Annotated in this window: 89 protein-coding genes and 1 tRNA gene; 58 read left to right on the plus strand and 32 right to left on the minus strand. The window is 59.7% G+C overall.

What is annotated here, in order from left to right; genetic code table 11:
* The 5 genes from ACTHXA_RS02095 to ACTHXA_RS02115 all read right to left on the minus strand — a co-directional run.
* The coding region (locus ACTHXA_RS02095) for a phosphoenolpyruvate carboxykinase (GTP) (RefSeq protein ID WP_441668858.1) at positions 1-1,858 on the minus strand (1,858 nt) is incomplete at its 3' end.
* A 128-nt stretch (positions 1,859-1,986) separates the two neighbouring features.
* Positions 1,987-3,594, minus strand: a complete 1,608-nt coding sequence (locus tag ACTHXA_RS02100; RefSeq protein ID WP_441669035.1) for an ATP-binding cassette domain-containing protein — start codon at positions 3,592-3,594, stop codon at positions 1,987-1,989.
* A gap of 2 nt (positions 3,595-3,596) precedes the next feature.
* A complete protein-coding gene (locus ACTHXA_RS02105) occupies positions 3,597-4,412 on the minus strand; it encodes an ABC transporter permease (RefSeq protein ID WP_441668860.1) in 816 nt (271 codons plus the stop codon).
* On the minus strand, positions 4,409-5,362 hold the full coding sequence (locus ACTHXA_RS02110; RefSeq protein ID WP_441668862.1) for an ABC transporter permease: 954 nt from the start codon (positions 5,360-5,362) through the stop codon (positions 4,409-4,411). Before ACTHXA_RS02110 ends, ACTHXA_RS02105 begins: the two co-directional genes overlap by 4 nt.
* A 36-nt stretch (positions 5,363-5,398) precedes the next feature.
* Entirely contained in the window at positions 5,399-7,021 is a 1,623-nt protein-coding gene (locus ACTHXA_RS02115) for an ABC transporter substrate-binding protein (RefSeq protein ID WP_441668864.1), read from the minus strand.
* A 144-nt stretch (positions 7,022-7,165) separates the two neighbouring features.
* Between ACTHXA_RS02115 and ACTHXA_RS02120 the strand changes: the two genes are divergently transcribed.
* The 4 genes from ACTHXA_RS02120 (at position 7,166) to ACTHXA_RS02135 (ending at position 10,952) form a co-directional block, all read left to right on the plus strand.
* Positions 7,166-8,395: a histidine kinase gene (locus tag ACTHXA_RS02120; protein WP_441668866.1), complete on the plus strand. Its 1,230-nt coding sequence runs from the start codon at positions 7,166-7,168 to the stop codon at positions 8,393-8,395.
* Positions 8,383-9,054: a response regulator gene (locus ACTHXA_RS02125; RefSeq protein ID WP_441668868.1), complete on the plus strand. Its 672-nt coding sequence runs from the start codon at positions 8,383-8,385 to the stop codon at positions 9,052-9,054. The genes ACTHXA_RS02120 and ACTHXA_RS02125 overlap by 13 nt, the downstream gene beginning before the upstream one ends.
* Positions 9,051-10,106: a hypothetical protein gene (locus tag ACTHXA_RS02130; protein WP_441668870.1), complete on the plus strand. Its 1,056-nt coding sequence runs from the start codon at positions 9,051-9,053 to the stop codon at positions 10,104-10,106. The genes ACTHXA_RS02125 and ACTHXA_RS02130 overlap by 4 nt, the downstream gene beginning before the upstream one ends.
* A gap of 165 nt (positions 10,107-10,271) precedes the next feature.
* A complete protein-coding gene (locus tag ACTHXA_RS02135) occupies positions 10,272-10,952 on the plus strand; it encodes a TetR/AcrR family transcriptional regulator (RefSeq protein WP_441668872.1) in 681 nt (226 codons plus the stop codon).
* A 243-nt stretch (positions 10,953-11,195) separates the two neighbouring features.
* Here the strand turns inward: ACTHXA_RS02135 and ACTHXA_RS02140 are convergent, their stop codons facing one another.
* Positions 11,196-11,885 carry an SDR family oxidoreductase gene (locus ACTHXA_RS02140; protein ID WP_441668874.1) on the minus strand — a complete coding sequence of 230 codons (690 nt, stop codon included), beginning with the start codon at positions 11,883-11,885 and terminating at the stop codon, positions 11,196-11,198.
* A gap of 388 nt (positions 11,886-12,273) precedes the next feature.
* On the opposite strand from ACTHXA_RS02140, the gene ileS reads away from it, so the two are divergent.
* From ileS to rsfS, 14 genes are all read left to right on the plus strand, one after another.
* On the plus strand, positions 12,274-15,558 hold the full coding sequence (ileS, locus tag ACTHXA_RS02145; protein WP_441668876.1) for an isoleucine--tRNA ligase: 3,285 nt from the start codon (positions 12,274-12,276) through the stop codon (positions 15,556-15,558).
* Positions 15,555-17,192: a bifunctional folylpolyglutamate synthase/dihydrofolate synthase gene (locus tag ACTHXA_RS02150; protein WP_441668878.1), complete on the plus strand. Its 1,638-nt coding sequence runs from the start codon at positions 15,555-15,557 to the stop codon at positions 17,190-17,192. Before ileS ends, ACTHXA_RS02150 begins: the two co-directional genes overlap by 4 nt.
* A gap of 20 nt (positions 17,193-17,212) precedes the next feature.
* Entirely contained in the window at positions 17,213-17,593 is a 381-nt protein-coding gene (locus ACTHXA_RS02155; RefSeq protein WP_441668880.1) for a DUF4233 domain-containing protein, read from the plus strand.
* Between the two features lie 36 nt (positions 17,594-17,629).
* Positions 17,630-18,052, plus strand: coding sequence for a nucleoside-diphosphate kinase (gene ndk / locus ACTHXA_RS02160; RefSeq protein ID WP_441668882.1), 423 nt, complete (start codon positions 17,630-17,632; stop codon positions 18,050-18,052).
* Positions 18,053-18,352: 300 nt separating this feature from the next.
* A complete protein-coding gene (locus ACTHXA_RS02165; RefSeq protein WP_441668884.1) occupies positions 18,353-18,703 on the plus strand; it encodes a cytosine permease in 351 nt (116 codons plus the stop codon).
* 37 nt (positions 18,704-18,740) lie between these two features.
* Positions 18,741-19,394 (plus strand): cyclase family protein, encoded by a 654-nt coding sequence (locus tag ACTHXA_RS02170; protein ID WP_441668886.1) that lies wholly within the window; start codon positions 18,741-18,743, stop codon positions 19,392-19,394.
* A gap of 280 nt (positions 19,395-19,674) precedes the next feature.
* Positions 19,675-20,259 (plus strand): CPBP family intramembrane glutamic endopeptidase, encoded by a 585-nt coding sequence (locus ACTHXA_RS02175; protein ID WP_441668888.1) that lies wholly within the window; start codon positions 19,675-19,677, stop codon positions 20,257-20,259.
* A 293-nt stretch (positions 20,260-20,552) separates the two neighbouring features.
* A complete protein-coding gene (locus tag ACTHXA_RS02180) occupies positions 20,553-23,729 on the plus strand; it encodes an Rne/Rng family ribonuclease (RefSeq protein WP_441668890.1) in 3,177 nt (1,058 codons plus the stop codon).
* Positions 23,730-23,913: 184 nt separating this feature from the next.
* Complete coding sequence (gene rplU, locus ACTHXA_RS02185) at positions 23,914-24,222, plus strand: 50S ribosomal protein L21 (RefSeq protein WP_441668891.1); 309 nt, start codon at positions 23,914-23,916, stop codon at positions 24,220-24,222.
* Positions 24,223-24,240: 18 nt separating this feature from the next.
* Positions 24,241-24,495, plus strand: coding sequence for a 50S ribosomal protein L27 (gene rpmA / locus ACTHXA_RS02190; protein ID WP_441668893.1), 255 nt, complete (start codon positions 24,241-24,243; stop codon positions 24,493-24,495).
* Positions 24,496-24,607: 112 nt separating this feature from the next.
* Positions 24,608-26,125 (plus strand): GTPase ObgE, encoded by a 1,518-nt coding sequence (gene obgE, locus ACTHXA_RS02195; RefSeq protein WP_441668895.1) that lies wholly within the window; start codon positions 24,608-24,610, stop codon positions 26,123-26,125.
* Positions 26,126-26,135: 10 nt separating this feature from the next.
* Entirely contained in the window at positions 26,136-26,381 is a 246-nt protein-coding gene (locus tag ACTHXA_RS02200; RefSeq protein ID WP_441668897.1) for a hypothetical protein, read from the plus strand.
* 24 nt (positions 26,382-26,405) lie between these two features.
* Entirely contained in the window at positions 26,406-27,038 is a 633-nt protein-coding gene (gene nadD, locus ACTHXA_RS02205; protein ID WP_441668899.1) for a nicotinate-nucleotide adenylyltransferase, read from the plus strand.
* Positions 27,039-27,090: 52 nt separating this feature from the next.
* Positions 27,091-27,471, plus strand: coding sequence for a ribosome silencing factor (gene rsfS / locus ACTHXA_RS02210; RefSeq protein WP_441668901.1), 381 nt, complete (start codon positions 27,091-27,093; stop codon positions 27,469-27,471).
* Positions 27,472-27,533: 62 nt separating this feature from the next.
* Here rsfS and ACTHXA_RS02215 read toward each other — a convergent pair whose 3' ends face one another.
* Positions 27,534-28,925: an FAD-binding oxidoreductase gene (locus ACTHXA_RS02215; RefSeq protein WP_441668903.1), complete on the minus strand. Its 1,392-nt coding sequence runs from the start codon at positions 28,923-28,925 to the stop codon at positions 27,534-27,536.
* Positions 28,926-29,115: 190 nt separating this feature from the next.
* Between ACTHXA_RS02215 and ACTHXA_RS02220 the strand changes: the two genes are divergently transcribed.
* From ACTHXA_RS02220 to ACTHXA_RS02230, 3 genes are all read left to right on the plus strand, one after another.
* Positions 29,116-29,916, plus strand: coding sequence for a sulfite exporter TauE/SafE family protein (locus tag ACTHXA_RS02220; protein WP_441668905.1), 801 nt, complete (start codon positions 29,116-29,118; stop codon positions 29,914-29,916).
* Between the two features lie 77 nt (positions 29,917-29,993).
* Positions 29,994-30,066: transfer RNA gene (locus ACTHXA_RS02225), tRNA-Ala, on the plus strand.
* A gap of 258 nt (positions 30,067-30,324) precedes the next feature.
* Positions 30,325-31,941, plus strand: a complete 1,617-nt coding sequence (locus ACTHXA_RS02230) for a recombinase family protein (protein WP_441668907.1) — start codon at positions 30,325-30,327, stop codon at positions 31,939-31,941.
* Here ACTHXA_RS02230 and ACTHXA_RS02235 read toward each other — a convergent pair.
* Genes ACTHXA_RS02235 through ACTHXA_RS02245 form a run of 3 tightly spaced genes read right to left on the minus strand, consistent with a single transcriptional unit; the run spans position 31,922 to position 36,164 of the window.
* Positions 31,922-33,694 (minus strand): SAVED domain-containing protein, encoded by a 1,773-nt coding sequence (locus tag ACTHXA_RS02235; RefSeq protein ID WP_441668909.1) that lies wholly within the window; start codon positions 33,692-33,694, stop codon positions 31,922-31,924. The two genes, ACTHXA_RS02230 and ACTHXA_RS02235, sit on opposite strands and share 20 nt — an antisense overlap.
* A complete protein-coding gene (locus ACTHXA_RS02240) occupies positions 33,691-35,157 on the minus strand; it encodes a HesA/MoeB/ThiF family protein (RefSeq protein ID WP_441668911.1) in 1,467 nt (488 codons plus the stop codon). The genes ACTHXA_RS02235 and ACTHXA_RS02240 overlap by 4 nt, the downstream gene beginning before the upstream one ends.
* Positions 35,154-36,164 carry an SMODS domain-containing nucleotidyltransferase gene (locus ACTHXA_RS02245; RefSeq protein WP_441668913.1) on the minus strand — a complete coding sequence of 337 codons (1,011 nt, stop codon included), beginning with the start codon at positions 36,162-36,164 and terminating at the stop codon, positions 35,154-35,156. The genes ACTHXA_RS02240 and ACTHXA_RS02245 overlap by 4 nt, the downstream gene beginning before the upstream one ends.
* A gap of 311 nt (positions 36,165-36,475) precedes the next feature.
* On the opposite strand from ACTHXA_RS02245, the gene ACTHXA_RS02250 reads away from it, so the two are divergent.
* Both ACTHXA_RS02250 and ACTHXA_RS02255 read left to right on the plus strand, forming a co-directional pair.
* Positions 36,476-36,844, plus strand: coding sequence for a transcriptional regulator (locus tag ACTHXA_RS02250; RefSeq protein ID WP_441668915.1), 369 nt, complete (start codon positions 36,476-36,478; stop codon positions 36,842-36,844).
* A 3-nt stretch (positions 36,845-36,847) separates the two neighbouring features.
* The gene (locus ACTHXA_RS02255) at positions 36,848-37,399 is read left to right on the plus strand and encodes an ImmA/IrrE family metallo-endopeptidase (RefSeq protein ID WP_441668917.1); all 552 of its coding nucleotides are present in this window, start codon (positions 36,848-36,850) and stop codon (positions 37,397-37,399) included.
* A gap of 122 nt (positions 37,400-37,521) precedes the next feature.
* On the opposite strand, the gene ACTHXA_RS02260 is transcribed toward ACTHXA_RS02255, so the two are convergent.
* Positions 37,522-37,998, minus strand: coding sequence for a hypothetical protein (locus ACTHXA_RS02260; protein ID WP_441668919.1), 477 nt, complete (start codon positions 37,996-37,998; stop codon positions 37,522-37,524).
* A 616-nt stretch (positions 37,999-38,614) separates the two neighbouring features.
* On the opposite strand from ACTHXA_RS02260, the gene ACTHXA_RS02265 reads away from it, so the two are divergent.
* From ACTHXA_RS02265 to drt3b, 5 genes are all read left to right on the plus strand, one after another.
* Positions 38,615-39,193: a type IV toxin-antitoxin system AbiEi family antitoxin domain-containing protein gene (locus ACTHXA_RS02265; protein ID WP_441668921.1), complete on the plus strand. Its 579-nt coding sequence runs from the start codon at positions 38,615-38,617 to the stop codon at positions 39,191-39,193.
* The gene (locus ACTHXA_RS02270; protein ID WP_441668923.1) at positions 39,190-39,873 is read left to right on the plus strand and encodes a nucleotidyl transferase AbiEii/AbiGii toxin family protein; all 684 of its coding nucleotides are present in this window, start codon (positions 39,190-39,192) and stop codon (positions 39,871-39,873) included. Before ACTHXA_RS02265 ends, ACTHXA_RS02270 begins: the two co-directional genes overlap by 4 nt.
* Positions 39,874-40,102: 229 nt before the next feature.
* Positions 40,103-40,255: a hypothetical protein gene (locus tag ACTHXA_RS02275; protein WP_441668925.1), complete on the plus strand. Its 153-nt coding sequence runs from the start codon at positions 40,103-40,105 to the stop codon at positions 40,253-40,255.
* Positions 40,252-41,640: an antiviral reverse transcriptase Drt3a gene (drt3a, locus tag ACTHXA_RS02280; protein WP_441668927.1), complete on the plus strand. Its 1,389-nt coding sequence runs from the start codon at positions 40,252-40,254 to the stop codon at positions 41,638-41,640. Before ACTHXA_RS02275 ends, drt3a begins: the two co-directional genes overlap by 4 nt.
* Entirely contained in the window at positions 41,637-43,691 is a 2,055-nt protein-coding gene (gene drt3b / locus ACTHXA_RS02285; protein WP_441668929.1) for an antiviral reverse transcriptase Drt3b, read from the plus strand. Before drt3a ends, drt3b begins: the two co-directional genes overlap by 4 nt.
* Positions 43,692-44,306: 615 nt before the next feature.
* Here the strand turns inward: drt3b and ACTHXA_RS02290 are convergent.
* Positions 44,307-44,630 carry a hypothetical protein gene (locus ACTHXA_RS02290; RefSeq protein WP_441668931.1) on the minus strand — a complete coding sequence of 108 codons (324 nt, stop codon included), beginning with the start codon at positions 44,628-44,630 and terminating at the stop codon, positions 44,307-44,309.
* Positions 44,631-45,342: 712 nt separating this feature from the next.
* Positions 45,343-46,875: a hypothetical protein gene (locus ACTHXA_RS02295; RefSeq protein WP_441668933.1), complete on the minus strand. Its 1,533-nt coding sequence runs from the start codon at positions 46,873-46,875 to the stop codon at positions 45,343-45,345.
* Positions 46,876-47,657: 782 nt separating this feature from the next.
* Here ACTHXA_RS02295 and ACTHXA_RS02300 point away from each other — a divergent pair.
* The 4 genes from ACTHXA_RS02300 to ACTHXA_RS02315 all read left to right on the plus strand — a co-directional run bounded on the left by ACTHXA_RS02300 (position 47,658) and on the right by ACTHXA_RS02315 (position 50,314).
* Positions 47,658-48,227 (plus strand): hypothetical protein, encoded by a 570-nt coding sequence (locus ACTHXA_RS02300; RefSeq protein WP_441668935.1) that lies wholly within the window; start codon positions 47,658-47,660, stop codon positions 48,225-48,227.
* Between the two features lie 386 nt (positions 48,228-48,613).
* Positions 48,614-49,582, plus strand: a complete 969-nt coding sequence (rhuM, locus tag ACTHXA_RS02305; RefSeq protein ID WP_441668937.1) for a RhuM family protein — start codon at positions 48,614-48,616, stop codon at positions 49,580-49,582.
* A 183-nt stretch (positions 49,583-49,765) separates the two neighbouring features.
* Positions 49,766-50,047, plus strand: a complete 282-nt coding sequence (locus tag ACTHXA_RS02310; RefSeq protein WP_441668939.1) for a type II toxin-antitoxin system prevent-host-death family antitoxin — start codon at positions 49,766-49,768, stop codon at positions 50,045-50,047.
* A 21-nt stretch (positions 50,048-50,068) separates the two neighbouring features.
* The gene (locus ACTHXA_RS02315; RefSeq protein ID WP_441669037.1) at positions 50,069-50,314 is read left to right on the plus strand and encodes a type II toxin-antitoxin system RelE family toxin; all 246 of its coding nucleotides are present in this window, start codon (positions 50,069-50,071) and stop codon (positions 50,312-50,314) included.
* 123 nt (positions 50,315-50,437) lie between these two features.
* On the opposite strand, the gene ACTHXA_RS02320 is transcribed toward ACTHXA_RS02315, so the two are convergent.
* Positions 50,438-50,824, minus strand: a complete 387-nt coding sequence (locus tag ACTHXA_RS02320) for a hypothetical protein (protein ID WP_441668941.1) — start codon at positions 50,822-50,824, stop codon at positions 50,438-50,440.
* A gap of 122 nt (positions 50,825-50,946) precedes the next feature.
* Here ACTHXA_RS02320 and ACTHXA_RS02325 point away from each other — a divergent pair, with 122 nt between their 5' ends.
* Positions 50,947-51,252, plus strand: coding sequence for a nucleotidyltransferase family protein (locus ACTHXA_RS02325; protein ID WP_441668943.1), 306 nt, complete (start codon positions 50,947-50,949; stop codon positions 51,250-51,252).
* Positions 51,253-51,451: 199 nt separating this feature from the next.
* Here the strand turns inward: ACTHXA_RS02325 and ACTHXA_RS02330 are convergent, their stop codons facing one another.
* The gene (locus tag ACTHXA_RS02330) at positions 51,452-52,729 is read right to left on the minus strand and encodes an ATP-binding protein (RefSeq protein ID WP_441668945.1); all 1,278 of its coding nucleotides are present in this window, start codon (positions 52,727-52,729) and stop codon (positions 51,452-51,454) included.
* A gap of 178 nt (positions 52,730-52,907) precedes the next feature.
* Positions 52,908-54,110, minus strand: a complete 1,203-nt coding sequence (locus tag ACTHXA_RS02335; RefSeq protein ID WP_441668947.1) for a PD-(D/E)XK nuclease family protein — start codon at positions 54,108-54,110, stop codon at positions 52,908-52,910.
* Positions 54,111-54,331: 221 nt separating this feature from the next.
* Here ACTHXA_RS02335 and ACTHXA_RS02340 point away from each other — a divergent pair, with 221 nt between their 5' ends.
* On the plus strand, positions 54,332-54,538 hold the full coding sequence (locus ACTHXA_RS02340) for a hypothetical protein (protein ID WP_441668949.1): 207 nt from the start codon (positions 54,332-54,334) through the stop codon (positions 54,536-54,538).
* Here ACTHXA_RS02340 and ACTHXA_RS02345 read toward each other — a convergent pair.
* From ACTHXA_RS02345 to ACTHXA_RS02355, 3 genes are all read right to left on the minus strand, one after another.
* The gene (locus ACTHXA_RS02345) at positions 54,532-54,771 is read right to left on the minus strand and encodes a CopG family transcriptional regulator (protein ID WP_441668951.1); all 240 of its coding nucleotides are present in this window, start codon (positions 54,769-54,771) and stop codon (positions 54,532-54,534) included. The genes ACTHXA_RS02340 and ACTHXA_RS02345 overlap by 7 nt on opposite strands.
* A 156-nt stretch (positions 54,772-54,927) precedes the next feature.
* Positions 54,928-56,457, minus strand: a complete 1,530-nt coding sequence (locus tag ACTHXA_RS02350; RefSeq protein WP_441668953.1) for an APC family permease — start codon at positions 56,455-56,457, stop codon at positions 54,928-54,930.
* Between the two features lie 102 nt (positions 56,458-56,559).
* Positions 56,560-57,108 (minus strand): TetR/AcrR family transcriptional regulator, encoded by a 549-nt coding sequence (locus ACTHXA_RS02355; RefSeq protein ID WP_441668955.1) that lies wholly within the window; start codon positions 57,106-57,108, stop codon positions 56,560-56,562.
* A gap of 133 nt (positions 57,109-57,241) precedes the next feature.
* On the opposite strand from ACTHXA_RS02355, the gene ACTHXA_RS02360 reads away from it, so the two are divergent.
* The 10 genes from ACTHXA_RS02360 to ACTHXA_RS02405 all read left to right on the plus strand — a co-directional run bounded on the left by ACTHXA_RS02360 (position 57,242) and on the right by ACTHXA_RS02405 (position 66,139).
* On the plus strand, positions 57,242-58,639 hold the full coding sequence (locus ACTHXA_RS02360) for an NAD(P)/FAD-dependent oxidoreductase (protein WP_441668957.1): 1,398 nt from the start codon (positions 57,242-57,244) through the stop codon (positions 58,637-58,639).
* A gap of 89 nt (positions 58,640-58,728) precedes the next feature.
* A complete protein-coding gene (locus ACTHXA_RS02365; RefSeq protein ID WP_441668959.1) occupies positions 58,729-59,358 on the plus strand; it encodes an SRPBCC family protein in 630 nt (209 codons plus the stop codon).
* Between the two features lie 51 nt (positions 59,359-59,409).
* On the plus strand, positions 59,410-59,988 hold the full coding sequence (locus ACTHXA_RS02370) for a dihydrofolate reductase family protein (protein WP_441668961.1): 579 nt from the start codon (positions 59,410-59,412) through the stop codon (positions 59,986-59,988).
* An 8-nt stretch (positions 59,989-59,996) separates the two neighbouring features.
* On the plus strand, positions 59,997-60,140 hold the full coding sequence (locus ACTHXA_RS02375; protein ID WP_441668963.1) for an alpha/beta fold hydrolase: 144 nt from the start codon (positions 59,997-59,999) through the stop codon (positions 60,138-60,140).
* A gap of 104 nt (positions 60,141-60,244) precedes the next feature.
* Positions 60,245-62,254: a GmrSD restriction endonuclease domain-containing protein gene (locus ACTHXA_RS02380; protein WP_441668965.1), complete on the plus strand. Its 2,010-nt coding sequence runs from the start codon at positions 60,245-60,247 to the stop codon at positions 62,252-62,254.
* 398 nt (positions 62,255-62,652) lie between these two features.
* Complete coding sequence (ectA, locus tag ACTHXA_RS02385) at positions 62,653-63,198, plus strand: diaminobutyrate acetyltransferase (protein ID WP_441668967.1); 546 nt, start codon at positions 62,653-62,655, stop codon at positions 63,196-63,198.
* The gene (gene ectB, locus ACTHXA_RS02390) at positions 63,195-64,463 is read left to right on the plus strand and encodes a diaminobutyrate--2-oxoglutarate transaminase (RefSeq protein ID WP_441668969.1); all 1,269 of its coding nucleotides are present in this window, start codon (positions 63,195-63,197) and stop codon (positions 64,461-64,463) included. Before ectA ends, ectB begins: the two co-directional genes overlap by 4 nt.
* A gap of 68 nt (positions 64,464-64,531) precedes the next feature.
* Complete coding sequence (locus ACTHXA_RS02395) at positions 64,532-64,918, plus strand: ectoine synthase (protein ID WP_441668971.1); 387 nt, start codon at positions 64,532-64,534, stop codon at positions 64,916-64,918.
* Between the two features lie 94 nt (positions 64,919-65,012).
* Positions 65,013-65,303, plus strand: a complete 291-nt coding sequence (locus tag ACTHXA_RS02400; RefSeq protein WP_441668973.1) for an antibiotic biosynthesis monooxygenase family protein — start codon at positions 65,013-65,015, stop codon at positions 65,301-65,303.
* A 23-nt stretch (positions 65,304-65,326) separates the two neighbouring features.
* Entirely contained in the window at positions 65,327-66,139 is an 813-nt protein-coding gene (locus tag ACTHXA_RS02405; protein WP_441668975.1) for a class I SAM-dependent methyltransferase, read from the plus strand.
* A gap of 53 nt (positions 66,140-66,192) precedes the next feature.
* Here ACTHXA_RS02405 and ACTHXA_RS02410 read toward each other — a convergent pair whose 3' ends face one another.
* From ACTHXA_RS02410 to ACTHXA_RS02420, 3 genes are all read right to left on the minus strand, one after another.
* Positions 66,193-67,146: a hypothetical protein gene (locus ACTHXA_RS02410; protein ID WP_441668977.1), complete on the minus strand. Its 954-nt coding sequence runs from the start codon at positions 67,144-67,146 to the stop codon at positions 66,193-66,195.
* A 71-nt stretch (positions 67,147-67,217) separates the two neighbouring features.
* Positions 67,218-68,021 carry a cyclase family protein gene (locus ACTHXA_RS02415; protein ID WP_441668979.1) on the minus strand — a complete coding sequence of 268 codons (804 nt, stop codon included), beginning with the start codon at positions 68,019-68,021 and terminating at the stop codon, positions 67,218-67,220.
* Between the two features lie 46 nt (positions 68,022-68,067).
* A complete protein-coding gene (locus tag ACTHXA_RS02420; RefSeq protein ID WP_441668981.1) occupies positions 68,068-69,699 on the minus strand; it encodes a thiamine pyrophosphate-binding protein in 1,632 nt (543 codons plus the stop codon).
* Between the two features lie 309 nt (positions 69,700-70,008).
* Here ACTHXA_RS02420 and ACTHXA_RS02425 point away from each other — a divergent pair, with 309 nt between their 5' ends.
* From ACTHXA_RS02425 to ACTHXA_RS02445, 5 genes are all read left to right on the plus strand, one after another.
* Positions 70,009-70,200 (plus strand): hypothetical protein, encoded by a 192-nt coding sequence (locus ACTHXA_RS02425; RefSeq protein WP_441668983.1) that lies wholly within the window; start codon positions 70,009-70,011, stop codon positions 70,198-70,200.
* A 16-nt stretch (positions 70,201-70,216) separates the two neighbouring features.
* Positions 70,217-70,879, plus strand: coding sequence for a hypothetical protein (locus ACTHXA_RS02430; RefSeq protein ID WP_441668985.1), 663 nt, complete (start codon positions 70,217-70,219; stop codon positions 70,877-70,879).
* Between the two features lie 71 nt (positions 70,880-70,950).
* On the plus strand, positions 70,951-71,682 hold the full coding sequence (locus ACTHXA_RS02435; protein WP_441668987.1) for an SDR family NAD(P)-dependent oxidoreductase: 732 nt from the start codon (positions 70,951-70,953) through the stop codon (positions 71,680-71,682).
* A gap of 199 nt (positions 71,683-71,881) precedes the next feature.
* Positions 71,882-72,634 carry an EI24 domain-containing protein gene (locus ACTHXA_RS02440; protein WP_441668989.1) on the plus strand — a complete coding sequence of 251 codons (753 nt, stop codon included), beginning with the start codon at positions 71,882-71,884 and terminating at the stop codon, positions 72,632-72,634.
* Positions 72,631-73,029: a hypothetical protein gene (locus ACTHXA_RS02445; RefSeq protein ID WP_441668991.1), complete on the plus strand. Its 399-nt coding sequence runs from the start codon at positions 72,631-72,633 to the stop codon at positions 73,027-73,029. Before ACTHXA_RS02440 ends, ACTHXA_RS02445 begins: the two co-directional genes overlap by 4 nt.
* A 31-nt stretch (positions 73,030-73,060) precedes the next feature.
* On the opposite strand, the gene ACTHXA_RS02450 is transcribed toward ACTHXA_RS02445, so the two are convergent.
* Entirely contained in the window at positions 73,061-73,435 is a 375-nt protein-coding gene (locus ACTHXA_RS02450) for a YccF domain-containing protein (protein ID WP_441668993.1), read from the minus strand.
* 158 nt (positions 73,436-73,593) lie between these two features.
* Between ACTHXA_RS02450 and ACTHXA_RS02455 the strand changes: the two genes are divergently transcribed.
* From ACTHXA_RS02455 to ACTHXA_RS02465, 3 genes are all read left to right on the plus strand, one after another.
* Entirely contained in the window at positions 73,594-74,238 is a 645-nt protein-coding gene (locus ACTHXA_RS02455) for a 4a-hydroxytetrahydrobiopterin dehydratase (RefSeq protein ID WP_441668995.1), read from the plus strand.
* Positions 74,239-74,321: 83 nt separating this feature from the next.
* On the plus strand, positions 74,322-75,512 hold the full coding sequence (locus tag ACTHXA_RS02460; RefSeq protein ID WP_441668997.1) for an MFS transporter: 1,191 nt from the start codon (positions 74,322-74,324) through the stop codon (positions 75,510-75,512).
* Positions 75,513-75,597: 85 nt separating this feature from the next.
* Positions 75,598-76,170 (plus strand): DNA-3-methyladenine glycosylase, encoded by a 573-nt coding sequence (locus ACTHXA_RS02465; protein WP_441668999.1) that lies wholly within the window; start codon positions 75,598-75,600, stop codon positions 76,168-76,170.
* Between the two features lie 10 nt (positions 76,171-76,180).
* Here ACTHXA_RS02465 and ACTHXA_RS02470 read toward each other — a convergent pair whose 3' ends face one another.
* Together ACTHXA_RS02470 and ACTHXA_RS02475 are read right to left on the minus strand one after the other, a co-directional pair.
* Entirely contained in the window at positions 76,181-76,738 is a 558-nt protein-coding gene (locus ACTHXA_RS02470) for a DUF7010 family protein (protein WP_441669001.1), read from the minus strand.
* Between the two features lie 32 nt (positions 76,739-76,770).
* A complete protein-coding gene (locus tag ACTHXA_RS02475) occupies positions 76,771-77,772 on the minus strand; it encodes an MsnO8 family LLM class oxidoreductase (protein ID WP_441669003.1) in 1,002 nt (333 codons plus the stop codon).
* A gap of 132 nt (positions 77,773-77,904) precedes the next feature.
* Here ACTHXA_RS02475 and ACTHXA_RS02480 point away from each other — a divergent pair, with 132 nt between their 5' ends.
* Positions 77,905-78,219 (plus strand): hypothetical protein, encoded by a 315-nt coding sequence (locus tag ACTHXA_RS02480; RefSeq protein ID WP_441669005.1) that lies wholly within the window; start codon positions 77,905-77,907, stop codon positions 78,217-78,219.
* 14 nt (positions 78,220-78,233) lie between these two features.
* Here ACTHXA_RS02480 and ACTHXA_RS02485 read toward each other — a convergent pair whose 3' ends face one another.
* On the minus strand, positions 78,234-79,127 hold the full coding sequence (locus tag ACTHXA_RS02485) for an Lrp/AsnC family transcriptional regulator (RefSeq protein ID WP_441669007.1): 894 nt from the start codon (positions 79,125-79,127) through the stop codon (positions 78,234-78,236).
* Positions 79,128-79,272: 145 nt separating this feature from the next.
* Positions 79,273-80,166: an Lrp/AsnC family transcriptional regulator gene (locus tag ACTHXA_RS02490; RefSeq protein ID WP_441669009.1), complete on the minus strand. Its 894-nt coding sequence runs from the start codon at positions 80,164-80,166 to the stop codon at positions 79,273-79,275.
* Positions 80,167-80,388: 222 nt separating this feature from the next.
* Between ACTHXA_RS02490 and ACTHXA_RS02495 the strand changes: the two genes are divergently transcribed.
* A complete protein-coding gene (locus ACTHXA_RS02495) occupies positions 80,389-81,192 on the plus strand; it encodes an oxygenase MpaB family protein (protein ID WP_441669011.1) in 804 nt (267 codons plus the stop codon).
* Positions 81,193-81,236: 44 nt separating this feature from the next.
* Here the strand turns inward: ACTHXA_RS02495 and ACTHXA_RS02500 are convergent, their stop codons facing one another.
* Positions 81,237-82,133 carry a sensor histidine kinase gene (locus ACTHXA_RS02500; protein WP_441669013.1) on the minus strand — a complete coding sequence of 299 codons (897 nt, stop codon included), beginning with the start codon at positions 82,131-82,133 and terminating at the stop codon, positions 81,237-81,239.
* Positions 82,130-82,843, minus strand: coding sequence for a response regulator transcription factor (locus tag ACTHXA_RS02505; protein WP_441669015.1), 714 nt, complete (start codon positions 82,841-82,843; stop codon positions 82,130-82,132). The genes ACTHXA_RS02500 and ACTHXA_RS02505 overlap by 4 nt, the downstream gene beginning before the upstream one ends.
* A gap of 161 nt (positions 82,844-83,004) precedes the next feature.
* Here ACTHXA_RS02505 and ACTHXA_RS02510 point away from each other — a divergent pair, with 161 nt between their 5' ends.
* Positions 83,005-83,637: a DUF3060 domain-containing protein gene (locus ACTHXA_RS02510; RefSeq protein WP_441669017.1), complete on the plus strand. Its 633-nt coding sequence runs from the start codon at positions 83,005-83,007 to the stop codon at positions 83,635-83,637.
* Between the two features lie 39 nt (positions 83,638-83,676).
* A complete protein-coding gene (locus ACTHXA_RS02515; protein WP_441669019.1) occupies positions 83,677-84,444 on the plus strand; it encodes a DsbA family protein in 768 nt (255 codons plus the stop codon).
* Between the two features lie 78 nt (positions 84,445-84,522).
* Here the strand turns inward: ACTHXA_RS02515 and ACTHXA_RS02520 are convergent, their stop codons facing one another.
* The 3 genes from ACTHXA_RS02520 to ACTHXA_RS02530 all read right to left on the minus strand — a co-directional run bounded on the left by ACTHXA_RS02520 (position 84,523) and on the right by ACTHXA_RS02530 (position 88,284).
* On the minus strand, positions 84,523-84,870 hold the full coding sequence (locus tag ACTHXA_RS02520; protein WP_441669021.1) for a histone-like nucleoid-structuring protein Lsr2: 348 nt from the start codon (positions 84,868-84,870) through the stop codon (positions 84,523-84,525).
* Positions 84,871-85,063: 193 nt separating this feature from the next.
* On the minus strand, positions 85,064-87,523 hold the full coding sequence (locus ACTHXA_RS02525; protein WP_441669023.1) for an ABC transporter permease: 2,460 nt from the start codon (positions 87,521-87,523) through the stop codon (positions 85,064-85,066).
* Positions 87,520-88,284 carry an ABC transporter ATP-binding protein gene (locus ACTHXA_RS02530; protein ID WP_441669025.1) on the minus strand — a complete coding sequence of 255 codons (765 nt, stop codon included), beginning with the start codon at positions 88,282-88,284 and terminating at the stop codon, positions 87,520-87,522. The genes ACTHXA_RS02525 and ACTHXA_RS02530 overlap by 4 nt, the downstream gene beginning before the upstream one ends.
* Positions 88,285-88,447: 163 nt before the next feature.
* On the opposite strand from ACTHXA_RS02530, the gene ACTHXA_RS02535 reads away from it, so the two are divergent.
* Positions 88,448-89,665 carry a sensor histidine kinase gene (locus tag ACTHXA_RS02535; RefSeq protein ID WP_441669027.1) on the plus strand — a complete coding sequence of 406 codons (1,218 nt, stop codon included), beginning with the start codon at positions 88,448-88,450 and terminating at the stop codon, positions 89,663-89,665.
* 43 nt (positions 89,666-89,708) lie between these two features.
* Positions 89,709-90,407: a response regulator gene (locus ACTHXA_RS02540; protein ID WP_441669029.1), complete on the plus strand. Its 699-nt coding sequence runs from the start codon at positions 89,709-89,711 to the stop codon at positions 90,405-90,407.
* The last annotated feature ends 106 nt before the right edge of the window (positions 90,408-90,513 follow it).

Genomic DNA, 90,513 nt, shown 5'->3' on the forward strand with positions numbered 1-90,513 from the left:
GCTGTCGCTCGCGTGGCGGTAACGACTGGTCGAAGCCCGCGCGCACCTCGGCGAGTTGCTTGTGCAGTACAGCGGGTACCTTGTCGCCGATGCCGTCGTAGTAGTTCACGGTCTCATCGAGCTCTGCGATCCAGCCCTCGCGAGGCACAGCAAAGATCTCCTGGAGCGTGGCCTCGTCAACGTCAATGCCTTCGACGTTGATGTCCTCGGGCTTGGGGAGGTTTCCAATCGGCGTTGCCACCGCATCCACCGTGCCCTCGACGCGCTTGGTCGCCCACTCGATCGCGCGAATGTTCTCGCCGAATCCGGGCCAGAGGAAGGAGCCATCGGCGCCGCGACGGAACCAGTTGACCTGGAAGATTGCCGGTGCCTTGTCGCCGAGCTTCTCACCCATCGCGAGCCAGTGACCCCAGTAGTCGGCCATGTGGTAGCCGGCAAATGGCTGCATGGCGAAGGGGTCGCGGCGAAGCTCACCGATCTTGCCCTCTGCAGCGGCGGTGCGCTCACTGCCAAGCGTCGAGCCGAGGAAGCAGCCGTGCTCCCAGTTCTTGGACTGGTATACCAGCGGCACGTTGGTGCGGCGCCGGCCACCGAAGAGAATGATGTCCACCGGAACCCCGTCCGGCGTCTGCCAGTCATCGGAGATGGTGGGGCACTGTTCCGCGCGAACCGTGAAGCGTGCGTTCGGGTGAGCGGCGGGGGACTCTGAATCGGGCGTCCAGTCATTACCCTGCCAGTCGATGAGGTGCGAAGGCGCCTCATCGGTCATGCCTTCCCACCAGACGTCGCCGTCATCGGTCAGCGCGACGTTCGTGAAGATCGTGTCCTTCGTGATCGTCTCCATGGCAACCGGGTTGGTCGACCATCCCGTACCAGGAGCGACGCCGAAGAAACCGAACTCGGGGTTGATCGCGTAGAGCCGACCATCATCGCCGGGACGCATCCACACGATGTCGTCCCCGAGCGTCTCGACCTTCCAGCCCTCGAGCTTCGGACGCATCATGGCGAGGTTGGTCTTACCCGTTGCGGAGGGGAACGCGCCAGTTACCGTGTACTTCTTGCCTTCTGGGCTCGTCGCCTGGATGAGCAGCATGTGCTCGGCCATCCAACCTTCGTCGCGAGCCATGACTGAAGCGATACGCAGTGCGAAGCACTTCTTTCCGAGCAGCGCGTTGCCGCCGTAGCCCGAACCGTAGGAGATGATTTCGCGGTTTTCGGGGAAGTGGGTGATGTACTTGTCGTCGTTGCAGGGCCAGAGCACGTCCTCGCGCTCATTGCCTTCGGCATCAACGAGTGGGTAGCCGACCGAGTGCAGCGCGCGCACCCATTCGGTGTCGGGGTGAATGTACTTGAGCGCTTCGTTCCCGGACCGGGTCATCAACGCCATCGACAGCACGACGTACGGTGAATCGGTGATCTCGATGCCGTACTGGGTGATCTTGCCGCCAAGCGGACCCATCGCGAAGGGCACGACGTACATGGTACGACCGCGCATCGATCCCTCGAATAGCGGACGAAGGGTTTCGCGCATCTCTGCGGGCGCGCGCCAGTTATTGGTCGGGCCGGCGTCCTCTTCGCGCTCCGAACAAATAAAGGTGCGGCCCTCGACGCGGGCAACATCGGCGGCGTCAGAACGTGCGAGGAAGGAGTTCGGGCGAATCTCCGGGTTGAGGCGAATGAGGGTGCCTGCATCGACCATTTCTTCGGCGAGGCGGTTATATTCCTCTTCCGAACCATCACACCAGACCACGCGAGCGGGCTGCGTAAGCTCGGCAGTTTTCACCACCCAAGCGTTGACGTCGTCATTCGCGGACAACTTTGGAATGTCAGTGGCGTTCACGGGCGAGGGTGAGGTCATTGCACAGCTGCTTTCACGTTTTCGTTATGGATGGAGCTATCAACCCGGTAGTCGGAATTTGCGAGAAAATCCCGACCTCATGGAGTGTTCTAGTCCTCTCAGTATTCCATGAGCAAACAAAGGGTGTGTCATGTTCGCTGAATGTCACTACCGGTAAGCAGTGTCCGAGAGGCGGGATGTTGCGGATCGGTGAAAAGTCGCAAAGTCGGGGCCACCTCAACGACTTCGCCCTCGTGAACGACAGCGACGCGGTCAGAAATTTCCCCGATCACGTCCAAGTCATGGGAAATAAACACGCACGCGAGACCGCGGGTTAATCGAATTGTTGCGATGAGATCAAGAATTTGTCGGCGAACAGTGGCGTCGAGTGCCGAAACTGCCTCATCACAAATCAAGATCCGTGGCGTGCCCGCGAGTGCGCGCGCGATTGCAACGCGCTGACGCTCGCCACCGGAAAGCCCGATCGGTCGAGCGTTGAGATGCGCCTCGCCGAGGCCCACTTCGGCCAGTGACTCGAGGATGCGTCCCCTGAGTTTGCCGGAACTGCGCACTTTTCCGGCAGAAAGGGCGTCAGCGAGGATCGTGCTCACGCGCAGTCGCGGGTCGAACGTCGAGAGCGGGTCTTGTGCGACCATGCCCAGCTGTGCGCGGCGAGTGCGGCGCATCCGCTCCGGACCCGGCGACCAAGGCTCACCGGCAAGCGTGACACTGCCTTCGTTCGGCCTATCGAGTGCGAGCAGCAACCGTGCGAGCGTGGATTTTCCCGACCCGGAGGCCCCCACGACACCGAGCGTCTCACCCGCGCGCAGTTGCAGCCCGGCACCACGCAAGGCGGTAAAGACGCTGCCATCGGGTCTGCGATAGTGCTTCGCGAGTCCCTCCGCGGCCAAGACAATTTCGCCGTCAACGGGCGGGCTCTTCTTGGGCGGTTGGGGAAGTGCCCTGACCAGCGCGTCTGCCGCCGCCGAGGCGGGCTTAGTCAGGATGCGTTCGGTCGCCTCGGTCTCGACGATTTTGCCGTCCTCTATCACGGCCACCCGGTCGCACAGCATTCGCACGGAAGCGAGATCGTGCGATACAAACAGGATGCTCAAGCCCTCATTGGCGAGTTCGCGCAGCAGCGCCAGCAGCTCGCGTCGAGCGCTCGCATCGAGTGCGGTGGTGGGCTCGTCGGCGACAAGCAATTCCGGATCGCCCGCGAGGGCGATCGCAATGAGTGCGCGTTGCCGCTGGCCGCCGGAGAGCTGCCCCGCGCGCTGCTTGAGCCGTACCTCCGGTTCGGGAAGCCCGACGCGCTCGAGGAGCGCGAGCGCTCGCCGGTGTCGTTCGGCGGCGGATTCACGGTGGTGCAGCGTGATCGCATCGTCGAGTTCGGCGCCAATAGTGCGCGCCGGGTCGAGTGATACGAGCGCATCCTGCAGGACCAGCCCGATTCGGCCGCCGCGAACTCGACGCAATTGTCGCTCCGACAGGCTGAGCAACGACAGTTCGTTGAGCCGCATGGTGTTCGCGGTCACCGTTGCACCCGTACCCGCGAGTCCAATGAGCGATCGGGCGGTGAGCGATTTGCCGGAACCGGAGGAGCCAATCAGCCCGAGGCACTCGCCCGGAGCGATTTCGAGGTCCAGCCCACGGACCACTTCGGTGCCACCGAATCGGATGCGCAGATCGCGCAGTTCCAATAGCGGTGCAGTTGCCGAGGGCGCCTCGGACGGATGGTTTCGGGTTGGTGGCATGGTCACCGAGCCTCCCTGACTTCAGCGTTGTAGAGCCGACCGAGCACCGTACCGGTGACCGCGACGAGTGCGATTGCGGTTCCGGGGAACACCGACATCCACCAGCCGCCGGTGGCAAGGTAGGTTGCGCCAGCATTCAGCATGGCGCCCCATTCGGGGCTTGGCGGCGGATCTCCCAGACCGAGGTAACTGAGCGCCGATGCCCAGACCACGGCTTGACCGATGCCAAGGGTTGCAAGCGCGAACAGCGGTTGGAAAGCATTGGGGAGAATCGTCCGGGTGAGTCGAAACCAGCCACTTCGCCCCATCACTCGATCCGCCTCAACATAGGCCGATTCTTTGACCCGAAAAAACTGGGTGCGAAGCATCCGGGCGTATCCGGGTGCGGCGGACAGCCCGACGGCGATGGTGGTCGGGACGATTCCCGGTCCGGTCAGCGAGAGTAAGAGGAGTGCGAGCAGGATGCCCGGGAAGGCATAGAGCGTCTCGACAATCCGCGTCGAGATCCAATCGCCGACCGGCCCACCGAGTCCGGGGAGGGTTGCGAGCAGGATGCCAAAGACCAATCCGATCGCAGTTGCGGCGAGGCCGATGGTGAGCGACGCACCGGCCCCGTGCACCACGCGCGTATAGATATCGCGGCCCGACTCGTCGGTGCCGAAGGGGTGACTCAGGCTGGGAGCCTGGTACGCATTCTCATTCAAGATTGCGAAGGGATTGCCGGGAGCGAGCAACTGCGGGAAGAGTGCGGCGATGAGGAACCAGGCGGCGATCGCCAGGCAGACCGCGATGCCAATGCGGCGAAGCGTGCGGCTCATGCTTCGACCGCGATTCGCGGGGAGAGTGCTTGCTCAATAATGTCGGTCACGAGCGTGATGAGTACGTAGGCCGTGGCGACCACGATGAGGACCCCGATGACCATCGGGACATCGCGGGCGACCACCGCATCCACGAGTGAGCGGCCCAGGCCCGGTCGTGCGAAGAGTTGCTCGACTACCACTGCGCCAGAAATGAGCGAACCAAAGGCCCAGCCGGTGAGGCCGACTGCGGGCAGTGCCGCTCGCCTTAAGACATGCTTTGCGAACACTCCGTTCGGTGATTCGCCGCGGGCGCGCGCGGCGACAATGAAGGGTTTATCGAGTGCATCGATCGTGGAGTCTCGCATCACCTGGGCGAGGTAGCCGCCGAGGGGAATGGCGAGCGTGACCGCGGGCAGGATAAGCCCGACGAAGTCCGGACCGGACAGCGCCACCGGGAGGCCGAGGCCGGTGGCAAAAATGGTGATGAGCACGGCGCCGAGCCAAAAGTGGGGGAGCGCCGCGCCTACGATGCCGAAGAAATCGGTGACCATTCCAGCCACACGGCCTCCGCGAACCGAGAGCCACACGAGCCCCAGCGAGATGGCCCAGCCCAGCAGCAGCGCGGCACCGGCGAGTTGCAGCGTGCCCGGCAGGAGCACGCCGATGATGCTCGTCACGTCATCTTGGAGTCGATAGCTTGTGCCCAAATCTCCGGCGAGGAGCTGACCGAGGTAGTTGAAGTACTGCTCGTGGAGCGGCAAATCGAGCCCGAAATCCTCGCGGGCTTGCGCAACCGCATCCGCAGAGGCTTGCGAACCGGGGCCACCCAAAATTGCCTGCACCGGGTCGCCAGGAACCGCTCGCACGGCGAAGAAGGTGATTGTCGCAACCGCCCAAATCACGACGAGTGCGCCGAGGAGTCGCCACAGCGCGCGGCTGGCGATGCGAGTGGTTTTGGAAACCGGCATAGTCCTTCGGAATTGTCGAAGCGTGACGCCGTGGCGCTAACTAAACGTGGCGTTGGTAAACGTGGGCAGGTTGAGTGATGGGTCGAGGTGGAAACCCTGCAGTTCGGTTGTGTAGGCAAACTGCACCATCTGGTCGTAAAGCGGGATGATGTAGTACCCATCAATAATCATGGCCTGCGCCTGGTTGTACAGCTCAGTACGCTCCGCAATGTCGAAGGTCGTAATGGCCTCGTCCACGAGCGTGTCGAACTCCGGATCCTCCATACCCGTGTTGTTCGCGTGATAACCGGACGGCGCTGGAATATTGCCGTCGGAGTGATACACGATCCGCAGCACGTCGGCCGAGGACTTCGAGTACGGGGCAATAATCGCGTCAAACTGCCACTCTCGTGCCGCTTCGTGCCAAGAACTCCAGTCGAGCAATTCAATTTGGACGTCGAAGCCGAGCTCCCCGGCGCTCGCGGCCATCTGCTCCACAAGCGAAATTTCTGCCGGAATCGACTGGTTCGTCGAGAGCGGGAAGTTTACGGTGAGCAACTCCCCATCCTTCATCCGCACACCATCCTCATTGCGCTCGGTCCAGCCGGCCTCGTCAAGGAGCGCGTTCGCCGCATCCTGATCGAAGGCGAGCTGTTCGGGGAACGCAGCCATCTCCGGCAGCGAGGAAGAAAGCGGCGAATAGGAGCGGTCGAGCGTGCCGAAGAAGAGCGAGTCCACGGCCGAATCAAGATCGGTGGATCGCGCGAACGCCTCGCGCACGAGCGGGTCGTCGAAGGGAGCCTCGAGCGTATTGAGCTCTATACGCGCGGAAGTGCCGGGACGGGCACCCACAAGCGTCGCGGCATCCGCATCCTCTTCGAACTGCACGAGCGCATCCGGCTGCACCTGGTCGATCACATCGACCTGGCCCGACTGCAACGCTGCGGTGCGGGTGGCCGCATCTGGGATAAAGCGCCAATCAATCTGCTCGATGCGCTCGCCCTCGGCGGGAATTTCTTCGCCGGGCATGCTCGCGACATGGCTGTCATTGCGCACCAGCACCACGCGATCCTGCTTCGTCCAGGACTCCACCTGGAACGCTCCGGTGCCAATCGGCTGCTCACACTGTTCGAGCTCTGAACGCTCGAACCCGGCGGGCGACATGATCGCCGTCCACGTCTGCGCGAGGGATTCGAGCAGCACCGTATCGGGTCGCTCCATCCGGAACTCGACCGTGTACTCATCCACCGCGACAAACTCGGCAACATTTTCCAAAGCGCGAAGACCGGTCGAGGCCTTCGTCTCAGGGTCGCGGATGCGCTCCATATTCGCGACAACGGCATCGGCATTGAACGCGGTGCCGTCCGAGAACGTGATGCCTTCCTTGAGCTTGACGGTCCACACCGAGCCGTCCTCGTTCACCTCGCCCGACTCCGCGAGCCAGGGGACTACTTCGCCGTTCGCATCCCGTGCGAAAAGCGATTCGAGGAACTGGTGCCCGACCAGGGCTTGCGGCCAGTTGCCACCGACGATCGGGTCGAGACACGCGGGTTCCGATTCTCCGGATGCGTAGGTCAGTGTGGTCTTGGCTTCCGTGGGAGACGCGGTGCAGGCGGCAAGCGGCGCGATCAGCGCGATACCGGCGACCGCACCGATAAGACGGAGGGAGTGCGTGAGCATCCCGCAAGCCTAGCGTATTCTTGGACGGAGTCGAACAAGTGCTGCGAGCTGCGATATGGGAAGGTGAACCTCCGGGGGAAAACCCCCGGAGGCCGTCCGGCGAACTGCATCGATTTGCCTCGCTCACGAACGTAATTTGAAAGCATGAAAAACAAAGCACTCCAAATCGCAATCGCGATACCGCAGCTAGTGCTCTATGGCGTCCTCTGCATCCCCATGTTCATGCTGTTCGTGGGCGCCATCGCTTCCGGTATCGCGCTGCTATTCGCCTTCCTCGTGGGCGTCGTGGTGTTTGCTCTGCTCGGACTTGTCATGTACCTGCTTGCGCGCGTTGAAGAAGCGCGCGCCGGGTGGACATTCGATCTGGACATTCCCCATCACGCCTTCCGAACTTCGCCACGCACTGACGGGTGGAAGTTCTTCCACACGCTCGCACTCCAGTGGGCTGACTCGCGCACCTGGATCGGCATCCTGCACGGCGCGCTCGTGTCATTACTCGGTGCCATCACCCTGTTTGCGCTGCACTGGTTTGCAACCGGAATCGTCTGGCTCTTTGCGCCGCTCATGGGCGAGACCTATCTCATCAGCGAGTTCCTCATCGGCGAGGTGCCGAGCTGGGTAGCGTTGCTGCTCGGACTGGCCGCCATTGTCGTCGGGGGACTGGTCATGATTGGTCTTGCGGTCGCGCACCGTGCGCTGTCGAAGCAATTGCTCGTACCCAGCCGCGAGGCGGAACTTCGCCACGAAGCGCGAGCGCAATCGCAGTATCGTCAGCAGGCGCTGTCGGCCGCAGACATTGAACGTGCTCGCATCGAGCGCGACCTGCACGACGGCGTCCAGCCACGGCTCGTCTCCGTCGGCATGACCCTCGGTATGGCCAAGCGGAAGCTCGAAACTGACCCGCAACGCGCATCCGAACTCATCGACGAGGCACACGAATCAACCAAGGTCGCCGTGACCGAACTGCGCCAGTTGGTGCGTGGGTTCCAACCCGCGGTGCTGCAAGACCGCGGCCTCGACGCGGCGCTCTCCGCGCTCATCGGACGCAGCGCCGTGCCGGTCAATATCCAAGTCGATCTGCCGAACCGCTATACCGACCGTGCCGAAGCGACCATGTACTTCGCGGTTGCGGAAGCACTCACCAATGCCACCAAGCATGCGCAGGCGACCGCGGTCCAGGTACGCATCCACGAGGCAAACGGATACCTCATGGCGCGCATCGAAGACAACGGCCGAGGTGGCGCGCACCGCAGCCCGGGTGGCGGGATCGATGGCGTCATCAACCGCGTGACCGCAGCAGGCGGTACGTACCACTTCTCCAGCCCCGAGGGCGGACCGACCGTGATTGAGGTGACCGTGCCATGCGCATCGTGATCTGTGAAGACAACGCACTCCTGCGGGCAGGACTTGCTCGACTCCTCAGCGATGAAGGACATGAGATCGTCGCCTCGCTTCCCGACGCCGTTGAGTTGCAATCCAAGGTTGCCGAGACCTCTCCTGAGCTCGTCGTGCTTGACGTTCGACTGCCACCCACGTTTACCGATGAGGGCGTGCGCGCTGCCATGGCGCTGCGAGAGGAGTCGCCGGATCTCCCCATCCTCGTGCTCTCGCAGTACGTGGAAGAGCGCTACGCGACCGAACTCATTGCCCGTAGCAAGGGCGCGCTCGGCTACCTGCTGAAGGATCGCGTTGCCGATGTTGCGGAGTTCCTCGATTCCGTGGAGACCGTGGCCGAAGGCGGCACCGTCCTCGACCCTGAGGTGGTCGGGCAGCTGCTCGGGCGGCGCTCTCGCGACTCGCAATTGGATGCGCTGACTGAGCGGGAGCGCACCGTCCTCGGGCTCATGGCGGAAGGAAAATCCAACGCCGCAATCGCCGCTCAGCTCTATATTTCAGCGGGTTCCGTCGAGAAACACATTTCGCAAGTGTTCCAGAAGCTCGGTCTCGCTGCCGAAACCGGTGGAAACCGCAGGGTGCTCGCAGTACTCGCGTATCTCGGTGTCGGAAACGACGAATCAGGAGGCGCGCGATGAACGCGACCGAAGAGACCAAGAAGTCAGAACACATTGTCATCGACAACCCGCCCATTTTCGACGGCGCCGCTACCGCGACCGGCGGGAACCCACCAACCTTGAGCGATGCATCCGGTGATACCGGCGGCGAGCGGCCTCGGGAACACCGCCACAGCTGGGTGGCGATCCTCGTCACCATCCTGGGTGTGCTTGTACTGATCGGTGTCCTCGTATTTGGTGCCGTCACCGAGTTTTGGCGAGGGACGACTAAGTCCTTTACCGCTGATTACGAGGCCGCAGCCGCGGAGCAGCTCGTAATTGACCTCGATTATGGCGATCTCGAAATTGAGTTCAGCGAAGGCGCAACCGACGCGACCCTCAATGTCTCCGGTCATTGGCGTGATGGTACTTCGCCGGTGGAAATGTCGAACGCTGAAGACGGCACGCTGGTGATCGAGACCGTGGGCGAATGGAACTGGAATAGCCGGGGGCAAGAAATCATCGGCACCCTGACGCTCCCAGCCGACCTGCAGAATTCGATTGCATTGAACGCCGATGTCGGTGTGGGACGACTTGTGGTCAACGGTGAGCTCGGTGCCGTCGAAGCCGATGTCGACGTGGGGGAGCTCGTACTCAACGAACGTTTCGACACCGGAACATTCCACTCGAGTGTCGGCAGTGTGTCACTCATGTCGGGTGGTGGACAGGCTCACATGAGCACCAACACCGGTCGGATCAATGCTCGCGGCGAGTTCGACATTCTCACGATGGAAGTCGATATCGGTCAACTTGAGGCTGACGTTACGGTGCACGAACGAGCGGAGTTCATCGTCGAAACGGGTGACGGACAAGTGATGCTCAACGATCCGATGCCAGCAGAAACGATCATCGATACGAATATTGGCAGTGTGGATGCATCGTTTGCCGATGTCCCGATGCAGTTCGAGGCCTCTCGAGACGTGGCTGCCGACGCGGAAGATGCCGGATACACAACAAATGCCGGTGCTGATGCGCCGAAAGTTAGTATCCATAGCAATATCGGTGACGTCGAGTTCAGGCCACCGAACCGGTAGCCACTTACCGATCCGCTGACGACTTACCGACCCGCTGAGTACTTACCGAATGTGGACCCAGCGTAAGCAAGGCGACTTCAGGCCCCGGCGTGCGAAGATGATCCCTGATCATTCGCACGCCGGGGTCTTTGGCGTGCGGGACACGTTGGACAAGGGAACGAGATAATGACTGTGCGCGGCAAATCCGGTGCTGGACGCCCCGCAGCATCGAGTCACGAGGCCCTCGAAGAAGCTGCCTGTGAACTTGCACTCGAGCTGGGTTGGGACAGTGTTTCTGCAGACGATATCGCTCGTCGCGCTGGCGTGAGCCGCTCTTCCTTCTTTAACTACTTCGCTTCGAAGTCTGACGTGCTGTGGAGCAATGTTGACGTGGCCCTCGAGAGCGCGACCACCCTTCACGAATTCGTAGATCGGCTCGAAGAGTTAGGCCCGCCCACCGCTCTCACGTACGTCGAGACCATGGGTGCGGCAAGTGCCGCCGAGGAATCTGCGGTTACGCGTTCGAATCGTTTGGCCAAGCTGCTTGGGCAGGGGCGAGCCGCAGACGATGTGGTTGACGCCACAATTGATGCTTTGGCGGATGCCGGTTTGGCCGATGCGTGGTCAGTCGATGTGGCAGACGCTGGTCCCGTGGATGCGCGGTCCGTCGATGCCAGATTTGTTGCTGCGGAGGCGAATACTCGAGTAATCGGCGAGAAGCCAGTGCCAGCGGCCTCCATCCGACGTATTCAAGCGGCGGCGCTAGCATCCGGGACACTCGCTGCGATTCTCGAGTGGGCCGCCGCAGGGATCGGGCGCGCTCCGCTAAGCGTCTACCTCGACGTGGCGTTCGGCAGCGCGTGGTGAGTTGCCGTCATCGCAGCCGCCACTGCCGCCGACGCGGTTATCGCCGGAGTTAGCGTCCGCAGTCATGGCCGAAGTCGGTTTCCGTGGTCATGGGAGCGTTGGCCGCGGTAATCATGGGTGGTAGCGTTCATCATGGTTGAAGTGCGGCCCATGGTGAGCGCTAGCTGCAATGATTACCGCGCAGCGGCGGGGCACGTGCAATGATTGCGGCCGGTTCGCGACGACAGCGGCCGATCCGCGACGCTAGCTCGGCAATTGCATCGGGCGGACGACAATGGTCTCGACCTGAGCATTTGACGGTGCGCTAATCGCATGGCGTACCGCCGCGGCGATGTCCGCCGGATTTACGAATGTGTCAGGCTCGATGGGCTTTGAACCGCGTATCTTCCTACCCATGTCGGTGTCGACGAAGCCCGGATGCACGGAAGTCACGCGTACGCCGTGCTCGCGCTGTTCCTCGCGAAGGCAGTCCGCCATCGTCCGAAGCGCAAACTTCGTGCCGGAATACACCGAGCCATTGGCATACGAGAACGTGCCCGACCCAGAATTAAGCATCACGATGGTGCCCTTCGCCGCCTGCAATGCAGGAAGCAACCGAGCGGTGAGATCGGCAACAGCGAACACGTTCACCTCAAACGAGCGACGCCAATCCTCGCGCGTGTATGTGTCGAATCGCCGCTGGTCCTCGATCCCCGCGCAGTTGACCAGCACATCCAAGCTTGTGAGACCAGCTTGATCCACGGCCGCCGCGAGTTGCTGTTCATCGGCAAGGTCGGCCACGAATGGTTCTATTTCGGGGTGCTCACCGAGGAGGGACGTAAGGCTCTTTGCGGAGGTTGCTCCCGCGAGCACGCGATGTGTGGTCACGAGATCTTCGGCGATTGCGCGACCGATGCCGCGGGATGCGCCGGTAACGAGTGCGGTTGGTTTCAATGTTTCCTCCTATGCGTCGTCCTGCATGATCGCAATTGGCCCTGAACGCTCGCAGCCGTCGGGATCGACGCACCAACGCACCAACGCACCAACGCACCAACGCATCAACGCACCCGCGTGACTGTTCGCTCTGAGCCGGACGCGCATCCTGCCCAGGTGGTTACACGCCATCTCGAACGGCGGTAGCATTGGGGCATCGACTGTGATCCGTCATCAGCGGGGAGTCTTCGGAAGAACGGTACGCGAAAGCGCACCCAGTAGAACCGAACGGGTCCGCCCGTCATAGCGAACAATGAGTGGTGATCCTAGCGGGTTTCAATTGGGGTGGTACCGCGCGAAAGCGTCCCTGAACTAGTCAGCAAGCCGCAAATCTCCAGGAGACCACCACATGTCCTATCCGAAGTCTGCCTTCGGCCCCGGGGCCGAGTCTGTTCCGGCCAGCCCCTCGTTCCCGAACCTCGAGTCGCAGGTGCTCGAGTTTTGGCGACAGGACAACACCTTCCAGGAGTCCATCGACCAGCGCGAAGGCGCGGAGGAATGGGTCTTCTACGACGGCCCACCGTTCGCAAACGGTTTGCCGCACTACGGCCACCTTCTCACCGGCTACGCGAAGGATGTGTTCCCTCGCTACAACACGATGCGCGGCAAGCAGGTCAACCGCGTCTTCGGATGGGACACCCACGGTCTTCCGGCCGAGCTCGAGGCAATGAAGCAGCTCGGGATCTCCACCAAAGAAGAGATCGAAGAGATGGGCATCGGCAACTTCAACGCCGCAGCCAAGGACTCGGTGCTCCGCTACACGAAGGAATGGCGCGAGTACGTTGAGCGCCAGGGGCGCTGGGTTGACTTCGAAAACGGCTACCGGACGCTCGACATTAACTACATGGAGTCGGTGATCTGGGCGTTCAAGAACCTCTACGATCAGGGCCTCGCCTACGAGGGCTTCCGCGTCCTGCCGTACTGCTGGAACGATGAAACGCCGCTGTCGAACCACGAGCTGCGCATGGACGATGACGTCTACCAGATGCGTCAGGACAACACCGTCACGGTCACCTTCCCCCTCGTCGGAGAGAAGGCGGATGCGCTGGGTCTCACCGACGTGCGCGCGCTCGCGTGGACGACCACGCCGTGGACGCTGCCGACGAACCTTGCGCTCGCGGTCGGACCGGAGGTGACCTACTCCGTCATCCCCGCGGGACCACTCGGGGCCGCAGACGGACAGGGCGCGGCAAACTACCTCCTCGCATCCGATCGCATCGCCGGCTACGTCAAGGAACTCGGTTACCCGGGCCTCGAGGATGCCCAGGCTGCGGTGAAACGGACCCTGACCGGCGCCGAGCTCGAGGGCGTTCGATACGTCGCGCTCTGGGATTTCTACGCCGACACCGACGCCTACGGCACCGAGAACGCCTGGCAGATCCTGGTGGCGGATTACGTCACCACGAGTGACGGTACCGGTATCGTCCACCAGGCACCGGCCTACGGTGAAGAAGACAAGAACTCCTGTGACGCGGCCGGTATTCCGACGATTCTTTCGGTGGATGCCGGGGGTCGCTTCCTCGACACCATTTCGCCGGTTGCGGGGGAGCAGATCTTTGACGCGAACCGGACGCTCGTACAGGAACTGAAAAATGGCGGCCGCCTCCTGCAGCAGAAGTCATATGAGCACTCCTACCCGCACTGCTGGCGCTGCAAGCAGCCGCTCATGTACAAGGCAGTGTCGAGCTGGTTCGTGAAAGTCACCGACTATCGCGAGGAAATGATCGAGCACAACGAGCAGATCGAGTGGGTGCCCGAGAACGTCAAGTACGGCCAGTTCGGCAAGTGGCTCGAGGGCGCGCGCGACTGGTCAATCTCGCGCAACCGGTATTGGGGCAGCCCCATCCCCGTGTGGAAGAGTGACGACCCCAACTACCCGCGTGTGGATGTTTACGGTTCGCTCGACGAACTCGAGCGCGATTTCGGTGTGCGGCCAACGGATCTCCACCGCCCCGCGATCGATGAACTCACCCGCCCGAACCCCGACGATCCAACCGGCAAATCGACGATGCGCCGGATCGAGGATGTGCTCGACGTCTGGTTTGACTCCGGTTCGATGCCGTTCGCGCAGGTGCACTATCCGTTTGAAAACCGCGACTGGTTCGACTCGCACTCACCCGCGGACTTTATCGTCGAATACATCGGCCAGACCCGCGGCTGGTTCTACGTGATGCACGCCCTGTCGACGCCGCTGTTCCACCGCCCCGCGTACAAGCGCGTCGTCTCGCACGGCATCGTGCTCGGCTCGGACGGCCGCAAGATGTCGAAGTCGTTGCAGAACTATCCCGACGTCAACGAGGTCTTCGACCGTGACGGTTCGGATGCGATGCGCTGGTTCTTGCTTTCGAGCTCGGTACTGCGAGGTGGCAACCTTGTCGTCACCGAAGAGGGCATTCGCGAGTCCACGCGTCAGTTCCTGCTGCCGCTGTGGTCGACCTACTACTTCTTTACGACCTACGCGATCAGCGCGAACGGTCCCGGCAACGACGGCTACACCGCTCAGTTCCGGACCGACTCCACGCACCTGCTTGACCGATACATCCTGGCGAAACTGCGGGAGACCGTCGAGGCCGTGACGAATGACCTCGATTCGCTGGACGCATCCAACGCGACCGCGCGCCTGCGCGACTTCGCCGATGTGCTCACGAACTGGTATGTGCGCCGCTCGCGCGATCGCTTCTGGGTTGGCACCACGGATGCGACGGGCCAAGCTTCGATCGAGGGACGCGAAGCCTTCGACACCCTCTACACCGTGCTCGAAACCCTTTGCCGACTTGCAGCGCCGCTCGCGCCGTTCACGACCGAAACAGTGTGGCGCGGACTGACCGGTGCGCGTTCGGTGCACTTAGCCGATTACCCCGCCACCGCGGACTACCCGGCTGATGAACAGCTCGTACGGTCGATGGATGCGGTGCGCGAGATCGTTTCGGCAGGTCAGGGCCTTCGGAAGCAGCACCACTTGCGCGTGCGCTTGCCGCTGGGGAACCTCACGGTACTCACCACCGATGCGGCAGCCCTCGAACCGTTCGCGTCGATCATCGCGGATGAACTCAACGTTCGTGAGGTATCGATCGCCGAGCGGACCGAAGAAGCAGCATCCGAATATGGTGTCTCGCGCGTCCTGCGAGTGAACGCACGTGCTGCCGGTCCGCGCCTCGGTAAGCAGGTCCAGCAGGTCATTAAGGCTGCGAAGAGTGGTGACTGGCAAGAAGAGGACAGCAAGGTCGTTGCTGGCGGAATCGCATTGGAACCGAGTGAGTACGAGCTTGACCTCAAGATTCGTGAAGAGCAGGGCACGGATGTGCTGGGTTTGCTGCCCGGCGGCGGCATCCTCGTGCTAAACACGGAGATCACCCCTGAGCTCGCTGCGGAGGGTGCGGCACGCGACGTGATCCGCGCCGTTCAGGATGCGCGTAAGGCGGCGCAGCTCGACGTGAGCGACCGCATCCACCTCGAACTTGCCACCGATGACGCAAGCCTCGCAGCGCTGCAGTCGCAAGCCGAACTCATTGCAGGGGAGACCCTGGCGATGAAAATTGCGATCGCGGGCGGTATCGCACCGGAGGCGGAACGCTCCACGATCCCGCACAGCTACGGCGCGCTCGACATCAAACTCGAAAGGGTTCAGCTATGAGCAATGAACGTGACGAAGAGTTTAATCCCGATGAGGAACTCACCGCCGAATACCTGATCAAGATGTTCGGTGGGGCACCATTTGACGACGGGCTTGAAGAGGGTGAGGACGTTGACGCGGAGGGACTGAGCGAGCGCGAACGCGAAGCTCGCGAACGGCTCGAGAACACCGATTGGCGTGCGGAAGCGGATCTCGTTTACGAAGAGTTGATGACGCGCGTCGGAGAAGCGCAGCCGGAACCGCGCCTCGCACCGACCCGAAGGGCCTGCGAACTGCTCGGCGATATTCATGAGGCGTGGCCGATGATCCACATCACCGGCACGAACGGAAAGTCCTCCACCGCACGGATCACCGAATCGCTGCTGCGTGCGCACGGACTGCGCACCGGCTTACTCACGAGCCCGCACCTCATCCGTCTCAATGAGCGCATCGGAATCGACGGCAAACCGGTCACCGATGAGCGTCTGGTCGCGAATTGGCGCGATATTGAGCCATTCCTCACGATTGTGGATGCGGAACTCGAGAAAGAAGGCGAGCCCCGTCTGACCTTTTTTGAGGCATTGACGGTGCTTGCTTTCGCGTGTTTCACGGATGCACCAATCGATGTCGCCGTGGTCGAGGTCGGGATGGGTGGAGAATGGGATTCCACCAACGTCGCCGACGGTGCCGTGTCGGTATTCACACCGATTTCGCTGGACCACCAGGACCGACTCGGTAGCACGGTCGCGGAGATTGCCACGACGAAGGCTGGCATTATCAAGCCCAGCGCCGCGGTGGTGTCGGCGGCTCAAACGCCCGAGGTGATGGACCAGCTTCGTCGTGCGACCCTCTTGCAGGAAGCAACGCTGTACGCGGAGCCGGAGAAATTTGCGGTCACCGCAGATCGACTCGCGGTCGGCGGCCGACTCGTTTCGGTTCGCGGCCTTGCCGGGCAATACGATGACCTGCCGGTGTCACTTGCCGGCGAGTATCAAGCGCACAATGCCGCGCTCGCGATTGCGGCGGTAGAGGCGTTCTTTGGTGGTGAGCGAGAACTCGAATATGACACGGTCGCAAACGGCACCGCCACCGCAGTTTCTCCTGGTCGACTCGATCTCATCGGCACCGACCCCACGGTCATTATTGACGCGGCACACAATCCCCACGGCGCCGCGCATCTCGCGCAGGCCGTAGGCGAAACGTACAACTTTGACGAGCTCATTCTCGTAATCGGTGTGCTTGAAGGCAAGCCCGTGGAGGGCATCATCCGCCCGCTCGCGAACGTGGCATCGCGCATCCTGGTGACCGAATCTGATTCATCCCGAGCCATTCCCGCCTGGGAACTCGGCGAGATGATTCGCGAAGCGATCGGAGAGGATGCGGCGATCGAGAAACGCATCGAAGTCTTCGAACGCGCGCAGGATGCGTTTGATGTGGCTCGAAGAGAAGCTACTGATGCGGCGGTGGTCGCTGATCGTGAGGATCGCCCCTATTCCGTGGGTGTGCTCATTACCGGGTCGGTCACGCTGATCGGCGACGCAGCGGCAATAGCGCTTGAGGATGAGTGGCGGCCGCCGCGGGAATCGCCGGAAGAAGAACTCGTGGAGCGCGAAATGCTCGAGGGTGATGTGGATCCGGAGGCTGACGAAGAGTGAGTGCTCGCCGGTATCGCACCATGATTGAGCAGTTGGGCTCAATCCTGATTGCGTTTGAACTCGCTATGGTCATGTTGACCGGTATGGCGCTGTTTGGTCTCAAAGCAGTAAGCCCCGCCATCGCGTTCGGCGGGATGGGCGTGTTCCTCGTGCTCTTCGTACTGGGGGTGTTTTTCCTCCGGAAGCCGTGGGGCGCGTGGTACGTGCTCGGGCTGCAGATTGCGCTCACGCTCGTGGGATTCGTGCACCCCGCGGTGTTCTTTGTCGGCGGCCTGTTCCTCGCGGTGTGGATCTACTGCATGTATCAGGGGCTCAGAATTGACGCCGAGCGTGCTGTCATCATCGCCGAATATGAGCGTGAGCAGGCGGCACAGAGCGGTCGCGAATCAACCACCGAGTAACGTGGTAACCAACCAATTACGAAGGAGCCCCGAAGCATGACCTCGCACACTGAGCAAACCCTCGTTCTGATTAAGCCAGACGGTGTCCGTCGCAATCTCATCGGCGAGGTACTCGCGCGCATTGAGCGCAAGGGATACGTCATCACCGCGCTCAAACTCGAGAGCGTTGATCGAGCAGTGCTCGAACAACACTATGCCGAGCACGAGGGCAAACCGTTCTATGAGCCACTTGTGAAGTTCATGCTCTCGGGCCCGGTATTGGCTGCGTGCGTTGAGGGCAATGGCGTCATCGAAGGATTCCGTTCGCTTGCAGGTTCGACAAACCCCACGACCGCCGCCCCCGGCACCATCCGTGGCGACCTCGGTCGCGATTGGGGCGCCGAGGTCATGGAGAACATCGTGCACGGGTCGGATTCAGCTGAGTCCGCCGAGCGCGAGCTTGGGATCTGGTTCGGGTAGCGTCACCGCGAGCAACTAATTGACGGCGTGGGGCGGCACCTCTAGTGTCGCGTAATCATGGTTGGTAGCGTTCATCATGGTTGGAGTACGGGCCATGATGAGCGCTAGTTGCAATGATTGCGGCCGTCCCGCGGCGTTGGCTGCCAAGCTTGCGTCTGCCTCGCGAATATGACGGCTGTTCCGCGAGGCGAACGGATGAATGCCGGGGTGAACGGCTACTCCGGAACGCTAACGGCTAATCTGCGGCGTTAGCGCTCGTAGTCATGGTTGATAGCGTTCATCATGGTTGGAGTACGGGCCATGATGAGCGCTAGCTGCAATGATTGCGGCCCGCGCGCCATGTTCGCGGTGATGGCCATCGACTATTACATTGCGCGCCGCGGGGTGTATGACCGCGATATCTTGCGCCACAGCGGCGGCAAATACTGGTTCACCGGCGGCTGGAACTTTGGTGCCCTCCTGACCTGGGTTATCGGCGGTGCAACCTACTGGCTCTTGGCATTCGTGTGGCCCGTACCGATCGGGGCAGCACTGCCCACCGTCGTCGTGTCGGCGCTCGTGTACTGGATATCAATTAAGGTGATGAACATTAGCGTCGAGCCCGGAACGAAATCGCTCCACCTCGCGGACGGCAGACCAAGTGCCGAATAGTGGTGCCCGCTGAATCCACCGAAACGAGGTCCAGACCATGACGCTGGTTGATCTATCTCAACCGATCGAAAGTGGAATGACTGTCTTCCCAGGGGACCCTCTCGCCGAGGTGCTACCCGCGACTACGATCGCCATGGATGGGTTCGCGGTGCGTGAGATCCACGGCGGCACCCACATGGGTACACATGTGGATGCGCCATCGCACATCGTGGCAGGCGGGCGCACGATTCCGGAGATTGCGCTCGAAGAACTTACGGGCCGGGCGATCGTGGTGGCCGTACCTTCCCTCGAACCGGATGCGGTGATTGGCGAATCGCTCGTGTCGCAACAATTGCCCAATGGTCTTGACGGAGCGCGGATTGTGTTGTTGGCGACCGGCTGGGACCGATACTGGGGCACCCCCGCGTACCTATCGCATCCACGCCTCGACATAGCGGCCTGCGAACTGCTGATTGATATGGGCATGCACGTGCTCGGCGTCGATATGCTCAACCCCGATTCGACCCTGAAGGTGGTTAAGCGTGGCCTTCCCGTGCATGACCGAGTTCTGGGAAGCGATCGACTCATTATCGAGAATTTGCGGGGCCTGACCGCGCTGCCACGATTCGTCCAGTTCTGGGGATTTCCGCTACTCATCGCGGACGGCGATGGTGCGCCAATGCGTGCCGTGGCCGACATCGCGCAAGGATAAGACTCGCCCAAATCCGCCGCGCGCGAGCTTGGTAATCTGGTTCTCGTAACCGCCGCCAACACCATCGAGGTGTTCCGTGCCCACCAGCACGTCTACCGCGAAACCTAAGTGGAGTGGCCTGATAATCCGGGCCGCCCTACCGGTGCTGGTGCTGTCAGCGGGCCTCCTTAGTCTGAGTCTTCTGCTACGGAATGAACCGGCGCAAGCTCTCCCCACGCTTGGTTGGCGCACGCTCGGCGGGATACTCGTATCAGCGGCGGTCATCGCAACGCTGGTGCTAATGAACGGTCGAGGCGCACAGCGACGAATCGTCATGCCGGGACGCACCCGCGACGCGCTCGGCACAATGCTCCTCGGGATTCTCTTGTGGCTGCTACCCGCCGTAGTGATGCTCGCCATCCCTGCATTCGGCGGACCGATTACAATCCCGGCTCAACCAACTGATGCGGCACTGATCTGGCTGCTTCTGCTCACCGCAGTATTCTTCGGCGAAGCACTGCCCGAAGAACTCGTCTTTCGCGGACATGTTCAGACGGTGTTGCTCGAAAAGCTTGGCCAGTGGCCGGCCATCATCATTCAGGCCCTTGTATTCGCGCTATTCGGGATGGCGCTCGGAGGTTGGCGCGGCTGGCTCGACCTCTCACTATTGCTCACCATGGGTTTGGTCTTCGGTTATTTGAGGATGCGCTTCAAATCAATCTGGTTTGGCATCGGATTCCACACGGCGTTCCAGTTTGGTGCGCAGGCCATTTTGACGCACGGATTGCTTGAAACTGCCGCCTCGCCGCAGCTGGTGCAGGTCGCAATTGGTGCGGTGCCGTTTACGGTTGCGGTCATGGCTGGCGTATGGCGCAAGTCGGCGTGAGCGCCTAATTTCTGGAGGGGAACTCGCCGAAGACAGCGCGGCTCGTCGGGGCTCCCAACTCTCCGTTCGCCAAATTCTTGCCGCCGAATCCTGGACACCGTGCGATACTGTACGAGTGCGCGAAAGCGCATGAAGACTTTTCGGAGCCTCGCTACGGCGAAGGCCCAGGACAGCCGCACCGTGCGGCGACGTCGTAACAACGACGCGAAGGATTTCCCGCGAGCAAGATCGCCGCGGACAGATTAATAACCAGCCAGGACCGCATTGCGACTGGTTGGGACAGGAGCACCCACGTGACGGTGGAAAACGAACAACCAGACAACCCCGAAACAGAAAATTCAGCAGTCGAGCCGGACCAGGCGCAACACTCTGCGGAGCAGCAGTACACCGAGAATCAAGCGTCTGAGAAGCGGGCTACCGAGGCACAGACTACTGAGCAGCAGCCTGTCGACGGACCGACAGCCGACGAGCAGCCAGCCCCAACCGAGGACCAAACCGTCGCGGAACCGGTCGCTGAAGTCCAGGTCGCTGAGACGCAAGCAACCGAGGAGAAGGCCGCCGAGGATGCCCAAGACGAGGAACCCGGGCGCGACGCACCCAAGCGCGACCCACGCATCCCGGAAGTAATTACGACGCGGACGCTATTCTTCCTCGCGCCGGACCTGCCGCCGCCAAGCGAGCGACAGCCAGCGCGCCGTCGTCGAGATGACGACGGCAATCGCGGTCGTGATGACCGCGATCAGCGTGATGACCACGATGATCAGGACGACCACGATGATGACTCGGGTCGTCGTCCTACTGGTCGCGGTCGCAGTCGTTCACGCCGCGGCAATCGCAGTCAGGATCGTCGTGACAACCAACGACACTCTCGTGACAGCAATCGTCAACACGATGACCGTGACTCCGATTCGCGTGACGATGACGGCCGCGAAGAAGTTCGCGAGCAGATCACCGAGCCGCAGAAGATTCAGGGCTCAACGCGACTGGCCGCGAAACGCGCCCGTCGCCGCGAGGGACGTGAAACGGGCCGACGTCGCGTCGTCGTCACCGAAAGCGAATTCCAAGCACGTCGCGAGTCGGTGGACCGCAAGATGCTTGTGCGTTCGAAGAACAATCGCGTGCAGATCGGGGTGCTCGAAGACAACATTCTCGTCGAGCACTATGTCGCGCGAAATGAAGACGTATCGCTTATCGGCAATGTCTATGTCGGGCGCGTCCAGAACGTCCTGCCCAGCATGGAGGCGGCATTCATCGATATTGGCGGTGCCCGCAACGCCGTGCTCTACTCGGGTGAAGTTGACTGGTCTGCCGCCGAGCTTGGCGCGAATCAACCCCGCAAGATCGAGAACGCACTGAAATCCGGTGACAAGGTGCTCGTGCAAGTCACGAAGGACCCGGTCGGGCACAAGGGTGCACGACTCACCAGCCAGGTGTCATTGCCCGGTCGCTACCTCGTTTATGTCCCCGGTAACACGATGAACGGCATCAGCCGCAAGCTGCCGGATACCGAACGGAACCGCCTCAAGAAGATCCTTAAAGAGGTGCTTCCCGAAGGCGTGGGTGTCATTGTTCGCACGGCAGCTGAGGGTGCGACCCAGGAACAGCTGCAGCGCGACGTTGAACGACTCACCAAACAGTGGGATGACATTCAGCGCAAGGCGAAGAACTCGGCCAAGGCGCCGCAGACGCTGCACTCCGAGTCGGACATGCTGATTAAGATCGTCCGTGATGTCTTCAATGAGGACTTTGATCAGTTGATCGTGCACGGCCAATCGGAACTCGACACGATTAAGTCCTATCTCGGTCAGATTGCGCCAGATCTCGTCGACCGCGTGGAGCGCTTCCAGGGCGACGATATCTTCAGTGAATATCGCGTCAACGACATGATTGACAAAGCCCTCGCCCGCAAGGTGTGGCTGCCCTCTGGCGGCTCGCTCGTGATCGACCGCACCGAAGCCATGACGGTGATTGACGTGAACACTGGCAAATTTGTGGGTACCGGCGGCAATCTCGAAGAGACGGTCACCAAAAACAACCTCGAAGCGGCCGAAGAAATCGTCCGTCAGCTTCGCTTGCGCGATATCGGCGGCATCATTGTGATCGACTTCATCGACATGGTCCTCGAATCGAACCGTGATCTCGTGCAGCGGCGACTGGTTGAGGGGCTTTCTCGCGACCGCACCAAGCACCAGGTCGCGGAAGTCACGAGCCTCGGGCTCGTGCAGATGACCCGTAAGAAGATCGGACTTGGGCTGCTGGAGACGTTCTCCGAAAGCTGTACCCACTGTGATGGTCGTGGTGTGGTGATCTCCGGCGAACCGGTGAGTCATACTCACTCGAGTAACCAGTCGCAGAACGGCGGTCGTAAGAATGGCCGTGGCTCGCGTTCGCGAGGCAAAGGTTCGCAAGGTCACCAGCAGCAAGACTCGAAGCAGCACAGTGAGTCGGAGCAGCACCATAACGGTTCTTCGACGCACGAAATCACCGAGGATGCGCGGAATGCGCTCACGAAGATCGCGGCTTCCACAATCGCAAGCAGCAGCGACTCCAATTCTGCCGATGCGGAGAAGCGTGTAGAGAAGGCTGTTGAGGCCGCGACGAAGGAAATCGTCAAGGTCGTCAAGCAGATCGAGGTCTCCTCGAGTTCCGATTCAACGGATGCTTCGGGTCACGGTTCGCAGTCCAGCAGGCGCTCCGGGCGTGGCTCGAACCGTCGTGGCTCGGAGAATCGTGATTCGCAGCGTCGCGGTGGCGGTCGCGATCGCTCCACTGATGACAGCAACATTGCCACGGATGCGTCGGCGAACGATTCGGGACAGCAGGACCAGGTCGTGCAGGGATCGGCCTCGCAGTCTTCGAAATCGCGGCCGGCGCAGGACTCGGGCACGCAGAGCGGCCATGCAGCGGCGGCCAAGTCGAGTGGCGCCGAACAGCGGGATTCCGGCGCCGCGAGTTCGCACGAAAACGGCGCTCAGGACAGCAGTTCGAGCCGCGGTACGTCACGACGATCACGACGCAACCGTCGGGTTCGTACGGAAGCACCGCAGACGCCTGGTTTGAGTCCCGAGAGTCAGGATGCGCCGAAGGGTGAGGATGCAGGGGAGTCTCAAGTCGACAAGAACGACAACCTGATCACGATTGAGCTGCCCGAACCCGTGGCGCAAGAGCCGCAGGCGCCGCAGGATCCAAAACAGGTTGAACAGGCACTCAATACTCTCGATGCCGCATTGGATTCACTTGCGGGACTCGACGCGAGCCAGGACAATGAGTCCGAAGTAGAGCCAACGGCAGACCCTGTGCAAACGGCAGAGCCTGCTGAAAACAAAAAACCTGCGACAGCATCCACCTCGCCAAGCACCGAAACCACGGCAGACTCAACGCAGTCCGGCAGCGGTACGGGGCGTAAGCGTGGGGGACGCCGTCGCATCACAACCGGGCCGATTACAACCGGCTCGGAGGACGAATCCTAGAGTCTGTGGGAGCGCTTGACGTGTCCCCATTTACTCAAGTAGGATAAGTCGCTGTTGCACGTTACTCATTGCATGCGGCATCTGACGCGTGCTGAGTGTGAATGTGTGTTTGTTCTCTCCGGTGAAACGCCGGATCAATCCGCTCGGGGCACCCGCCCAGAGCACAGAGAAAAAGGTAGCTGAAGTGGTATTCGCAGTTGTGCGCGCCGGTGGCCGGCAAGAAAAGGTCGAGGTCGGCTCGGTTGTCACGATGAACCGAGTCGTCGCAGACGACAACGGCAACGTCAGCCTTCCCGCCGTGCTTCTCGTTGATGGTGACAAGATCACCAGCGACGCAGACAAGCTCGCGAAGGTGACCGTGACGGCCGAGGTCGTTGAAGATCTCCGCGGCCCCAAGATCCGCATCCAGAAGTACAAGAACAAGACCGGTTACAAGAAGCGCCAGGGCCACCGCCAGGAGCTTACAACCGTCAAGATCACCGACATCAAGTAGTCCGAGGAGCGATTTAGGATGGCAACTAAGAAGGGCGCGAGCTCTACCAAGAACGGTCGTGACTCGAACGCGCAGCGCCTCGGCGTAAAGCGCTTCGCTGGTCAGGACGTCAATGCAGGCGAGATTCTCGTGCGTCAGCGCGGAACCCGCTTCCACCCGGGCGCCAACGTTGGCCGCGGCGGCGACGACACCCTCTTCGCACTCGCCGGTGGCACCGTCGAGTTCGGCAGCAAGGGTCGCCGCAAGGTCGTCAACATCGTTACCGGCGAATAATCGCACGTAACGAGGCGACTTAGGGCTGGTATCAAGCCAGCACACATAAGTTCTGAAGAGGGGCGGAGTTACTCCGCCCCTCTTCGCGTATTACCGAGCAATTGGAGAATCGATGACCACGTTTGTTGACGAGGTAAAGCTGTATTTGCGTGCCGGAGACGGCGGCAACGGCTGCATGTCGATTCGCCGCGAAAAATTCAAGCCACTGGCGGGACCGGATGGGGGCAACGGCGGCGACGGGGGAGACATCACCCTGGTTGCCGATCCGGACGTCACCACGCTGCTGAGCTATCACCACTCACCGCACCGGCGTAGTGAATCCGGCGATTTCGGTACCGGTGACTATCGTCACGGCGCCAAAGCAGAGGACCTCGAGTTACCCGTGCCCGTGGGGACGGTCGTGCGATCTACTGATGGCACAGTCTTGGCCGACTTGAGCGAGCCGGGGATGCGCCTGCTCGTTGCCGAGGGTGGCCACGGTGGTCTTGGGAACAATGCACTCGCAAACAGCCGGCGCAAGGCTCCAGGGTTCGCGCTTCTCGGTACGCCCGGCGAAGAACTCGAGATTGTGCTCGAGCTCAAGACAGTCGCCGATGTGGCGCTCGTGGGGTACCCCTCCGCTGGTAAGTCGTCACTGATTGCCGCGATGAGTGCGGCCCGTCCCAAGATTGCCGACTACCCGTTCACGACCCTGCACCCGAATCTCGGTGTGGTGGACTCGGGCAACACGCGCTTCACGATCGCTGATGTGCCGGGCCTCATCGAAGGCGCAAGTGAGGGGAAGGGCCTCGGCCTCGAGTTCCTTCGACACGTGGAGCGGTGCTCGGTGCTCGTACACGTCCTTGATACTGCGACGCTGGAACCGGGCCGCGACCCGATCAGTGACTTGGACATCATCCTGGCTGAACTCGACAACTATGAGGTGCCCGAGGGACAGGTGCCGCTCAAAGAACGGCCCTCGCTCGTGGTGCTGAACAAGGTCGATATCCCGGATGGGCGTGAGCTTGCTGACTTTGTGAAGGCAGACCTTGAAGCGCGCGGTTTTCGGGTGTTCTACGTTTCGGCGGTGGCTCACGAGGGCCTGCGTGAACTTGGCTTCGCGCTCGGAGAAATTATTGAGCAGGCGCGTTCCGAGCGAATCGCGGAAGAGGCTGCACAGCCTCGCATTGTGGTTCGTCCGCGCCCGGCCCGTCAGGAAGCCTTTGAAATCAAGGTTGAGGGCGGCACCTGGGGCAATGTCTACCGCATCCTCGGCAAGAAACCCGAGATGTGGGTCCAGCAGTGCGACTTCCAGAATGATGAAGCGGTCGGCTATCTCTCTGACCGACTCGCAAAACTCGGTATTGAGGATGCGCTCGTCAAGGCGGGTGCCCAAGCTGGCTCCACGGTCGTGATTGGTCCCGGCGACGGCATCGTGTTCGATTGGGAACCGACGCTGTCTTCGGCGGCCGAAGTGATGACCGCGCACGGCACCGACCCGCGACTTGAAGAGTCAAACCGTGCGACCCGCAAGGAACGTAAGGCCGCGTACCACGACTGGATGGATGCAAAGGCTGCCGCGCGTGCGGAGCTTGAGGCTGAGCGTGAAGCGGGGCTCTGGACGGACAACGCCGCTGAAAAGAACGGCTAGGATGGTTGTTATGTTCGAGCTTCCGATCGTTATTCAGGCCGTCGAGGAAATGATTGTCGTTCCCGGGCCAATGCTTTTCCCACCCATTGTGTTCGGCATCATCATGTTTGTATTCCTGATGGCAGTGGCACTCATCACGTTCTCGTTCCGCAATATGTCGGCACGTCACGATGAGAAGCCACGTATTTACAAACACGACCCCGTGGGGCACCCCGGTCAGCCGATCATCGATTCGGGACACAACGACGCCCACTAAGGCGCCGTTTCGTAACCGCACCTCGTGACGCCAACACAATCTGGCCATAACGACTCTGTTCGTCGCCGGCGTCGGATCGGGATTATGGGTGGGACCTTTGACCCCATCCACAACGGACACCTCGTCGCAGCGAGTGAAGTCGCACAGCACTTCAGCCTCGACGAGGTGTACTTCGTTCCAACAGGTAATCCGTACATGAAGTCGGGTGTGACAGATGCCGAACATCGGTACCTCATGACGGTGATCGCAACCGCATCCAACCCTCGATTCAAGACCAGTCGGGTCGATATCGACCGCAAGGGCCCCACCTACACGATCGACACACTTCGCGACATCAATGCGATCGCGCCGAATGCGGATCTATTCTTTATTACCGGTGCGGATGCGGTGACGCAGATTCTCGAGTGGAAAGAATCGGAAGAGATGTTCCGATACGCCCACTTCGTGGCTGTTTCGCGGCCCGGGCACGAGATCAACCTGGAAGGGTTGCCTGCCGAGCACGTCTCGACGCTCGAGATACCCGCGCTGGCAATCTCGTCAACGGACTGTCGCGCGCGCGTGCGGAAGGGCTACCAGGTCTGGTATCTCACCACTGACGGTGTCCAGCAGTACATTGCGAAGAACCAGCTCTACCGCCAACCCGAAACGAACGAATAGGCTCCCCGAGCATCCACCGCTTCACCTCACTTCAACTAGGAGAATCCACTTTATGACGGCAAGCGAGAGTGCCCTCGAACTCACCCAACTTGCGGCTAAGGCGGCCGACGAACGATCCGCCTTCGACCTCGTAGCATTGGATGTGAGCGCGAATCTGCCCTTCGCCGACGTATTCCTGCTCGCCTCGGGCCGTAATGAACGAATGGTGCTCTCGATTGCGGAGGAGATCGAGGACCAGCTTCGTGAGTCGCACGGGCTCAAAGCGGTGCGCCGCGAAGGCACGGACACGGGCCGCTGGGTGCTGATCGACTTCGGCGACCTTGTCGTGCACGTCTTCCACGAAGAAGACCGCATCTATTACGGTCTCGAACGCATTTGGGCGGATGCGCCGGTTGTTGAGCTTTCGTTGCCTGACGCGCCGGTTGACAACTAACCCGAACCGAGGGGGCAAGGCTCCGGCCGGATAATTGCTCCCTGGTGCGTGAAAGCCGTCGCTTAGTTCTGTGAGGGAGCGAACGCGGGCGCGAAGACCTTGCCCGGGTTTAAGAGATTCGCTGGGTCAAAGACCGCTTTAATCTGCTGCTGCAAATCGAATTGGTCTTGACCGAGCTCGTCCTTGAGCCATTTGCTCTTGAGTAGACCGATGCCGTGTTCACCGCTGAGCGTGCCGCCGAGCTCGAGCGCGAGCGTGAAGACTTCACCCGCGGCTTGCCACACGACCTCGGGAACTTCTTCGCCCTGGAATACGAATGTCGGATGCAGATTGCCATCGCCGGCGTGGCATGACGTCGGCATAATGAGGCCGTATTTCGCTTCGATCGCACGGATTGCGGAGTAGGCCTCGGACATTCGGTCGCGGGGCACCGCGATGTCTTCGATGAGCAGGGTGCCTTTGGCCTCGATCGCTGGAAATGTGTTGCGGCGAATGTTGACGAGTCGTGCGCTCTCGTCGGGATCGGTAGTGGCTTGGGCACGGCCGCCGATCGAGTCGATGATGCTCGTCACTGCCGCGGAGGTGTCGGCTGCAGCTGGGCCATCGCACTGGATGAGGAGATACGCATCCGCGCCTTGACTGATTGACTGGCCAGTGAAGTCGTCGATGCACTCGAGGGAACGTCGATCGAGCAGCTCCATAATCGCCGGAACGAGGCCTTGGCGAGTGACCTCGCTCGCGGTACGCACCGCATCCTCGAGCCGATCGAAATAGGCGCCGATCGTGACGATTTCACCGGTGACCGCGGGCTGCAGTTTGAGGGTCGCCTCGACGATGATCCCGAGCGTGCCTTCAGAACCGATTATGAGCGCGCATAGGTCGTACCCGGTGACACCTTTGACGGTGCGGTGTCCGACTTCGATGAGGCGACCGTCCGCAAGAACGACCTTCAGTGCAAGCACTGCCTCGCGGGTGACGCCGTACTTGGCACACAGCAGACCGCCCGCATTCATCGCGATATTGCCGCCGACGGTGGAGATGTCCTTGCTGGCAGGATCGGGCGCCCACCACAACCCGTGTTCGGCAAGCTGCTCATTGAGTGCGCCGTTGAAGACGCCCGGCTCGACGACTGCGAGCCGATTATCTTCCGAGATCTCCAAGACGCGGTTCATCCGCATGAGCGAGAGCACGATTTCGCCTGGGCCTGCGATCGCACCGCCCGCGAGTCCGGTGCCAGCGCCTCGGGTCACGATCGGAATCTTGAATTCGGATGCGATGCGGCAGACGGCTTGCACCTCTTCGATACGTTCGGGATAGACCGCCGCCAGTGGTGCGCCAGCTGAGCGATGACCTGAGCGATCCAACATGAACTCGGCAGTGTCAGGTGATTCGGTACGGACGCGCCCGGGAACGGCATGCTCTAGGGCTTCAATCACTGCAGTGGTGTTCGGCATTGTTTCCTCACTGCGGAACCACGCAGGTACCGCTGACGCGCTCGGTTGCTTGTCATTGCATCCTAAATCGAGTCGTGCATGTGCGCCCTGGCGACCGCTTTTCCCCGGGTACATCGAGCGTGTCTTTGTGGCGTTGCCCTGGTGGTAGCGTCGACAGGGTCATCCTGAACTCGGCCGAATGGAAACACACGTGAATACACCCGATCTTGCTCCGCGTCGGAATTGGTTTGGTTTGGTACTGACGGGGCTCGCGGTCGGGTTCGCGTCGGGCTTGTTCGGGGTTGGCGGCGGCATCATCATCTTGCCGGTACTCGTGTATCTGCTCGGCTTCGACACGAAGCTCGCGGCGGGCACCTCGCTCTTGGCCATTGTGCTGCCATCGATAGTCGGAGTGGTGAGTTACGCGCTCGAAGGCAATGTGGATGTGCTGCTCGCCGCACTGCTCGCGGCCGGTTCGATCTTCGGCGCCCCGATCGGTTCATGGCTGCTCAGCAAACTGCATAAACGCGCGGTGCAGTGGACGTTTATCGCGTTCATCGTCGTGGTGATTGTTTCGCTGTTTATCGTGATTCCAGCGCGTGACGCGGTGGTACAGATCGACCTGTTGACCGGCGCGCTGCTCGTGGTTGTGGGCCTGTTTACGGGGGTTACCGCTGGACTGCTGGGTATTGGCGGGGGAGTGATCGTCGTCCCCGTAATGGTCGTGGTTTTTGGCGCGAGTGACCTGGTGGCAAAGGGCTCTTCACTGCTCATGATCATTGCGACGGGACTCTCGGGCACGATCGCGAACATCCGTCGCAAGAATGTCGACCCATTGGCGGCCCTCGCAATCGGTCTTGCGGCCGCCGCCGTCACACCATTCGGCGTGTGGTTGGCCGGGACTCTGTCACCGCAAACGGCGAATATCGTGTTCGCAGGCTTCCTCGTGTTGGTGATCATTCGCATGATGGTGGATGCATGGCCGCGTCGCCGGCGAGGCGAAGGTGCCTAGCGAGCGGGTGGCGATTTGCCTTGCATGCGTGAGTTCGGCTATTCTCGATGAGTTGCTCGCCTTTGAACGGCGAACACGGGGCTATGGCGCAGCTGGTAGCGCACCTGCATGGCATGCAGGGGGTCAGGGGTTCGAATCCCCTTAGCTCCACCCACGGAAAGCCTCCAACTCATTGCGAGTGGGAGGCTTTCGGCGATTCCGGGGCCGTTTCGGCTTGATTCTTAGCTGTTTCGCGTTGGTTTTGGCAGTTTTCTTGCGTTTCGGACGCGAGTGACAGCCTTGCCCATTGGGTCTCACGAGACGCTCAAACTCGGGGTGTGTGTAGTGGTGGGCATGCTGGGTGAGGCTCCGCGTCTGCGGGGCCTTTCTCGTGCCCGGCCGGTGTGCCGGAGAAAGTTCCCATCCCCTATGTCGCTGCTTGCTGTTGCCCCGCCCACCCCATCTCCTTCCTCTGTAGTTCCGACTGGTCATGTCGATGATTCGACTGGTTCGCCTGATCTGGTGTTGCGGGCGGTGTCGTACCTGCGAGTGTCGACCAGGGAGCAGGCGGAGCGTGCAGGTGAGCGGGAGGGGTTCTCGATCCCGGCGCAGCGGCAGGCGAACCGGAAGACCGCGCTCGGGCTCGGCGCTTGGGTGGTGAAGGAGTTCGTCGACGCTGGTGAGTCCGCGAGGTCTGCGGCGCGGCCGGCGTTGAATGAGATGCTCGAGTGGATCCGTGCCAACCGGGTGGACGTGGTGATCGTGCACAAGCTCGATCGGTTGGCGAGGAATCGTGCCGATGACGTGCAGATCACGCAGGCGATCACAGACGTGGGTGCGCGGCTGGTGTCGAGTACCGAGGCGATCGATGAGTCGCCCTCGGGCAGGCTCGTGCACGGGATCATGGCGTCGATTGCTGAGTTCTATTCTCGTAATCTCGCGACCGAGGTCAGCAAGGGGTTGCGGCAGAAGGCCATGAATGGCGGCACTCCGAACAAGGCACCTGCCGGGTACCTGAACGTGCGCACCTTCGATGCGCAAGGTCGTGAGGCGCGGATCGTGGAGGTGGATGAGGAGCGGGCGCAAGTGATCCGGTGGGCGTTCACGACCTATGCGACGGGGGAGTGGAGTCTGCATCGCCTCGCTCGCGGGATGACCCAGCTCGGCTTCACGCTCCCGACCAGAGCGGGGAAGCCGTCACGGGTGTTGACGGTGAGTTCGTTGCAGAAGCTCCTCCGTAACCCGTACTACTGCGGCATCGTCACCTACTGCGGTGTCGAGTACCCGGGCAGGCACGAACCGCTCATTGATACGGCGTTGTGGCAGCGGGTGCAAGACGCGCTGACGGCGAGGCGGAACACGAGCACTCGCGACGTCCACACGCACTATTTGAAGGGGTTGCTCAGGTGTGGTGAGTGTGGGTCGTCGATGATGTTCAACCGGACCCGTAATAACCACGGGAAGCTGTACTTCTATTTTGTATGCCTCGGCCGCCATAGCGGACGGACGGATTGCAGGTTGAAGGCGCAGCAAGTGCATCGGGTCGAGCAAGGCGTGCGGGAGCTCATCGGGCGGGTGAGCCTAACCGCTGAGGAGAGGCGGAGGACTGAGGAGAGGCTTCTTGCTGAAGCCGAGGCTGGCCTACAGGATGAGGACATTGAACGTGTGGACCTTCAGGAGCGGGAACAGGAACTGCGTGGTGAGCAGGAGCGAGTGCTCCGCGCCTACTACGTCGACGCGATCACCACCGACATGCTCAAGCGCGAACAGGACCGTATCCGTCGGGAACTCCTCGACATCGCGAAACAACTCACCGTCTATGTGCAGCAGACCCGACACGTGGCCACGCAGATCACGGAAGCGTTGGATCAGCTCGAGAACATCGGTCAACGTTTCGACACCGGCACCGAGCAGGAGAGGCGCGCACTCTGCCGGACCCTCTTCGAGAGAATTGACGTCCACACCGACGCAACGATGGGTGGAAGCCTTCGTCGTGAGTATCAATTCAGCTTGTCATGCCGACTCCTCATGCCAGTACAGCGGTGATCGGTCCGCCCGTCACGCCGGGCTCTAGGACGAGCACGGGCTTGTAGCGGGGCTCATCCTTCCTATTGCCATCCCATTCATAGACGACGGTTCGCAGTGTATTGAGGTAGCGCCCGACAAGTACGGCCATCGCGTAAGGACCGTGGAAGGCGAGGTGCACCTCGGCGCGTCCCTGACTAGCGGAGAGCTTCTTGAGTTGCTGTGCGATGGCCGCGCTGAGACGAGCTGCTTCTCGTGGATCGATTCGTTCTGTACTGTCAAGCGAGATGATCTCGGCTGCGTCGAATCCATCGGCTGCGTCGTTTACAAGTTGTTCGAAAGCGCTCCGATCTGCATGTGGCGTCAAGGTCACGAAGATCGCAACGCGATGTTTGGGTTCTGACGCTTGATCTTGTTCGATTTGGGTGCGCTCGATTGTCAGCTCAGTGTTCTGTGGGTCATCGTCGGGCGCGGCGGATGTCCAGGCATTGTCCTCTGGATCGATCACGATCACTTTGCCGATCTTCGTTTCGGGCAGCGCCGCGCCAAGAGCGAGGCCGACTGCCAAGTGGGCTCCGCCCGATACGCGCACGCTCTTTGCGCCGGACGCGTACACAGCATCGCTGGTGAGCGGGAGAGTCTTCTGGAACAGCTCCAGCCCTGCGCGGGAAGGAAGCCGCCCGTCGTCCGACGGTTTGAGTCGGATGTGAAGGTCCTCCTCGTCTGCGTCGAGGGCAGATGATGCAGGGCGGCTTTGCACGCGAATCGTGAGATCGCGTCCTACTGCGCGAATTGTCGGTTTTCGTTGCTCGATACGGTGCATCAGAAGGTCGCGCACGATCTCGACTTCGCCAGACGGCTGGCGCATGTTCGCCTGCTTCTTGTCAGCCAGGGTTCGTGCTGGCGCGAGTCGCAGGAGCCGATCCGGGGCGTCGTAGTCACACTTCAACTCCTCGCCTGACCGTGTGACCGTGTTCGCGATGCATAGGCTGAAGTTGGGATCGGCGTCGAGCTGGAGCAGACGTGGCAGTTCGCGTTCGCGGACGATGTCGCTGTGTGCGATGCCGGGGGTGACGATGAGCACGCCTGCCGAGAGGCCTCGGGTGAGCGCTTGTTCGAGGCGGTCGGTGGTCGTGCCGGGTCGCAGGTCGGTGTGATCCCTCCACACGACAAGCCCGGCAGCCCTGAGTAAATCTTCGAGGGCGTCGGCTTGCGCGGTGCCGTCTGATTGGCGGTAAGAGATGAATACTGGGCCGTCGCCGCGGACGGCACCGTCCGGTAAAGGAGCGAGGGGAGGGAATTTCGAAAGAGGGAGAGAGACGACTGCTTCCTTCGTTGTGGTCTTCCCAAACCGTTGGCGCCGGGCGATGAGTCCGAAGAATCCGCCGGTTGCGCCAGGCGCGAAGACGAGCAGCGCGATTGGGCTGGAACTGACCTTCGCGGTCGCGCGCATCGCCGCGTGATCGACGAGGCTCGGTCCGGACGGGGAGGGGTGGCTGTGCCACTCACCGACGTAGCCGATCGGATCGTCGTCAGCTCGTTGCTCCAGAAACTCCTGCAAGAGCTCGTCCGCGCGAATATCGTCGCGAACGTAACTGTTCGTCGTGGCCCCTTGCCCTTCAACAACCAGGGCGTGAGTTGCCACCATCGTGCCGTTCTCCCGGTAGCCGAGGAGGATGCCACCGGTCTCCCGAGGGAGGTGGTTCGCTGTCGCGAAGGCGATGGTCTCGTAGGCATCGACCAGCAGATCGATACGCGTTGGTGGTCGAGTCATTCGTGACTCCTCACTGCGCCCATCGACAGGTCTCGCGTCTCCCCGGCCGGGTGGAGAGGGCAATCGACGAGGAGGCCGATGGCGTGGCGCACGGTCGCTGCGGCCGCTTCGATCACCGCGTAAGGGGGCGTCGGAGAGATTGGACTGCCACAGCCGGCTTCAAACAGTTCAGACTCAGGCTGGTCGACAACGACGGACGAGGGTGGCAGCGGTTCGGCCCCGTCGAGCGGTGGCAGCACATCGATTCGATAGCTCGTGCCGCCGTTCTGGATCGCCGCTGAGATGATTCGCCTGGACAAAGCCCGTGCAGTGACGTGTAGAAGTGCAGTGGTGGTGAAATCGGCGGTGGCGTTCACCACGAGATCGTGCTCGCTCAGAAGCTCAACAGCCTCGTCGCCCGAGGTGATCGCGTGATGGGCCACCGTGATGTCGGCAGCTGCAATCCCACTGCGGTCAACCAGATGCTGTTTGACCGCCTCAACCTTTGACCTCCCCACAGCTTCAGGGCCGACAAGGTGACGGACAAGATTTCCGGGCATAACGACGTCGCCATCGAGCAGGGTGAGATTGTGAACACCGGAGCGTACGAGCGTGTCCGCGACGAACGATCCTAGGGCTCCGACGCCCACAACCGCGACTCGACGTCCGCGAAGCTCGGGAGCGAGCAGACCTGAGCGTGCGGACTTGGCGGCATCGGTGTCGGCACCTGAGCTCAGGCGTCTGACCGCGATGCCGCCATCTATGGTGGGCCACACTTCGAGTGTGATTGCGCCGTCGTGAGAGCCGCGGCTGTAAGTCAGCACCACGATCTCGATCGTGTGGTCGCGAATTCTGCGGTCGAGGTCGACGCTGGGGCTGATACGGGCGGAGATGTCGGCCCATGATCTTGGGGGCACGTCTACGTCGCCGAGGTTGGCAACGTATCCGAAGCGATCCTTGCTGTGTTTCGAGGACTTCGCTGGTTTGGTGCCGCTGGCGATCCGCATCAGGCTGTTCGCTGCCGGGCGGAACCGAACGAATCCGCTCGGATATCGGGTCAGGTCATCGTAGAGATAAAGTCGCGCATCCTCGGAGGGCTCGAAGTAGCGGTCGAGGTCGAGGTCGGGTCGGTCGTCGGGCCAGCCTGCTGCCGCCTGTTCGAACCAGGCGGTGACATGTTCGAGGAACGCCGGCGCTTCGGTCCACCACAGTCCTTCGTGATCGTCTTCGGCGACCAAGCACAGCGATCCGTCCAGCTCCCGGTGCCAGGACCACGCAACCGCATCTGAGTCGAGCGGAACCACACGGGGCGGCTGAAAGGGGTAGCGGGAACGCAGCGCGATGAGAACCTCGGTCGAGCCGCCGGCGTGAACGATTGTCCCTCGCCAGCCGTTGTCATCCTCCGTGAAGCCGGCTCGGATCAGCCCTTCCTCGAAGTGTTGCCGTGAGTATGCGACGTAGTCGTCGTACTCGCTGAGGGTCACCCGAAGGTCCTCGTGCCCGCCGGGACGGTCCGTGCGCCAGCCGAGATGGCGGACGCGCGCTTCGACCCATCCTCGTTGAATCCCGGCGGCATCGGGAACACTGTCTCGTCGTCGCCGTTCTTGCCCAGCAGTCCCTGGAATGCCAGCGCGGCCTTGCCCTCATCCTCCTCGTCGAGCGCTTCGCGTGCGGTTTCCGCAGCGTCAGCGAAACGAGTCTTGGACGCCTCCAGCTCATCATCTGTCGCACGAATGCTGATGGTGTGCCCCGGCAGGGTGGGGTCGTTCACCCCGATGCCGAAGGTGACGTAGCCGTCGATGATCTTGCCGACCTCTTCGAGAGCAGAGACGTAATACTCTGCGTGATCGTTGCCCGACACCAGGCCGGAGGCGAAGGCTTGGTACGTCGCGACCTCGATGAAGAACCCACCAGGCTTCTTGCCGGCGCCGAGTATCGAACGTCGGGTCTGACGGAGCAGCTTCACCGTGGGAACGTAGTAGCCGTCATGCGCCGCGTTCATTTCGCTCGACAGGGACGTAAGCTTCTCCGGATTGGTACGCACCCACTCGTCCTCATCACCCTTCTGTGGGATCTCCCACGTCTCACCGTCCCAATAAGGGCGGGCAGGCACCGCGTCGACATACAGATCGTACTCGGGGAACGACACTTGCAGACTGCGATCCTGGCGCTTGGTTCGCCGGTGACCATCGTCATCACTGCCGAACTCCGCATGTAGGACGGTGAAGAATCGGTCGAGGATGTCTTTCGACGTGACGTCGCTCGGTAGGTCAGAGAGCCGCACGAACACGTCAACGTCTTTGACCCGCTTGATCGACACATTCCTCTTGTACGAGCCGATCAGCACCGGGTCCACTCCGTACTCGGCGAGCTTCGTGTCGGCTTCGAGTGCATCGCGCACCAGCCGGTGTGCCTCTGGCGCGTTGGCCTTGTCATCGCCGGGCTCGATGGAGCTCAGCGCATCCTTGAACTGCTGCTTGAGGTGAGCCATCGGGCCCTCCGATCTTGTTGTGAATGTCTTGGACGTCTCTGAGCCTGCCTCACACCACCGACATTTCGGCGAGCATGAAGGACAGGGGTTGACTACTTCTTGCCGCGCTTGCCGGTGCTCTCGTTGGTCGTGGTCTTCGGGTGACGCTTCACCGTGGACTGCTTCACGAACCGGCCCGTGACCGCACTGCGCCCTCGCTTGCCTGTCATGCTCCTCACCTCCTTGGTGTTCTAAACTTGATGCTGTGTTTCAATTCTAACACACTCCGTGTCGGAGGCGACAGACTGTCGCAGATGTGACACACTGGGTGCATGGCCAAAACTACGATCAACACGGCCGCGCTGTACTCCGCGCTAGACGCCGCGCGTCAGGAAAGGCAACTTTCCTGGCGGGGACTCGCCGGTGAAGTAGGGGTGAGTCCCTCGTTGCTCTCTCGGCTCGGCAACGGCCTCAAGCCCGACACTGACGGTTTCGCCACGATCATCGCGTGGCTCCGACTCCCGGCCGAGGACTTCTTCAAGCACGAGGGGCGGCGTGACGTCGACGACGCACGCGAACCCGACCTCATGGCGCAACTCGCGCCGCTCTTGCGCGCTCGGAAGGACCTCAGCGAGACCGACGTCAAGTACTTGCAACAGGTGATCGGTGCGACCGTCGAACGTGCGCGGGCACAGGGATGACCCGTGCGTCGAGGATTCAAGACCGAGGCGAAGATCCTCGCGTTGGAGCTACGCGCGGAGATCGGCATTGGTGTGCACGCGCCGTTCGATCCCTATGCATTCGCTTCTGAGTACGGCATCCCAGTCGTCCAGCTCAGCGACCTCGATGGTGTCGCGCGCGACCACTTCCTGCGAGCGGACGGAAGCGCACTGTCCGGGGCGCTAATCCCGAACGGGAGCGGCGTAGTCATCCTGGAAAACGACGCTCAGCCGATGACCCGCCGTCGCACCACCATGTGCCACGAACTCGCCCACGTCGTCCTGGAACACCAGTTCGGTGTTTCGCTCTCTGATGAGAGGAAGTGTGGGCTCGGTGGAGACCAAGAAGCCGAAGCCGACTGGCTCTCGGGGGAGATGCTTATCCCCAACGACGGAGCATTCCGGCTCGCCAGAGCGAATGCCACCGACGAACAAGCCGCTCGGGCGTATGACGTCAGCCTCGCAATCGCTCGATGGAGAATGAACCACAGCGGAGCGCGCAAAGTCATGCAGCGAGCTCGGGCAAGACGGGCGTAAAGCACCAATGACCAAGCGAATCAGCGCCATTCGACTCAGGGCTTCGAGGGTGCCTCCAAGATCATTGGCGATCGGTAGTGATGGGCGCGACTCTGCGCATTCTGATCGCAGCGTGCTGCAGGCTACGCCAGCGTTCGCGGATCGAAGCCAGCCGCGGTGCGCGGCACGAAGGTGGGCTCGATCGCCTCACCGAGATGGTGGATGCGCCAGCTGCTGATTGGCACGACCGCGATCTCTGGACGCCACACGAGCGTCGCGTGCATTGTTGCGGGGACCGCGTCGATGTCATCGTTGAGATGCGCATCGGTTTCGACGAGGCGCACGTAGGCGACGTCCGGTGCGCCGATGCCGAACAGTGCTGTGGTGCTGATCTTGAGACCTGATGAGAAGACGGATCGGGCCCGGGAGAAGTCTTCCCAGGCGCTAAGCGATTCGGGGGTGACGAATGCGCCACCCAACAGTTCGCTCGCAGTCGCTTGTTCCATCTCGAGGCCGGTACGAAATACATCTACAAAGAGTGATGGGTGCCAGTCGGGAAGCGACTCGTAGGTCACCATGGCATCGTCTTCTTCGGTCCAGTCAGTCGGTTCGTTACTCATCTTCCCAGAGTGGCAGGGACCGCCGACATAGCGGCGAGGCGTTCCTCTGATCCCGGTTGCGTCGGAGTGCCGGATCTAGGATGCCCCTGCGCTGTTAAGGGCTGCCTGAACACTGGACGCAGGGTCGTCGGCCAGGACGGCGCGAACATCCCCATGAGACTGCGGAGTGGCCCAAGAATGCGAACCCGGCGCAGATTCTGCATGGGTCACCGTGCCGCCGAGTGCATAAGGAAAGCCAGGTCGAAGATCGAGAGCCACTGCCCAATGGTGTCGAAAGATCCTTGAGCACATCGCAGGTGTGGTCGCCGGCTACTAGTCGGGGCTGAAACGGAACGAAGAAGACAATTGCATAGTAGGCATGCTGAATCAGCCGGATCGATGGGTTCCTGTCACTGTCGAGCAAGTTCGCCGCGAGCTTGGGATGCGCCGAACGACATCGACATGAGCCTTCGTGCCCTATTCGTTGTCGGAATCAATGGCAATCGGCCAGGGGCGTTGCTCGAGGGCGAGGTCTTATCGTTCTGGCGAATGGGTCAGCCTGTTCGGTGGCATACGCGCTCTTGCCCGCCTAACTCTCTACAGGTATTCTCGATGTGTAAAGAGTTAGGGGTTCGGGGTGTCGATACGCGAACTTGCGCCAGCTTTCACTCTCGAAGATGCCCGCGCGGCGGGCCTGACCAAGTATCAGGTGTATTCCTTGCTCGATCGGGACGAGATCGAGCGTGTGGGGCGGGGTGTCTATGTGCGTCCCGAAATGCTCCAGCCTGCATTCACCGCACTCGCTGCGGCAACTGCACTCCGCGAAGATGCGACGCTCTGCCTGACGAGCGCTCTCGTGCATCACGACCTCAGCGACGCGATCCCGTTCACCTCCGACATCGCGCTGCCGCGCGGAGCGCACCAGCCCATCGGCCTCTCGAACGTGAGCTGGCACAGCTTCGACCCGGTAACCTTCCCGATCGGGCGTGAACATGCCGATGCGGGAGGAGGAGCCAAGGTTGCGATCTACTCAGCAGAGCGAAGCATCGTTGACACCTTCCGGCTCATGCATCAAGAAGGCAGCGATGTTGCGTATGAAGCACTCCGGCGTTGGCTTCGACGGCGCGGGAACACGCCAGCAGGTCTGCTGAAGGTTGCGGGCTCGTTCCCAAAGGCACTCCCTCGGATCCGGCAAGCGTTGGAAGTGCTTCTGTGAGTCCGCCGACACCATCCCGAGATACCCCAGCGGGGCGGGCGTACAACGACCTTCGCAACCTTGCCAGGCAACGGAATCGCGACCCTGCGGAGTACATCACTCTGTACGCGTTGGAAGGTCTCCTCGCCCGACTTACAGCATCCGAATCTGCCGCAGACTTCGTTCTCAAAGGTGGTGTACTTATGGCCGCCTTCACCGACCGGCGACCAACTAGAGACATCGACTTCGCCGCGAGAGGGTTCGCCAACGATATCTCCGAGGTCGAAAAACGCGTCCGAAGTATCCTTACCGTTCGTCGTGACGATGGTCTCGAGTACGACCTCGACTCCATCAGCGGAGAGCAAATCCGAGACGAAGCCGATTACAACGGTGTGCGAGTCAAAATGACCGCCCGGTTGGCGACCGCGCAGGTCGCGCTGCACATCGACGTGAACTTCGGAGACCCCATCTGGCCCGAACCGACAGAGGCCGTCCTGCCGCTCCTGTTGGGCGGCACGCTTCGACTCCTCGGATACCCGGATCACATGGTCCTCGCTGAGAAGATCGTCACCGCGCTCGAACGAGGAGAGCAGAACACCCGGTGGCGAGACTTCACCGACATCTCGGCCATCGCCCGCTCCCGAACCGTCAGAGGCACGGATCTACAGGAAGCAATCGGCGTTGTCGCTCTCTACCGCTAGGTGGAGCTGGAACCGCTTGCGTCGTTGCTGTCGCAGATGCCGGCACTTGCGCAACGCAAGTGGGAAGTTTGGCGAAAGAAGCAACGACTTGAGCAGTCAACTCCGGTGAGCTTCGATGAGCTGCTCGGAACATGCTTGGACTTCGCGGAGCCGGTCCTTGCAACAAACGTGGACCAGATGCAATGGTCTCCAAGTTCCCAGACCTGGGAGAAGATCTCGGAGAGCGCCAATGACTGAATCACTGATGATCACACCTGTCACGAAAGAGTACGAGAAGCTACGCGCCCGCCGGGGACAGGTTCTTCGGTCGCGAGAGCTGTTCGCGGCAGGCGACCAGGTCGCCGCCAAAGACGGCGTGCGGCAGATCGGCTTAGCATCATGAAAGCGATCCCTTACACCCTCCGAAGCTTCATCGAGCTGGCTGAGAATGAGAACCGTCGAGGTAAAGACATTAGCCGTCTTGATCCAGATGTAGGGCGTGCGACTCGAGCTCTCCGCGAGCGACGCGAACGTTTTCTCACAGAGATCAAGAGACTTGAGAGGGAAGATCCCGCGCGTACTGAAGTCCGAACGGCATATCGTGAGGACCGGCTTGAACTGCGCCGCGAACGTGATCAAGCAGTCGAAGTCGCGATGCACGATGCTCTATCTCGGTTCGAAGAACAGCTGTCCAACGATAAGTTCACCTTCGGGCTGAGGGAGGGTCCAAAGGTGGGACCCAAGTCGACCCCCACCTATCGAACTGACGCAGCGCTCGACATCGCCTACCCTGCGAAGCAAGCAGCAGACGCCGTCAAACGTGCGGCACGTATCGATGCTTCCAGCCGCAACAGCATCATCAGGGCGCTCCAGGAGACCCTCGATAAGAAATACCTGCACGCCATCTACAAAGTCGATGTCCAGGAGTTCTTTGAGTCTGTCCCGCACCGCACTCTCCTGGAGCGCCTCGCTATCTACCCCGAACTGGACAGCGTTACGAGTCAACTCATCCGGCGCTTGCTCCACGAGTACGAATCAATCAAAGGCACCAACGTTGGGCTCCCTAGAGGCGTCGGCCTGAGCTCACACCTCGCGGAGCTGTATCTCAGCAACTTCGATTCCAAGCTCAAGACGCATCCCGGGGTGCTTTTCTTTGCACGTTACGTAGACGACATCGTCATGGTTCTCGATAGCGGCGCGCACCTCGCAGAGGTCAAAGACCTGGTTATATCAGAGCTGGGTTCGCTTCAGCTCACACTCAACCGCAGTAAGACCTTCGAACTCATCACCGACGACGCCGGAGACTATCCGCCGGGCAAGCAGGTTGAGTACCTCGGATACCGATTCTCTCGTGCCGACGGACGCCTCACGACCGGGCTGACGGTCAAACGCAAGGCACGACGCTCCGCGCGGCTAGAGCAAGCATTAAACGCTTGGCTGGCCACATCCCCCAGTGCGGTCGACCCGAATGATGGATACAACGGATTGCTTGTTGACCGGGTGCGGTATCTCGCAGGTAACACAAAGCTTCTCAACTCGAAGAGCAACGTCGCCATTGGCCTCTACTTCTCCAATAGCGCGCTTACTCCGGACGCTGCAGAACTTGCCGAATTGGACGGCATCTTGCAATCCTTCATCGAGAACCACGCATCAAAGATGCCCGACAAGATGCGCGAAAGAATGACCCAGATCTCATTCGCAGAGATGTTTGCGAACCAAACGTTTCTCAGGTTTCGCCAGAAACGCATCGAACAGATTATGGGCATCTGGAAGGGGGGAAAGCGATGAAGTACCGCGCCGTGAAGCGGGATCGTCTGCGCGCCCTGACCTCAGAGATTCTGCCGTACGAAGTACCGATACCTTTCGACATCACACGACTTTACGAGTTCCTCCGATGGCTCAAATTCACTTGGACCGGAGACCATAAATTCACAGTTCTGAAGGCACGGCTTGGCGAAGCGGAAAAGTCTTGGCTAGAGATCATCTTCGACCCGATCAGCTTGGGATCAGGACAACTTCTCAACGATAAGAAGACGATTGAGTTTGACCTCGCTGGACGCGTTCGAGGTAAGAATCCTGATCTTCGACACCCCTACAAGTTTCGATCAAGACGCAACAATGGAAAGTCGCGGGAGCTATCGGTTCCACATCCTCACTCGATGGTGCAGATGGCATCCTTTATTCACGAGAACCGAGACTCAATCCTCTATTACACGAACCGCAGCAGCTTCTCGATCAGACACCCTCACAAGGTCGCACGGCTCCAAGCCAAGACGGCTTCCGTCTTCGATGGTGTCGTCGACCGAGAGTCGTATGGCGTCGAGCAGTCGGACCTCGAATATGCACACGTCTCCTCATACTTCAGCTATCGCAGATACAACAACATCAATCGCTTCTACTCCTCCCCAGAATTTCAGGCCTGTGAGCGCAAGTATCCTCATTTGATGCGGGCAGACGTATCCAAGTGCTTCGATAGCGTCTACACGCACACCGTGTCATGGGTAACCAATGGTGTTCGGGCAAGCAAGAGCAAGATGAACGAGACGAAGGAGACCTTCGGCGGCAGATTTGATCATTTGATGCAGTATCTCAACTACGCCGAGACCAGCGGGATTATTATCGGCCCGGAACTCTCAAGAGTTTTTGCGGAGATAATTCTGCAGGAAGTGGACGTAAAAATTGAGCGAGAGCTGGCCAACGCCGAGCTTCTTCGGGGCACGCACTACGAGATCATGCGGTACGTCGATGATTACTTCGTGTTCCTGGCTGACCCGCATAAAGCGCCTCAGATCGAGGAGATCCTCGCGGCACAGTTGGCAGCATTCAAACTGCACCTAAACGAACAGAAGCAACGACACTTTGAGACACCATTACAGTCGCACATGTCGGTAGCCAAGGTCAGGATTCGAGAGGATCTCAGGGAGCGGACGCAGTACGAGTACGATCCCGATGAGGACCCGGCGAAGGCGACGTTATATTTCTCATCCAGTAAGGCGATCCTTGATTACAAGGCGCTCCTGATAGATACAAGCCTCGAGCACGGCGAACTTGCTAACTCATACTTATACGAGCTCGGTCGGCGTCGTGACAAGACGGTGCGAAAGTTTCGGAGATATCTGAGTAGGGTCGTCGAGACTGGTGATTCCAAGGCGATCAACGCGGCACGACTACTTTTAATCAGATACCTCGTGGCTGTTCTCGATGTTGCCGTGTTTATCTACTCAGGTGCCCCTTCGGTATCCCACAGCGTGAAGCTGACGCGAATGGTCGCCGCTTCAATGGGCGAGTTCCAAGTGAACGGATTTGGAAGCCTCGAAACCTACCAGTTTTCGGACAAAGTCGCCCGTGAAATCATTGCACAACTCAATGCGGTGAAAGACGAAGCATCGTTTGGCGCGCATACCTTGCTCCTCCTTGACTGCCTCATATTCGTTGCTCCGAACGTCCCAGAAGAGACCCTGATATCCTGCCTCGTTCGTCGGAAGAAGACAGTCAAAGATCTAGATGCATTCGGGGTCCTGACTCTGCTGCGACGTTTTCAGGATCCGAAGTCTAAAAGTGCACTTAAGCAGGAGTTGCTTGACCGGGCTAAGGTGCTGATCGAGAACGGAGCTGAGCACCGCGAGAATGAAACTGCCCGCGCGATTCTCCGGCTTAGTCTTCCTACATTCCCCGGAGCCTCAGCAAAGGAGATCTCGAAGGCGATGGGCGACGGAGTCTCTGAGAAGAAGGTCAAGCTGCTGCAAGAAGTCCGGCGTGGTCCTTCGATGTTTTCGTGGGACGCTAGCGAGAACTACTATGAACGACTACTGCTGAAGTCGACCCAGTTCGTATACTAGGGATGCAGCCATGACGCACTCACGGAGTCTCAGACTCCTACACACGGGCGCTTGGGAGCGAGCGGCATCGAACTCCCATCAACATCTTCATACAGGAAAGACCCTTGGTAGATGGGACGCAGGTGCCCCGGGCTCCGATGATCAGCGTCCTTAGCTCTCAACGTCAGAGAATCACGTTGACGAGGTTGCTTGTCGCACCGTTGTCGCTGAGAGCGGAACACCACCTTATGGAGGGACTGCAGCGTACTCTTCATAGATCTCCCGGTTGACCGCACGACGGGCTTCGGCGCGGACATCTGAGCGGCCCTTCAGAGGGGACCAAAAGGGGAGCAGAATCATGCAACCATGCATTTCGTGACGTGCTCTGCATGATCTGATCCGCGGAAACACGAGGTTTCGGCGAGACTTGAATCGTCTGGACGCCTGGGGGTTAAGGGGTCGTGACCTTAACCAACAGTGCTGCGAGAGCGAAGCGCGTCGCAGTCCATCTGAATCCCGTATCGGGGTACATTTTCGCCAGCTGACGGTAGCGCCCTGCTGCTGCCGCGATCACCTTCGTCTGCTATGCCTCGAAGTTTGCGATTGATCGTAGAGTCGTGACGTCCGGTCAGCGCGTCACGTCTTGGGGACTGCGCCGCGCCGAAGTTCGTTAGGGCCGCGTAGCCGTGTTCCTGACTTGAGGAGCACGTTTTTGACGGTGTTCCCTGTTACGCCGAAGTGCCGTCCGATAGAGGCCAGGCTGTACCCCTCCTCGTAGAGAAGGATGCTCTCTTCCGCCTCGGACGGGAGCATGCCTTTGGCCCGCATGGGGATGTTTCGGCGCCGTAGATGCTCGGTGACCGTGGTGCGGTGAACGCCGTACCGTGCCGCGAGCGTGCTGATCAGATCGCCATCCAGGTACTCGCGAACGAGCTGCGAGATTTGGTCTTCATCTAGCAAAGTGACAGCCTTCTCAATTGCGTGCACGGTTTGGCCGCGAAGGTCCGAATCAGCGCTGATTTGCTCGGTCCTGGTGGTAGCGAGCTTCCCTTCTTTCCGCAGTTTTACAAGGGTTTTCAACGCATGTGGCGAGTGGCAAGACCTTCCTGTTCCGACCACCATAGAGGTCGTATTCGAAACGCCCGCAGAAGAATTACTTTTCGCGAGGCCGATCCAAGCTGATGCAGGTACATACTAAAGAGGCCTGCCCTCACGTACTGTCCTTGTTCGTATTCCAGCTGACGCTTTCGCTGGGGCGCCCTTGTTTGCGGGGTACGTCATCGTGAACGACTCAGCCACTGCGGCAGCGGGTGCTCATGGCTTGGCGGCATGGAATGGCACCTCAGTGGCGAGCAGCTTGCCCAGTGGATCCACCATGTCCTCGCCGACAACTTCGTCATGCTCAATATGGACATACTTGAAGGTCGCCTGGTTAGGTCTGTGGCGGATCTCGTCCTCGGTTTTATATACATCCGGTGCGGTTATTCCAGTAGTGTCAGAATGGCCTTCACGAATTCGACGCCGCCAGTCAGATCGGTGTCAACGTCTTCAAACCGGGTAGTGAGCCGGACGCGTTCCTATCGCAACTCGATCAGGTTGGTCTCTTTGGCGTCGAGACCTTTCGGTTGGCTGCTGAGTTGCTGGACCAACCCTCCAGCACTGGGCCATCGCCCTAGGGCCGCATGGCCGACAACGTTGGGATCAGATGATACTCAAGCAGCCACTCACCTTGGATCGCAGGATCACGCACCCGGTTAACATCGACTACCATGGCCTTGTCCTGGGCCTCGCAATCGAGTTGTGTCCGGCTTCTATTAAGGGTTTTCTTCGTTTCTTCACTGAGCGTACTGAGGGATTCCGTCTCTGCTACTTCGACTGCCAATCCTGTTGTCTCGCTCCACAGCGCCCAAGAGGTGTTGCCGTTCTTTTCGAGAATCAATTGGAGCCTCGCGCTCGAGACATCAGGCCCTGGGAGCGCTCCATCTCGCCGGTCACGATCCATAGCTACGGCCGTACGATAACGAGTCAAACGCTCGGACCAGTCGTTGTCTTCAATGATCGGCTCGAGAACAGTCATGCGTCTCTTCGATAGCAGGTTGCGACGCTCGAGTCCGGGATACCCAATCATCAAATAGGCAGTATGCAGATAGTGGCTCAAAGTTTCAGGCTGAGTGAGCCGCTCGGTGACGAAAGATTCGAGCAGCGAAACACCCTCTAACGCGTCCCGGGCCTGTTCCAAGCTGGGGGAGAGACCGCCGTGCACGATCCGGTTCCGCAACAGCATCGTATTTCGGTGCCAAGTTGCTACCTCTCCGCTTCCTTCTGGCTCCCATCGGCCCTTGAGACGCCCTGAATAGAGCGCCTTCACCCGCGAGGTAATTGTCCAATGACTTTGAAAGGACTGTGCCGTTTGCTCGGGAGTCTGGCGGTCTTCCCAATCTAGGCAGGTTAGGAGAGTGTCCAGCAGCACCTCGGAGGCCGTTGCTGCTGTGAGGACGGCGTCCCGGTAGTTGCCGTAGTATTCGAGCGCCACGACAGTATCACGACGTAGATCGGCGTAGTCAAAGAAGGGGCGGTCTGGGGCCTGGAGGATTGCTTCGAAGGATTGTTGTTCGTTTTCTGTCAGCGGGTCCGAGAAGGATGATCCTCGAGCGGTGTTCATGTGCACGATGAAGATCCCATCTTGCCCTGGAAACCCATCGTTGGAGGGGCGAATGACGCGCTGGAGCTGCGGCACGATGCTCGGTAGCTGCTCGCGCGTCACGAGTGGCGTCGGGTATTTCGTTGCAGCATAGAACGCACGCTGGACCTCGCGGATCCGCTCGAGTGCTTGGTCGAAGGCATCACTGATTGCCTCGTCCGAGGGCGCACACGTGTCGTGAAAGAGAGCGACAGCTTCAACGACCGTTGACTGCCAGCGCCCGTTCGATTCGGCGTCATTGTTGTGGTCGACCAGCGGTCGGTGATTGCCTGGGGTGCTCTGCCGAAGCGCTTGCATCGCGATGTCCAGCCGGCTTGGCGTTGGCGTCTTCGTCTTCACAAAGGTTGGATAGAGCGAAATGGTGAGCGTTTCGGTACCGTCAATTGGTAGATCACGGTAACTAGTGGATCGTATTTGCTTCTGCGGGAGACGTATTGCCTCCGGTAGTGGAATATACCAATGGAGCGCTGCTGTCGACTTTTCACCCGTGAACGCGCTGCTCATGCGGTAATAGTATCAATCGTTAGACAACTCACCTGTGGCTCCGTAGCGGGAGTCAATACGGTCAGTCAGTGCACGTTAGATTTGTGAGTGACTTTGACCGATTCGGTGCCATCCCATAAAGCGAATTGCAATTGCGGAGACAAGAACGAAGGCAGCGCCAGTCGCGTTTCGTACAATGCGCGGCAAGCGGCTATTTGGTGCACCTCGCTTAAACAGTTGCCCGTTTAGTCCGCATCGCTTCATGTGAAGGCGCGGGGTCAATAGTGGTGACTTCGCAGTTTGATCCCGAGGATTGGTATCGATCCTTGCATGACGCGGTGATTGCGGAATCGGTCCTGAATCCGATCGAGTCCAACTCGGAATTCGTTCAGCTCAGTGGCCCGAACATGTGTCGATACGTCGCTGACCACGCCTCGGCAGAGTGATCAGGCCGCTGGCGCGGGCTCGCTACCGTATGCCCGCGCCAGCGCTATCCGATCGATCCACATCCGCTATCCGATGCGGCTAAACATCGGTGCCTCAGAACAGGGCATTTTGTCGACTGAGCGGCCACTAAGCTAAGGGAAATGAGCCCGCTCATCCGGAAGTGCCAGCTTGGCCTGCCTCGCAGCCGTCGGAGTCGCAAGACGTGTCAACGGCCGCGCGACGATCGTGAAACACATCGGCTCCGCTCACACCGACGCAGGAGTCGCTATGGAGGCCGTGCACGCCAGCACGGTCACATACAGTAAGGGCTCTCGAAAGGAATTAAATTGGGGAATCAGTCTCTGAAAACTATTGCTGTGGTATTGATGACTACCAGTACGGCGGCAGGAATAAATAGCTGTACCAATATCGACCGTGACATTGAATCGTCGATTGAAGATGAATACGTGGTTGAGATTCCAAATGATGGCACCTGGGACTATCAAAGGATGAATGAAACGGGGACAGACCTCGCGGGGTTCGGGGAATGGACCATCGAGAACCACGAAGTCGACTCTCGGTATGATCATTTCAGCTACAAGATTGACTCGCCTCCAGTCGTGGAAAATGCCAGTTTCGGGCTTAAAATCACCTCTGAGATTCACGTCAAGCGGGTGGGTGAAGGCTATGTGCCGCTAGCGCTTGATGATCTCTACGCTTCCCTTACTCCAGGCGTTAGCATGACGGACGAGGACGGGAATTTCAGATATGACGAGGCCTACGGTCGTGCGGACATTGCGTGCGAGGCTGATGAACTCGAGGTTGGGGAACAAACCGTATGCACTCTGTCTTATATCGAGAACAGCCACCCCGAATGGCTTCAGGACTCTTACTGGGTGATGCATTTCTGGGCGGTGGGCACGTGGCCCTCCCAGACGGAGGGGTGATGTTTCTCTGCTTATAACCCCAGGAGTCCCTCAATCAGTGCTTTTCTGACCTCCCGATTAGAATAAAGTCCCAGCAGCTCCACCAACGTGATGAGTCGGGACATAGACGATAGTTAGTGTCCCGACTCACTTTGTTTTTATTTGAACTAGCGGCCGGAGCTATCTAATCGGTGCACCGGCCGTTCCTGGTTCTACAATGGCGTAGGTTGCGACAATATAGCCGGATTCGTTGTGGCCGGCGGCGACCTAGGCGAGGCTCGATAATCTCAATGTCGGTGGCTGTCGGTACGGTAGCAATACCTGCGACGACGCAAGGTCGTAGCTAAGGCTGAACCAACTCCTGGTGCTTTACATGCTGGTGCGAGTCGTGAATTCGGAAGGGACCCATGACAGACCTACCCCACGGCGAAGTTGTTTTCTACCAAAGTGAAGACGGATCTCCCGGGTTGGAGGTCCGAATCGATTCAGACACGGTGTGGCTGAATCAGCAACAGATCGCTGAATTGTTCCAGACTTCGAGGACGAACTTGGTGGAGCACATTCGCAATGTGTATGAAGAGGGTGAACTTGACGAAGTCACAACCTGTCGGAATTTCCGACAGGTTCGAACTGAGGGTTCGCGCCAGGTTGCGCGCGTGATGCCGTTCTACAACCTCGACCTCATTATCTCGGTCGGATATCGAGTCAAGAGCAAAATGGCGACCCAGTTTCGGATTTGGGCAACAGAGAAGCTCCGCAAGTACGTAGTCGATGGCGTAGCCGTCAACGAGTCGCGTCTGTCGCAACTTGGTCAGGCTGTGCAGATCCTCACCCGTGCCGCGGACCACATGCTCTCGGGTAGCGCAGAAGTGATCGCACGTTATCTCACGACGCTAAAGCTGCTTCGTGACTACGATGCTGGGGACTTGAGTGCACCGAGTGGAACGCTGCCGGGCTGGCAACTCACCTATAAAGAGGCGCGTGAGGTCATCAACGCGGTCGCTCGCGAGTTCCCTGAAGACACGCTGTTCGGAGGCGAGCGAGGAGAATTGCTGCGGGGCGTGATTGACACCGTATATCAGAGTTTCGGTGGCGCTGAGCTATATCCGAGCACTCAGGAGAAGGCTGCCCATCTGCTGTATTTCGTTGTTAAGGACCACCCGCTGACGGATGGCAACAAGCGCAGTGCTGCGGCTTTGTTCGTGACGTTCCTTGCCAAGAACCAAGCATTGATGAGAAATGATCAAGTACCGTTCATCTCGAACAATGCGTTGGCGGCACTCACCCTCATGGTGTCTATGAGCGATCCGAGGGAGAAAGACCTCATGATCGCCCTGATCGTGAACATGCTCTCCGAACCGTACGCATCCAACTAAACGACGGACGGGGACCGAATCTGGTTCGAATAAAGTCCCAGTAGCTCCACCACGATTATTGCCCCGTCTGCCGCATAACTACGCGGTAGGCGGGGAATTTTTATTCCCCTGACCCCGGTTTGGCCTCACTAAATCGCAAGTTCTTCCTACGCGGAGGATTCTTACGAGTCAACGCACCCTCTTATGGACATCTTGTACAAGTTGCACAATTGTCCTATTACTTCCATTACCCTCTCCCAGTTCCGCGCACGACAGAGTGACTACATCGCAGCAGCGCAGCGCGAGCCTGTCGAGATTACCTCGCGCGGGGTTGGTCGTCGCGCGGTTCTGGTGTCTCCGGAGTTTTTCGACCGCGCACTTGAAGCGCTTGAGGATCAGGTTGATGTGCACGCCGCTACTGCGGCCCGGGAAGAGAGTGATCCTCGAGTTTCACACACTGACGTCATAGCCGAGTTCGGGTTGTAAGCGCTACTCACGCAATACGAGATCACCTATGCAAACTCGGCAGTCAAAGCGATTCGCAGGCTCGACCGTGAAATCGCCGGGCACATCCTGCGCGGCATCGACGCGCTTGCGCAGGATCCACGACCGTCAGGCTGCATACAGCTCAAGGGCGGAGCAGGAGACCTGCGTATCCGAGTCGGTGACTATCGCGTGGTCTACGAAATAGACGATTCGGAAGTCGTCATCCTCGCACTGCGAATCGGTCGCCGGCGTGAAGTGTACCGCTGAACACCTGCACGCTGCTCAGCGTTGCGGTGGCGCTGTTCGCCGAGACCGTTGCGTTGTCACCGATTCTCGCTGCCACGGCTGGATTCGCTGTCGTGGTATCGGCGGGCAGCATCGTGTGGCTGCTCAAGGGAGGCAAGCGAGAGCCTCGCTGCGGCCGGGCTCGCGCACGCTGAACGTGTGCCCGTCAACTTCGTATGGGTAATGCGTGAACGCTTGTGCACCGCCATCTACTGCGAAGATGAGTCCAGATTCGCTCACTACCCAAACGCCTTCGTGCTGATTGTCAGAACCTTCGACTGTAAAACGGACTGCGACGAGATCAATGCCCGTCATTTCGGGTGACTCGACTGCTGCCACATCTGTGGCGGTTATGGTTGCTCCGGATGCTCCTTCAGCGATCGACTCAGTGACACCTACGGGCGGCGTGATGCAAGCGAGCATTGGGTCATCATCGCGGCTGCAACCCGCGAGCGCGAGAGCGGCGGGAGCAAGGGGCAGCATGCGATTCATATTGTGATGGTATCCACTGCAAGTAAGCCGGACTCAACTAATATCTATGCCATTCACCCGATGAGGCATACGAAAGACTTGTTCAGTACTTACCACCCTCAACTGTCTGGGAGGCTGTAGTTATGGTTGATCCGGCGTTGTTCGACACGGATGCGATTGCGCGCGTTAGCAACCGCTATGGTGTGCGCCGACTTCGAGTCTTTGGGTCAGTGCTGACAGATCGTTTCGATCCGAACCACAGTGATGTGGATTTCCTCGTCGACTTCTCTCCGAATCGTGAAGATCGCCTTGACGACTATCTCGGGCTGAAAGAAGCGCTTGCCGAAATTGTTGGGCGAAATGTCGATCTCGTCGTCGCCGATGCGGTGCGGAACCCCTACTTCAAGAAGGCCGCTTTTGGGAATGCAAAGGAAGTTTATGCGGCCTGAAAGCGCAAAGCTGCTCTGGGATACGCGTGAGGGTGCTTAATGGATCGTAGTTGTCGCAAAATTTGCGACAACTACGATCTCTAAACAGTTCTGTTGGTGACGCCAACGAGTCAAGTCCACGGCGGGAACCGGAGTTCGACGTTGGGGGACCAAATTCCTCCGGAAATTTAAGGTGCTGATGTTTTACACGGATATTCCGCTATGGCGCGAGTGCGCTGAGCGGGGCAGTGACGATTCCGTTCTCGGTAACGAATGTCGGGCCGGTTCCCGTGAGGACTAACCGGAACACCGGTTCGCCCATCTGGTCAGTATCTATCTGTGCAACGACTGCTTCGAGCGCCCGAGCGCCCGCCGTGACTTGCATTCCGCCGAGCTTGATTTCAACTGCTCCCCAGCGTCCGTCGGGCAAAGAAATAATTGCATCGATTTCTCTGTTGTTTGAGTCGCGATAGTGGAGCACCTCACCCTCTAGGGGCGAAGCGAGCACGCTGAGGTCGTGGGTTACTGCACTCTCAAATAGCACGCCAAGTGTTTTCAGATCGCGTCGCAGTTGTTCGGGGCCTGCACCGAGAGCGGCTGCAGCGAGCGCCGGATCAACGAGATGGAGCTTCGGGGAAGTTCGGACCCGCGCGCGGGATCGAAGCGCTGGGGCCCAAGGTTGCTGACCTTCAACGATAAAAAGTCGCTGAAGGAGGTTGACGTAGTTGCTTATCGTCGCTTCATTGATCCTCGGAGCGACCACCTGCACATCCGCGGTGAGCGTCTTATAGGTGACTTCAGATGCGACAGATCGCGCGAGTGCGGCGATGAGCTGTCGAATCACTGTTGGTTCGTGCCGAACCTCGGCGAGCCGTGGCAGGTCAGTGCGCGTGAGATCGTCGATGTAGCCGCGGAGACGTGCCTCAGATTGCGTGAGAGTAAGGGGAACCATTGCCGGGAATCCAGGTCGGAGTATGCCATCGATGACGGAATCCAGACTCGGTGCCGCAGCGAGGTCGACGGCAGGCAGTTTTCCCTCGAACAGTGCTGCAAGACTCACGCTTCCAATTGGTGATTCAAGCTTTTCCCACCAGGACATTGTGCGCTGCCGCAGGCGCAAGAAACGTCCTGCTCCAGTGTGGCGGGTGACGTCGTCGGCAGGCAGCGCCGAGCCAGTAAGGATGAACTGACCAGGCTCGGCCGTGGCGTCGACGGCTCGGCGCACAAGGTTCCACAACTCTGGAGCGATCTGCCACTCATCGAGCAATCGTGGTCTGGTGCCTTCCAGAAGGGACCGTGGTGCCACTTGGAGAAGCTGTTGTATTTCAGGCGCATCCAAAAATTCATAGGAGTGAGCTGCGTTCAGCGCTGTCATGGTTTTGCCGCTGGCACGTGCACCTTCGATTACGACTGCGCCGGCGGCCTCGAGTGAGTGCTGGAGGACTCGGTCGATAACGCGTGGGCGATAGTCGCGTCCGAGTTCTAGTGACGTGTCCATGTCTCAAGACTAGATCAATGTCGATGATTGCAGGAGGTCTAGGTCGATTATTGCAGGCCTTCTAAGTGGGTGATTGCAGGGGGCCTAGGTCGATGATTGCAGGACATCTAAGTGGATGATTGCAGGATATCTAAGTGAATGACTTCAGCAGATCCGAGGCGACGGACGATCTGCATAACTAACCGCCAAGAAACGTGACACCAGCTCGACGCAATGAGGAGAGCACGGCATCTGCGATTCGGCGATCTGAGTGTTGAAGACCGGAATGCACCTCGTCAAGACCAACGTTCGTCTGAAATAGATATTCGGCAGGAATCTCGCCAGTCGTCCTGACCAATACGAATACCTTGCTGAAATCAGGTCTTTCGACCTGTTCAGGATCCCGTTCGTGAACGGTGGCCGCGGTCGGTCCGAAAAGTAAGGAGGCCACAAGCGGTGTGCCCTTTGGGCCGTAGATCATTACATCCCATTCCCATGCCCCAACATGGTTTGCCTTGACCGCTGTAGCGAATGGCTTACTGGCATTCTCGTTGAGTTGGGAGAGAATACAAGTTTCCGTGTACGAACGTAGTCTGCGTTTCACAGTTGCAAGCGTCTCGCGCCCTTGTTCGAACTGTTGTTTTGCATGCTGAGCTACCGTCTCAGCAAACTGCTCTGCGGCCGCGTCTTGTGGGCGCTGCCCGTACCGCGCAGATTCTCCTGTCTCGCACATGGTCTTGATAAATTCGATTCGATCCTCGGCGCTCACAGCACTGGGTCCTTCCACAAAGTTGTCGACCAGTTGTCTCACGAAGAAGTATTGTTGCGGATGATCTCGACGCCACTTCCTATCGGACCTGATGTGGTCCTGCAGGTCACTGAGTAGCTCTGCATACGCGAGAACGATGGCTTGTTCCCAGCCATCAGTTCGAAGCCCGCTTTCTTTTCGGATACACAACAGCACGACAACACTGCGCCTCCCACCCAGTGCACCATGGGCAAGATAACCCTCGTAGTCGTGTCCATGACCATCGGAGGTGCCGAAATTCTCGATGACCACACTTTCATGTGGTGCGGTCAGCACAATATCGGCAATGTCTTTGCCGATAGCGGCCTCGCCAGATGTGTCTACTTCTTGAGTAACTCGGTACCCAGACGTATGGAAATGCGATTCAGTCGGAAGCAATGAGTTGACGCGTCCCATGAAGATTCTCTGGAAGGCGTATCCAAGATCGTGAGTTCCGTCAGGTCGGAGCAGCCATGCAAAGACATTCGAAAGTTGTTTCTCGTGTGTGCCGTGATGCATTACGCGAAACACGTTGAACTGTTCAGAGAGGCTCCGCGATAACGATGGCACGAGCGAAATAACCAAGCGGCGTGCAGTCTCGTTCTCTAGTGCCATAGTTCCAAGCCTATCGACGAAGCAAGAACCGATGTGGCCGCGACGTCAGGCGTTGACTAACGTGTCCGCGTCACGAGGTGAGAACAAGGTCGACGATGCAGCGGATCTATCTCGATGATCATCATTTATCTGTGCGATAGGGGCCGGTTGTGCGTAATTGAACGTGAGACTCAGCCACGCGGTCGGTGTCCACCACTGCACTTCGTAGCGCTAGTTGGCGAATGCGTGAGCGTTCCAGCCGTCCCCGCCGAAACACACTGCCAGTGGTCGTGGAGGTCGGCCTTGATTCAGTGCAGGCCATTGAACCGGGCGAAGTGGCTGTCGAAGAAATAAGTGCTGGTGTCGTGTTCGAAAGCGAGTGCGGCGAGACGGGTATCGGTGACGAGGTTTCCTCGAAGATCTCGGACGTTTGTGTCGACGATTATTGAGCACCTTCGGCGTCGCAGTGTTCGATGCGCTCGAGCGTATCCGCAATATTAGTCACGTCGACTCTTACCCCAACACTTGCAGTGCGCTGCTGGAAACGTGCGGGAGCCTGCCTCTGCGCGAGCCCCGCACGTGCGAGTTCGTTGACTGCCTCGCCAAGGCCGATATTGCGCTCCCGTCTGAGGGCTTCAGCCGCAGCGGCGACCTCGGGGTCGAGCCTAATTGTGGTTCTCATCGTGAACACTTTCTTTCATCGCAGATTCTGTACGGTCGCATCAATTCTGCAGACATTGCACCGAACGATATCGTTGGCTGCTCTACCTCGATTCAGACATGGAGTGAGAAGCAATTCCGTGGAGCGCACGAGGTACTCACTCATCCCGCCCGCCCGCTAGGACTCATCCGGCACGAGCACAGGCGTCTCTCGATTCAGGCTTTCGCCGCGGAAGAATGGCTTCGACTTCGGCCGCATCCACCAAATACCCATCAGCACGAACCCGACTGCCAGCGCGCCGATGCCGATCACGAAAGCACCGCCGATGCCGAGCAGTACCGTGTAGCTGTAGTCGACGCTAATCATGTCGATTGCTGACTGCACGAATGCGTACGTGAGCATCACCCCGCCAAGGAAGGGCAGTAGTCCTCGCATGAAGAAGTTTCGTGCGTTCAAAAATAGTGTGTCGCGGTAGTACCAGACGCACGCAAATGCGGTGATGGCGTAGTAGAGCGCCACCGAAAGCCCCATCGAGGTAAGGGAGTCGGCGAGCACGTTTTCGGAGATCATGGACATGATCGCGTAGTAGGCGATCGCGGCGATTCCCATGACGGTGGTCGAGAACCAAGGCGTCTTGAACTTCGGGTGGATCGAGGCGAATTTCGCGGGCAAGGCTCGGTAGACAGCCATCGATAGCGTGCCGCGGGCGGTTGGCAGGATGGTGGTTTGGGTTGAGGATGCGCCCGATACGAGCATCGCGAGGATCAGGAACCAGCCCCAGGGCCCAAAGAGGGCGTCGCGCAAGACCGTAAATACGTCATCCAGGTTCGCTTCGTTGGTGAGCCCGAAACCGGTATCCCCGAAGCCAGCGAACATCATCACGGCAACCGAGATGCCGACGTAGGTAATCACGAGGATGACGATGGTCGCCATCGCCGCGCGGCCGGGAGTCTTCCGCGGGTTCTTTGTTTCTTCATTGAGTGCGAGGCAGGTGTCCCAGCCCCAATAGATAAACAGACAAAGCAACACGGCCTCAATGAACCCCGACCAGGAACCGACGGCTGCCGGGTTGAACCACTGCGGGTCGAAATCCACCGCCGAGGGGCTGGAGCCGTTGATGGCGCCCATGAATGCGAGGATGCCGAAAGCGGCGAGTGCCACATACTGGATGACCATGAGCACCATCTGCAGGCGCTCACCAATCTGCACTCCGATCGTGGAGATAAAGGTCATCAGCGCAATGAACGCGCAGCCGGTGGCAACGACAATCACGCGGTTGTCGGCGAAATCATCCCGACCGAGGAGATACCAGAGGTACTTGCCGGCAATCTCGGCAACATTCGCGAGCACCATCACCGCCGACACCGCCACGGCCCAGCCACCTATCCAGCCAACGATCGGGCCGAAAGCCTTCGTGCCCCACACAAACGTCGTGCCGCAGTCGGGCATTTCTCGGTTGAGTTCCTGGTAGGCGAGTGCGGCAAACACCATTGGGATGCACGCGGCAAGGAATGCGACCGGGGCTTGCGCGCCGATGGCGAGAATCACGTAGCCGAGTGTGGCGGCGAGTGAGTACAGTGGCGCGGTTGACGCAAGACCAATGATCGTGCTGCCCACCACACCGAGAGCATTGCTATTGAGGCCCTTACCGACGTGAATGTGTCCGGTATCGGTGATATTCGTGGGACCGGTGACTTCTTTGGTCATGGGAATTCCCCTCCTGCGTGGAGTACGAGTGCGCACCGTTGCGCATCGCTATGCAGGCGAAGCTATACCAGCTGGACGGTTTTTGCAATACTCGGGTCGAGATTAGGCGTTTCTGATCGTGCGCAGTCCCGCGATGATCTGCTCAAGGTGCTCCACTTCGCGGTCACCCGCAAACCGGCTGTCCGAGCCCGCGACACCACCCTCCAGTTCGGCGTTGTACGCGATACCGTCGCCGAGCAGGATGATCACGGTCGCCATTTGCTCGTCGCCAATTTCATCGACGATGGCCTGGTGCCAACGGTCCCGGGCGGCACGCAGTGCGTCGCGCACCTCACCCTCCTGTGCCGGTGCGATGCGGACCAGTGCGGCCATGGTGCGTTCGAGCTCTGACGAGTAATCCACTGTGGTTCGTAGGTACCACGAGGATGGCGAATGGCCCTCATCGCGCATCCGCTCGAGGTCTTCGGTGACGAGCTGCTCGAAGTGTTCTCGGAGTGCATCGACAAGCGCCGCGCGTGAGCCGAAGTGATAGAGCAAGCCTCCTTTGGAGACGCCCGCGGTCGCGGCAACCGCATCGAGGGTGGCAGCGCGTTCACCCTCGTTGAGGACGAGGTCGCGGAAGGTTTCGAGGAGTTTGCTGCGTCGTGACACGGTGGTCTCCAATTCTGGGGACGGGAACCTTGTTCCAGGGTATCGATACGGCTACTGTACCGAATAGACGGTTTGCAAGATTTGCTTAGGACAAGCCCAGATCTTTGATCCACATCACCATCGCGAGGAGACAATGATGCCGACTCACCACACTTCGAACCTTAATCGCGTGCGAAAGTCCTTCTGGATTGACCGCGCGCCGGACCGGACACCGGTGCCCGCACTCACTCGCGATACCGACACCGACCTTCTCGTTATCGGTGGCGGCTACTCCGGGCTCTGGACGGCACTGCATGCGAAAGAACGCGACCCGAACCGGCACGTGATCCTGCTCGAGGGCAAAACCATTGGGCACGCGGCCAGTGGTCGAAACGGCGGCTTCGTCGAACCGAGCATCACGCACGGCCTGTCGAATGCCATAGCGCGGTGGCCCGAACAGGCGGCTGAACTCGTGCAACTCAGCCGCGAAAACTTCCACGGGATGCGTGAGGACATCGAACGGTACGGCATTGACTGCGACTGGCGGGAAGGCGGCAGCCTCACGTTTGCTCGAACTGAGACCGAGGCAGCAGACCTGCGCGAAGCGGCTGAAGACGGGCAGCGCTACGGTGAACCGGCCGAATTCATCGGACCTGCCAACATCGCTGCGGTCACGGCCTCACCTGCGTACCGCGCGGCTCTGCGCAGCCCAGAAGTGGCGACCGTAGACCCATATCGGCTGGCCCTCGGACTATTCGAGGCCTGTCGAAACGCCGGGGTGGAGGTCTATGAGCACTCCATTGCCGAGGAGCTCGACAGCCGGGACGAACGCATCCGCGTCACCACCCGAAACGGCGCGGTCGTCGCGGCGATGCAAGTGGCTCTCGCCACGAACGCCTACCCGGCCCTGCTGCGGCGATTGCGGCCGGTGACCGTGCCCGTGTACGACTACGCGCTGATGACCGAGCCACTCAGCGAAGAACAATTCGCCGCGATTGGTTGGCCAGGCGATGAAGGGCTCTCGGATGCGTCGAATTTCTTCCACTACTACCGAAAGACCGATGACGGCCGCATCCTCTGGGGTGGCTATGATGCGATCTACCATTTCGGGTCGCGCAAAAGTGAGGCGCTGACGCAGCGCGAAGCGACCTTCGCCACACTCGAGCGACATTTTCGTGAGACTTACCCGCAGCTTGCCGAGGTGCGCTTCACCCATCAATGGGGTGGCATCATCGACACGTCCACGCAGTTTTCACTGACGGCGGGACTCGCGTCACGTGGCCGAGTGGCATACGCGCTTGGCTATACCGGCCTCGGCGTTGCGGCGACGCGGTTCGGTGCCGACGTCATGCTGGACCTGCTTGCGGGCAAGCGCACCCGTCGCACTCAAATCGAAATGATTCGCCGCAAACCGCTGCCCTTTCCTCCGGAGCCGTTCCGCGCGATCGGTATTCACCTCACCCAGTGGTCGATGGCTCGCGCCGATAAGACCGGTCGCCGCAACCTGTGGCTACGGCTCATGGATGCAGTCGGGCTCGGTTTCGATTCTTAGGTTGCCATGGCTGCCGCCCCACGGCGTTTACATGTGAAACCTCTACCGTGATCCGACCAACGTCCGAGGACCAACCCTGAGGTACAGCCATGAAGGACATGCGGAAAGAGATTGCGGAGGCGGCTCGCGAGGTTACCCGTCGCGGCACTGGGGACGACGAATTAATCGCCGTAACCTTGCGGCGCGAGTATCCCACCGAGGCCGAAGAAATTTGGCAAGCGGTCACCGACCCCGAGCGACTCGCTCGCTGGTTCGCGCCGGTGAGCGGCGATCTCCGGGAAGGCGGGACATTCCAAGTCGAAGACAACGCCGACGGCGAGATTCGAGAGTGTACGCGGCCTACGACATTGACCCTCACTTGGGGCGGACCGGTCAGCATAGTCACGGTGCGCCTGACACCGACCGATGCGGGCACCACGCTCGAGCTTGAGCACACCGTGTCAGTCGCCATCGCTGCCAACGGTGCCGGGGCACTGTACGTTGGTCCGGGATGGGATTCTGCCCTCGTCAGCCTCGCACTCTGGCTGCGTGGCGACCTTACCGAGGACCGCGCCACCTGGGAATACTCGGCAGAGGCACGTGAGACCTACGCCGCCTCGATCGACGCTTGGATCAAGATCATCGCTGCGTCTGGAACCGCCAATGATGACGAGATCGCCGCGGCCACTGCGGTCTCGAGGGCGCAGTTCACGCCAAGCGAGTCGCAGGACGACGGCTAACGCTCAGTCGCTTCGTCACGGACTGCCAGCGAACGCGACTACCGTCGCACCATGACAGGGCGGTTTGTGTATTGGATGAATGTCTCGCTCGATCTGCGCATTGAGGCGAAGCCGGGTGAGAACGGCGGTGGCGACTGGATGCGTATCGATGAGCGCCTCCATCGCGAATTCAATCGTCGCGCGGCGAAACAGGTGCTGAGCGTTGAGGGCCGTGTGATCTACGATATCATGGAGCAGTCCTGGCCCGACATGCGAGGAGATGCCACCCTGCCTGAGGTACTGCGCGAATACGCAGAGATCTGGGTTTCCACACCGAAAATCTTGGTCTCGAGAACGCGAACCAGTGCCGAACACAACACGCGCATCCTCGGGGGAGTGGATGCGATCGATCGGCTCGCGGCGATTCGTCGCGATACCGACGGCGATATTGGCGTCGGCGGGGCAAATATTGCTACGCAACTGCTCAATCGAGGATTGCTCGACGAGGTGTTGCTGTTCACACATCCTGCCTACCTCGGCCAAGGGCGACCACTTTTCGACCAGGTTGACGGTCCGATTGAGTTCGAGCTTCTTGAACAGCAGTCCTATGATCGCGGCGTCACCCTTCACCGCTATACAGTCAAGCGGTAAGAATCGACATGACTACCTTCGTATTGATTCACGGTGCGGGCGATGGTGCCTGGCATTGGCACCTTGTGGAAGCAGAACTCCGAGCCCGCGGCCACGATGTCGTGGCTCCCAACCTTCCTGCCGATGATGACTCGGCTACAAACGACGATTAGGCGGATGTCCCTACACTCCGCAGTCCTGCACACCCAGATGACTCATTCAGATTTTGTGCAGGGGAACTAGGGTGTAGATCTGTGCGCGTATTGAGGGGGACAACTTGGCGTTAAAGGCTCAGGAGCACGAGCTACTCACGGTATTTAGCGGTTTCCGCCGCTACTACATCCCGAATTTCCAGCGTGAATATTCGTGGGGAGTGAGCGAGGCGATCCAGCTCGCGGAAGACTTGTTGGACGCTTGGAAGCGCAATGATTCCTCGTATTTCCTCGGCTCCGTAGTGCTGGTGAGGAACGGCGACAACGAGCAGTTCGATGTTATCGACGGCCAGCAACGCCTCACTACTTTGGCGCTCATGTTCTCCGTAATCCGTCACTTGAGCGGGGACAGCGCAGTGAGCGATGAGATCACGAGCTTGCTGACGGTCGAGCGCAATCTCATGCGGGGTATTCAAGCGAGCCCACGAGTATTGCTGCGCGAGGTCGATCAACCGTTTATGAATACGTTTGTCGAGTCCGAAGACCTTATCAATCTCCTCGACCTGACCGCCGATCAAGCTGAAACGGCGGGGCAACGCAATATCCTCGAAAACGTACGTGCATTCATCCGATACTTTTCTGACGAAACAACCGAGACAGAACGTTGGGAATTTCTCCAGTACATTAATCGACACGCATTCGTCGTGACCGTCGAAACCGACGATTACGAAAGCGCCCACCGAATTTTCGGAGTGATGAATACCCGCGGAATGCCGCTCACCGCATCCGACATTTTCAAATCAAGAGTGATCGGCGGGCTGCCCAATGACTTACGCAATAGCAATGCGCGCCGGTGGGAAGAAGCAATGGAGAACGCGGGCACCGATCCCGACGAATTCTTCCGCGAACTGCTCGTACTTAGTACGAAGTCCCTCGGCAAACGCTCGCTTATTTCAGAATTTCCCGAGCAGGTACTCGCCAAAGAATATGCGGGTATCGGCGGAGTGAGGTTTATCGAGGACGTGCTCGTGCCGTTCTCGGCGGTGTACCGGTATGTACAAGGGAGTGCCTCGCATCCGAATGCTGAGGTGGACCGCTGGTTGCGTCGGCTTCAGCAGTTCCCCGGCGAAGAGTGGCGAACCGTGGCGATGTGGGCACTTCGGACCGTGCACGACGAAACTGAACTCGTGGAGTTGCTGCGGAGTCTCGAACGGCTCACTGGGGTGAGTGTGACCGCGGGGCTCACACGACAGCCACGGGAGCAACAGGTCGTGAATCTCTTACGGAAATGCGAAGACGCGGCAGCCGCGGGCCGGCCACTCGATCACCGCGAACTGGTCGTTATTGACGACCAGATTCGTAAGCGAGCGATTCAGGCGCTCAAAGGAGAACTCAACAAGGGCGAGCTGCGGAAGGTGTGGCTCACGCGCGCGTATGCGCAGGAGACGGGGCAGTTCATTGACACCCGACGTGGACTGGGCGTAATGAGTCTGCTGCCGACATCCGCGCATCAGCGCACGGCTTGGGGTATCGATTCGGCGGTGGCCGAGCACTGGCAATCCAGGCTCGGCGCAATGGCCATCACCCGCGAGCGTCGTCGCCGAACACCTGAAGGTATGGAATTCGCGGCGTTCTCAAAGTCGCTTCGTGCGGCACCGGGCGACCAGGAGAGTGTCGTTAACACGGTCAATTGGCCGCACGATCGTTGGGAAGCGCAAGTGCTTCAGGCCAGACAGGATGCGCTGGTTGCCTTGATCGCGGACTTTTGGGAGATCCGCCACGACTTGGAGGGTATCGATCTCACCCGACTGAGCGAAGCCCAACTGCTGACCTCCTCGGGTGGGCTGGGGGAGTTGCGCTCGCGGCGCATCCTGCTCAAAGACATCATCGACGTCGGACTGGTACACGTTGGCGACCAGTTCGTGTGGGTGCGCAAGAAACTGGGCGAGACCCATCGCATGACCGTTGCGGCCGACCACCGATTCGAGCTCGCGGACGGGCGGCGCGTGGATTCACCGAGCGCGGCAACGGCCGCCGTATCGGGCAGACACGGGAATGCCTTTGACTCGTGGGTTCGTGAGTCGGATAGCAAGACGCTGCGCGATATTTGGGATGTATACCGGCGACGGCTCTAAGGGCTGGTCGCACGTGAGCCGTCACGTTAGCGCTCGGGGTGAGCTGGTTGGCACACCCCGGGCGCCGCGACACGCCCGAAAAGTGAACTGAAGACCAAAATAGTCAAGGTTCGCCGGTTCTACCTTTTAAACAGGTGCGCGCGGGCGCGTGTAGCAGACGAAGTAAACGATCGAATGGGTGGGTATGCGGTTGCGATCTGCTCGTATCTCGTTAGCGTAGATGAGCGTTTGCAGGGTCGCGCCGTCACTCGCTCGCTGGCCCGATGTCCATCCGCTCGCCCCCAACTCATTGGAGGCCTCATGACACTGACTATCTACGATCGCGACACGCGACTCGCGCATCCAACCCCGGATCTCGGCGTGCGTAAACCGACCCCGGTGGACGGGGCGGCTATCGCATGACCGCCACCCTCACCCTCACACTCCGCGGCCCACGGCAAGACGAAGGCGCCGCAATCTGGGAGCTTGCCCGCGATAGCGAGCGGCTCGACCTCAACACCCCCTATGCATACATGCTGTGGGCTCGTGACTTCCACAAGTCCACACTCGTGGCCGACGTAGACGGCGAACTCGTGGGATTCATCATCGGCTTCATGCGCCCGGATGAGCCGACGACGCTGATGGTGTGGCAAGTCGCGGTCGACATGGAACACCGCGGACACGGCATCGCCGGCCGGATGCTCGAAGCCCTCGTCGAGCGCACCGGAGCTCGAGCGCTCGAAACGACCGTCACCAACGCCAACGAAGCATCCACGCGTTTGTTCGCTGCCCTCGCCGCTCGGCACGGCGCGGAACACACGATCTCAGACCTATTCGAACCGGAGCATTTCCCCGCGACTCAGGAATGGGAAGCAGAAAAGCTCCATCGCATCGAACCACTTTCGTCGAGCCACAACGAGCTCGACAACCCCACGACCACAATCGAGGAGGACACAACTTTATGACTACCAGCATCCTTACTTCTGCCCCGAGCGACACCAGCGCATTTGAACGTCGAGAATCCGCAGTGCGCTCATACTCGCGATCCTGGCCCGCCGTGTTCACGAGTGCTTCAGGCTCGGAACAGGTCTCCGAGACCGGCGAAACCTACCTCGATTTCTTTGCCGGTGCCGGCGCCCTGAACTACGGCCACAATCATCCGGTATTGCAGCAGGTCGCAATCGACTACCTCTCAAGCAATGCGGTCGTGCACTCGCTCGATATGCACACGCCTGCCAAGCGCGAATTCCTGGAAGCGTTCGAGCGGCACATTCTCGCCCCACGCGGCCTCGAGCACCGAGTGCTGTTCCCTGGACCAACCGGCACGAATGCGGTAGAAGCAGCGCTCAAAACTGCCCGAAATGCAACCGGTCGGCGCGACATCGTGTCCTTCACGAACGCTTTCCATGGAATGACGCTCGGTTCGCTCGCGGTCACCGGAAATGCCGCCAAGCGCGCCGCCGCTGGCGTGCCGCTGCCGCACTCCGTGACCGCACCTTATGACGAAGAGGGGATGGATGCGATCGCCTGGCTTGAGCGGGTCTGGTCCGACAGCGGCTCAGGGATCGACCTGCCCGCCGGCGTAATTGTTGAACCGGTGCAGGGCGAAGGCGGACTGCGTGCGGCAAGCGCTGAGTGGCTGCGCCGCCTGGCAGAGCTCTGCCAGCGATTCGATGTTGTACTCATCGTCGACGAGGTGCAGACCGGTTGCGGCCGTACGGGTACGTTCTTTGCGTTTGAAGAGGCTGGCATCACTCCCGACATCATTTGCCTGTCGAAATCGCTGTCGGGGCTCGGGATGCCGATGGCCCTGACCCTTGTTCGTCCCGACCTCGACGTGTGGGAGCCGGGAGAGCACAACGGCACTTTCCGTGGCTTCGCTCCCGCTTTCGCGACGGCAACTGCTGCGATTGAAACATTTTGGAGCGACGAGCAGTTCGCGGCGAGTGTGCGGGCGAAGGCCGAATTGCTCGAGGAAGGTCTCAAGACCATTGCTGAGCACGCCGGTGGGTCATTGCGTGGGCGAGGTCTTTTGCGTGGTCTGCGCTTTGAAGACGCGACCATCGCGGGTCGAGTCGCCGCTGCGGCATTCGAGCGCGGGTTGCTCGTTGAGACCTCCGGCTCGGCTGACGAAGTCGTGAAGATCATGCCGCCGCTCAACACTCCCGATGAACAGCTGAAGCGCGGTATCGCGCTGCTCGATGAGGCAGTCCGCGCGGCTACGGCCTAAGTACGCATCCGCGAAACATCATCCACCGGAATACAGCACACATCCGGAAAACGACGAGAGGAATTGCAATGAAGGTTATTCACATCGATGAACTCGAAGGCACCGACCGCGACGTCGACCACGACACGTGGCGCAGCCGTCGGTTCGTGCTCGCCAATGACAAGGTGGGATTCTCATTTCACGACACCCACCTGCGCGCGGGCACCGAAACGGAAATGTGGTACGCCAACCACATCGAGGCGGTCTACGTGTACCAGGGTACGGGCACACTCATCAACCGAGGTACCGGAGAAGAGCACGAGCTCAAGCCCGGCACGATGTACTTGCTCGACGAGCACGACAAGCACACCGTGAAGGCCGACACGGACATCCGTTGTGCGTGCGTCTTCAACCCGCCGGTAACCGGCCGCGAAGTACACGATGAGCACGGTGTCTACCCACTCTTGACCGTCTAATACCAACACTGACGAATGTCAGGAAGGTTAGGCTAACCTGATTTATAGGCTCAATACTGTGTTTGGCCTGGTATGCGCTTGAGAGGAGCTAGCAATGACATTCGTCAACATCACCGCACTTTCATTCCCAGAGGGCGCCGATGCCGAGATCGAGCGACGGTTCGCCGCGCGACAGAAAGGCGTCGACGGCTCAGAGGGGTTCGAGGGCTTCGAATTGCTTCGCCCACAGGTCGGAGAATCCCGGTATTTCGTTGTGACCCGATGGGACACCCGCGAAAACTATGAGAAGTGGGCCGCCACGCGTCCCCAAGACAAGCACGTCGAAGACGAACGTCAAGGCATGAGCGTCGAAGTCCTGGGCTTCGACGTCGTTGACCTCGACTGACCTTCCTTACGATTGTCACGCTGATGGCACACGAAGACTCGGACACAGGTACGGGACTGCCGTACGCACAGCGCAAAGCCGAAGACGCTCCCGGGCACTGGCTCCTCGCCAGGCTTGGCAAGCGAGTGCTTCGCCCCGGAGGCCTCGGCCTCACCCGGCAGATGCTCGACAAAGTCGGCATCAGCGGCGCAGCGATCGTCGAGCTCGCGCCGGGGTTGGGCCGTACCGCAACCGATATCATCGCGCGCGGCCCAGCCTCGTATACCGGGGTGGAGAAAGACGCGGATGCTGCCCGGCTCACCGAAAAGGCGGTTGGCACAGCAGGAACAGTGGTGAACGCCGATGCCGCGCAGACCGGTCTTCCGGACGCGTGTGCTGATGTCGTCATCGGCGAAGCCATACTGACCATGCAATCGGATGCAGTAAAGCATGCGATCGTTGCCGAAGCCGCGAGAATTCTTCGACCGGGTGGGCGCTACGCCATCCACGAGCTGGGACTGCAGCCTGCCGATCTCGATCCTGAGGTGAAGACTGAGTTGCGTAAGGACCTCGCGCGGGTGATTAAGGTCAACGCACGCCCGCAGACGATTCCCGAGTGGCGCGCGCTCCTAGAGGAAGCCGGGCTCGTCGTCGATTGGACCGGTACCGCACCGATGGCCTTGTTGCAGATGCGACGAAACTTGGCTGATGAGGGTGTCCGCGGCACGGCACGAATCATCCGAAACGTCCTTCGTGACCGGGATGCTCGTCGCCGAGTGATGAAGATGCGGGGGCTCTTCCGCAAGCACCGGGATGAGCTTCGTGGTGTCGCACTCGTGGCACGACGACCGGAATAAAGGGAGTCCCGCGATCGCGAGTGACCGCTGCACCTGTGCATCGGTTCCAGTCTTCACTGCTCAACCGCAATGCGTGCTTGCTTGAGCTTGTCCGGGTTTCGCACGATATGGAGCTTGGCGATGCGGTTTTCTGCCACATCGACCCAGTGCACCTGATCGAGCGCACCGTCCAGGAGCACTGCCAAGGCCTGGCGGTGATTCAGTTCCAGCAGAGCAACGTCGACACGGTCAGCAAATTTCTCGGAAAGTCCCGCAAGAAACCGTGCCACCCGTTCCGCGCCGACCACGGGCCGTAATGCCGCGGTGACCTTTCCGCCGCCATCGGTCACGAGTGTTGCATCCGTCGCGAGCAATTCCACCAGCGCTGCACGCTCCACTGGTGACAGTGACTCGAGCGTAATCATGAGCGCGATTTCCACCTCTTGGGCGTCAATGACGGCTTCATCCGCACCCGGCCCCGTCGCAATCGGTTCCGGCAGATATGACCCGACATAAGTGGTGCGGGCGCTGCGAAGCCGATCGATGGCGAGATTGGTGGTGACGCGCGCCAGTAGCGACCGAGCGTCGCGCACCTCCTCCGCCATTGGTTCAGCAGACGCGCAGCCACCTCGTAACCACGGGCGATTGTCCACCCCGATGGCATCCCCGGCACCCCAGACACCCGGAACGGGCGCACCGTCGGGGCCGAGTACCCGCAGATATTCATCGGTGCGGATGCGTCCACTCACGTCGAGCGCAAATCCGCTGTGTGCGCCAAGCGGTTCAGGCACGGGGCCGGTGGCATCTAGGGTCACGTCAGCGCCGACCGGGATCGAAGCGACTTCGACACCAAGCCGGTCGAGCGTTCGCAAGATGGCAGCCGTGGCACCGTCACTGAGATCACCGCCGACCTTGCCCGCCGCGACAAGTCGTATCTGCAGTGCTGGTGCGGCCGCGGCGAGTTCCGCGGCAAGCTCCACACCGGTGAGTCCGGCGCCGACAATTTCAATCGAACCGCGCGCACCCAAAGCTTGGATGCGCTCCCGGGCGGCAAGCGCATCCTCAAGGGTGTCGATCGAGTTCGGACGGCTCGCGCCCGCTACTTCGAGACGAACGCGAATACTCGCGCCGGGCTTGCCGTTCCCTTCACAATCGGTAGGGGAGCCACCACGATGAAGGCGCCCGTCGCGGGCAGTTTGTCGAGATTCTTGAGCGAAGTCACACCGTATTTGTCGTGGCCGAGGAAGTGGTAGTGCACCGGGAACGGCGGGTCAAAGGCGCCGGCGAGTCCCGCATCGATGCCGACCGTGTCCACCCCGATACCCGCAATCTGCGTGTTCGTTGCAAGCCACTCGGCGCATTCGACACTCACACCGGGGGTGTGCGAACCGTTTTCATCGGCATTGAGGAAGGACCTTTCGCTGCCGTCGTGCTGCTCCCAACCGGTACGGAGCAGCAGCCAAGCACCCTCGGGAAGTGCTCCGTGCTCGGCTTCCCACTGCTTGACGTGCTCCACCTCGACGAGAAAGTCAGGGTCCTGCGCGACCTGATCGCGCACATCCAACACGACAGCGGGGCCCACCAGTCGCGAGGGCAAGAGCTCCGAGACGTCTTTGCCATCTTTCCCGGTGACCCAGTGGATTGGCGCATCCACGTGCGTGCCCACGTGTTCACCGACGTGGATATTGTTGTGCGCCCAGAAGGGGCCACGTTCGTCGAACTGCGCTTTGTTCTCGAGCTCGAGATCGATGAGATCCTCGAATGGAGCGGGGAAACGAAGTGCCGGGGTCTCGGGGCTGAGCGGCGCGGTGAGGTCAATCACCTCGATTGTGCCGGTAGCGAGGCCACCGAGAAACTGCTCAATTGCGCCGGTGGACGTGGAAGTAGAAGTAATGTCGGTCATATAAGCACCTTTGCTCGAGCTGTTGTGGGGTTTTCGTCTGCGCTCACTAGTGGCCTTTGAACGCCTCGGTGAGCCACCAGGATTCGATACGAGTTATCTTCGCATCAATTAGGAGTGGAGTGTCTCGCGGGCCGTCAAGCCAGGTTTGTACGGGATCAAGGTCCTTTACGCTTCGTACCGTCACGGCGGTGAAGCCATAGCCCGCTGCGATTGCACGGAAGTCCGTGTCCGGGAAAGTAATAAAGCCCAAGTCGATGTCACTTGCACCAAAGTGGTGCAGCTCGGCACCTGCGGCAGCGTCGTTGTAGGCGATTATCACCAGCGGGATGCCGAGACGAACTACGGTCTCGAGTTCCGCTGCCGCCATCAACAGCCCAACATCCCCGGTGCCACAAATTGCGAGCCGCTCTGGCTGCGCGAACGACGCACCGATCGCGGTCGCGAGCCCAAGGCCTACGCACTGAAATCCCTGACCAAATACGAGGCCATTGGCGTCGGGCGTATCGAGGAAAACGCTCGGCCAGCCCAGGAAATTACCGGAGTCGATCGCGGTCACCCGCTCGCGATCAAGCATCCGATTGAGTTCGATTGTGAGCGCACGCGGGTCAATATGTTCGGCATCACTCGAGTCTTCGAAAGGAATTGACGGCCAATGGCCTTCGACTGCGATGCGCTCGCGGATTTCCGGGGTGCGATAGCCCTCACGATCGAGGCCGCGCTGCGCTAGCTCCGCGGTGACTGCCCGCGCGACCTCGACGGAATCACCGATCACGGCGAAGTCAACGGACCGGTGTCGACCAGGGGCGAGCGGATCGACGTCGACCTGCACACGCTTCGCCTCGCCCAAGAGACGACCGTGACCGGTGGTCCACATATTGAGAGCGGAGCCGAAGGACACAATGAGATCGGCACCGGGGATGAGCTCGGCCGCGAGCGGGGTGCTGAGCCCACCGGACACATCTAAGGAAAACTCATCCACGTTGAAGAGCCCCCGAGAGACTGCCGACGTGGCAAGTAGCGCACCGGAGCGCGCCCCAAGTGCACGCAACTCGGGGCCAGCATGACGAGCGCCGCGGCCAGCAATGATGACGGGACGTTCGGCCGCCGCAATCAAGTCGCCAAGTGCCACAACAGCCGCGTGATTCGGTGCGGTGGGCACCAACTGTGGTGTCCGCACGGTATGCGTATCGGTGAGCGTGGCCTGCTGCACGTCGAGCGGCAGATTTACCACAACCGGGATGCGCTTGGTCACCGCAGTCGTGTAGGCCCGCTCGATCTCGCGGCTTGCGCTTTCGGGTGTGAGACGGAAGCTCACCGCTCCGACGGATTCAACGAGTCGGTCTTGCTGAATCCAGAAATTGGAGTGTGACGCGGATGCCGCAACCTCGGCGGTGAGCACGATCATTGGGGTACTTGATTTCACCGCTTCGGTGAGCCCGGTGACGAGGTTTGTGAGCCCGCAGCCCTGGTGCACTGATACCGCCGGTACCGACTGGCCGACTCGAGAAAAGCCATCCGCCATAGACACCGCGCCACCCTCGTGACGTGCGGCGACAAACTTGGCGCCACGCTCAATGAGCGCTCGGGTGAAGTCGTAATTGCCACTGCCGATTAGCCCAAACACGGTGGTGACACCGAGCTCTCGCAAATCATCGGCGACTTGTTCAAAGACTCGCATTTGTGGCTGCTCCTATACAGACGGGCCCACCGGGTGGGGGCCCACTCATGCTACCGAGCGGCGGCGGAATTGCCAGGACACTCCATAGTGGAAGTGGTTCACTTCGCGCATGGCTGACGGAGCAATGACGCCAACTGTCCGAAAACTACTAATTGCTGTGAGTGTGGCGGGAGCCATCGCAGTATTGAGCTTTATCGCATCCATTTTGCTCACCGGTGAACCTGCCAACGTCCTTCGAATAGTTGCCATTGTCGCGGCTATTCGTGCTGCAGTGCTTGGGGTCAGTTTCGCCTTGATCGGAGGTCGACGATGAGTATATTTCTTATTCTGATTATGGCTGTCGGGGCGCTCGCGGTCATCTCGTTTATTGGGTTTATTGTGGTCGCTGCCAGTCAGGGAAGGAAGCATAGAACCGCATCCACCCTGCTGACAATCTTCATTATTCTGGGTGTGATTTGTGCAGTCCTCGGAGTGCTCTTGGCGTTTATCAACGGCACGTAGCGGCAGGATTGATACTTTGCAACAGCTCACCGTTCCGCCTGATCTTGCCAAGAGCGTCATCCGATCGAACATGACGCTCATCTGCATATTTATCCCGGTGCTGTGGCTGCCGAATATTCCACTACTGATCAACGCGTTGTCCAATCAAGATGAGGGCAATGCCACGATTCCGCTGCTGATGCTGTCGCTGTTCTTGCTGCTTTCTGTGGCGCTGGTTCTGGGGACTTGGCTTCTCGCGCGACTCTCGGTGCGAAAGACACGTATTGAATTCGGCGACGGACAGTACCGATTCGTGAATTGGGGTAGCCACGATCGGAGCGTGTCCGCAGCCAGCATTGAACGCGCCGTTCTCGTGGAACAAATGGGACTGAGTGGCACAAATCCAACGCACCATCTTATTGTGCTGGGTCGACAAGGTGAACGACTGACGCATTTTGTGGGACAGATGTTTTATCGGTCGCAGTTTCACGCGGTTGTTCAAGATATGCAAGCCAACGGCGCGGCAGTAAATGTGTTCAATGAACCGATTACGCCACCACAATTGCGTGCCATTGATCGCCGATTGCTGTCTTGGCGACGGGCATATCCATTCCTGTTCGCGCTGGCTATTATCGGCCCGCTTCTTGTCTTGGTGATCATTGCGCTGATTATTGTGTTCGGTTTCATCACGCAGCGATAGCGTGAGCGGCACGCAGGCACAATGACGTGACCGCTCGTGCCGATCGAAAACGAAAAGGAGGGGAACAAGGTATGTCCCGCATCTTCATCACTGGATCTACCGATGGACTCGGACTACTCAATGCCGAGCACCTGCAGGCAGCTGGTCACGAGGTGGTCGTGCATGCGCGAAACACCGAACGGCGCAGTGCGGTGCAGACACTCATCGACAACGGTGCCAGCGTCGTTATTGGCGACCTTGCCAATGCCCAACAAACCCGTGACCTGGTGCAGCAGGCGAATGATCTCGGGCGCATGGACGCTGTGATTCACAATGCGGGCATTCTTGACGGGCCAGACGTCTTCGCGGTCAACGTGCTGGCGCCATTCATCCTGACCGCCGCAATGGCCCGACCGGCACGACTTGTCTATCTCACGAGCGGCTGGCACCAGGACGGACACGCGGCTACCGCTGCCCTGCACACCGCTGATGGGCAGCACGAAGTCTCCTATGCCGACAGCAAACTCTTTGTGACCACCTTCGCCGCGGCAGTCGCGCGACACTGGCCCGAGGTGCGCAGCAACGCCGTGGACCCGGGATGGATGCCCACCAAGCTTGGTGGGTCACACGCCACCGGCAACCTCGACCTCGGTACGCGCACCCAAGAGTGGCTCGCGGTCAGCGAGGATGCATCTGCGCGAGTGTCGGGGGAGTACTGGCACTATCAGGAACGCAGGCAAGCGCATCCGGCAGTACACGACGAGTCGTTTCAAGATGAACTCTTGGACACGCTCGCAAGAATCACCGACCTGCCCTTCAAATAGGACCTTGCTGGCACTCGCTGATGTCGGGCAACTCTGCGTTCCTTCGACGCTATTTCTACTTTAGATGCTCTAAGCGAGAAATGACGGCGTGGCGATCACGGTTAGTCACACCGCCTTCTCCATCGGCGGCTCGAGGCATATTGGATGCTGCCTGTCGCGCATCCAGCCGAGAAACGATCACGTTTGTTCTAATTATTGGATGCGTGGGTTTTGGCAAGGAGTACGATCACTATTCGCCGGCTTCGGTTGGTGGCGAGTGAATCCTGGCGTGATGGCCGCCGGACTCATCCCGGCGCTGATCGTTGCGATTCTGCTCGGGGCCGCGCTCGTTGCGCTGGCCATCGCGCTTCCGGATCTCGTTGCCTGGCTCACACCCTGGGCTGCGGGATGGACAGAATGGGTCACGAATCTTGTCCGCATTGCCGTCGGTGCGGGAGTATTCGTCGGAGCGCTCGTGCTCGCCGGATTCACCTTCACCGCGATCACCCTCGTGGTCGGTGAGCCGTTCTACGACCGTATTTGGAAGAGCGTGGAGCGACAAAATGCGGGCGGTGTTCCCGACAGTAATTACAGCTTTTGGGGCGCTATCGGTGATTCGCTGGTGCTAATTCTTCGAGGCATCGGGATCGCGATATTGACCGCGCTGCTCGGTCTGATCCCCTTTGTCGGTGGCTTCGTTGGTGCAGCCGCCGGACTGCTCCTCAGCGGCTGGGTGCTCGCCGACGAACTCACCTCGCGTGCCCTGACCGCTCGCGGCATCGAACCGCGCGACCGGGCCACAATCCGTCGTCTGAACCGTGGCAAGGTGCTCGGTTTTGGAACGACCACAAGCGCACTCTTTCTGATCCCGCTCGGCGCAATCGTCACCATGCCAGCCGCAGTTGCGGGTAGCACCCTGCTCGTGCACGAGCTTCTCAGTAGCGAGCAGACGGAGGCACGCTCAACGCGATGAATATTGGAAACCTTCTCGGCGCCGCCGTGGGACTGGTCGTCTGTGTAGCCTTTATCGGCGCAGTCATCTGGCTAGTGGTCCGACAAAGCCGCCGCGCAAGAACACAATTCGGTGAACTCGACCCCGAGTTTGTTGGCTGGCCCATCGGACAGGGCGTTGTGGTGGAACTGACCTATCTCAACATCCAAATCAATGAACGCTTGAAATACCGCATCGCCTACCGAATTCGGGCACAAGACGGGAGTGAATTCTTCGGGTGGGAGGTCAAGTTTCTCGGGAGGATGATCGACCGACCTCGGTTCAAACCGGGAACGATGCATCTCATCGCTTACCGACCAGGGGTCTCAGATGAAGTGCGCGCAGTGCCGCCAAGCTACAATCCGCATCCTCAGTAGGTGCCTGGCTCACTAGGCGCCTGACGAAGCGCTACGGCCGGTCCACAATTACTTTGCCCAGCGGCATGAGCGCCACGGGCACCAATTTGAAGCTCGCGAAACCGAGCGGGATGCCGATGATCGTGACGCACAGCAGCACGCCGGTGATGATGTGCTCGAGCGCGAGCCACCAGCCCGCGAGGACCACCCAGATGATGTTGCCCAGAAGCGCACCGACCCCCGAGTCCGGTCGATTGACCACCTCACGACCGAATGGCCACAGCGCGTAGACGCCAATGCGGGCGGCGGCAATTCCCCACGGGATCGTCACGATCAGGATGAACATGACTGCGGCCGCGAGCATGTACCCGAGGAATAGCCAGAACCCCGAAAGCACGAGCCAAATAATGTTGAGAAGGGTCTTCATGGCTCTATCTTCGCAGCCGGATACGCAAAGGCGCGTCGAGCCGCGAGGCCACCAAGGTAGGAATCCGCTGGGTGGCTGTCGACAGCATCCTTCACCGAGTGTGAGACTGACGTGACCGGCCCAATAAACCGGACGCATCCAATCGAGGGAGAGAAGCAATGACAGCAATCACGAGCGCTGACGCCGAGCGGACCCTACCGAACTGGCGCGTTGTTGAGCGCGGACTCGAGGTCGATCTCAAAGCGAAAGACTTCCGCCAGGCATTCGATTTCCTCACACAGATTGCCGAACTCGCGGAAACCCAGCAGCACCATCCCGACTTCAACGTGCGTTATAACCGCATCCGGATGCGGGTCATGAGTCACGATGTCAATGGCCTCAGTGACCGCGACATCACCTTCGCGAAGGCTGCCGATGCGCTAATTGACGAGGCGGGCCTAGAACGCAGCTTCACCAATGTGCAAGAGCTCATGATCACGATCGATACGCTCGACATCGCGAAAATCAAGCCGTTTTGGTTGGCCGTGCTCGGCTATGAACAGACGCATTCCGATCTCCTCCGTGACCCGAACTCGACGCACCCGAGCGTCTGGTTCCAGCCGATGGGCGAGCCGCGCAATCAGCGCTCGCGCACCCACATCGATGTCCTGGTGCCGGTTGATGAACGGCAGGCCCGAATGGATGCCGCGATTGCGGCAGGTGGGACGTTGCTGACGGATGAATTTGCGCCGTCATTCTGGGTACTCGCGGATGCTGAGGGGAATGAAGCGTGCCTGTGCACCTGGGAAGATCGCGGCGAATAGCGATTTCCAGCGTTGCCTGAGCGTTCGATAAGGTACGCGAGCCTACCGTTTCTGGCAGGTTTCTATTTTCTTATCGGAGGTTCATGGCCGTCTCTATCGCGCGTCGACGCTGGTCGCTGTACGCACTCTTTCTGATTCCGGGTCTTGCCCTTTCGTCTTGGGTAACGAGAACACCAGCAATTCGAGACTTACTCGAAGCATCGACCGCACAAATGGGGCTTGTTCTCTCCGGAATGTCGATCGGCTCAACGCTCGGGATATTGAGCTCCGGTCCGCTCGTGAGCCGCTTTGGGGCACGCACGATTACCGCAATCGGGCTTTCCGGGGTCGTGTTGAGCATGCCGATTATCGGTGTTTCCGGGGCAATGGGCTCGATGTGGATCGCCGCAGTGGGGCTGTTTTTCTTCGGTGCCGGTATGGGCGCAGCGGAAGTCGCCATCAATATTGAAGGTGCGGACATCGAACAGGTCAGTAAGAAGTCCTTTCTGCCTTCGATGCATGGCTGCTTTAGTCTCGGCACGGTCATTGGTGCGGTCTGTGGCATCATCGCAACCGCAATTGGTTTCTCGGTGATTATCCACTTGATCATCGTTGGGGTGGTGACGCTGATTCTGCTGATCGGAGGAATTCGCGGAGTGCTGCCCGAGACTGGCAAAGCACTTGGCCGGAATGTCGACAGTGTGGCAGAACCCGCTCGTCCGAAGGTATGGAAAGACCCGAATCTCTTGCTCATCGGGGGCATTATTCTTTCGATGGCTCTCGTGGAGGGCACCGCGAATGACTGGCTCCCGCTGATCATGGTGGATGGTCACGGGTTTGACGAAACTGTGGGCTCGCTCGTGTTCGCTATGTTTGCGGCCGCGATGACCATCGGCCGCTTGGTGGGTGGCAAGTTCGTGCATCGATTCGGGCGCGCGCCGGTCCTGTTCGTGAGCGCGCTGAGTGCGGTTGCGGGGCTTGCAGTGGTGGCGTTCGTGGACAATCAGATCGCGGCAGCGACCGCGGTGGTGTTGTGGGGGTTAGGTGCGTCGCTGGGATTCCCCGTCGCACTCTCGGCAGCCGGAGACTCCGGGCCGGATGCAGCCAAACGGGTCACCCTCGTATCCATCATTGGGTACATCGCCTTCCTCGTTGGCCCGCCGCTACTTGGTTTCGTCGGCGAGGCCATTGAATTACGGGGTGCGCTCATGATTCCGCTCGTACTTGCCGCTGCAGCAGCCGTGCTCAGTTTGGTGATATGGCGACGAGCGAAACGTTCCGACGAATCGACTTGACCTGGACGCGCACTGACGTCAGAAGCACTGACTCGTTACAGGCAACAGCAGCCGCTCGCAGCTCTTCGGTAGATACAGTGATTGGATGCTTGAACTGCGAGACTCGGCCATTGAAACGGCCAGGATGCTGCTCGGCGCGGTACTGCGACGAGGGCCCGTCGCGGTGGTGATCACCGAGGTTGAGGCCTACGAGGGGGAGCGGGACCCTGCTTCGCATGCCTACCGCGGCCCCACCAAACGCAATGCCGTCATGTTTGGTCCGCCCGGACATCTGTACTGCTATTCAATGCACGGGCACACCTGCTGCAACGTGGTGTGCAGCCCCGAGGGTGACGCCGCCGCGGTGCTGATTCGCGCAGGTCGCGTGATTGACGGCATCGAGCTCGCTCGCGAACGACGCCCCGGTGTGAAAGATGACTGGCTCGCGCGCGGACCCGGCTGCCTCACAAAGGCACTCGGCATCACCATGGCTGACTACGGCACGCCACTGTTCGATCCGACCAGTGAGGTGACGCTTTCCGCAGGGCAGCGGGTCTGGCAGATTGATTGCGGACCGCGAGTGGGGGTGTCCCGAGCACACCGGGAACCGTGGCGATTTTGGGTAGCGGGAGACAAATCGGTGTCGGCCTATAAGCGTGCCCGAACGCTGCGCGAATAGTGTGCCCGCGTCATCCATTCAAGGTCATTACGATAAACAGCACCGCGGTCGCAAGCAGAATTGCACCCGTAAGGAAGCTGGTGCGCGTCGGACCAACCCGCGCGCTTTCGCGATCCGGAACTGCGAACATCACCACGGTGGTCCCAATGGAAATCGCCACGGCCATGATGATGTAGATCGGGGTTTGATACAGCCACGTGTACAACACGAAATGCATCGAGCAAATCACCGCGAATGCATACGGAATGAGCGCATATCGCTGTTTGACTGCGAGGTAGATCAACAGTGGCAGACCAAGCAATTGCGAGGTGCCAATCAGAATTGAAAGCTGGGTGAGCGCATCCTCGACGGGACGCTCCTGACCAATCGCACCGATCGCTAGAGAGAGCCCCATCGCCATGGGAAACGCAACAAGCCCTTGGAAGAGGGTGGCGTAGCCGGCGGTGCGCTCAGGCGCGCGAAGCCAGAGCACACCGCAGATGATCCAAGTGGCACCGTAGGCCACAAGAAAAGCCGCACCATAGAAATTCTGCTTTGCGAGTTGCTGTAGCGATTCGATGAGGTCCATCGTGAAGGCCCTTCCTCATGGCTTGGTGGCAACTATCCAAACAGCCCTGCGAGCAATTCATCCGAGCGCGCCTGCCCCTCGAGGTCGTGCATGCCATTGCTCACCAAAAGCTCCGTCGCCCCTACGTAGGCGAGAAGTTTCAAGATGCTTGATTCCACTTCCGCCGGGGTACCGTAGATCGCATTCGTAAGGTTTGCCTCGACACGATCGCGTTCTCGATCATTCAGCGTTTCGATATCGAGTTCGGATGCTGGCACCAGCGGGTCGAAGGAACCAGTCGTTCGAGACATCGCCAGCGTCCACGCTTCGGGAAGTAAGAGTTCCCGCGCACGTTCTACAGTGTCGGCGACCGCCACATTAGCCGAAGCGATCACCGTTGGTTCGGCGAACCAGTGTGAGGGCTGGAAGTGTTCGCGATAGTGGCGGATTCCTTCGTGTCGATCACCCTCCGCGGCATTGAGGAGTGACGGTCCGCCGACTACGACGCCGAGACCGGCTTGGGCAGCAAACTTGAGACTCGCACCATGGGCGAGCACGTATAGCGGCGTTGCCGCACTATTTGGCGGCTGCATTGTGATGTCTGCGTCGCCAGACAGGTAGCTCTGCAGCTGTTTCAGATCCTCCGGGAAGTCGCTGCCCGAATCCTTGCGCTGTCGCAGCGCGTCACGGATGCCCTGGGTAAAACCAACCGACCTGCCGAGTCCAATGTCGATGCGACCCGGGTAGAGCGCTTCGAGGGTTGCGATCTGTTCTGCAACGGTGAGCGGCTGGTGAGCCGGGAGCATGATTCCTCCCGAACCAACACGAATGTCCGTGGTAGCAGCGGCGATCGCCCCGATGAGCAGCGTCGGTGAGGAGCCAACAATTCCCGGAACCCCGTGGTGTTCCGCCACCCACATCCGTTTGTAGCCAAGCCGCTCGGCCCGCTGCGCGCGACTGACCACATCCCACAGCACTTCGGACTCATCGGATCCCGCACGAGCATTGGCGCGATCGAGAATGGACAGCGAGACGTGATGGGCGACCGGATACATGAACTTATTGTGACGAACACACGCGAGTATTCCCAGTGTGCGTTACCGGAACGACATCGAAGCCCGGTCCCCGGCACATTCTGGGCGCGGGATTCTGAGTCTTTTCGGCGGATTACCTGGGACAATCTGAGTATGCAGTCCGAAACTCTCCTCACCGCAGACTTAGCTCGCGCGGCCCGTGCCCTTGCCCAGGTTTCTGCTGACACCGTCGCTGAATCAGCAGTGCTCACCACGAAGCAGATTCGTGATTTTGAGCGAGGCCTGATCCGCCTCGACGCCGAAACGAAGCAGCGCCTCCGGCGCACGCTCGAGAGCTACGGGGTCGAGTTTCTCGCGGAATCTGACGATCACGGGTATGGCGTGCGACAGAAGTTCAACTCGACAAAATCGCGTCGTCTCAACACTTGGGAAAACGAAGGTGGACCCGTGTATGAGGATGACATTTAGCGGTCAGGTCGCCCTTACAGTAGGCGGGCGAAATCTTCCTTCGCCTGTCGCAGGTGTGTCCAGGTCTCAATCTTGATGATTTCGGGGACCTCACGGAGCCGCTCGAGACAGTCAAACAGCGCAACCGAACCGTGCGCACGAATCACCAGCACCGCGTCGTAACGACCAATTGCGGCGATCGCAAATTCGATCTCCTCTTGGTCAAGAACTTTCTGTAGCACCGGACCTGTATCGCCGTTCAGGATAAGTCCCGCGCCGATCGACATCACCCGACCGTAGCGACCGCCGCGCTCCATCACCACGATGCGCAACACGTTTGAGTCAAGCAGTCGATGGACGCGCGTGCGCACCGCAGATGGTGAAAGGCCAACAACGTCGGCCAGCTCCTGCCAAGACTTGCGGCCGTCGGCGCCGAGTGACGCGATGAGTTGACGGTCCTTGCCGTCGATATGGAGATCGTCGAAAGAGTTGTGAGAGAGATATCCCTTCACGACGCTTGAGTAGATCATCGTGGTCGTTCGAGTGATTCCGGGGAAAGCGCGAACTCGGCTGAGGAGCGACTGGAGCTCCTCTTGATCCTTGAGGCGCACCTCCATCACCGCTTCATACTCTCCGGTGACGGTCGAGACAAATACGCTCTCTTCAAGCGACGAAAGATATTCCAGTACCGGAGTAACCGGCCCTTGGATCGCAAATGCGACGTGTGCGATCAATTGCGGGCCGTTGAGGAGTGGATGCGTGGCGGCGACGATCTTCAAGTCACCAGACTCTTGAAGTTCCTTGAGCCGTGATGCGACGACCGCGCGGGGGAACCCCGTCGTGTTCGCCAGGGACAGCACCGTGGCCCGCGGTTCAGCTTTGAGCGCGGCAACGAGTCGATCGTCGAGTTCTGAACGGGAGTCAGGCATGGGGGTTACACCTTAAAGGAATAGGAACCATTCGCGGTGCGGAGGATCGAATAGGGCGATACCGCAGGGGCCCACGAACGGACCAAAGAAATGATAGCCCGACATTTAGCGTTCGCAACTCATTAAAGACGCAGCAACGGGCACGTTAAAGCCGGCGCGTGAAGTCCTCCTTGATGGCTTGAAGGTGAGTCCAGGCTTCGACTCGACGGACAGCCGAGTGAGCTCGAATTGATTCGAGAGCCTCGTGGAGCGAGGCGAGACTCGTCGTGCGAATCGTCACCAGGGCATCAAAACGGCCGATCGTGGCAACCGCGAAATCTATCGGCAGCTTGTCACGAAGATCGGGCAGGACCTGCAGGGCATCGGCGCTCAAGGTAAGTCCGACGCCGCAAGTGAGCACCTGACCGTACCGGCTGCGTTCCCTTAAGACGGTGATCTGGGCAATTCCCGCATCCAGCATCCGGTGCACGCGAGCGCGTGCCGCCGAGGGAGATAGCTCCACTGACTCAGCCAGGAGTTGCCAGCTCATGCGGCCGTCGATTTGCAGTTCTTCAAGGAGTTGCCGGTCAATGCTGTCGATGGGGATCGGGGTGAATCGTTCTTCCTCGAGATACCCCTTAACGACGGTTGAGTAGATCAGAGTATCGACGCGTGATACCGCGTCATCAGCCCGAACATCGGCAATCAGCGAATACAACTCTTCGTGCGTTCGGACGCGATACTCAAATACGAAGTCATAGGCGCCAGCAACAATCGTCAGGAACACCGTTTCTTCACGGGCCTGAATTTGATCAAGGATCGCGGCAATGGGGCCGTTGGTCGACACTGAAATGTGGGCCATGATGCCGTGGCCAGAAAGTTGCGGGTGGACCACGCCAACGATCCGGATGTCCGCGGATTCAATCATCTCGTGCAGTCGCGAAGAAATTGCGGCTCGGCTGAACCCTGTTGTGCGAGACAGAGCAAGCACGCTCGCACGCGGGTCTTCGGTGAGCGCCGCAATGAGGCGCTCATCAAGATCTGCGTGTGCCTCAGGCATCGGGTCGCTCCAGTGTTCTCTCGTTGCCCATCAGCATATGGCTAAGCAGTCTCGGCAATATCGTCGTGAGTGTAAAAAGAATCAAACATGAGTGATCTCTGCGCTTCAGGCGTTCTTCGCAGCCGTTTGTTCGCTTTCTTATGGCGGAAACGTTGTCGGGCGTGCGCCGAGAAGTGGCAAGTCACCATGCGGTATTGAGCGTGGGCAAGTAGTGTCCGAAACGTGAATGGGTTCCCGGATGACAGTGGCTCAGCACCACTCGAACTTGGCCGCAACATGAGCGCTGAGGGAATAGTGCTGTGCGGTGGTGGAGCGGCGATTCTGCTCCAGTTGACGCATCCCAAAGTTGCTGCTGGCGTGGCGCGACACAGTGATTTCGACTCTGCTCCGTTGCGCAGACTTGAGGGAACGCTCGATTTTGTGACCGCCGTTGTGCACGGTACCGATGCAGATCGCGCACTCGTGCGGGACCGCGTGAATTTTGTGCACGGTTTTGTCCGTGGTGACCTCGATGGCGAACGCTACGACGCACGCGATCCTGATCTTCAACTCTGGGTTGCGGCGACACTCTTTGTGGCAGCGCGGGATACCCACGCACGAGTATTTGGGAGGGCATCTCACGCCGCCGAAGAGAGTCTGCTTGCGTGTTTTGCATCGATCGCCACCGAGCTACAGGTTCCGGACGATCGCTTCCCGGCAACAACGGCAGAGTTTGAACGGTGGTGGCGAGAGGAACTCGGTACCAAGACGGTGGGTGAGGATGCTCGAGCGGTGTTTTCGAGGCTGCGGCAACCGGCCGGTGCATCGCTTTGGTTGCGCGCGCTTACGCCCTTGGTGGTTCGAGTGTCACTGTCCATGTTGCCCGCTCGAATCCGGCGTGAATTTGCTCCGGAGTGGTCGAAACTCGATCGCTTCATTGTGGAGCTGTGGTGGGCAATAGTCCTGCCGATCTACCGAATTCTTCCGCGCCGAGTCCGAACCGTGCTCGTGACACGACAACTCCGCCACCTCCGATCGACAGCGTGAAGGGCGACGACCGAAGGTGGCGAATCACGGTGACTGCTTCCGGACTAGTGGCGCGGCAATCGGACGACCATCGCGGTGCCCTCACCGTGGAGCGAGCGCATTTCGACACTGCCCTTGTGGCGCTCGATGATCGCCCGGACAAACGGCAGGCCAAGTCCGGAGCCTTCAGTTCCGCGGGCCTCGCGACCGCGGCCAAGTTCTTCCCACACGGTCTCGACCTCATCCGGCGGAATCCCGATGCCGGTGTCGGCAATTTCGATGAGCACCGAATCATCTTCTTCGATTGCCCGTACTTCAATGCGGTCGTTTGGTTCCGAATACTTCACGGCATTCGCAAGGAGATTTGAGAGCGCGAAAAACAGCAGATCGCTGTCCCCTCGGATTTCAGGGAGCGGTCGCGGCGCACGCGGGATGGAGACATCCCAGGAACGCTGATCGGCGCCGGGAAGCTCTTTGGCAGCCATGACAGCCTCGGCAATGAGCTCTGAAGGGTCGAGTGGCGTTGGTTCGATTACGAGCAGTTCAGCTTCGCTGAGCCGGCGAAGGTCGGAAAGCAGCCGCGTGAGGTGACGCGCCTGCGTGTCGATGCTCCGTTGCTGCTGTGCGGAGGGGCCATCGGCGATGGCGAGCCGAATGCCTTGAATCGGGTTTTTCATTTCGTGGTCGAGACGAGCAAGAAACCGCCGGTGCCGGTCGCGCTCTGCGATGAGGGCCGCATCCAGCTTTTTATTCGCTCGTCCGCGTATCGATAGCCATAGGACTGCCGCAGGGAGCAGCGCCAAGGTGAGTGCGGCGCCGATCCAGGTGGGAAGCCAGGCGAAAATAAAATCAACGGTGAGGATCCTATTCTCGCCGGTGGCTTGCCACGCCACACTCACTATGACGCCAATGACGAGCGGAATAAACGCAAGCAAGGGCAAGAGCCAAAGCCTGCGACTCATGCCCGTTCCACCCGCCCGCGGAATCGATAGCCGAGCCCCTGCACGGTTTCGATGAACTCAGGGTCGCCGGCGTCGTCGCCCAGGATGCGCCTGAGTTCGGCAACTCGATGGTCCACCGCACGTGTGGTCACAATCGCGTCAAATCCCCACACTGACTGCAATAGGCGGTCTCGAGAGAACACTTCGTCGGGGTGTGACATGAGGTACTCCAATAACGAGAACGCCTTTGGGGTTGCTTGTAATTCTGTGCCATCGAGGTGAATTCTCCGCGAAGTGCGTTCGATCCGAAGCGGACCACTTCGCAGGGTGTCGGCAGCAGAGAGCGGAGCCTGGCCTGCAATAGTTCGGCGCAGGACTGCGCGAATCCGCGCGAGGAGCTCTTGCGGGTCGAAGGGCTTATTGAGGTAGTCGTCTGCGCCTTCCTCCAACGCGGCGGCACGCTCGAAGGATTCGCCCACTTGCGTGAGCAGAATCACTGGTAACCAACCATCTTGTGTGCGGATTCTCCGCAGTGTCTCTCGACCATCGATCCTCGGCATCATGACGTCGAGGACCACCAAATCAGGCTGTTCGTTCGCGATCTTCTCGAGCGCATCCTGGCCATCGACTGCGGTGCGAACTTCGAATCCACTGCGCTCGAGAAACGGGCCGAGGTGGGTGCGAATCGTCTCGTCGTCATCGACGAGCAGGACCTGTTGACGTGCGCTCATAGTTCGACGGTACCCTGTTCGAGGCTTCGGTTTCCGCGCCCAATCAAGTTGTCGCAGACCTGCGACAACGGCGCGATTCTGGTGCAAAACCGGCTTCGTAGGCTTGAAGTAACAAGATCCGGAGCCCACCGAATACTCCGGACTTAGGGAACGGAGCCATCATGACCAACACAGTGTTCAGCCCACGTCGAGTTCGCAATATCGTCGGATCGATCATCGCTACCGGCGCCGCCTTCGCAATGCTGGCCGGTTGCACCGCGTCACTTGGGCCTGCAGCGGCACCGCAAGCAGACAGCACCCCGGTACCTCCCGCCACAACGGAGCAGGAATCGAACCAGGATGACCAGTCGATTGCCGAACCTGGCACGACCGAGCAGACAGATGCGGCACAGAACAATGCCGCTCAAGACGAGGCCCAGCAGTCGCAAAGCGGCTCGGAGGATGTCATTCGCATCGACTGTGATGATGATGACGACAACATCGTGATCGACCAACCGGGTACCTACGAAGTGCTCGACGATTGCGACCTCATCACCATTGAAGCGGACGGCGTCACGATTTCATTCGACGAAACCGACGACCTCGATATTCGCTCGAACGACGTCACGGTCACCGCAAATGAGATTGACGACCTGCGGATTTCAGGAGACCGGAATACCGTGACCACTCATGAAATTGACGATGTTGACGTTTCGGGATCAGACAACACCGTAACTTGGACCGACGACGATGATCTGGACGACGACGATGACCTGCGCGACTCGGGATCGAATAACACTTTCAACCGTGGCTAGGGTCAAGTCGGGAGAGTCTCGTCCACTAGGGTGATGGTCATGAATTTGACTGCACCTGAACGAACTCAAAGTCACCCTGTGCGGCGACGCTGGTTTACCGGCGTCGCCGCAGTATTGTCGTTTGCGCTCCTTACTGGCTGTGCATCAATGGATGCGGAGGAACGCGAAGAGCGAGGTGAACGAGAAGAAGAGTCCTCGGCTGACGTTGCAGATTCTGATGCTGAATCCGGTGAAGATAACTCTTTCGGCGATGAATCGAATACCGAGGCTGGCGGGGAATACGAAGCGCCTCAGTATATGGTCCGCGGCGAGGCCGATGCGCCAAATACGGTAGAGGTGTATTTGGACTACCTGTGCCCGCACTGTGCCACCTTCAGCGAAGGTATTGAGTCGGAAATTGTGGCGGAGTTCGTCGATTCAGGCGATGCGAAGATTATTTATCATGATTTCATCATTATCGACCCAGAAGGGTCGACGATGCTTGCGGTTGCCGCGCGTGCCGCGGGTCTGCAAGACAAATACGCTGAATTCCATGATCTGGTATTGAGTGAGCAGTCGGCAATTTCCGATTCGCCCGACGGGATCACTGTTGATCTTCTCGTTGATTATGCCGATGAAGCAGGTGTTGCCGACCTGGATGCCTTTGCCGCCGAAGTCTCTGGTATGCAACTCCAAGCGGAAGTGGATGCAAGTTCAGCGGCTGCCAGCGATGCGGGTATCGCGGGCACGCCAACTGTGATCGTTAACGGTGAGCCGGTTGCCGATCTCTCATTTGAGTCAATTTCAGCACTCCTGGAAAGCGAGTAATTCCCTCACAAAGACAGAAAGTGGGGCGATCCCGAACACGGGATCGCCCCACTTTTACTATTAATGCGCTAACACCAATTAGGCATTTGCGTTGTCATAAGCCTCGAGCACTGCGTGCGGAACGCGACCGCGGTCTGCGACCTCGTAGCCATTGGCAACTGCCCACTTGCGAATGGCAGCGAGGTCACGCTTGGGGCCAGTGCTGGGCAGCTGAGTGCGGGTTCCACGCTGTGCACGCCCGCCTACGCGACGAGCCTTATTGATGTACTGGCCGAGTTCTTCACGAAGAAGTTCGGCATTCTTGCTTGCAAGATCGATTTCATACTCAACACCGTCGAGTCCGAACTTGACGGTTTCGCCAAGTCCATCGGGGAGTACTGATCCATCAAGGTCGTCAATTATCTGGTATACCACTTTGCGCGCCATCTGTGATGCTCCTTGCTCGACACGATCGATTGATTGAAGACGTCTCTCGTTGAATTATTCATTCAACGGGGTCAGTACATTCTTTGCAATAAACCCGCCAATTGCAAATCAACTCACCGATATTCGAGCGTGTTCTCAGGGTCATGAATAGCGCGCCCCGGTTCAGCAAATTCCGATTTGATCAGGATTTGAGCTAATCGTTGGCGAGGCCCTGCGCCGGAGCGATGCGGGTCGCTCGTTGTGCCGGACCAAATCCCGCAAATATGCCGAGTACAAGCGCGACTGCAGTTACGCCAATAATTCCCAGCCAGGGGAGCGCAATAACCACGTTCTCTGCCGGGAGTGCGGAATATGTTGCAGCTAAACCGAGTGGAATGCCGATTACGAGCGAGAAAGCTGCACCTACTGCGGCAAGCGTGATTGATTCGTGGAGAATCATGCGACGTGTCTTATTCCGAGTGAGTCCCAGCGCACGCAAGAGGGAAATTTCTCTACTGCGTTCAGCAACGGCGAGGGCGACCACACTCGTCAGACCAATTGCCGAAATGACAATGGTTAGGCCCAGCATCCCGATTACGAAGGCGGCAACCATCTGGAATACCTGCTCATAGAGTTGCACGACAGAAAGTGACCCATACGTATGGAGCTCCGGGTACTCGGCCTCAAAGTCCTCTATCTCGCTGATGAGTTGCGAGGATTCACCGTCGGCCGCGGTTACCCATAATTGACTCTCCGTGGACGAGCCGCCGAGCTCAGCCAGGGTATTCTCACTTACCACGCCAATTGATTCCATCGACATTTGGTTTTGAACTGACTGATCAAGTTCCGTACTTCGAATCCTAAGCGACACCGTTTCACCGTCGACACCAGTTATCTCAACAGTCGCGCCGCTCGTAATGTCTTCAGCAACGATCGACCATTCGGGTACCAGGAGCTCGCCATCCGAAACCTCAAGTCTCTGCTGCTCGAGCCATTCGTTCGGTGCGGCCGCAACGGTGGACATGGCAAGCGCACCGGCTGCAGGCTCCACGGAAAGAGTTCGCACCGAGGCGACCGAATCCACCGCGTCAGATGACTCCAAGTCCGCCAGGGCCTCCGCGGGGATTCCCGCGCCCTCGGAGGACGCGACCACGAGGTCGACCGGATAGTCCTCCGTTAGCGTCGACTGCAGACTGGCGGAGACCGACTGTAATGCGGTCAACATCCCGATAACGAGGCTGCCGCCCAGAGCGATTGCGAGAATCACCGTGCCGGTGCGGCGCGAGGTGCGGACGAGGTTTTCTCCCGCAAGTTTCGAAACAGAACCTGCTCCTGCGGTGACTCGGGCAATGACGGGCATGAGTACCGTCACCAGCAACGGCACCAGGATGATCAAACCGATCGCGAGGACGACTCCTGAGGGCACAAGTAAGAGGAAATTCTGGCTCACAGCTGAGTAGATGGCGGCAGCGATACCGATAACAGTGAGAACAGCACCGATAATCCATGACGCCACGCGGCGACGCGAAGTGCCCTGTTCGGTGGTTGCTGAGGCATGCAGTGCGGCCATCGGCGTAAGCCTGCTTGCGCTTCGTGCCGGCATCCAGGCCGATATCACGGTCAACGCGACAGTGGCGATTACGGCCCAGAGCATCCACCCCCACGCCAGCTGAACGCCCGCGGTGGCCGTATTCGCGACCGTGGCAAGTGCCCAGCCAAGTCCGAAGCCGACCAAGAGACCGAATACGCTGCCGATGAGGCCGAGAAACAGTGCCTCCGCAAGCACGGTGCGTTGCACCTGCGGTCCACTTGCCCCGATCAGGCGCAGCAGGCCGTTCTCGCGTAGTCGCTGTGCGAGGAGCACCTGGAAGGTGTTTCGAATCACCATTGCTGCAGCCAGCAGAGCGATCGCAATGAAGACCAAGAACACGGTCGCCAATACGTTGGTGCCGCCGGTAAGCTGGTCCACCATCTGCTCGATGTAGCTTTGCGTGGTCATTGCTTCGGGCGCGCTGTCCGCATCCCCGAATTCGGCATTCAACGAATCGATCACGGCGGCGGCATCTGCGCCCTCGACGAATTGCAAGAGCACTTCAGTTGCAGAGCCGATTTCGGCAATATCCGTGGCCGTTCCATATGCCGTGATGCCCGCGCCTTCGGCACCTTCGGGTAACTCCACGATCCCGGACACTTCAAATTCCAGGTCAGGCTCCGTCGACATGGCTGACGCGGGGATGACATCGCCTACGGCAAGCCCGAGCCGTTCGAGCGCGCCCGCGGTTAACACGATCTGTCCGGTCTCGGGCCAGGACCCTTCAGTGAGCGTCATCCACCGCAGTGGCTCCGACTCCGGTACCGATTGCAGTGTGACTTGATGATCGGTATTGCCCAGTATCGCCAGGACATACGCCGAATAGAGCGGCTCTGCGCTCGCCACTTCGGAATTCGATTCAATTTGCCCACTGGTCGAATCAACGTCGGTGGTCGTCACCACCGCATCCGCCTCGGCAAAGGGTGCTGCCAACTCATTCTGCAACGAGGCGTTGAGGGTGGAGATGAAGGTGCCTGTCGCGGTGATTGCCATGGCGCTGAGGAGCGCGGCAAGCGCGATAGCGAGAACGCGTCGAGGGTTGCGGCGCAGCTGTTTGCCCGCCAACTTGGTCGTGGCGCTCATGCTCCCACCTCCGCCATTGTTGCGACGATGTTTTCGTAGCTGGTGTCACGGATTTCGTGCGCGATTCGGCCATCGACCAGGACGAGCACCCGATCGGCGAATGCAGCAGCAGCAGGATCGTGGGTCACCATAATGACCGTCTGTTGGCGCTGTCGGGAGGCTGACTGGAGGCTTTGCAGCAGTTCTCGGCCAGTGCGGAGATCGAGCGCGCCCGTGGGCTCATCGGCGAAGACGACCGCCGGCCTCGTCAGCAACGCGCGGGCCACTGCGACACGTTGCTGCTGTCCACCGGATAGCTGGTGTGGAAGGTGGGTGAGTCGCTCCAGGATGCCGAGTTTGGCCGCGAGCATCTCGAGTTCGGCTTCATCCACACGCTTGCCTGCCAAATGGATCGGCAAGGCAATGTTCTCGCGCGCGGTGAGCGTGGGCACGAGGTTAAATGACTGGAAAATAAACCCGAGTCGATCGCGACGAAGCGTCGTGAGATCTTTGTCCCGCATCCCGATAATCGACTGGCCTTCGATCACGATATCGCCGGAGGTCGGATTGTCGAGACCCGCGAGCAGATGCATGAGCGTCGACTTACCGGAACCCGACGGTCCCATGATCGCGGTGAATTCACCTGTGCCGAACATCGCATCCACTTCATTCACTGCGTAGACGAGTGCGTCCCCTTGGCCGTACACGCGCGTGAGCCCGCGGCAAGCGACGGCGGCGGGCGGATTCGGTTGCTCGTGGTGCTGGGGTAGGGGCTGTGACATGACGATGCTCCTTCGGTGTTCATTGGGCTCCCGGCGAGCCCGATATCACTGAAGCTATTTCGCGCGGGGACATCCGCACATGGTGCAAACGGACCGAATCGGTAGGGAGAACCCCATACCTTTGGAGGGGATACGCGGTGGTCCACGCTTCTACCATTGGGGCATGCACGATAGCTTTCTCGCCACCCACGAGCGCCCCGGCCGCTTGGTCTTGATGGACGCCGTGGCGAGTTTCGCGTTTGCCACGGTATGGGTGCTTTTCTTGGGCGGTGTTGGTGCGCCAGAAAGCTGGTTCCTCAACGTGCCGGCAATGCTCCTTCTGCTTATCCGTCGGATAGCACCCGTGACGTTCCTCTTCCTAGCTACCGTGCTCGCTGGGGCCAGCTTTGCCACAGGCTTCACGATGCAATTTCTCGTGTACTGCCTCGTACTCGTCGGCGCGTATGGCACAGCAGCTTTCGCGCCGAAACGGTTGCGGCTGGTCGGATTTATACCGCTCCTGCTCGCGGTATTACTCCTGGTGTTCGTCGAACTGTTCTTGCTTTTCCCCGAGATCTCGAACTATTTCATCGCCACGGCCGAGTTGTCATTCGAAGAGCGACTCGTGGCGGTTATGACGATCAGCATCGTGAGCACAATCGCGTTTGTTGCGGCGTGGGCCCTCGGTATGCTGCGGCGGAGCCAGCTCATGGATGTGGTGCGGCAGCGAGAGCGTGCGGATCTGCTGGAACGAGACGCTCACCGGCTGGCGGAGTTGGCGGTCACCGAGGAACGCACCAGAATCTCGCGCGAAATGCACGACATCATTGCGCATTCACTCGCGTCGATTCTGACGCTCGCGGAAGGCGGTCGCATGGGCACTAAGGATGCGGAGTCAGCGTTCTCGAACCAACTCTTTGGCAAGATTTCGGATGCGTCCCGCTCCGCCCTGAGCGAGGTGAAGGTCCTGCTTCGCCAGGTGGATGCCGAGCAGGATGATCGACCAACATACGGTGCTCAAGATATTCGAGACCTTGCGGAAGGAGCGCAGCTCGCCGGTCTGCCATTGACCTTCGAAGAAACGGGCGAGGCCCGAACGCTTCCGGCCGGACACTCCTTGGCGGTGTACCGGGTGGCCCAAGAATCGATCACCAATATTTTGAAGCACGCTCCCGGTTGCGCGAGTGAGATGACCCTGCACTGGGGTGGTGAAGAGTTTGTCTTGGTCACTCGAAATGAACTTGCTGTCGCGGAAGGCTTTGCCATTGATGATTCTGCGGAGGGGAAAGGCCTGGTCGGAATGCGTGAGCGCATAGAACTCTTTGATGGGGAAATGCAGGTGGCGCATACACAACACATGTTTGAAATTCGCGCTACTTGGCCCTATCCCGCCGCCGCATAATTCCACCGATATATCCAAATCAATTCATTGAGGATCATTCTTTATGACCGAAGCTGCCCCCATTCGAGTGCTTATTGTGGATGACCAATCCCTGGTTCGGGAAGGACTTGCGCTCATTGCTGGCTCAGACCGAAGTCTCGAGGTGGTGGGTCAAGCGGAGGACGGTCGAGCAGGCGTCGCCGCCGCGCTCCAGTTGCGCCCGGACATCGTGCTTATGGATGTGCGCATGCCGGTGATGGATGGCATCGAGGCGACCGCCAAACTGCTCGAACATGAGGCAGAGGCGGAAGAGATTCGGGTGATCGCACTCACCACATACGATTCGGAAGATTTCGCGGTCCGGATGCTGGCTGCGGGGGCATCTGGGTTCCTTCTTAAGGATGCTCCGGGTGAGGACCTCGTGCGCGCAATCCACACCGTTCATGCTGGGAACGCGATTATTGATCCCTCAATGACAAAGACACTGGTGAATCGACTTACGCAGAATAATGCGACAGATGTCGCGGAAGATACACATAGTCGGGTCGAAGAGCGCGACAGAATGATTTCGATGTTGACTGCGCGTGAACGTGATGTTCTCGAATACCTTGTTCAGGGTGACTCAAATTCTCAAATTGCAGCGAAGCTCTTTCTCGCTGAAGTGACCGTTAAGTCGCATGTGGGGCGGATCCTCGACAAGTTTAATTTGCCTGATCGGGTGCACGTTGTCATTTGGGCCTATGAATCCGGCTTTCAACGTTAGTAGTATCAGTTCCCTATTGGAACCCGGTCCACTTATGTATATTGAAGTGGAGCACCTGTTGCCTCATGTCAATACCTCCGGGAAGGTTGATTCGTTGCCTCAAGTA

It is taken from the genome of Gulosibacter sp. (genome assembly GCF_052090685.1).
Lineage (GTDB): Bacteria > Actinomycetota > Actinomycetes > Actinomycetales > Microbacteriaceae > Gulosibacter.

Bases quoted from the DNA above. Each gene is read 5' to 3' on its own strand.
- ACTHXA_RS02100 (WP_441669035.1), bottom strand. From the start codon at position 3,594: ATGCCACCAACCCGAAACCATCCGTCCGAGGCGCCCTCGGCAACTGCA.
- ACTHXA_RS02105 (WP_441668860.1), bottom strand. From the start codon at position 4,412: ATGAGCCGCACGCTTCGCCGCATTGGCATCGCGGTCTGCCTGGCGATC.
- ACTHXA_RS02110 (WP_441668862.1), bottom strand. From the start codon at position 5,362: ATGCCGGTTTCCAAAACCACTCGCATCGCCAGCCGCGCGCTGTGGCGA.
- ACTHXA_RS02115 (WP_441668864.1), bottom strand. From the start codon at position 7,021: ATGCTCACGCACTCCCTCCGTCTTATCGGTGCGGTCGCCGGTATCGCG.
- ACTHXA_RS02120 (WP_441668866.1), top strand. From the start codon at position 7,166: ATGAAAAACAAAGCACTCCAAATCGCAATCGCGATACCGCAGCTAGTG.
- ACTHXA_RS02125 (WP_441668868.1), top strand. From the start codon at position 8,383: ATGCGCATCGTGATCTGTGAAGACAACGCACTCCTGCGGGCAGGACTT.
- ACTHXA_RS02130 (WP_441668870.1), top strand. From the start codon at position 9,051: ATGAACGCGACCGAAGAGACCAAGAAGTCAGAACACATTGTCATCGAC.
- ACTHXA_RS02135 (WP_441668872.1), top strand. From the start codon at position 10,272: ATGACTGTGCGCGGCAAATCCGGTGCTGGACGCCCCGCAGCATCGAGT.
- ileS (WP_441668876.1), top strand. From the start codon at position 12,274: ATGTCCTATCCGAAGTCTGCCTTCGGCCCCGGGGCCGAGTCTGTTCCG.
- ACTHXA_RS02150 (WP_441668878.1), top strand. From the start codon at position 15,555: ATGAGCAATGAACGTGACGAAGAGTTTAATCCCGATGAGGAACTCACC.
- ACTHXA_RS02155 (WP_441668880.1), top strand. From the start codon at position 17,213: ATGATTGAGCAGTTGGGCTCAATCCTGATTGCGTTTGAACTCGCTATG.
- ndk (WP_441668882.1), top strand. From the start codon at position 17,630: ATGACCTCGCACACTGAGCAAACCCTCGTTCTGATTAAGCCAGACGGT.
- ACTHXA_RS02165 (WP_441668884.1), top strand. From the start codon at position 18,353: ATGATGAGCGCTAGCTGCAATGATTGCGGCCCGCGCGCCATGTTCGCG.
- ACTHXA_RS02170 (WP_441668886.1), top strand. From the start codon at position 18,741: ATGACGCTGGTTGATCTATCTCAACCGATCGAAAGTGGAATGACTGTC.
- ACTHXA_RS02175 (WP_441668888.1), top strand. From the start codon at position 19,675: ATGAACGGTCGAGGCGCACAGCGACGAATCGTCATGCCGGGACGCACC.
- rpmA (WP_441668893.1), top strand. From the start codon at position 24,241: ATGGCAACTAAGAAGGGCGCGAGCTCTACCAAGAACGGTCGTGACTCG.
- obgE (WP_441668895.1), top strand. From the start codon at position 24,608: ATGACCACGTTTGTTGACGAGGTAAAGCTGTATTTGCGTGCCGGAGAC.
- ACTHXA_RS02200 (WP_441668897.1), top strand. From the start codon at position 26,136: ATGTTCGAGCTTCCGATCGTTATTCAGGCCGTCGAGGAAATGATTGTC.
- rsfS (WP_441668901.1), top strand. From the start codon at position 27,091: ATGACGGCAAGCGAGAGTGCCCTCGAACTCACCCAACTTGCGGCTAAG.
- ACTHXA_RS02215 (WP_441668903.1), bottom strand. From the start codon at position 28,925: ATGCCGAACACCACTGCAGTGATTGAAGCCCTAGAGCATGCCGTTCCC.
- ACTHXA_RS02230 (WP_441668907.1), top strand. From the start codon at position 30,325: ATGTCGCTGCTTGCTGTTGCCCCGCCCACCCCATCTCCTTCCTCTGTA.
- ACTHXA_RS02235 (WP_441668909.1), bottom strand. From the start codon at position 33,694: ATGACTCGACCACCAACGCGTATCGATCTGCTGGTCGATGCCTACGAG.
- ACTHXA_RS02245 (WP_441668913.1), bottom strand. From the start codon at position 36,164: ATGGCTCACCTCAAGCAGCAGTTCAAGGATGCGCTGAGCTCCATCGAG.
- ACTHXA_RS02250 (WP_441668915.1), top strand. From the start codon at position 36,476: ATGGCCAAAACTACGATCAACACGGCCGCGCTGTACTCCGCGCTAGAC.
- ACTHXA_RS02260 (WP_441668919.1), bottom strand. From the start codon at position 37,998: ATGAGTAACGAACCGACTGACTGGACCGAAGAAGACGATGCCATGGTG.
- ACTHXA_RS02275 (WP_441668925.1), top strand. From the start codon at position 40,103: ATGACTGAATCACTGATGATCACACCTGTCACGAAAGAGTACGAGAAG.
- drt3a (WP_441668927.1), top strand. From the start codon at position 40,252: ATGAAAGCGATCCCTTACACCCTCCGAAGCTTCATCGAGCTGGCTGAG.
- drt3b (WP_441668929.1), top strand. From the start codon at position 41,637: ATGAAGTACCGCGCCGTGAAGCGGGATCGTCTGCGCGCCCTGACCTCA.
- ACTHXA_RS02295 (WP_441668933.1), bottom strand. From the start codon at position 46,875: ATGAGCAGCGCGTTCACGGGTGAAAAGTCGACAGCAGCGCTCCATTGG.
- rhuM (WP_441668937.1), top strand. From the start codon at position 48,614: ATGACAGACCTACCCCACGGCGAAGTTGTTTTCTACCAAAGTGAAGAC.
- ACTHXA_RS02310 (WP_441668939.1), top strand. From the start codon at position 49,766: ATGGACATCTTGTACAAGTTGCACAATTGTCCTATTACTTCCATTACC.
- ACTHXA_RS02320 (WP_441668941.1), bottom strand. From the start codon at position 50,824: ATGAATCGCATGCTGCCCCTTGCTCCCGCCGCTCTCGCGCTCGCGGGT.
- ACTHXA_RS02325 (WP_441668943.1), top strand. From the start codon at position 50,947: ATGGTTGATCCGGCGTTGTTCGACACGGATGCGATTGCGCGCGTTAGC.
- ACTHXA_RS02330 (WP_441668945.1), bottom strand. From the start codon at position 52,729: ATGGACACGTCACTAGAACTCGGACGCGACTATCGCCCACGCGTTATC.
- ACTHXA_RS02335 (WP_441668947.1), bottom strand. From the start codon at position 54,110: ATGGCACTAGAGAACGAGACTGCACGCCGCTTGGTTATTTCGCTCGTG.
- ACTHXA_RS02340 (WP_441668949.1), top strand. From the start codon at position 54,332: ATGCGTGAGCGTTCCAGCCGTCCCCGCCGAAACACACTGCCAGTGGTC.
- ACTHXA_RS02345 (WP_441668951.1), bottom strand. From the start codon at position 54,771: ATGAGAACCACAATTAGGCTCGACCCCGAGGTCGCCGCTGCGGCTGAA.
- ACTHXA_RS02350 (WP_441668953.1), bottom strand. From the start codon at position 56,457: ATGACCAAAGAAGTCACCGGTCCCACGAATATCACCGATACCGGACAC.
- ACTHXA_RS02360 (WP_441668957.1), top strand. From the start codon at position 57,242: ATGATGCCGACTCACCACACTTCGAACCTTAATCGCGTGCGAAAGTCC.
- ACTHXA_RS02365 (WP_441668959.1), top strand. From the start codon at position 58,729: ATGAAGGACATGCGGAAAGAGATTGCGGAGGCGGCTCGCGAGGTTACC.
- ACTHXA_RS02370 (WP_441668961.1), top strand. From the start codon at position 59,410: ATGACAGGGCGGTTTGTGTATTGGATGAATGTCTCGCTCGATCTGCGC.
- ACTHXA_RS02375 (WP_441668963.1), top strand. From the start codon at position 59,997: ATGACTACCTTCGTATTGATTCACGGTGCGGGCGATGGTGCCTGGCAT.
- ectA (WP_441668967.1), top strand. From the start codon at position 62,653: ATGACCGCCACCCTCACCCTCACACTCCGCGGCCCACGGCAAGACGAA.
- ectB (WP_441668969.1), top strand. From the start codon at position 63,195: ATGACTACCAGCATCCTTACTTCTGCCCCGAGCGACACCAGCGCATTT.
- ACTHXA_RS02395 (WP_441668971.1), top strand. From the start codon at position 64,532: ATGAAGGTTATTCACATCGATGAACTCGAAGGCACCGACCGCGACGTC.
- ACTHXA_RS02400 (WP_441668973.1), top strand. From the start codon at position 65,013: ATGACATTCGTCAACATCACCGCACTTTCATTCCCAGAGGGCGCCGAT.
- ACTHXA_RS02405 (WP_441668975.1), top strand. From the start codon at position 65,327: ATGGCACACGAAGACTCGGACACAGGTACGGGACTGCCGTACGCACAG.
- ACTHXA_RS02415 (WP_441668979.1), bottom strand. From the start codon at position 68,021: ATGACCGACATTACTTCTACTTCCACGTCCACCGGCGCAATTGAGCAG.
- ACTHXA_RS02420 (WP_441668981.1), bottom strand. From the start codon at position 69,699: ATGCGAGTCTTTGAACAAGTCGCCGATGATTTGCGAGAGCTCGGTGTC.
- ACTHXA_RS02425 (WP_441668983.1), top strand. From the start codon at position 70,009: ATGAGTATATTTCTTATTCTGATTATGGCTGTCGGGGCGCTCGCGGTC.
- ACTHXA_RS02435 (WP_441668987.1), top strand. From the start codon at position 70,951: ATGTCCCGCATCTTCATCACTGGATCTACCGATGGACTCGGACTACTC.
- ACTHXA_RS02440 (WP_441668989.1), top strand. From the start codon at position 71,882: ATGCGTGGGTTTTGGCAAGGAGTACGATCACTATTCGCCGGCTTCGGT.
- ACTHXA_RS02445 (WP_441668991.1), top strand. From the start codon at position 72,631: ATGAATATTGGAAACCTTCTCGGCGCCGCCGTGGGACTGGTCGTCTGT.
- ACTHXA_RS02450 (WP_441668993.1), bottom strand. From the start codon at position 73,435: ATGAAGACCCTTCTCAACATTATTTGGCTCGTGCTTTCGGGGTTCTGG.
- ACTHXA_RS02455 (WP_441668995.1), top strand. From the start codon at position 73,594: ATGACAGCAATCACGAGCGCTGACGCCGAGCGGACCCTACCGAACTGG.
- ACTHXA_RS02460 (WP_441668997.1), top strand. From the start codon at position 74,322: ATGGCCGTCTCTATCGCGCGTCGACGCTGGTCGCTGTACGCACTCTTT.
- ACTHXA_RS02465 (WP_441668999.1), top strand. From the start codon at position 75,598: ATGCTTGAACTGCGAGACTCGGCCATTGAAACGGCCAGGATGCTGCTC.
- ACTHXA_RS02470 (WP_441669001.1), bottom strand. From the start codon at position 76,738: ATGGACCTCATCGAATCGCTACAGCAACTCGCAAAGCAGAATTTCTAT.
- ACTHXA_RS02475 (WP_441669003.1), bottom strand. From the start codon at position 77,772: ATGTATCCGGTCGCCCATCACGTCTCGCTGTCCATTCTCGATCGCGCC.
- ACTHXA_RS02480 (WP_441669005.1), top strand. From the start codon at position 77,905: ATGCAGTCCGAAACTCTCCTCACCGCAGACTTAGCTCGCGCGGCCCGT.
- ACTHXA_RS02485 (WP_441669007.1), bottom strand. From the start codon at position 79,127: ATGCCTGACTCCCGTTCAGAACTCGACGATCGACTCGTTGCCGCGCTC.
- ACTHXA_RS02490 (WP_441669009.1), bottom strand. From the start codon at position 80,166: ATGCCTGAGGCACACGCAGATCTTGATGAGCGCCTCATTGCGGCGCTC.
- ACTHXA_RS02500 (WP_441669013.1), bottom strand. From the start codon at position 82,133: ATGAGTCGCAGGCTTTGGCTCTTGCCCTTGCTTGCGTTTATTCCGCTC.
- ACTHXA_RS02505 (WP_441669015.1), bottom strand. From the start codon at position 82,843: ATGAGCGCACGTCAACAGGTCCTGCTCGTCGATGACGACGAGACGATT.
- ACTHXA_RS02510 (WP_441669017.1), top strand. From the start codon at position 83,005: ATGACCAACACAGTGTTCAGCCCACGTCGAGTTCGCAATATCGTCGGA.
- ACTHXA_RS02515 (WP_441669019.1), top strand. From the start codon at position 83,677: ATGAATTTGACTGCACCTGAACGAACTCAAAGTCACCCTGTGCGGCGA.
- ACTHXA_RS02520 (WP_441669021.1), bottom strand. From the start codon at position 84,870: ATGGCGCGCAAAGTGGTATACCAGATAATTGACGACCTTGATGGATCA.
- ACTHXA_RS02525 (WP_441669023.1), bottom strand. From the start codon at position 87,523: ATGAGCGCCACGACCAAGTTGGCGGGCAAACAGCTGCGCCGCAACCCT.
- ACTHXA_RS02530 (WP_441669025.1), bottom strand. From the start codon at position 88,284: ATGTCACAGCCCCTACCCCAGCACCACGAGCAACCGAATCCGCCCGCC.
- ACTHXA_RS02535 (WP_441669027.1), top strand. From the start codon at position 88,448: ATGCACGATAGCTTTCTCGCCACCCACGAGCGCCCCGGCCGCTTGGTC.
- ACTHXA_RS02540 (WP_441669029.1), top strand. From the start codon at position 89,709: ATGACCGAAGCTGCCCCCATTCGAGTGCTTATTGTGGATGACCAATCC.